The following is a 115,343-nucleotide window of genomic DNA, read 5'->3' as shown; positions in this document are numbered from 1 at the left end:
AATTTCATCCGCTTTTAATACCATTGTATTAAAGCGAGTAGCGATTTCGTTTTGACCTGCTGTTGCTACTTCGTGGTGATGTGCTTCTACTACTTGGCCCATTTCTTCTAGAACTAGACACGTAGCTGAACGCCAATCTTGGAAGTCATCAACTGGAGCAACAGGGAAGTAACCGCCTTTAACACCTGGACGGTGACCAGTGTTGCCATCTGCATATTCTTTATCTGAGTTCCAAGCAGCTTGCTTAGAATCAATTTTGTACATAGAACCAGACATATCTGATTTGTATTTAACATCGTCAAATACGAAAAATTCTGGCTCAGGGCCAAATAAAACAGTGTCTGCAATGCCTGTAGAACGCATGTAATCTTCAGCACGCTTAGCAACAGAACGCGGGTCGCGCTCATAGCCTTGTAGTGTAGAAGGCTCTACTACGTCACAACGTAAAATTAATGTCGCTTCTTCAGTGAAAGGGTCTAGTTTGATTGACTCAGGAACTGGCATTAATACCATGTCTGATTCGTTTATGCCTTTCCAGCCTGCAATTGAAGAACCGTCGAACATTTTACCGTCTTCGAAAAAATCTTCATCAACTTGGTGATGAGGAATCGATACATGTTGCTCTTTACCCTTAGTGTCAGTAAAGCGTAAATCAATGAACTTGACGTCATTTTCTTTAATAAAATCTAAAACCGATTGTGACATGTGTCCTCCAACTATTGGGTTTTGTTATTGCTGCATAATTGCTTTGGTATTTACTAAGCTGATTTTGTGCCATTATTGTAACTGGCTGTTTATAAATTAAAAAAATATCATTGCATCAAAATGGAATATATAAACGCACCATATTGGTGCGTAAATATTCCATTTCGGTGCAAAATTTACAGAGCGTAATTTGTTGTTAATTTAATCAGCTGAAATTAGCATAACCTAAATGTAAAAGAGTAACAAAAAGATCGGAAAAATAGCCAAAAAGACTGTTTTTCAAAAAAATATTGAAATTTAATTCATATAATTGTCATATATAAAACAGATACTTAGTAAAAGTATTGAGAAAGTTTTAAAATATGTATTGGATAAACTTTCATCCATGTCATTAATGAGGGATAATATGCGCCCTTTTAAATCCTATGCTGGGACATCTCGCGAAAGCGTGGATGAGTGCGTAGATCTTGCAGGATCATTGAGAATTTAATTTCTCTGAGTAAATATATGAGCATCGAAAAGTTAAGAAATATAGCGATTATCGCGCACGTTGACCACGGTAAAACAACTCTGGTTGACAAACTACTTGAGCAATCAGGTACATTAGAAACACGCGGCGGTAACGAAGAGCGCGTGATGGACTCAAACGACATTGAGAAAGAACGTGGTATTACCATTTTGGCTAAAAACACAGCCATCTCTTGGAACGACTACCATATCAATATCGTAGATACTCCGGGACACGCCGATTTCGGTGGTGAAGTTGAACGCGTACTTTCGATGGCTGACTCAGTATTATTACTTGTTGATGCTCAAGAAGGTCCAATGCCACAAACGCGTTTCGTTACGCAAAAGGCATTCGCGCAAGGCTTAAAGCCAATCGTAGTTATCAATAAAATTGATAAGCCAGGTTCACGTCCTGATTGGGTTATGGATCAAATCTTTGATTTATTCGACAACCTTGGCGCAACTGACGAACAGTTAGACTTTAAAGTAATCTACGCTTCAGCTATCAACGGCTGGGCAACACTAGATTTAGACGAGCCATCAGACAACATGGAACCTATGTTCAAGATGATCGTTGACGAAGTATCACCACCGGATGCAGATCCTGAAGGTGACTTCCAAATGCAAATTTCTCAACTAGATTACAACTCTTATGTTGGTGTAGTTGGTATTGGTCGTATTAAACGTGGTTCTGTTGCTCCTAACCAACAAGTTACTATTATCAGTGCTGATGGCACTACACGTAATGGTAAAATTGGCGCAGTACAAAGCTACCTAGGTCTTGAACGTATCGAAACTGATAGAGCTTACGCTGGTAACATCGTAACTGTAACAGGTATTGGTGAGCTTAAGATTTCTGATACAGTTTGTTTCCCAGGAAACGTTGAAGCATTACCACCATTAAGTGTTGATGAGCCAACTGTAACAATGACATTCTCTGTAAATAACTCACCTTTCTGTGGTAAAGAAGGTAAGTTTGTAACGTCACGTAATATCCGTGAACGTTTAGACAAAGAATTAGTACACAACGTAGCACTTCGCGTTGAAGATACTGGTAGCCCAGATAGCTTCCGTGTTTCTGGTCGTGGTGAATTACACCTAGGTATCTTAATCGAGAACATGCGTCGTGAAGGTTACGAGCTTTCAGTTTCTCGTCCAGAAGTTATCTTACGTACTGTAGATGGCGTTCTAGAAGAACCGTTTGAAACAGTTACTATTGACTGTCAAGACGAGCATCAGGGTTCTGTTATGGAACAAGTTGGCCTACGTAAAGGTGAACTTACTAACATGACTCCAGATGGCAAAGGCCGTATGCGTTTAGATTTCATGATCCCTAGCCGTGGTTTAATTGGTTTCCAAACTGATTTCATGACGCTTACTTCGGGTTCTGGTCTTATGTACCATACGTTCGATCATTACGGTCCTCACAAAGGTGGCGACATCGGTGTTCGTAAGAACGGCGTAATGATTGCAAACGCAACGGGTAAAGCACTTACTAACGCATTATTCAACTTACAAGAACGCGGCCGTTTATTCATCGGTCACGGTGTTGAAGTATACGAAGGTATGGTTATCGGTATTCATAACCGTGATAACGACCTTACAGTTAACGCCCTTAAAGGCAAGCAGTTAACTAACGTACGTGCATCTGGTACTGATGAAGCGCAAACGCTTTCTCCACACCTTAACTACTCACTTGAGCAAGCGCTTGAGTTCATCGATGATGACGAGCTAGTTGAAGTAACTCCACTAAACATTCGTATTCGTAAGCGTTACCTTACAGAAAACGAACGTAAACGTGCAGGTCGTGGACCAAAAGCATAATCTATTAATTTAGAATTATGATTTTAAAAGCCGCTGTATTGCAAAATACAGCGGCTTTTTTGTGTTTGGAAAGTCAATCCAAATGTCAACGTTAAGAGTTCTACTACTGGGTGATCAATCACTAAGGCTATAGGATTGGTAAATTTATAATATTAAAATTAATTTTTAGATATAGATGATAATATTGCTAGTAAAAGTAGGATACTTCAAAGTTAGAAAATTATATTCAGTTTGCTATGAGAGAGCGCGCGAATGGAAACGATTGAGGAAAAAGTTACTAGATTCAGAACATATAATAGGACTATGATTGCAGCTGCTTTTTCAAAACCAAATCGCCGGCATCAAGGTATTCCAGCTAAGCTATTATTATGCTCAGTCTTTGATTCTCTCTCGATTGCTGCTTTTCCGAATGAAAATAAAGTAGGTCATCGATATCGAAAAACGATATCAGAGCATTCTGGTTGGGAACATAATAATAGAGTTAGCTTATTACAGCTCTGTAGTGTTTTAGAAAGCCACCCTCAATTACCAAGTTCATTCTTGACCCTTAATTCTTGGGCTAAATCAGAGAAAAAGAAACGGTTTTCTAATTCAAATAGCCTGCTATCAATTAACAAAGGGCTAGAGTTAGATCCAACTTTTGAGGAACTTTTAGATAAATGGCCGAAGCAAAAAAATAAGCACCCAGAAACACTCGATAGATTATCTCCAGAGAGGTTCACTCATAAGAATTTGCTCTACATGTATCGGAATAAACTTGCACACGAGTTTAGATTGCTAGGCAATGGTGCTGAATCGCCTTTCAGAGTTGAATTTAAACCTTATTATCAAGAAGTATCAACTGTAACCGATTTGAGCTCTATGGGTGGATTAGTATCCACAAAGACATGGAGACTAGTCTACCCAATTGGCTTTTTTGTGAAAATTGCTAAGAATAGTCTCGAAAGTATATGTATTGAGTACAACTCTAAAGGGACTAGCCCTTTCCTTAATTATAAAGAGAGCGACTTATGGTTAGAGCAATAATAGCTTTACTATGAGAACTTTTTTTCGTTTAAAGTTATCGACTTCTTCAATAGTAATATAGGAATATCTCTAAAAGCGCAGCGCCTCTTTGTGAATAATTTACTTAAAGATTTTTTGCACAAGGAGAAGGGAATGAGAAGTGAAAGAGGGAGAACTGAAACAGCCGATAATGCGAAGTATCAATGTTTGTTGGTGGGATGTTTTTGCGTTGGGTTTCGCTTCGCTCAACCCAACCGACTTCAATTATTTTATTGGTAGTTACTTACTTTTTAGGGAGTAGGGTGATTTTGCCAAATACATCTGCGTCTATAAATCCACGGTTTCTGTCACCATTTACTGGCTGTACTTCGTGTGAACCCATAAAGTGTTCGCGCACTTTGCTGCCGTCGTTATCGCAATACGCTAACATAAAGCCAATGACTTGTTTTTCGCTCAGTGTAATTGGTGTATTTACAGCGCCTTCTTTGTAGTCGTTAGGGTAGAGCTTTATCGCTACTTCCCACGTGATGTTAAAAGGTGCAGCGGTGTTGCGCTTCCAGTTACTGACTAGGTGGTCGGTGTACAAATGGGCTTTTTTATCAGGGCCGTAATCGGCAGCTTGGTTATCAAGGCCAATGTGGTACGCCAAAGCGGTGTGATTAAATTGGTGGTTTCCGCCCGATGCATCGCTGTCTATAAACACTTCTAGCGCATCGTCATCCCAATATTTATAGGTTGGATCGGCGTGTGTATCAATTAAAACGTCATCCACAATATCGGCTTGTAGATATAAATAGTTTTGATCCCACAGTAAACGATAACGCCCTTTAAAGTCGGCATCGCTTGATGGCAGTGTGCCATCCATTAAATAAGGCATATCGTGCCAAGCGGCTTTATCCCATGCGCTTTCTGATACGCCATCGACAGTAATTGGGGTTGATGTATGTTCAACATCAATAGCCATTGCTGGCGTGCTTAATAAAAAGCTTAAGGCGAGTGCTAATTTTTTCATTAATTTCTCAATTTTATTGTGTGCTTGTCTTAATGTAATAACAATCTTAAAACAGCTAAGTAAATAGTTACAGTGAAATACTTTCGCCTTCGTTTAAAATATACAGCGGTGTTTTAGCATCCATTTTTTTAACCATGTGTAATAAACGTAGCAAAGCAGAGTGGCTAGTATGGTCGCCCATTTTCCAGCTAGAGTTACCGTATCCCCAAGGAATCATTACTTTGCAGTTAAGTTCTTGTGCTGCGTTGAGCGCATCCTCTGGTGTGGTGTGAACGTAGCGATAAAATTTACCACTTTCTTTACTGTAGTAAGATGCGATTGGTATTAAGCACACATCTATATCGCCATATTTTTGCTGTATGTCTTTAAAGTGTTTTGAGTAGCCCGTATCGCCTGCAAAAAATAAGGTACTGCCGTTTTGTTCAAGCAGCCAGCCATTCCATAAGTCTTTATTGTTATCTTCGTAAATAAGGGGCACCAATACACGAGCGCTAAAATGATGAGCTGGCACGGCATTAATAACTAAGTCGTCAATGTTGGTTGTTGAGTACCACGGCATTTCGGTAATATTAAAACCGCCGGTAGGGAAGTTGTCGGCCATACCGAGTGGTGTTAAATAGCGAGGTTTACTGCCAATGCTTTGTATGTCGGTCTTATTAAAGTGATCGTAATGAATATGTGAATACATTACCGCATCAATATTTTCCAGTTCTTGCTCACTAGGCCAAGCGCCTGCTTTACGATAAATACCACCGCCGAGTTTAAAGCCAAGTGCGACTGGAGAATCAAACTGATTTTTTACCGGATCAAACAGCACACTTTGCCCATTTGGAGTGTTAATTACAAAACTAGCGTGGCCAAGCCAGCGTACGGTATAACCGGTGCTAAGTTGTGGTTTAGTTTGCTGGCCTTGGTACTGGCAGTTTTCGCTGCCGGTTTTGCATAGTAAGTCTGGGTGGGCTGGGTAGCAGTTTTCAGTGCAGGTAGTGGGATATGTTTTTTCACCTGTGTATAAATTTTTATAACGACCGTTCTTATCATTAATAACAACAACTGAGTCAGAGCTGGTAATACGATTAATATTATTAGGTGCACCGCAGGCAGTTAGTATACATAAGAGCATTGTTGCGGTTAAAAAGCGTTTCATTGTAAATCCCTTTTAGCATGCCTTTAACATAAAAAAGCCTGCAATTAAGCAGGCTTGTTAAAGTAACAAATAATTAGCCAGCGCTATTCATTTGTTCAATAAATTTGTTTGAATCGGCAATCGATTTGTTCATGTCGTTCATCAACAATTGAATATCGCGCTTAAGGTTAGTGAATTCACCTTTAATAGCCGATACCGCTTGTGCATTTAAGTTATGCTTTAGGTATAAAACGTTATCATGAAGCGAGGTTAATACTGGCTCCATTTTACTCTCTGCGCTGCGCATTGAGCGTAATAGCTGATCAAATTGACGCTTAGTCGCGGCTAGCTTTTTGCTGCTTTCACGCTTAAGTGATGCGCTTTTGTATTGCTCTAGCTCATCGCCCCACTCATCAAATAGCGCTTCTGCCACGTCTTCTACTTTATTGATGTTAGTTGACACTTCGTTAGCGGCATTTAAGCTCGACTCGTAATCATCGTTTAGTTGATTGTAAGTGTCTTGTAGTTCGCCACCATTAAAATCGATTAGAGTAGTTAAGCGCTCTAGTGCCGATTTAAATTCTTCTTGTGACTCTTGTTGCGAGTCTTTGGTTTCTTCTACGCGGTCAATTAGAATATCGCGTTTGTGAACACCCACTTTTTCCATCGCAGAATAATAAGCTGATTGGCAGCCAGTTAAAGTAAGTGTTACTACAAGCATTGAAACACTGAGTAATGTTTGTTTTTTCATTTGAATTCCTGTTTACGAGCGTTAGTGCTGTAAATTATGGCGCTGATTGTTATTATAATCAAAACTATATAAGCACAAGTCAATTGTATGAATGATAAGCTCTCACATTACAAACAGCAAGTTAAGTCCTTTATACGCCAGCAACCTGGTTGGTGGATGCAGTATTTTAATCGTTGTATAGACGATCAAATAACGGTTAATGCAGGTTACCTTGCTTACGTGACACTTCTTTCTTTAGTGCCATTAATTGCGGTGGGTGTTGCTATATTTTCAGCCTTTCCGGGCTTTGAATCTACTCGCATGGAAATTGAGAGCTTTTTGTTTACCAACTTTGTCCCTACCTCTACCGATGTTATTAGAGAGCATATTAGCTCCTTTGCGGGCAATGCCAACCAAATGACGGCGGTAGGTATTGGCTTTCTAGCTGCAATAGCCTTGCTGTTAATACGTAATGTAGATGCCACATTGAACCGAATTTGGCGCATAAAGAAAAAGCGCCCAATGATGATCTCATTTGCTGTGTACTGGATGGTTTTGAGCTTAGGGCCTATGTTGCTCGGTGCCAGTATTGGTGTTACCTCTTATATTGTATCTTTGGTGTCGTTTGCTGATCAGGGAATTCCGGGGTTTAGCGGGTTTTTGTTAAAGCTATTGCCGTATGGAATTTCGATGGTGGGCTTTATTATGCTCTACACCTTAGTGCCTAATACACGGGTGTCGTTTAGAGCGGCAATACCTGGCGCTTTTTTTGCGGCACTTTTATTTGAGCTGACCAAAAAAGGGTTTGCACTTTATATTAGTCATTTTCCGTCGTACGAAGTTATTTATGGCGCAGTAGCAACCATTCCTATTTTATTTGTATGGGTGTATTTGTCGTGGGTCGTTGTTTTGCTTGGCGCTGAATTTACTGCGTGCATTAGCCCAAATGATATTCCAGAAACACCAGAGCTTGAACTAGAAGATGATGAACCAGCAGTAAAGGACACAGTTTAAATGCAAGGTTTAATACAACGTGTAAAGCATGCCAAAGTAGAAATTAACAACCAAGTGGTAGGCGAAATTAGCCAAGGTATATTGTTGTTGCTGGGCGTTGAAAAACACGACGACAAACAAACGGCCGATAAGCTTTTACACAAGGTAAGTAATTATCGTATTTTTACTGACGAAAACGACAAAATGAACCTAAGCCTTAAAGATATTAAAGGTGAGTTACTTGTTGTTTCGCAATTTACGCTAGCGGCTGATACTAAAAAGGGTATGCGCCCTAGTTTTTCATCTGCGGCAACGCCAAGCCAAGCTAACGAGCTTTACGAATACTTTGTAGCTCAAGCTAAAGAGTTGGGGCTTACAATAGCCACAGGTGAGTTTGGTGCTGATATGCAAGTAAGCTTGTGTAACGATGGGCCCGTTACGTTTAACTTATCTGTTTAAGTTTTTGGTTACCACGACAATATGATTTACATAGCCCGTAATTTTTTGCGGGCTAACATTACAACCAAATACATCGAGTAATAGCTGCTGAAGTTGCTTTAATTGCGACTCATGCTGCGATAAAAAGTTAATAAATAGCACGCCGTTGTTATTTAAAGCCGAGTAGATTTTTTTATAAAATGCCTCTTCAAATAAAAATCGAGGCGCGTCTATTTGGCTAAATAAATCTAGAATAATCCAATCAATATTTTGCACACTTTCTAAAATCTGTTGCGCATCGGCGCACAGCAGTTGCTCATTCTTATTTGACGAAAAAAACTGGGTATAGCAATCAATAATATCGGCGTTTTTTTCAACCGATGTTATTTGTGCTTTAGGGTATTTGTGTTGTAAATAATTACGAATTGCACCGCCGCCAAGGCCGAGTTCTAACACTTTTTGTGGCGGCTTAAGAGCTTGCCAGTGCTTATCTAGGTACAATAAGTGTGGAAAAAGTAATAAATCCGGGTTATTTAAATCAATAACAGATTGAAGAGTGTCGTTAATAAGTAACCAGCGTAACTGCTCGTGCTCACGTACTTGAATGTGATCGCCACTGCATTTATGCCAATAGATTAACTGACCAATGCTGTGGCTATTTTCAATAAATTGATCGCTCAGCAAACCCGTCAGTGAATTTATATAATTGATTTTTTCAGTCATATTCTCAGCATAAACTAGCAACGTTAAAGCGCAATGGCCTTTGTCATTATTTTTTTACGTTATTTTACAGCCATCACCAAAGTCGTATTTGCAGTTTTTTTAAGATGGAGTATGGTATTTGCCATAATAATGCCAATCAATTTAATTATTTTATTTTTTTAGCTTGGTAGATAACCAATACTATTAGTATAGCGCCGTAGCCTTTTTTTGACTTTTATTTACGGCTTATATAACAACAGGAGTATGTATGTTTCAGGTAAGCACCCCACAAAGTAGCGAAGATTGGCAAGCGTATTACCAATTGCGTTGGCAGGTATTACGCGCGCCTTGGGGCGAGCCTCGTGGCTCTGAACAAGACGATATGGAACAAGACTCTGAGCACCGCTTTATAAAAAATAAAGAAGGCGAAGTACTAGGCGTAGCACGTTTGCACTTTAACAGTCATGAGCAAGCACAAGTGCGTTACATGGCCGTTGCTGAAGGGAATCGTAATCAACATATTGGTAGTCGTTTATTACATGAGCTTGAAAAAATAGCATGGACACAAAATGCTGATGAACTGGTTTTATTTGCTCGCGAACGTGCGCTTGAGTTTTATAAACGCCATGGTTACGAATTAAAAGAAAAAGCGCACTTAGCGTATGGCGATGTACAACACTTTAAAATGGTAAAGCAAAAACCGTGTGAGCCAGGCTGGTTCCGTCATCCAAATTGGACGCAAGTACTACAAAATACGTGGCGTGAGTCTATTCCAATTAGTGACGCGATGGGTATTAAGGTAGAAAGCTATACCGATTGGCAATTTACAACCAGCGCCGACCTAGACGCTAACTTAAACCTACATAACACCATGTTTGCAGGCTCTATTTATAGCTTGGCTACGCTAACAGGTTGGGGCGCTACGTACTTAGCACTTAAAGAAGCTGGGCTTGAAGGTAATATTGTATTAGCCGATGCTAACATTAAGTACTTAAAACCGCTTACTACTGACCCACGTGGCTGTGTTGATATACAAACCTGTAAGGGCAAGTTAAGTGATTTAGAAACCGATGGTAAAGCAAGTTACGTAGTGCCAGTAACTATTTACGATGGTGATAACGTGGTTGCCGAATTTGAAGGACTGTTTGTAGTAAAAAAATAACTGTTTAGCTGTTCAAAACACAAAAAAGCCAAGCGATGCTTGGCTTTTTCGTGCGTAAAACTTAGGGAAGTATCACAGCAGATCGGTTAATAATATACCTACACCAATACGTTCTACATCCGCATTGTAATCAATTAAGCTTTCGCCATAACCGTTAAAGTATTGTGCATAACCACGAACGCGGCCCCATAAAGGAAACGACCAGTCGAGTTGAATTGCACCACGATTATCTGAATTTAAGTTGTTACGTGTCATAAAGCTAAATTCATGGTCATGAAAACGATACGCGCCGCTAAATTCAAAGTAACCCATGTATTTGTATATGTCTGGGTTGTCGTCGCCATTGGCTTCTAAAATATCTTCTTTTTCGTCCTCAGCTATTCGGTACCAAGGTTTAAAGCTAAAAACAAAGCCTCTGTTTTCCCAAATAAAGTCTGCATAAATACGGTTCCACGAACGTGAGTTTGGTTGGCTTCGACCATTTGACTGATGCGAAATACCTAAAGCAATTGCCATTTCGTCGCCCCATAATACGTTTTCTGGGTCGAGGTAATTTATCCAAAATATCTCTGGTTCGTAGTTGGTCTCACGAAATGGAGAAGAAATTTCTGAGTTATAAAGCTGCCAATACGATTGCAGTGTAAAGCCAAAAAATATGGCCTGGTCTTTATCCGAAAAATCATCGTAAAGAGGCACTTTTATCGATAGCTGGTATTTTGCTTCTAAGTTGTCGAGCGGTTCACCGTCGTTGTCGTCGGTTAGTGCATCAAAGCCATCAAATGGGCGATCGTTTGGGTGTGATACGTACGAAAGCGGTAAAATATAGTTACGCTTATGTGGCGTAATTACATTTCTATTTTTTTTACCTACTTCTTCACGAGCTTGGCGTTTATCAAGCGCGGTAAGTTGTTTGTTTTCTTCAAGAGCTGAACACTTTTTACGAAGATCGTCTAATGTTTGTTTACCATCTCCGCCAATTACTTCATTTAAAATACACTGCTTTACAAGTTCGATGTCGTTGTCTTGCTCATTTGTAGCAACTTCTTCTTGTGCGAAGGTAGCTGTACTTATTAAGGCAGAAAGTGTGATCCAGTGGCGCCAGCTCATTGTAATTCCTTGTGGGTTCGGGTTGTGTTGTATGCGTTAATTTAATTATAACGTCTTTTTACATATGTAACGGTGAACTTTTACTGAATTTGTATTTATAACAAGGTCTATACGTATACAAAGTAAATATAGATCAGAAAAAAAGCGGCCTAGGCCGCTTTTTTAATGCACATTAACTATGTGCTCTCACGCAATGAGAAGGGTGAGCTAAAGCTCAAATATGTTAGTAAAAAACTTATAAAGTTCGGTGCCTTGGTTAACACTCGCCGAGGCAAAGTGCAAAATGGCAATTGCATCGCAATCGAGAGTAAGTGTTTGCAGTGGTTGCTCGCTTAAGTAGCGCTCCATGCGTAAAATATTAGCAATAGGCTCACCGGCTTTAATGTGTCCGCCAAGTGGGGCTATGTATTCAACCATGCCGCCAATGGGGGCGTAATAAGTAAAGTAGTCATCTAAATTACATGCATAGCGAGTGATATTAGCTGGCGTATGTGGTGCGTTTTGTAAAACACCTTTGTGATTTAAGTAACTTAAAATGCTGTTAGCATCGTTTAGTGCTTCTTTTAAGTCTATTTTTTCTTGGCTGCCTAGCTCTACAGTAAATGCTTCTACAGGTATTGATAATTCACGACCTTGCTCGCTAAGTGCATCACTTAAATGCCACCATGGGCAAAAGTTAGCTTCATCCATAGCACCGTCAAAATCACTAGGAATAAGCAATACATGCTCAATATTAAAGTAACGTGCGCTGTCGGTTGCATAGGTTGGGCAGTACAAATGCTTGCTTGAAATAGGGCCTGTGTGTAAATCGAGTACTATATCAGCCTGATGAGCGAGCTTTTGTAAGTTAAGCGCAATGCGTTTACCCGTATTAAGTAAATAAGCCGGGCCGTTAAGTTTGCTGTCTACTTCGTCAATAAGCGCCTGTTTGAAGTTACTTTTTAATGTAGCGTCGTCATACTGGGTATGATTTTGTGCAAACTGTGCCACTAAATTTTTATTGTAGTGATACATGCGATTCCAATTAGTGCCCGTAATCGGATCGAACCTGCCAAGGGTAAACTCGCCAGATTTTTGATTACAACCAATCGGATTTGCATAAGGTACAAGGGTAATATCGCCACTAAGGTTAAGATGTTTTAATTGCTCAAGTAGCTGAAAAATAACAGCGTTGCCTTGTACTTCAGCGCCATGCATATTGGCCTGAACATAAACACTAGGCCCTGTGCCATCGCCTTTTAAACGATAAACAGGAATTGTAAGCGGTAAGCCGTTTGCAACTTCCCCTACTACAATGTTCTCTTGGCTGATGTGTGTTGTATTACTCATGCTTATTACCTTAAGTAGTGGCTGGCATTTTCGGCTTGGCGAACACAGGTAAGTTCACCGTTTTGCAATGTGTACTCGCCGGCGAGCTCATGGCATAAAAAATACGGCATACTTTCGGTAAAGCCGTAAGCACCGCATTGGCTAAATACTAGCCAGTCGTGCTCATTTAAATCGCTTGGTAAGTTATGTTCACCCAAGCAATCAAGCGCTGTACAAAGTGGGCCGTATAAAGTGACCGCTTGAGTTTTAGCACTGGATTCACGCAGTAACGCAGCAGGAAAATCTTGGCTGGTAACAGCAGGGCGTAATAAGTGGTTTATACCGCCGCTTAAAATGACTTGCTGTTGATTATAGTTTTGTTTGCGTTCTATTACTGGGTTTGCGTAATGACCACATTCGCCAACGGCATAGCGGCCCAGTTCCATCCATAGCTCTTCTACGCCCGCATCATTTTTAATTTTAGCGAGTGCAGCTATTAAGTCATCCCAATCAAGTGTTGTTTCGCTTTGTGTATAAGGAATACCTAAGCCGCCACCTAAATCGAGAATTTTAAGGCTAATATTTAAATCGCTGGCAAGTTGGCTAAGAGGTGCAATCATTTGTGACCACAAGTCGCTTAGTTTTTGCGTGCTAAGCATGTTGCCCCACTGAAAAATATGTAAGCCGTCAAACTTAAGTGCAGGGTAGTCGGTTACATTGAGTGCTTGCCACTCATCACAACCCAAACCAAACGGCGTAAGGCTGTCGCCGCCCAGTGGATTTTTTTCACCTTCAGGCCAGCGTAATTGCACTCGGAGTAATACTTGTAACTGCGTAGTTTGTAGTTGCGCTTGTTGGTTTAACCAACGTACTTGATTGAGGCTTTCGGCTACGAATATACGTACTCCGCGCTCAATAAAGTGTTTAATTTGTTTAGGGCTTTTTGCAGGCCCTGTGTTGAGCACGCGCTGTGAGCTAATACCTTGTGCTAGCACTTGCTCAAGCTCACCTTTACTTGCTACGTCAAAATTAAAACCAGCGTTGTCTAAGCTTTGAATAATTTTAGACAGTGGATTTGCTTTTACCGCGTACCACAGTTTTACATCGGTTTGCGCAACTAAACGTGCAAGATGCGCGTTTAGTTGATCTAGGTCGTAAACAAAAAAAGGTGTATCAAGTTGTTGTGTAATTGTATTTACAGCGGTTTTGATAGGCGTGCTCAAAAAGCTCATTATCGTAAAACCTCTTCAAGCAATAACGATGCATCGCTTTTCTCGTCGCGGTATTTAACAATTAACGCACACGACATGCTTAGGCCTTGCTCGCGCGCCCATTCGTTTGACGCAGGGCGAGAGCCTGGTATTACAATGGCATATTCAGGAATAGGCTCGCCTTTATCTAGTTGTCGCTCGTTTACGCAGTCATACACCGGAATAGTCGCTGATAAACGCACGCCAGGGGCAAGTACTGCGCCTTTTTTAATGACTACGCCTTCAACAATAATACAGCCAGCGCCAATAAAGGCGTCGTCTTCTACAACTACTGGGCTTGCACCAATTGGCTCAAGTACACCACCAAGCTGCACTGCAGCACTTAAATGTACGTTTTTACCTACTTGTGCACACGAGCCAACTAATGCGTGGCTATCTACCATTGTGCCTTCGTCGATGTATGCACCAATGTTTACATACGCTGGTGGCATAATAATCGTGCCTTTAGCAACATAAGCACCACGGCGAACACTAGAGCCACCCGGCACCATACGTACGCCATCGTCAGTACTAAATTCTTGCGGAGCTAAGTTATGTTTATCAACAAAACCACCTGCAAACTCAGTATTAGTGCCATTTTTGAAGGCATCCAAAATGCCTTGTTTTACTTCTACGTTAGCTTGCCATTGGCCGCTTTCGTTTTGTGATGCTGCGCGTACTGCGCCCGATTCTAAATTATTTAATAGTTCTAACCAGCTCATTATAAAAACCTGTATTTAATGCCAAGATAAAATGGTGTTGTTTGCAGTTGTGATGCAATCGGTTTGAGTTAACTCAAGGTGTGTTAAAGGTGGACGAAGTTGCGGGCTGCTTAAGCGACCTTGCAAATGCATCAATACCTTTACGGGAATAGGGTTTGCAACAGCAAATAGGCTATTAATAGCGCTTGACCACTGGGCAAATAAATTAGGGTGTTGACCACTTAAGCTGCGTTTAACAAACTCGTGAGTTTGTGCGGGCCATGCATTTGCAGCTACCGACACTAAACCTTTTGCACCGGCTTGGGCAAAATATGGCATTAGCGCATCGTCGCCACTAAAAATAGCTAAATTAGGCGCTGCTTGGCGATAAGCTTCAAACTGAGCAATGCTGCCGCTCGCTTCTTTTAGTGCCCATAAATTTTTATTATTTTGTAAGTTTTGAATTGTTGCCGTTGGAATGCTAACAGCACTTCGACCCGGTACGTTATAAAGCATACACGGGTGAACACTTGCATTAAGTAGGCTTTCAAACCAATGAGTTTGACCTATAGCGCCAGGCTTTGCATAAAGCGGTGAGCCAAGTAAAAAGCTATGAATTGGGAGTGTATTACAGTAGTTAACCCACTCAATTTGTTGCTTTAAGTTACTACCGCCCACAGCAACCATGAGTGGTACTGCTGGTTTTAGTTGGCATACGTGTTCAACAATGGCTTGTTGCTCTTTTAGCGTGAGTGCTAAACCTTCGCCCGTACTGCCAAGTAGTAAAATACCGTTATGTGCCGCTTCTTGATCGCTAACCAGTTTAGTTAACGTGTTGTAGTCAACATCGCCGTGTTGATCAAATGGCGTTACGAGCGCGGTCCACAATGAGTAGTCGTTTAAATTGAAGTTGTTGATCATCTCTCACGAACTTATAATTTGTACCAACTTTATTAAAAACGTGATCATTTTAGCGATAACTAATTTAATGCAATTGGTATTATTCGAAGAGTTAAAAAGCTTTATGGAAGGAGCCGCATTAACGTCGTTCGAACTAATAATTCGAAGAGCGAATGGGCTTAAAATAATAGGGCGCACGGCCTTAATATTTAAGACCAGAAGCTCTCCACCAAACTAATAAGCTGCTTTTATAAGCAGCTATTGGTGACAGTCGCTAGGGTTCAACCTAGTCGCCCGAAATAAACACCTCGCAAAAGTGGTTACTTCTCGGCGTTAATTCCCCTCACGTATGCTCACTGGAGTTTGCGCTCCTAACATACGCTACCTGAATAACGCACCTCTTCTAGCCCTTTACACCTGTTTGTAGAGTAAAAACTTACAAACCTGTGCAATTTAAATAGGGTAATTACGGCGATTAAAGCATTTTAGCCGTCTAGGTGTCAAGCGACTAAATGCATATTCATTCATCCATAATGGGAGTGGTTACGTATTGGGTGCTTTTCTCGTACACTAGCAATATAAGTAGTGAGGTATTTAATTAGTATGGAAAAATTTAGCGATATTTATAAGCGAGCGGTAGAGCGAAAAGGCTCCGAAAAAATGCTTAAGTTATTACTTGCAAAACCGCTATCTAAAAAACAACTAAGCACGTTAAGTGACGACGATTGGCTTGAGGAATTTACTCGAAAAGTATTTCAAAGCGGCTTTTATTGGTCAGTCATTAATAATAAGTGGCCAGGCTTTAGAGAGGTTTTTTGGAATTTTAGCGTTGATAAGTTATTAATGATGCCACCTGATATGCTGGAACAAAAAGCAACGGATGAGCGAATCGTTCGTAACTATAAAAAAGTAAAAACAATTACCGAAAATGCTTACATGATCCACGAAATAGCAGGGGAACATGGCAGTTTTAGCCAGTTTGTCGCTAATTGGCCAGCAGACGATATTATTGGTTTATGGGCGTATTTAAAAAAACATGGTTCGCGTTTAGGCGGGAATACAGGACCTTATGCGCTACGAGCACTTGGTAAAGATACTTTTTTACTATCACGCGATGTAGAGAATTACTTACGTGCTCATAAAATTATAGACGGCGGCTTACAAACTAAAAAATCACTGAGTGCTGCCCAAGCTTTTTTTAATGAAATGCAAAAGCAAAGCGGCTTAAGTATGCAAGAGTTAAGTTTAATTGTTGCTTATGGCGTTGGTGACAACCGTGTTGGTATAAGTCAGCAATAATAGGAATTACCATGAAATTAGTGCCAAGATACACAGACATTACGGAAAACTTTGCGATAGAAGATTTCCCTGCAAGCGTTGCCTCTCCTCAGTTATTGCTGTGGAACGAGAGCTTAGCAAAAGAGTTTAATATTAACGTTGCAGCTGATTTGCGTGCTAGCACTTTTAGCGGTAACGAGAAACAGGCGATTCCTGCGGTAGCACTTGGTTACTCTGGGCACCAATTTGGACATTTTTCACCACGTTTAGGCGATGGGCGAGCGCATTTATTGGGCGCTATTAATGATGATAAAAACCAGTTGTGGGATATTCAATTAAAAGGCTCTGGTGCTACTCCTTACTCAAGAGGGGGAGATGGACGTTGTGCTCTTGGTCCTGCTATTCGTGAATACGTAATGAGCGAGGCAATGCATGCACTAGGCATTAAAACCACACGCTGCTTAGCGGTTGTTGGTAGTGGTGAAACGGTTTATCGTAATCCACCACAAGCAGGCGCCATAGTGACTCGTTTAGCAACGAGCCATATTCGTGTTGGCTCGTTTCAATATTTAGCGACGCAAGGCGATGTTGAAGGACTTAAAAATTTAGCCGATTTAGCTATAGAGCGACACTACCCAGAAATAACCGATACAGGATCGCAGCGTTATTTAGCATTTTTAGGCGCTGTGATTAAAAACCAAGTTAAGCTAGTTGTGAGCTGGATGCGTGTTGGCTTTATTCATGGAGTAATGAATACCGATAATACGCTAGTAAGTGGAGAAACCATTGATTACGGCCCCTGCGCCATGATGAATAATTTTGATTTTGACACCGTGTTTAGCTCTATCGATAAACAAGGTCGTTATGCCTTTGGTAATCAACCTAATATAGCTAACTGGAACTGCGCACGCTTAGCTGAGAGCTTAATACCGCTTATTAGTGATGATGACGAGCAAGCTGTTTCGTTAATGACGCCATTTATTAATAGTTTTGCTGAGCAGTTTAATACTGAGTTTACGGCTATGTGGGAGAAAAAACTGGGCTTGAGTGCAAAAAATGCAAGCGGAAGTGAGTTAATTGCAGAGTTATTAACGCTATTAAAAGATAACCAGCTCGACTACACCAATACCTTTGATGCACTTACTGAATCCTTAAAGGGAGAAACAGTAGTACCAGAGTCGCTAATCAAATGGAGAGCTAAGTGGGTAAACTTAACTGACAATAATAGTTATGAAGTAATGAGAGCGGCAAATCCTCGTGTAATTCCTCGTAACCATATGATCGAAAAAATAATTGCAGAGTATAATGCTGCAGGGTCTAGTGAGTTACTAGAGCGCTTTATGAAAATAGTGGGAAATCCGTATTCTGATGATGAAAAGCTATCAGAGTTTCAGGCTGCACCGATAAATGATAATGATTACCAGACTTTTTGTGGTACTTAACTCTTAACTTTAAATATAACCACATGATTAAAAAGAGTCATTTTTTAATCAAACATGCGCATATATCTAGGGGAATGTTAATTCTGGTGGTATTATGCGCCGAATTAAAGCCAAGCAATGTTTCTTTGCATTTACATTTATAAGTGCATTTAATTTAATTGCTCTTACATTCCTTGCTAAGTACTAATTTACAAAAAACTACTATATTTATTTTTCAATAAAGTTTTAATTTCGCCTATAGTAAGTGGATGTGTGTTGTGACTGGGCATAGAAAAAAGTTATAAACTTTATTTTTCGTTAAGTATTGATTAACAAAGGCTCAGTTAGTCTATATAAAACTGATTGAGCTAGTATCGATTAGCTACAATTTAAAATTGTTCAAATGGGAAGAAAACAATGAAATTAAAATCACTTACAATTGCAATCGCGTTGGCTGCAACTAGCGCATCTACATTCGCTGCTGATAAAGAAGAAGGTTTCTACATTGGCGCATTTGGCGACTACTATGACGCATCTTGGAAAAACATGCGTGCTCAAGCTGGTCTTGACGTAAATGAATCAACTGGCTGGGGTGTTGAAGCCGGTTACCGTTTCAGTGATTACTGGAGCGCACGTCTTGAATATGCAGATATGGATTTTAATGCTTTTGATAAAGTTGCTGGCAACCGCAACAGTATTGATGGCGAGCGTTACGGTATTGATGCTCTTTACCATTTAAATGGTGGTCCTTTCTACGGTCTTTTCGGTATTAAAGAAATGGACGTAGTAGATGACAACACATTCTTAAATGCAGGTGTTGGTTACCAACATTTCATTACAGATGGCTTATTTGTAAATGCTGAAACAGCTGTATACCAAGGTCTTGACCGTGGTTACACAGATGTAGGCGCTAAAATTGGTATTAACTACTTATTTGGCCAAAATTCAGCTCCTGTAGAGCCAGTTAAACCAGCTCCAGAGCCTAAGGTAATTGAAGTAGCTGTAGCTCCTACAGATAGCGACAACGACAACATTCCTGATGCAGATGATAAGTGTGCTAACACGCCTATGACTGATGCAGTTGATGGCACTGGTTGTACTTTATATGAAGATAAAGAAGTAACTGTAAGCTTATTAGTGACTTTCCCTAACAATGCTTCAGCAGTATCTACTCAGTACTTAAACGATATTGAAAAAGTATCTGCATTCTTAAAAGAGTACCCAGATACAACAGTACTTTTAGAAGGTCACACTTCTTCTGTAGGTAAAGCAACTTACAACAAATGGTTATCTAAAAAACGTGCTGATGCAGTAGCTAAGCAATTAGTTTCTGATGGCATTGCTAAAGACCGTATTACTACAGTTGGTTTAGGTGAAGAGCGTCTTAAAAATGATGCAAACACTAAAGCTGCAAACGCAGAGAACCGTCGTGTAGAAGCGCATATCAAAACTATCAAAAACGTTAAAGTTTTACGTTAATTAAATAGTTTGTAATAAAAACCCAGCCAAGTGCTGGGTTTTTTTATGCCTGTAATAAATTAATATTGGTTAATGGTAATGATTCTTACTTAACAAGTATTCATGAAAATAGTTTTTACTACAACCACTATTCATAGTATTTATAATCGGTATAATCAGTTGCGTAACTGGATGGATTTTCATCTATCCATAAAAGCTTTATAATTACGCGTTAGAATACTATAAGTATTGGGTAACTTATTTGCGCTTGAAGCGCTACCGGATACTTTCACGTCACCAAGAGGGCAATATTGTGCTACAAGAATATCGTAAACACGTAGAAGAACGTGCCGCGTTAGGTATCGTACCAGCGCCATTAGATGCTCAGCAAACTGCTGATCTTATTGAATTAATCAAAACTCCACCTGCAGGTGAAGAAGAATTCATTTTAGATTTGTTCATTCAGCGTATACCAGCAGGTGTTGATGATGCTGCTTACATTAAAGCGGGCTTCTTAGCAGCTGTAGCTAAAGGTGAAACTAATTCTCCACTTGTTTCTAAAGAAAAAGCGGCAGAATTATTAGGTACAATGTTGGGCGGTTACAATATCGCACCAATGATTGACCTACTTGATGACGAAACACTTGCACCAATCGTAGTTAAAGGCCTTTCAAATACATTACTTATGTTTGATGCGTTCTACGATGTAGAAGAAAAAGCAAAAGCAGGTAATACATTCGCTAAGCAAATTATTGAGTCTTGGGCAAATGCAGAATGGTTTACTAATAAACCAGCTGTTGCTGAAAAGATTTCAGTTACTGTATTTAAAGTAACTGGCGAAACAAATACTGATGACTTGTCTCCTGCACCAGATGCATGGTCTCGTCCAGATATCCCACTTCATGCTTTAGCAATGCTAAAAATTGAACGCGATGGTATTACACCTGATAAAGCGGGCGAAGTAGGTCCAATTACTCAGATTGAAGAATTAAAAACTAAAGGTTTACCACTTGCTTACGTAGGTGATGTTGTTGGTACGGGTTCTTCTCGTAAGTCTGCAACTAACTCTGTACTTTGGTTTATGGGCGATGATATCCCGTTCGTACCAAACAAGCGTGTTGGCGGTGTATGTTTAGGTAATAAAATTGCTCCAATCTTCTTCAACACAATGGAAGATTCAGGCGCATTACCAATCGAATTAAATGTTGATGAACTCAACATGGGCGAGCAAATCGACATTTATCCGTACGAAGGTGTTGTTAAGCAACATGGTACTGATAAAGTGATTTCTACTTTTGAGCTTAAATCTGATGTGATTTTAGATGAAGTTCGTGCTGGTGGTCGTATTCCACTAATTATCGGTCGTGGTTTAACTGATAAAGCGCGTACATCTCTTGGCTTAGGTGCAACTGATACATTTAAAGTACCAACAGCAACAGAAGTTTCTGATAAAGGCTTCACACTAGCGCAAAAAATGGTTGGTAAAGCATGTAACGTTGCAGGTATTCGCCCAGGTCAGTACTGTGAGCCTAAAATGACAACTGTTGGTTCGCAAGATACAACAGGTCCTATGACACGTGATGAACTTAAAGATCTAGCATGTTTAGGTTTCTCTGCAGATTTAACAATGCAGTCATTCTGTCATACATCAGCTTATCCTAAGCCTATCGATGTAAGCACTCACCATACGCTTCCTGATTTCATCATGAACCGTGGCGGTGTTTCACTTCGTCCAGGTGATGGTATTATTCACTCGTGGTTAAACCGTATGTTATTACCAGATACCGTAGGTACTGGTGGTGATTCACATACACGTTTCCCATTAGGTATTTCATTCCCAGCAGGTTCGGGTGCAGTAGCATTCGCAGCAGCAACCGGTGTTATGCCACTTGATATGCCTGAATCTATTTTGGTTCGTTTTAAAGGCGAAATGCAACCAGGTATCACTCTACGTGACCTTGTTCATGCAATCCCTTACTACGGTATCAAACAAGGTTTATTAACAGTTGAGAAAAAAGGTAAAATTAACGAATTCTCTGGTCGCGTACTAGAAATTGAAGGCGTTGAGCACCTAACTGTTGAGCAAGCGTTTGAATTATCAGATGCATCTGCAGAGCGTTCGGCAGCAGGTTGTACTGTTAAGTTATCTAAAGAGTCTATCTCTGAATACCTTGAGTCAAACATTGTTATGCTTAAGTGGATGATTTCTGAAGGTTACGGCGATGTACGTACGATTGAACGTCGTATTACTGCAATGCAAGATTGGTTAGCTAACCCAGAACTAATGGAAGCTGACGCTGATGCAGAGTACAAGCATATCGTTGAAATTGATTTAGCTGAGATTAAAGAACCTGTTCTTTGTGCTCCAAATGACCCAGATGATGCGCGTCTTCTTTCTGATGTTGCTGGCGAGAAAATTGATGAAGTATTCATCGGTTCTTGTATGACTAACATTGGTCACTTCCGTGCTGCTGGTAAGTTGCTTGATGGCTTTAAAGGTCAACTTCCAACTCAACTTTGGGTTGCTCCACCTACTAAGATGGACAAAGACCAACTTACGGAAGAAGGTTACTACGGTATCTTTGGTCGTGTTGGCGCACGTATCGAAACTCCAGGTTGTTCACTGTGTATGGGTAACCAAGCACGTGTTGCAGATAAAGCGACTGTAGTATCTACTTCTACACGTAACTTCCCTAACCGTTTAGGTAATGGCGCTAATGTATTCTTAGCATCATCTGAGCTTGCTGCAGTAGCCGCTATTTTAGGTAGATTACCAACATCTGCTGAGTACCAAGAATATGCAGCGAAGATCAATGCAACGGCGTCAGATACATACCGTTACTTGAACTTCCACCGTATGCCTGCTTACACTAAAAAAGCAGACAACGTGATTATTCAACAAGCTGTATAATTTTTAGAGTTTGTTTAAAAACCCGCTTCGGCGGGTTTTTTATTGGCTAAAATAAATATTAGATAGTTAATGCTCTATTTTATGGTTTATTACATTGAATTCAGCTAATAATTAATTTAAATATAAATAATAAAGCAAAAATTCCTTTCTATATGCATTAAAATCCTCACCAATATTCTCATTATTTTAGGCGAGATTTTATGACAGCATTAAACAACCAGAATTTACTGCAACTACGTTTTGTTAACCAAGCAAATATTGATTTGGTTAAGCCTTCTTTTGATAACCTGCCTGCTAATCCTTATGCAGATGGTGCCTTTCGTAAACGTCGTTACTCAGTAGTTAAAATGCAAAATGGTGAAATAAAGTTACAACAAACCAAAGCATTTGTTCAAGACGATTCAATTAATACTTTTCAGGGTAATGTAGAGCGTACTTACGAAAACCTAGCGCAAAGTTTACTTGAGTCAGAAGGCATGAAAAGCATTGTGAATGAGTTTCGCCAACTTACCGGTATTGATGAAGAACGTGATATTGAAATCCATCAATTCCGTATGCTTGCTATTAACAGTGATACGCCAGCAGCGCCAGAAGGCGTACATCAAGATGGTTTTGATCATGTATGTATATGCGGCGTTTCTCACGAGAACTTAGAAGGCGGCGAGCTACTTGTATACGAAAACAAGCAAGCTGAGCCTTGTTTTAAAATGGAAATAAAAGACGGCATGTTTGCATTAATAAATGACCGTCAAGTGTGGCACAACGCAACACCTATGAACAAAATTGATGCTAGCAAACCAGGTTACCTGGATTGTTTTGTATTAACGTCTTAAGGAATAAGCATGAACATAACGCAATTACGTGAGCAGTTTCCTGCATTAATGCAAAACGTTGATGGTAAATCGCCCGTATTTTTAGACGGACCAGGTGGCTCGCAAGTGCCAACATCGGTGCTTAATGCGATGACAGCTTATTTAGGTCATTATAATTCGAACTTAGGTGGCGCGTTTTTTTCAAGTGATAAAACGGTTGAGTTGATGGCGAATGCGCGTCAAGCCGCCGCTGATTTACTTAATGCATCTAGCTCACAACAAATTGTGTTTGGTCCAAACATGACCAGCCTAACATTTAGCTTTAGCCGTGCAATTTCACGTGACTGGCAGGCTGGCGATGAAATAATTGTAACCAATGCCGATCACTTCTCAAACGTGTCGTCGTGGCAACAAGCAGCTGAAGATAAGGGCGTTAAAGTTAACACTGCACTTATTAACGAAGCTGATTGTAGCTTAGATATGGCGCAATTTGAGAGCTTATTAAACAGCAATACTAAGCTTGTAGCGGTAACTTACGCGTCAAATACCACAGGTTCAATTAACAATATCAAACGTATTGTAGAGCTTGCTCATGCTGTAGGCGCACTTGTTTATGTTGATGCCGTACATTACGCACCGCATGAACTTGTTGACGTGCAAGCGCTTGATTGCGACTTTTTAGCCTGCTCTGCATATAAGTTTTTTGGCCCGCATTTAGGCATGGTTTACGGTAAAAAAGAACATTTAGACGGGTTTACGCCTTATAAAGTAGAACCCGCTAAAGACGTAGCACCAGGTCGTTGGGAAACCGGCACACAAAGCTTTGAAGCTATGGCGGGCTTTATTGCTGCTGTTGATTACATTGCAGCAATTAGCGAACTTGACGATATCCATTCACGCCGCGAAAAGTTAAGCATAGCTTTTGCTAAAACTAAACAACACGAAATGGCGCTTAGTGAGCACTTTTTAACGCGCTTGGTAAACTACCCACGCATTAAGTTGTTTGGTATTGATGACTTTGATCGCTTAAATGAGCGTACACCTACTTTTGCTTTAATTTTTGAAGGGCTTGAGCCACGCGCCGTTTCAGAATTTTTAGGTAAGCAGCATATTTGTGTGTGGGATGGTAATTTTTACGCGCAAGGTTTGTGCAAGCAATTAGATGTGCTTGATAAAGGCGGTGTAGTGCGCATTGGTTGTATGCACTACAACACGATTGAAGAGCTAGATCAGTTGTTTAATTTATTTGATGAACTGCTCGGTTAAATAATACTGATTTTGGTGCGCTAACTCTTTGGCGCACCATATATTTGTTCTGCACGATTAAACAACACCCACGATGTTAAAATATACTTATCGTTTGATACTGGCTTATTACCCCTGTGGGTATGTGTAAAGTAGCCAGGAGCTATTACCATAGTGCCTTTTTTAGGTGCTATTTTACGATTTTGATAGTAAAACTCCGTTTCACCGCCTTCATCAACATCGTTTAAATAAAACATAAATAACAACACGCGATGCAAAGCTTCATTGTGCTGTAGCTGCGGGTAAACTTCACTGTGCCAGTAAGGGTAGCCACCTTTGTTTACTTCATATTTTTGCGCTTGAATATTACCAAGTCTAAAAATTTGCTGAACTAGCAAAGGTAATTGCGGTTTACCCACTTCTTCAAAATTTTCTTGGGTTAAATCGACAACGTCGCCTGTTTTTGGGTGATAGACCTTTAAGCTAAATGCCCCAATCATCATAAAAATATGATCCTCAACATACTTAAAAACATGCTGTGCAGTCGTTTGTTGTATATGTTTTAATTGTTGTGCATATTCGGGGTGATTATTTAAGTGTAGGTCGTGACTGTCTTTTTTCTTTAAGTCGATACCGCCCGATGTTACCCCTTGTTTTACATGCGGGCTTTGCGCAAATATGGTAATAAATTGATCGCAAAATTCATCGCTTAATGCGTTATCAACAACGCGTATAAAGTCCGTCATGGTTTACCTTTATATAATTATTATTGGATTTTTATGTTTATTGAAAAAGTGATGCCGCGCTTTAGCGAAACAGATGCACTCGGACACATTAACAATACCGTACTCCCAGTATGGTTTGAAGTCGCACGTGGACCTATTTTTAAGTTTTTTACGCCAGATTTAAATCCACACGATTGGAAATTGATTATCGCCAAAGTTGAAGTGTCGTTTGTAGGCGAATTATTTTATGGCCATGAGGTAACAGTTAAAACGTCTGTAGAGCATATAGGCACTAGCTCTTTTACGCTGAGACAAGAAGCGTGGCAACACGATAAATGCTGCGCAATAGGTAAGGCCATTATGGTGAGGTACGACTTTATTGCTAAATCAAAGCAAGCACTTAGCATCGACGAAAAAGCAGCGCTTAACGAGCATATATGCCAAAGCAGTTAACCTTACGAGGCTTATATTTTACATAAGCCCATACTGAGCTGGATTATTGTAAATATATGATGGCAGCTGTGATTTTTGTCGAGAAATTTTAACGTATTTAGATTGAGTTACAGGCTTCAGTTATATACTATTTATATTATATATTGTTGCGCCGTTATAACAGGAAATGTTAATTCGGTAATTTGATTGGAGAATACGTGTGACATCTATTGCCAATAACCAACCTTTACAAGTTATTCAGCTCAGTGATGGTCAAAACTTAACAGCTGAAATTTTGCCATTTGGCGCAATCATAAAAAGCATTAAATTTAAAAAACAAGAAATGACGCTTAGCGTCGATGACCCTCAATACTATCTTGAAAACCCATTTTACTTAGGTGCAACAGTAGGTCGATACGCTAATCGCATTGCAGGGGGGCGTTTTAACTTATCTGGTATACTGTATCAATTAGAAGCAAATAATGGCCCTAATAGCCTGCACGGCGGTGTTAAAGGCTTTAATAAAGTACTTTGGCAAGTAACTAAACAAAGTGAAAGTGAAGTGGAGCTTTATTATTGCTCACCCGATGGCGAACAAGGGTTCCCCGGTGAGTTGCAGGTTTGGCAAACGATTAGTGCTAAAAACGGCGAGCTTACTCTGAGCTTTAAAGCGATAACTAACAAAGAAACACTCGTTAATTTTACTAACCATTGTTATTTTAACCTTGATGGCAGCGAATCAATTAATGAACATTGTGTACAAATTAACACTAATCACTATCTTCCTATCGATAAAACCAGTATTCCACTCAATGAAGCCGCATTAGCTACAGGTACCTGCTTTGACTTTACTAAATCAGCTCAAATTGGTGAGGCATTAAGCGCCGCACATTCTCAGCTAGAAGCTGGCAATGGTTTTGATCACTGCTATATTTTTAATGATGACAGCAGTTTAAAAACGATGGCTACGTTAACTTCGCCACACACGAAGGTTAATTTAACACTTAAAAGTACGCAGCCAGGTATGCAGCTTTATACCGCTAACTTTGTAGGCGCGCCATTTAAAGCACGTCAAGCTTTGTGTTTTGAAGCGCAAAATTGGCCTGATGCGCCAAATAGAGAAAATTACCCTAAAGCTAATTTATTACCGGGAGAGGATTACGAACAGGTTATTATTTACTCTTTTTCTGAGTGAATACAGCATTGCAATGTTAATTTAAAGAAAATTAAAAGCAAAAATACAGTGATTAAATGATGCTCATAATTAAGGAAAAGGTTGCACTTTTTATCGGTTTAAAGTATTTATAATATAAATAGTATTTGAAACTATATACACTACCACAACGACACAACGACTACACACAATCAGGAGTTTTTAAAAAATGATAATTAACAATAAGTTATCGTTCAACAAGAAAACCGCGATCAGTATTGCTATTACTGGCATATTGGCAAGCGGAAACGTTGCAGCTCAAGGCGCTGAAGGCAATACGCCTACAGTAGTAAATGAAGATGTTGAAGTTATCGCAGTAACGGGTATCCGCAGCAGTTTACGTTCATCAATGTTAGATAAAAAAGCATCTAATGTTGTTACAGACGGGATTAAAGCAGAAGATCTTGGTAAATTTCCTGATTTAAACGTAGCAGAATCTCTGCAACGTATTACAGGTGTAGCAATTGACCGTAGTGGTGGTGAAGGCCAAGCGGTAACTATTCGTGGCTTTGGTCCACAATTTAATACTGTACTTGTTAATGGTCGTCAAATTGCGACAGACAGTGCAGGTCGTGAATTTAATTTTGATGTATTAGCAGCAGACCAAATCACCGGTGCTGATATTTATAAAAGTAATACAGCAACACTTCAAGAAGGCGGCATTGGTGGTACGGTTAACGTAACTACAGCACGTCCTTTTGACTTTGGTGGTTTACATATTTTAGGTTCAGTTAAAGGTATGTACGAAAGCCTTTCTGAAGAAGTATCTCCATCAACATCATTCTTAATAAGTAATACGTTTAACGATGATAAGTTAGGTGTGCTTTTTGCCATCACTAATCAACAACGTAAACTTCAAAATAACCAAATTTTAACGGCAGGTTGGCGCGGCGGCCAAACAATCTCTAATCCAACAGATGGTGTATTGTTTGAAAATGCCTACATTCCGCGTAACTGGGATCAAGTTGTTGATGAGCAAGACCGTGAACGTACAAACGCAAGTTTAGTATTGCAATACGCACCATCTGACGATGTTACGATTACTGTTGATGGTATGATTTCAAAATTTGAAGTTGATTCAACAGTACGCGATTTAGCCTCTTGGTTTGAACCAGACCGCGTAGGTAGCGCAACGATTGATCCAGAAACAGGCACTCTTTTAACTTTCTCTCAAGACGTTGGTTTGGGTGCGCCAAGTGGCGACCCTGCAAGTGACTTTGTATCACATACACGTAACTCACGTGATGTAACTAATAAAGCATTTGGTATTAACGTTGATTGGCAAGTAAATGATTCATTAAAAGCAAAATTTGATGTATCTCGTTCAACAGCCGAAAACGACCGTGCAGGTACTGACCGCTTTAACGTTGTCGGTATTATTAATAGTTATACTTTTGACGGTACAGGCAGTATTCCTACTGTACAGCATGATGGCTTTGAAAATGGTTCATTGCCAGATCCAAGCCTTGCCCGCCTTCACTATAACGAAGTGGGTCTACAGTTTACTGATGAAGATGAAATTACTGAAGTAAAAGCTGATTTTGAATACGTGCCAGATAAAGGCCCAGTAGATCGCATTAACTTTGGTGCTTATCGTCAAGAGCGTGAAAAATCAAGCTTCCAAGTTTATGGTACCCAATGTCAGTTCTGTGGTTACGGTACTGAAGCACCACTTGATGCAATTGATTTTGAAGCTTACCAAGCAAGCAACTACTTCCCAGGCTTAATCGATACATTCTACACCTACGACGGTGATAAAATGCTTGATTACCTAGCCGATCAAGGTTTCCCAGTAGAGCCAACACTACAAAATAACCGTTACACAATTAACGAAGATATCACTAGCTTATACATGGACTTTACGCTTGGTTTTGACCTAGCTGATATGCCAGTAACTGTTAATTTAGGTGCACGTTACTCAGAAACTGATATTGAAGTAGCGGCAGTACAAAGCTTTATTAGCGATGTAGTGCCAACAACTGATGCAACATTATTTGCTAACGTATTTGGCCCAGCAACGAACATTGAACAGGGCACTAGCTACTCAAACTTACTACCATCTTTGAATGTTAAGTTAGAGCTGCAAGACAATATGATTTTACGTTTTGCAACGTACGACAGTATTACTCGTCCAACGATGTCTCAATTATCTCCTGCTACTACATTTAACGAGCCACGCCGTCAAAACTTAACAGCAAATGGTGGTAACCCTGCACTTAAGCCATTCCAGTCAGAAAACTGGGATATTTCTTACGAGTGGTACTACAACGACGCTAACTTATTTAGCTTTGCAGTATTTAGTAAAGAAGTCGATGACTTTATTGTTACGCTAACAGGTGAAGAAACATTTGAAATGGCTGACCGCTCAGGTCCTGGTTTTGCGTGTACCACTTGTACAGGTCAAGCAGATGATGAGCTTAATGGTAGCTCAGAAATATACACAGTAACTCGCCCTCAAAATGGTGAGTCAGCTAAAGTAACTGGCTACGAAGTAGGTGTGACGCACATATTTGAAAATGGCTTTGGTATTATAGCCAATGCGACTGTCGTAGATAGTGACATTAGCGTAGGTGCAGACACCACACAAACATTTGCACTTGAAGGTTTAGGCGATTCACAAAACTTAATATTATTTTATGAGCAAGATAACTGGCAAGCACGTGTTGCATTTAACAACCGTGAAGGTTTTTTACGCTTAGTTGATAATGGTTTTAACGGTGAACCAGTGAACGTAGAAACTTACGGTCAGTGGGATATTAGTGCAAGCTACGATATTAACGAAAACTTCACTATTTTTGCTGAAGGCATCAACATCACTGAAGAAGAGTTAGTACAAACGGGTCGTTTTGCTAACCAAATCTATTCGGTTGAAGATAATGGCTCACGTTACGCGTTTGGTATTCGCGGATCGTTTTAATTAATGCTTGAGGCGAATTTCTCGCCTCTTGTTTCATTGCAGCACTTTGGTGCTAATACCAATTAGGTTGATTTAGCAGTAATGTATGTTAGTTAACCTAATTGGCTAAAATGAAACTACATTAAATCAAAATGCCCTAACGGGCATTTGTTGTATAAAACGTTATCAAAAATACTCAAAGAGTAGTCCATTATGAATAAAGCAATAAAAACAGTAGCGGTAGTTGGCGGTGGTACAGCAGGATGGCTGAGCGCTGCAATTATAGCTTCGTATCACCAAGGTCAAAATGGTGACGGCTTAAAAGTGATATTGGTTGAATCGTCAGACATTCCAACAATTGGCGTAGGTGAAGGTACCTGGCCCACGATGAAAAACACGCTTCAGCAAATTGGTTTACGTGAAGTTGACGTGTTTAAAGCCTGTAATGCCACTTTTAAACAAGGTGGAAAGTTTGTAAATTGGACTCATGGCAATAATGACTTTTACTACCATCCATTTACTGTACCACTAGGCTACGGCCGTATAGATTTAGCCCCTTATTTAGATAATGTTGAAGACTTTGCACAGCAAACAAATTTTCAACATGATATTTGCGAAGCAAGCTTAGCCCCAAGAGGTATAGCGCAAGGTGAATATCAAGGTAATTGTAATTACGCTTATCACTTAGATGCCGGCGCTTTTGCCGAAATGCTTAAACAGCATTGTAAAAGTAAGCTTGGTGTAGATCATATTATTGGTACTGTTGATCAGGTAAAGCTTGATGACGATGGTGCAATAAATGAGCTTACTCTAAAAGATCAAACCCGCACCATAAATGCCGACTTATACATAGACTGTACTGGCTTTTCATCATTGTTATTAGGCCAAGCGCTTAACGTACCGTTTAAAAAAATGGACCACGTGCTATTTAACGACAGCGCATTGGCTATGCAAGTTCCTTACGATGAAAACGATGAGTCTTTGGCGAGCCACACCATAGCAACAGCGCAAAACGCTGGATGGATTTGGGATATTGGTTTAACGCACCGCCGAGGTGTAGGGCATGTTTATTCAAGCAAATTTTTATCAGACGATGAAGCAGAGCAAAACCTAAGAGACTATTTAGGAGATGCAGCAAACGGTTTAACTGCCCGTAAAATCAACTTTGAATCAGGATACCGTGAGAAGTTTTGGCATAAAAACTGTGTTGCCATTGGTATGTCGGCAGGGTTTGTAGAGCCGCTTGAAGCTACCGCCATTATGCTTGTTGAAATTTCAGCACGCTTTGTTGCTGAACATATGCCAGCAGATACCCAAGTAATGCCTATTGTAGCTAAGCGCTTTAATGAGCAGATGGATTATCGTTGGCAGCGTATTATCGACTTTTTAAAGCTACATTACATGCTAACCAAGCGCCCAGAACCTTACTGGCAAGCACATGTACAGCCTGATACTATTCCAGAAACCCTGCAAGAAGACTTACTTCTTTGGGGAAGCCGTGGCCCGCTTATTCAAGATTTTCATGGCGCATTAGAGTTATTTCCAGCCGCCAGCTATCAGTATGTTTTGTACGGTATGGGCTTTAAGCCTGACTTTACTAAACAAGCGTATTTGTATTCACAAGACGCGCAAGCTAAACAAATAATAGAACGTAACAGCCAGCTTACACAGCAGATGTTGCAAACTTTACCACCGCACCGTGCTTTTATAGAGCAGTGGTTAGCAGCTAACCCAGTTTAAGGATGTGTAACTATGGCTATTAGTGAACTAGTAAACACCAAACACCAAACATTAAAAATTAACCCCAATGCCGCTGTTGAATACGCAAAAACACAGCATTTAGTTAATTTAAGAGCAAATGAAATAGCAAAAGCAGCCTGCGATTTACCTGTTTTTTTAGCACGTAACGCACAAAATGGCAGCTATACTGTATCAGCGTTAACAAGCTTTAGTGCTGGGCAAAGTCTATTGGTAAATAACAACCAATGGCAGGCACTTTACACTCCGGTATGCATGCAAACCCAGCCGCTTTACTTAATGACTCGAGAAGCAAATAGTAGCGATTATTTTATTGCGATTGATGAGCAAAGCTTAGCCGTAAACACCGAGCAGGGTGAGTCACTATTTGATGCTAAAGGTAACCCAAGTTTATTTTTAAGTGCACAGCAAAAGTTGTTAGAAAGCGATTTAAAAAATGATTACCAAACGTATCAATTTACCCAAGAAGTTGCGCGTTTAGGACTCATTAAAAACATAGATATTGTATTGCAGTTTGAACAAGGCGAAACCCAAACCATTCAAGGTTTGAGCACCGTTGATGAAGACAAACTGCAAACATTAGATAGCAATACCATTGCAGAACTACAAAAGCAGGGTTACTTAAGTGTGCTTAACAGCATGCTCATTTCACTGTTTCAGTTAAATGCATTGGTAAAGCTGCACAACCAACGTCCCGAACTTATGCCTTTAAAGCAGATTAAGTTAGAACTAAGTCGAGATGCGCACGCGCTGTAGCGTGCATTTTTTATTACCCAGACATTGCGCATAACGCGCAGGAGACACACACATGTCAGATAACATTTTACAGCTGGTGGTTTTTGTTTTTGTCACCGCTTTAATTGGTGGCCTTACTTATTGGAAATGCCGAGGCCAAAATCGTAATAACGGACAAAGCCAAACCAAAGAGTATTTTTTAGCGGGCGGTGGCCTTACTTGGATGTTTGTTGCAGGTTCAATCACATTAACTAATTTAAGTACTGACCAACTTGTAGGTATGAATGGTAACCAAATGGCTTTGCTTGTTTGGTGGGAGCTTGCCGCTATTATAGGGTTGATTATTTTAGCCAAAGTATTCATCCCTGTTTATTACAAATACAACTGTACAACCACCACAGAGCTTTTAGAAAAGCGCTATAACAACAAGCATATTCGCGCTGTTATTGGTGGGTTGTTCTTTTTAGGTAATGCACTTATTTATATGCCAGCGGTAATCTACTCTGGTGCGCTGTTTATGCAAACCATGTTTAAAGTTGATATTCCGCTTATGTATATTGCCACCGCCTTTGCCATTCTTGGTGCTGTTTATGCCTTCTTTGGTGGTCTGCGTGCAGTTGCAGTATCGGATACTTACAACGGTATACTTGTACTCGGTATGGCTGTTTTAGTGGTATTTTTAGCACTTAACGCAATTGATTATGACTTTACGGGTATTCCAGAAGAACGTTTAACATTAATTGGCGATGCTGATTCACCTATTCCTTGGCCAACACTTTTAACCGGTATGATCTTCATTCAAATGTATTACTGGGGTACTAACCAAACAATTACGCAGCGAGCAATGGCAGCGCCTAATGTTAAAGAAGCGCAAAAAGGTATATTTGCAGCGGCGGGTATTCGCTTTTTAATCGTCCCTGCAATCGTGGTATTACCGGGTATTATTTCGTTTAAGCTTTATGGTGATATTGGCGACGCCGCTTATGGTCGAATTGTGGGTGATGTAATGCCAGCATGGTTAACCGGTGTATTTGCAGCGGCAATGGCTGCAGCAGTACTGTCTACTTACAACAGCTTATTAAACTCAGCAACCGCATTGTATGTATGTGACATTCACGAAGCATATTTTAATAAAGAGCCAAGTGTTGTAAAGCTAAGTGGTTACGTAACATTGCTACTAACAAGCTTAACACTGGTACTTGTACCAATTTATCAGCAAGCAGATAGTATTATTAACTTACTACAGCAATTAAATGGCTTACTAAGTATGCCTATATTCTCTATTTTTGTAGTGGGATTATTGTTTAAAAATGTTGATGCACGTGCGGGTATTGCAGCAGTAATTTTAGGTGTTGTAATGTACGGCATGCTTACATTTGCAAGCTCACCACTACATACTGATATTCATTACATTCACTTAATGCCAATTACACTGATTGTATGTGTGGCTTTTGCATTAATAGTAAATAAAGTGGTGTTTGGTTTGAATGCACAATGGGCAGGTAAAACATCTGAACTTGATGACGCAGGACAAGCACAAGCACAAGTACAAAAATAACGTATAAATAATTTAAGCTGACAAAATCGGTCATGGGACAACTCTGGCCGATTTTTTTATATGTATAAGAAATTAGTAACAGCACTTTAAAGTTAAGGTTGGTTTATAGCTTTTTGCTACAGTGGTACTTCCAGTGAGTTTATCTAACTATTTGCGATGTAAAGACTATCAAAACCCAATTTATATGATATATACTATTATTATTGAATGTCACCGTCTGATAGATTGTGCCTCAAAGAACGAGAGACACATTAATACTTAGTATCACTAAGTTACTTTCGTTATATTTATAACTCACACAATGAACAAGAGGATAGGAAAATCATGGCCGACACTAAATCATTTTATCGATTAGACAGTGTAAACAGCACCGTTATTTTCGACTGCCAGAGCAAAACACCGGCGTTACTGTACTTTGGTAAACGCCTATCTGAGCAAACAACAGAAACAATGCTAACTCAGCTTGCTACCCGCCAAGAAGTAAAATGTGCCGTGGTTGAAGAAGCGCCTATTTCTCTATCTCCGTTATTAGGCGAGGGCTTTACTGGTGCGCCAGGGCTTGAGCTAGTAAATGATTCAATCGCATGGTCAGTAGGGCCACAACTTCAAGAAGTACGTGAGCCTTCAGCTGCAACACTTGAATTTGTAAGTGTAGATAAACTTCGTGGTATTGAAGTAGTGCACAGCATCACGCTTGATAAAAACACTGACGTATTGAGCGCGCATACCGTATTAACTAATTTAGGCGATTCGCCATTAAGTGTTAACTTTTGCGCGGCGCCAACATTCCAGCTGCCAGATAGCGTAAGTAAAATAGTAAGTTTTGAAGGTCGTTGGTCAAACGAATTCCAACGTCAATCAGTTGATTTAGTCTTAGGCAGCTTTGTACGTGAAAACCGTAAAGGTAAAACATCACACGATGTATTTCCTGGTTTATTAGTGCATAACGAAAATGCAGGCGAGCAGCACGGCGAATGTTACGGCTTTCATTTAGGTTGGAGTGGTAATAATAAACTACGCGCAGAGCTTTTAGCTGAAGGTCGTCGTTACGTGCAAATGGGTGAGTTATTATTACCTGGTGAGCTTACGCTTGCTAAAGGTCAAACGTATCAAAGCCCGAGCATTTATGGCTCGTTTTCGAGTGAAGGTTTTAGTGCGCTTTCTCGTAATTTTCATCGTTTTGTTAAAGCTAATTTACTTAGCCAAGCACAGCGTGAAAAAACGCGCCCTGTGCATTACAACACATGGGAAGGCATATACTTCGATCACGACGTAGACACGCTTAAGCAACTAGCCGACAAAGTAGCGCCGTTAGGTATTGAGCGTTTTGTACTTGATGATGGTTGGTTTAAAGGTCGCCGTGGCGACAACGCTGGGCTAGGTGATTGGACAGTAGATTACAAAATCTACCCAGATGGTTTATCGCCAGTAATCGACCATGTAAACAGTTTAGGCATGGAGTTTGGTATTTGGTTTGAACCAGAAATGGTTAACCCAGATAGCGATTTATATCGTGCACATCCTGATTGGGTTTTAGGTTCTGAGAACAACGAACAGTTAAGCTTTAGAAATCAGCTAGTGCTTGATTTAACTCGCACAGAAGTTGTTGAGTACTTATACAAAGCGATTGACGACATTTTAGTTGAATACCCAACTATTAAATACATTAAGTGGGATATGAACCGCGATATTAATCATGCGGGTAATTTTGATGGTAAGCCAGCAGTACACCAGCAAACATTAGCACTTTATCGTCTAATTGACCGTATTAAAGCGGCGCATCCTGGGCTTGAAATAGAAAGCTGTTCGTCAGGTGGTGCACGTGTAGATTACGGCGTACTTGCACACACCGACCGTGTATGGACGTCAGACTCTAACGATGCGCTTGATCGCCTTGAAATACAGCGTGGATGTTCGTTCTTCTTTCCATCGTCGGTTATGGGTGCACATGTAGGCCCGCGTGATTGTCATATTACAGGGCGTAATGTAAGTATTGAAATGCGTGCTGCGGTATCAATGTTTGGCCACATGGGAATCGAAATGGACCCACGTGAGCTGAACGATCATGAATACAATGCCCTTAAAGCGGCAATAGCGCTTCATAAAGAGCATCGTGAGTTTATTCATAGCGCCGATTTGTACCGCCTTGATAGCGACGATTTATCAATTAACTTTGGTTTAATCGACGAGCAAAAATCAAAAGCGTTGTTTGCTTATAACAGCGTACGTGAAACACCGCGTACAGCGCCTAATAAGCTTCGTTTTGTTGGCCTAGATGGCGATGCGCAGTACACACTTAATTTAGTGTGGCCGGTTAAATTTGAAGAGTATCGTCCGTCTTCTATTGCTGCGGTAAATGGTCAAGCATTTACAGGTGAAGCGTTAATGCAGTTTGGCTTACAAATGCCAATTTCATTCCCGCAAACATCACTTATTTTTGAGCTTAACAAAGCTTAAATTTAACTAAGAGCAGTAAAAGGCGCTAATCGCTTTTATACTGCTTAGCTTAGCTTAGCTCAGTTTAGATATCAGTAGTCAGCTCTATATTGTTTAGAGCTGGCTTTTTTATATCCTTAGTAAGCTAATTTAGTAAATTAACTTAGTAAACTCAAAAGTATCGAAAATAGAGTGGTTACGCTTGCGCGTAATTTTGCTTGTTACCCAACCAACGTTGAATTAGTGGGTCAACAACCTCTGGGTGTTGCTTAAGCATTTGCTGTGCAATCGGTCTTACTTGATTAAGTATGTGCTTATCGCGGGTAAGATCTGCAATTTTAAACTCGGCTAACCCTGTTTGTTTTGTACCGAGTACTTCACCAGGGCCACGAATTTCTAAATCGCGCTCTGCTATCACAAAACCATCGTTACTATCGCGTAGTACACCTAATCGCTTTTGAGCAGTATGAGACAGTGGTGCGTGGTATAAAAGCACGCAATGCGATGCAGTAGCGCCACGGCCAACTCGCCCACGTAACTGATGCAGCTGTGCTAAGCCTAAGCGCTCAGGGTTTTCTATAATGATTAAGCTCGCATTAGGGACATCTACACCAACTTCAATAACCGTAGTGGCAACTAAAACATGTATATTGCCTGCTTTAAACTCGCTCATAATGGCTTGTTTTTCAGCTGATTTCATTCGCCCATGTACTAAACCTACGTTTAGCTCTGGTAATGCTTCTTTTAACTGCAGTGCGCTGTCCTCCGCTGCTTGGCATTGCAGTACTTCAGATTCATCAATAAGAGTACACACCCAGTAAACTTGGCGGCCTTGCTCGTTACACGCTAATTTAACGCGGGCAATAATATCGTCTCTGCGAGTATCTGGAAGTGCTACTGTTGTGATGGGCGTACGCCCAGGTGGTAGCTCATCAATGACCGAGGTTTCTAAGTCGGCATAGGCTGTCATCGCGAGCGTACGTGGAATAGGTGTTGCGGTCATAACGAGTTGATGAGGGTAACAATCACCAAATTTACCTTTTTCACGCAGTGATAAACGCTGGTGGACACCAAAGCGATGTTGTTCATCAATAACAATAAGCACTAAGTTATTAAACTTTACTTCATCTTGAAATAAAGCGTGAGTACCTACAATCATTTGCGCCTCACCAGAGGCTATTTTTTCAAGTGTTGCTACGCGCTCTTTACCCTTTGTTTTACCGCCAAGCCAAGCAACTGTTATACCTAGTTGATTAAACCACGTTGTAAAATTAACACCATGTTGCTCTGATAAAATCTCTGTTGGCGCCATTAAAGCTACTTGAAAGCCCTGCGCAATAGCGGTTAGTGCACTCAGTGCTGCTACTAGGGTTTTACCTGAACCTACATCGCCTTGTACTAAACGCATCATGGGATATGCGTGTTGCATATCACCTTTAATTTCAGCAACTACGCGGCTTTGTGCATTTGTGGGTGCAAAAGGAAGTTGTTCTAAAAATTGGCTTTCTAATGTATTTACCGGATTTAATGCTACGGCTTTAACTTGTTGCCCTTGCTCTCGTACTTTTAATAAACTGAGATTTTGAGCAAGTAGCTCCTCAAATACCAGGCGCTGTTGAGCAGGGTGAGTACCTTGCTCTAATGCAGTTACATCAACATCATTTGGTGGGCGGTGCAGTAATAATAAGGCGTCACTTAGCGGCATATTTGATGGCTGCCACTGTGAAGGCAGTAGTTCTTCCACTGAGTATTTATGTAGTAAATCAATAGCCTGTTCGCTTAAAGCTCTAATCGATAGCTGCTTTAAACCTTCGGTTGTTGAATAAACGGGTGTTAATGTGGTCGCTACCGGCTGCTCGTTGGAAGTATCGCTGATGCTGTATTCAGGATGACTCATTTCAAAGCCAACACGGCCACGGCGCACTTCACCAAAACAACGTATTATTTTACCAGCACTAAATGCGTTTTTTTGTGCGGCGGTAAAATTAAAAAATCGTAATGTTAGCCTGCCAGTACCATCATTGATTTGGCAAACAAGCATGCGCCTTTTACCAAACGTAATTTGGCTTGTTTCAATTGTTGCTTCAACACTCACATGGCTATGCAATGCCAGTTCATTAATCGCGTATAAGCGAGTGCGATCTTCATAGCGAAGTGGAAAATGAAAAAGCATATCTTGCACAGTTAAAATACCTAGCTTTAACAAACGCTCAGCCATTTTTGGGCCGACCCCTTTGAGCTCTGTAATTGGGTATTGATTTAAGCTAGGTTTAGACAAAGTGTATCAATCTTATTATTTGTGAGTAGGCTAAGTGTACTTACAGAGCTTTAGTCCATCAAGTATGTTTTAAAGCTTGCCAAAATTGCTCGTCAGCGACTATTTCGCCGTTTTCATCAAGTGCAGGATAAGGTAATTTTTTTTGTTTACATTGCCTTGCGATAATAGGGTGGCAGCCTTCAAAGTAAAGTGGATGTTTAACTTCGGCGCTCAGCATATCTCTATTATATAAACCAGCCAGCTCGCGTTGGCGCTGTGCTTCAAACAATATTAGCGCAGCAGCAACCGAAACATTTAGTGATTGCACCATGCCTTGCATTGGAATAATAATATTTTGATCGGCATATTCTAGGGCTTTTTCTGATATCCCTGTTTTTTCTTGTCCAACAATAATAGCCGTTGGCTTGGTGTAATCTACTTCTCTAAAATCAACGGCATCTTCTGATAGATGAGTCGCTAATATTTGTATTTCTGGATTGCGTTCACGCATTGCAGTAACGGCATCATCAATGTTTCTGTGTAGGTGCGTCTCTAGCCAGTTTTTACTGCCACCTGAGGTATTATTTGTTAGCCATTTTTGCTTTTCAGGCCATACAGCATGTACATGATGGCAACCAACCGCATCAGCACTTCGTACTATTGCAGATAAGTTATGGTGTTTGTGCACGTCTTCTAAACACACTGTTAGGTCTGTTTGACGGCGCGAAAGTACGTCTTCGATTCTTTGATAGCGAGTTTGCTGCATGGTTATCCTCTTTTTTCGGCAATTATACGAGATTTTTGCAGTTAAGGCATTACCGTACGGCTAATTGGATTTTGTAGAGAAATAAGTGTTTCTGTTGATTGTATGGCTTCTATTGCCTGTATTTTATTAATCAGCACATCTTGTAAGTGATCAATGGACTTTGTCATTACCTTTATAAATATACTGTAGTTACCTGTTGTGTAATAAGCCTCTACCACTTCCTCCAATGCTTCTAGCTTTATAAGTGTTTGTGGGTAATCACGTGCGTTATTTAAATTAATACCTATAAAGCAACACACATCGTAGCCTAGCTGTTTAGTATTAATCGTTAATTGGGTGCCTGTAATGATCCCAGCTTGCTTCATTTTTTCAATTCTTACGTGAATTGTCCCAGCGCTTACATTAAATCTTTTTGCTAATTCGGCGTACGCAGTACGGGCATTTGCCATTAACGCATGAAGTATCTGTTTATCGAGATTATCGATTAAATAATTTTCCATTATATATTTGTCATAAAATTATCGAATATATGGTTTTTATACCACTTAATTAATGATTTTTATATATTAAAGCTATTTTTGTTATGGGATATTGAGTTAATCCTTTAAATCGTTACATTAACTTCATTAATGGCGCTAGTTAGAGCGCTTTTTATCAATTAAGCAAGTAACAATAACTGGGAATGAGGCCAATTATTATGAGTTCACACTATGTGCAGCAACAGCAGCAAATAAGTAAAGTTAAGCAATTTTTTTCACAACAACTAGAAACCCAACTTGGGCTGGTTGAGGTTCAAGCCCCAATTTTGGCTAAGGTTGGCGACGGCACGCAAGATAACTTAAGCGGCCATGAAAACGCAGTTGCTGTAAATGTGAAAGCGATTACAGATAGCCGCTACGAAGTGGTGCATTCACTGGCTAAGTGGAAACGTAAAACACTGGCTACTTATGGCTTTGGTGTTGGTGAGGGTATTTACACTCAAATGAAAGCTTTGCGCCCAGACGAAGATTCATTAAGCCCTATTCATTCTGTATATGTTGATCAGTGGGATTGGGAAAAAGTAATTAGCGAAACGACAGAGCGTTCGCTGGCAACACTAAAGCAAACTGTTCAATGTATTTATAAAGGGATAAAAGAGACGGAAGCTTTTGTAAGCGAGTCTTATGGTTTAACGCCATTTTTACCGGACGATATTAAGTTTGTGCACAGTGAGGAGCTACGTAAAATGTATCCTGATTTTAGTGCTAAGCAACGCGAAAAAGCCATTGCACAAGAATATGGTGCTGTATTTTTAATTGGTATTGGTGGCGTGCTTGGAGACGGCAAAATTCATGATGTAAGAGCCCCAGATTACGATGATTGGTCTACGCCAACATGCGATCAATATATGGGTTTAAATGGTGACATTTTAGTATGGAACCCAGTACTTGAAGATGCATTTGAAATATCATCAATGGGTATACGTGTAAGTCCTGAGGTTTTAAAAGCGCAGTTAAGTACAACTGGAGATGAAGACCGCTTAGAGTTTGATTGGCATAAAGCGCTACTACAAAGTAAATTTCCGCAAACGATTGGCGGTGGAATAGGGCAGTCGCGCTTGGCTATGCTATTGCTACAAAAGCAGCATATTGGCCAAGTACAAGTGGGTGTATGGCCAAGTCAAACTTATGATACAGTAAGTGGCTTACTTTAAATTGTAAAAAAGTGAGTTAATTTGAGTGCTCAATAGAGCACTCAATTTTTTAGTGTGTTTTAAACTCTATTTCAATTTTATTATTTAAAAGTTTAACGTTGCACGGAGGGTAATTGCGGATTGTTTTAAGTACTTTATCAAAAATATGAATCTCTACGCCTGAATGCAAAACAGAATTCACCGTTAAATTAGCGTCGCTAAGTAAATCGTGTAAGTCATGATCTAAGTTTGAAAGACGTTTTTCTAATAGTTCTGCTTGCTCACAGTAATGTTTCTGAGTAGCTCCAATTTTAGTAATTAATATTTTCTTCTTTTCGGCATCCTTCACTAAATCAGTTTTTTCTAGCGCTGCTTGCAGCGTATCTAATTGTGCATCTGTTTTAGCTAAGTCTTTAAAGCAATTATCAGTATCCGCTGTTATTTCAGCGCCAGAAGCCGCTAGGTTAATAATCATTTTAGCGCCTGATTCATTCCCTATTTCGCCAGCAATGAGAGTTGTTGCATCAAGTATTTCACCACCAAATATTTTACCCTTAGGTAAGTCGGATTGGCCTACTTGCAGTAAGCGCTTAGCTTTTATTACACAATGGCTTGTTTGGCGATCAATAAAAATATTATTTGCATCGAGGTAACAATACTGTGAGTGAGATACATGAATATCACCTAGCGCAATTAGCTTGCAAGAAAGTGACTTACTATCCATTTTTTGATGGCCAATAATGCCTTGTTTAACCGTGATGTTTCCGCCTGCGGTAAGCTCGCCAGATTCAACCGTGCCAAATATAGTAATATCGCCTTTGGCAGTTACTTTCATCCCTGGGTCTATATTGCGAGTAACAATAACACTGCCTTGAAAATCAATATGGCCGCTTTTTACATTTACATCTGAAATGGTAAAAATATCGTCGACACGCATACCATTATTAATTTCAACCGGAACACCAGCAATAGTAGAGACTAACTCAAGCGGATTCATTTTTGATATTTCAGTGCCTTCGCCTGCCACTAATTGTTTATTTTCTCCGGGTTTTGCGGGCAGTATGTCACCTATTACGGTAAAGCCTTCTTTACCGGGGGTTGCTGGTTGCTGGCGAATAAGCACAGAGCCAGGCTCTACGCTTGCAAGCTTGCCAAAGTCGCGCATGTCCACACTGCCATCTTCTTTGAGCTTGGGCGCTTTTAAACGGTCTTTTAAAGTCTCTACGGTTGTTATTAGTTTAGTGGCTAAACCATCGCTTGGGAGCCTACCTTTAGCTAATATCCCCTTAACGACAGATCCCGCAGAGTGTTCAGATTGTTTTTGTAGCAGCTGTTCTAAAAAAGCTTGTTTATACCCACGTACAATACCTGCTTTAACGAGTTGTTTTTTTGCATCTTCTAAGCTTAATAACTTTCCACCTTGGGCAAGCGTTAGCTCGCCAATGGCCAGCATTTTATCGTCGCTAATTGTTACATTTAAAGTGGCATTGTGTTTTGTTGCTACAACGAGAGTTTGTTGTGTGTTTTCGTTTTTAAAAAAATCATTAATAGCGTCATGATCTATTTTACAGTCGCAAAAAGCTGACTTTTCGAGAGCCTCTAAAATAAATGCAGCGCTGGGAGGAATATGCTCTTTTACATCAAGTAAAACATTTCCATTGTTGGCAAGCTTAAACACGAGTTAATCCTTTTTTACTACTTAAGTTAAGTTTGTTTTTTAAAACACAACTACAGATTGCTAGAAATTTACATTTGAGTCAAGAAGTCAGATAAAACGAAGTGTGGAGCGAAAAATAAAGGCTATAGAGAAGCTCTATAGCCTGTAATACTTAATTGGTAGAAGGTAATTCCATTATTCCGTCTATTTCAACTTGTGCACCTTTTGGTAGTGCACGAACACCTAATGCAGCTCTAGCTGGGTAAGGTTGTTTAAAGTATTGGCTCATCACTTCATTTACTGTGGCGAAGTTAGATAGATCAGTTAGGTAAATATTGATTTTAACTAAATCGTGAATTTTTCCGCCTGCTTCTTCACATACCGCAGCAATATTTTTAAATACTTGATGCGTTTGCTCGCTAAAATCTTCTGAAATCATTTCCATCGTTTCTGGAACTAATGGAATTTGACCAGATAAATAAACAGCGGTACCTACTTTAACTGCTTGGCTATAAGTGCCAATAGCTGCAGGTGCTTTGTCGGTAGAGATAAATGCTTTATTCATGTGTTTCCTATTTTATTTTTTACGATAGACTTTTTGTACATCAGGCATAACGCGAATGCGGCGCATAATGTTAGCAACGTGGATACGGTTTTTAACGGTAACCCCTAAATCTATCACGTATAAATTACTTTCTTTTTCATCGGTGGCAATTTCGACAATATTGGCTTGGGTTGTAGCGACAACATTGGTTAGCTTAGCTAACGCGCCTTGATGGTTAATAATTTCAACTCTCAGAGCTGCAATATATTCTTTTTCTGGGTTATCGTCCCATTTTACAACTAAGTATTTAGAGCGCTCATTTTCCCAACCACGAATATTTTTACATTCTTGGCGGTGAACGGTCAGGCCCTTACCTTGGCTTATATGAGCTGTAATGGCATCGCCTGGTACAGGTCGGCAACACTTAGAGTAATTCACTAACATGCCTTCAGTACCAATAATGGTCGCTTTAGCTTGGCTTGTTATATCAGTTAAATCGTCATTGTCATTTTGCAATAAGCGCTTGGCAATTAACATACTCATTAAGTTACCAGAGCCAATTTCTACAAGTAATTCAAGAAGAGTAGTTAGTTCGTGCTCTTCAAGTACTCTCGCTATATTTTCATCAGCAATGCTATCTAGTTTGTTTTCGCCTAATGCCGAATCAAGTAAACGGCGCCCTAAAAGCATGGCTTCTTCATGATGCTGACTTCTAAGGTAATTACGAACACCCAAGCGTGCTTTACCAGTAACAATAAAGTTTAGCCATGTTGCATTAGGGTGGGCACCTGAGCTTGTTATTATCTCTATGGTTTGCCCTGTATCTAATGGCCGACTTAAAGGATGTGGCTTGCGATTAACGCGAGCGCCTACACAAGTATTGCCTACATCAGTATGAACCGCATACGCAAAATCGACTGCGGTAGCGCCCATTGGTAGCTCAACAATACGACCATCAGGTGTAAATACGTAAATTTCTTCTGGGAATAGCTCAGTTTTTACGTTTTCAATAAATTCAAACGATGAACCCGCACTTTGCTGAAGCTCTAATAAGCTTTGCATCCATTGGCGAGCACGTTGCTGCGAAGTATTACCTGCACCATCACCTGATTTTTTATACATCCAGTGCGCCGCTACACCTTTGTCGGCCATCTGATCCATATCGTGAGTACGAATCTGAATCTCAACAGGTATTCCGTGTGGGCCAACTAATGAAGTATGAAGCGATTGGTAACCATTAGTTTTTGGTACAGCAATATAATCTTTAAAGCGTGTTTCTATAGGCTTATAAAGACTATGAGCCACACCTAATACGCGATAACACGTATCCATAGAATCAACTGCAATTCTAAACGCGTAAATATCCATAACTTCGTTAAATAGCAGTTCTTTATTAAGCATTTTTTTATAAATACTATATAAATGTTTCTCTCGGCCTGACACAGTCGCTTTAATGCCTGACTCTTCAAGACGTGCTTCTATTTCATGTTGGATATTAGTGATAACTTCTTTGCGATTACCACGTGCTTTAGCTACTTCAGATTTAAGTGCGCGATGACGCATAGGATATAAAGCTTGAAAACCTAAGTCTTCAAGCTCATTTTTAATATCGTGAATACCTAAGCGGTTTGCTATTGGCGCGTAAATCTCAAGCGTTTCACGTGCTATTCTGCGGCGCTTATCTGGGCGCAGTGCCCCTAAAGTACGCATATTGTGCGTTCTATCAGCAAGCTTGATTAAAATAACTCGAATATCCTGAGTCATTGCCATAATCATTTTGCGGTAGTTTTCAGCTTGGAATTCTTTTTTATCTTTAAAGCTGAGCTTATCGAGCTTACTTACACCTTCAACGAGTTCTGCCACAGTTTCGCCAAAAATTTCGGCTAAATCTTGTTGGCTAAAATCAGTATCTTCAATTACATCATGCATTAGCGCGGCCATGAGCGTTTCATGGTCAAGATGCATGCCTGCAAGAATTTGGGTTACTTCTACTGGATGAGTTATGTAAGGTTCGCCACTTGAGCGAGTTTGTCCTTCATGGGCCTCTCGGGCTACCACGTAAGATTTTTGAACCAGCTCTACATCAGCAGCGGGCAAGTATTCTGAAATTTTCTTTTTAAGACCTTCAAAAAGATACATTCACACTCCAATGTTCTAGGGCCTGTTGACCTTTCAGGATTAAAATTTGTTCAATCTAGGGGCGATTTAATCGCGGCGCGAGGTTTTTAGCCTAGCGGGCTAAGTAAAAATCGAGCAACAAAGAGTAAATTGCCCCTAGGCAGAACCCTTTGGGCAGCGCATGTTTTGCATTTATGCTGCGTTATCGCCTATTTATGGGAAATAACCACACTACATAGGCTCTGCCTTGCCTAAATACCAAGCATACTGCTGCAAATTTAACCTCGAAAGATAAAAAGGCTCTAGTGAAGCAAATTAGGTAAGCTACGAATATACGATGAAATGAAAGGATTGCCAACGGCTATAGTAGAAATACTGCGCCGTTGGCTAAATCAGACCGGGAGGTCGATTATTGGTTGCCACCAACAATGGCAGCAACAGCAGCTAATTCTGCTGCTTCTTGGTGTTGTTGTTCTTCACGGTCAATTAAGTCCATTGAAGCGCTATCAACTAAACCTAATTCAATTTCACGTAAAGCAACTACCGTTGGCTTATCGTTTTCAGGGTCTACTAGTGGAGTTTTACCACCAACAGCAATTTGGCGGGCACGACGAGCCGCAACTAAAATTAAGTCAAAACGATTACCAACTGCATCTACTGCATCTTCAACTGTTACGCGGGCCATCACAGCACTCCAAAAATAATTTAAAAGCAAAGACGTAGTTTACTCCAAGGAGCCACTTTCGCCAATAGCCAGTGTTCAATTTTTATCAGTTTTACTTGCCTAAGCCTAATTTAAGTAGGCTTAAATTATTTAAGCAGACTATTTAGTAAAACTTGATGACGATCTTCTTGCGCTTTTAGTGTTAAGCGCTGAGCCATTACAATCATTTCTATGTCGGCAAGTGCGTCCTCAAAGTCATCATTAACAATTACAAAGTCGTATTCATTATAATGTGATGTTTCAGATTGTGCTTTTGCCATACGAGAGGCAATAATCTCAGCCGAATCTTGGCCACGGTTATTTAAGCGTTGTTCTAGTTCTTCTTTTGAAGGCGGTAGAATAAAAATAGTTTGTACGCTTGGCATAATTTTGCGCACTTGCTGAGCGCCTTGCCAATCAATATCTAAAAACACATCAATACCCGCATCAAGTTGCGACTCAATAGCCTGCTTTGATGTGCCGTAGTAATTATCGAATACTTGAGCCCATTCAAAAAAGTCATCTTTGGCAATAAGCGCTTTAAATTCGTCTGTAGATACAAAGTGATAATGCACGCCATTTTCTTCACCTGGGCGAGGGGCGCGAGTTGTATGTGATACAGATACTTTCATGTCAGCGTGTTTTTTTAATAACGCATTGATTAAGCTTGATTTACCAGCACCAGAAGGGGCTGACAAAATAAATAAGTTACCGCGAGTTTGTGCCATGCTTTTCTCTACCTAAAAATAAACAGGCTTGGATTACAAGTAAACCAAGCCTTTAATTAACTGCATTGTACTTTAATTAGCTCACCTTGCTCAAGTTAGATGTGCTCAAGTGAGTCATGCTCAAATTGAAGTGGCAGTGTTTTACTAAGTTAGACTTTAAATAAAATTGCAGTTTAAATTCGTCAACAGAACTAGCCGCTAGATATAAGTATTTGATAAGGTGAGGTATCACCTAGTAAAGGAGCCTCTATGCTTAATAAAACCTTATTTACCGCACAACAAGTAAGAGACAATGAAGCTTTAGCGGCTAAAAATAGTCATTGTGATTTATTTACCCTAATGCAGCGTGCAGGCGAGGCTGTATATAAGCAATGGCAGTTATTTGAACAGCATACATTAGTCATTGTTGGCCATGGTAACAACGCTGGAGACGGTTACGTTGTAGCTAGGCTTATTATGCAAGCAGGTAAAGAGGTAACAGTATGCGCAGCTGAGCCTAATAAAGTATTAACCGGTGATGCTGCAAAAGCGCAGCAGCTATGGGTAGAAGCGGGTGGGGTGGTTTCTCATTTTACAAAAGATGCTCTTAATGAGTGCGATATCGTTATTGATGCTCTACTTGGTACTGGCCTTAAAAGCACCGTGCGCGATAACTTTGCGGGCATAATTAAAGCGGTAAATAACAGTGGTAAGCCCGTAATAAGCATTGATATTCCATCAGGCATTGAGGCGAATACAGGGCAACCTTTAGGGTGTGCAGTTCAAGCGACTTCAACCGTTACTTTTGTGGGTATTAAGCAAGGGCTGACAACGACGGCAGGTAAACAATATAGCGGTAAGTTAGTATTTGATGACTTAGCAATTGGCGATGCGTTTATTCGTATCGCTCAATCATCAGGTACTCTGATTAATATCAATAGCTTTAAAGGAATAGCCACGCGGGCAATCAATAGTCACAAAGGAAGCCACGGTAAACTTTTATGTATTGGTGGCAATCAAGGTACTGCAGGTGCAATTAGGTTAAGTAGTGAAGCAGCTCTTAGAACGGGTGCTGGCATGGTAAGAGTGTATACACACGAAAGCTCAATAACGCCTATTAGTATTGGCAGACCAGAACTTATGGTAAGCAGTAATAACTTACATCAAGCGCTAGAGTGGGCAAGCTGCGTTGTTATTGGCCCAGGGCTTGGGCAAGACGAGTGGGCACAACAAACATTCGATGAAGTAATGCAATATTGCCAAAACAATAAAATGCCATTGGTTATAGATGCAGATGCCCTTAATTTACTGGCTAAGAAAGCTTCATCATACACGTTAGAGCAATGCGTACTTACTCCACATCCCGGCGAAGCTTCGCGACTGCTAAGTGTTAGCACCAGCGACATAGAATCAGACCGCTTTAATTATGCCCGCCTTTGCGCTAAACGCTATAACGCGACTTGTGTATTAAAAGGCGCAGGAACATTAATAGATAATGCCCAGCACACGTGGGTATGTGAAGATGGCAACCCGGCATTGGCCGTTGGCGGCAGTGGCGATGTACTTACTGGTATTATTGGTGCCTTACTTGCTCAAGGTTTAACTATTGATGAAGCAGCACTCTATGGTGTAACACTGCATGCTAGAGCCGGTGATATCGCCAGTGAGCGAGACGGGCAAAGGGGAATGCTACCCAGTGATTTATTCGCAATTGTAAGAGAGTTAGTTAATAAAGTGACGTGAGTTTAAGCGTCACTCAACTATCAGTGTTCGGCTTTAAATTGTGGAACGTTATTGCACCCACTAAAAAGCATACACCTACATAAAGCCAAACACTGCTAGCTATAATATTCCACGTATCGGCTCGTATTAATGCAGGGATAATTATTAAGCTTCGTATGATACACAAGGTTGCAATAGCAATTAAAGCGGTTCTAGTAAGTACTATGTTACGCACTAAGCCAATTGCTGATAAGGCAAATGCAGTACAGGCAAACATAAGTCCAGCTATTGCAATACTACCTAAAGGCGCAAGGAATGTACCTTGCTGTGATGATTCTATTATTTGTATTGGAGCGCGAGCAAATATAAACCAACTAGTGCCACCCCATATACAAAGTAAATGCCATACAGCCGCTGCAGATGCAATAACTCCTGCGCTTAATAAAAATTTTGCTTTTATATTTAACAGCATTTTATCTCACTGATTATTAAGCTGTAATAAATCCCATTTTGTACCATATAAGTCTTCAAAAACCACTACGGTGCCATAGGGTTCTACTCGAGGCTTTTCGTTAAATGTAACGCCTTTAGAAAGCATTAAATTATAATCTCGCCAAAAGTCATTGGTATGCAAAAATAAAAACACGCGCCCACCCGTTTGATTACCAATAGCGCTGATCTGTTCGGGTGTTGTGGCTTTAGCAAGCAGTAGATTAGTCCTGCTCGAATTAGTCCCATTTGAACTAGCCCCGTTTGAATTTGGAGGTGAAATTAACACCCAGCGTTTACCCTCTCCTAAATCAGTATCCTCCACTAACTCAAAGTTAAGCTTTTGAGTATAAAACTCAATGGCATCGTCGTAGTCCTTAACAACTAATGCAATGCTGCCGATATGCTGTTGAACGTTAGTCATGTTTAGCTCACTCCGTACTATTAAATAAATGTGCTTTTTATCATATTAGTAAATGATTACGCAGGGTATATGCCCCCAATATGTAACTTAGTTATAGGTATAAATTAAACAGTATCAATCTGCTTTATAATAAAAAGCAAAACCCAGCTGAGGCTGGGTTTACTTTAAATCGATTTTTTAGTACTAAGTGCATAAAGTGTTTATCTGTGTAATTCACCAGCACGTTCTGGTTGATAGGTTACTTCTTTTATTTTTACCTTTATTAAGCCGCCACTCGGTTTAGGCCACTCAATTTCGTCGCCTTGGTTTAGCCCAAGTAATGCGCTACCAACGGGTGATAATATCGATATTTTATCGCCGCTAGAGTCACTGTTCTTTGGGTACACCAAGGTTAACGTAAATTCTTCTTTAGAAGACTCAACAATAAAGTTTACAGTTGAGTTCATCGTTACAACTGACGATGGCATATCTTTAGGTACGACTATTGTTGCTCGTGCCAGTTCAGCTTCCAATTCTTCTTTGTTAGCAAAGCTACCTGCAGGCAATGATTCCATTAAGTCATACAATCTATCTGCATCGAGTGATGAGATGATTAGTTCAGGTTTTTTATTCATCTTAATATCCTTAATAATTTTTAATAAATAAAATTAACTCTGAGTATGGCTTGGCATGCATTTAAGAAGCAAAGGGATACGCGAAGTCATTTTATTAATTAGCCACACCTGTGGCTTTTACTTTCTTTGTGCCCAATAGCTAAAAACCCAGCCGAAGCTGGGTTTTTATTTGAGCTAGGTGTTTAGGGGATGATCACATCATGCCGCCCATACCACCCATTCCGCCCATGCCACCCATATCAGCGCCACCAGCTTCATCTTTTGGGATTTCAGCTACCATTGCTTCAGTAGTGATCATTAGACCCGCAATAGACCCTGCAAACTGTAATGCAGAGCGTGTTACTTTAGTTGGATCTAGGATACCCATTTCAATCATGTCGTTGTATTCACCAGTAGCTGCGTTGTAACCAAAGTTACCGTCGCCGCCTTTAACTGCGTTAATTACTACAGATGCTTCGTCGCCTGCGTTAGTTACGATTTGACGAAGTGGTGCTTCCATCGCACGAAGTGCAACTTTAATACCGTGGTTTTGATCTTCGTTGTCGCCAACTAAATCTACCAGCTTGCTAGCTGCACGTACAAGTGCAACGCCGCCGCCAGGTACTACGCCTTCTTCAACCGCTGCACGAGTTGCATTTAATGCATCTTCAACGCGGTCTTTTTTCTCTTTCATTTCCATTTCAGTAGCAGCACCTACTTTGATTACTGCAACACCGCCAGCTAGTTTAGCCATGCGCTCTTGTAGTTTCTCTTTATCGTAGTCTGATGTTGCTTCTTCGATTTGTGCTTTAATTTGTGAAACACGACCGCTAATACCCGCTTCTTCACCAGCACCATCAATGATAGTTGTATCATCTTTAGTGATAATTACGCGCTTAGCTGTACCTAGGTCTTCAACTGTTGCTTTTTCAAGCTCTAAGCCGATTTCTTCAGAAATTACAGTACCGCCAGTTAATACAGCGATATCTTGTAGCATTGCTTTACGACGGTCGCCAAAACCAGGTGCTTTAACAGCTGATACTTTAACAATACCGCGCATGTTATTAACTACTAATGTAGCTAGAGCTTCGCCTTCAAGGTCTTCTGCGATGATTAGTAGTGGTTTGCTTGCTTTAGCAACCGCTTCTAATGTTGGTAATAATTCACGGATGTTAGATATTTTTTTATCTACAAGTAGAATAAATGGGTTATCTAGTTCAACAGTACCTTTTTCTGGGCTGTTGATAAAGTAAGGAGATAAGTAACCACGGTCAAACTGCATGCCTTCAACAACATCTAGTTCGTTTTCAAGTGATTGACCTTCTTCTACAGTAATAACACCACTGTTACGGCCTACTTTTTCCATTGCTTGTGCAATGATGTCGCCAATCTCTTTATCAGAGTTAGCTGAAATAGTACCAACTTGTGCAATTGCTTTAGTATCAGAACAAGGAACAGATAACGCTTTAAGCTCTGCAACAGCAGCAATAACTGCTTTGTCGATGCCGCGCTTAAGATCCATTGGGTTCATGCCTGCTGCAACAGCTTTAAGGCCTTCATTAACAATAGACTGTGCAAGTACTGTAGCGGTAGTTGTACCATCGCCGGCTGCATCATTTGCTTTAGATGCAACTTCTTTAACCATTTGTGCGCCCATGTTTTCAAACTTGTCTTCAAGTTCGATTTCTTTTGCTACAGATACACCATCTTTAGTGATAACTGGTGAGCCAAATGATTTATCTAGTACAACGTTACGGCCTTTAGGACCTAATGTAACTTTTACTGCGTTTGCCAGGATGTTTACGCCAGTTAGCATTTTAGCGCGTGCGTCACCTGCAAAAAGTACTTCTTTTGCTGCCATGTTTTAAATTCCTCTAAATTCTTAAATGTTTATAAACGAAAAGTAGGTTTAGCCTACAATGCCTAAAATATTATCTTCACGCATGATCAGGTACTCTTGACCTTCGATCTTTTCAACTTTTTCAACATATGAGCCAAATAACACAGTGTCACCGGCTTTAACTTCTAACGCTCTCACGTCACCGTTTTCTAAAACGCGACCATTACCTACGGCTACAACTTCTCCGCGAGTTGATTTTTCAGCTGCAGAGCCAGTTAATACAATACCGCCAGCAGATTTTGTTTCTTCTTCTAGACGTTTAACGATTACGCGATCTTGTAAAGGACGAATGTTCATGTTTTTTAGTTCTCCTAACAGTTTCTGAACAGTACAGAAAAAAGCTTTTCTAATTTGCATTCATTAATGGGGGTGGAGTGTAAAATTCCAAGAGAAAAAACGATAAATTTTTAATCTTTTCGCTCATATTCACCATCAATAGTGGTTGGTCGTTCCATTTGCCCTTGCTCTCGTTCAGCATGTTGCTGCCCAGCAAACGGCGATGGCCCTTGTTGCATGCCTGCGCTCATTCTAACAGTTGCTTGGCTAGCAAGGCCTGCAGCCAATTTGTTACGAATTGCAGGGGTTAATAATAGTAGCCCAAATACATCGGTCATAATGCCAGGAGTAAGGAGTAATACACCTGCAATTACAACGCATATTCCGGTAAATAATTCTTTGGCTGGCATTTGCCCTTGCGCCATTTGCGCTTGTACGTTTTGCAGCGCACCCATACCTTGTGTTTTAACCATTTTGGCACCTAAAATCGCAGTAATAACAACAAGTGCAATTGTTGCAAATCCGCCAATCACGTCGCTTACTTGAATCAGCAAGGCGATTTCGATAATAGGGATGATAATAAACAACACAAATAAAAATCTAAACATAGCGCTCTCTAAATAATGACACTCAAAAGAGTTGATGAAATATAAATGAGGGTGACGAGGTCTCTTTTCAAGGTTAGGGCATAGGTATCGTCATTTTACTGATATTTTAGCGTCTACACATTGTATCGGCTATCAGATACTATGAAGCTAGACACTGTTAAATAAGTATAGGTTCATAATGACTACGCATTTTAAAATGATTTTTACGACCTGCAAAGACGAAGCAGAAGCACGCAGCCTAGCAAGGGCGTTGGTAGAAAAAAAACTAGCTGCTTGTGTAAATATCTTACCTAACATGGGCTCTATTTATATGTGGGAAGGCGAAGTGGCAGAAGCAACTGAAGCCAAACTACTTATAAAAACGAAAGCAGACAAAATGAACGATGTGTTTTTAACAATAAAAGAGCTACATAGCTACGAAGTGCCAGAGATTCAGGTTGTAGAAGTCTCAACAGGTAACTTGGCATATTTTAATTGGATGGACGAGGTACTGAATTAATGCGTTTTCTCTTTTTATTGTTGGTTACATTATTAACTGTACCTGTAAAGGCTGCGACTAATAATGTGCTTGGTGATCTACTTGGGCCTCCTCAACACACTTTTTTACCTGTAGACCAAGCGTTTGTATTTGACTTTGACCAGCAAGGAAAAACCTTGTTTGTGGGCTGGGATATAGCGCCAGATTATTATTTATATAAAAAGAAAATAGAAATCATTGCCAAGGGCGCAAACATCCAAGTAGGTGACTCTGGTAGTGGCGAAATTATTGAAGATGAATTTTTTGGTAAAACAGAAGTCTTTTTTAATACCGCGAGTGTTGTTAGCAAGTTAAGTAATATCACTGAGGGAGCGGTTGTTAAAGTTCGCTATCAGGGCTGTGCAAAAGCGGGGCTTTGTTATCCACCAGAAGTGATTAGCATTCCACTTAGTGTAATTAGTGGCGCACAGATTAAAAATGTAGATCAAAATAGCGCTACAGATGAAGCGGCAACAGCGCAAAGTACATTTGCAGCACTCAACGATCCAACTACTGAACCTACAACAAACTCAGGTGACACCGAAAAAGAACTGACTTTTACTGAGCAATTAGCCAGTCAGAGCTTAATAACTAATTTACTCATATTTTTTGCTGTTGGTGTAGGCCTTGCTTTTACGCCATGCGTATTCCCAATGTTTCCAATTTTGTCGAGCTTAATTGCGGGTCAGCAAAACCTTTCAACTAAAAAAGCGTTTGCGTTGTCGTTTGTATATATACAAGGCATGGCAGTTACCTATGCAGCACTAGGCTTAGTTGTTGCGGCGCTTGGTGGGCAAGTGCAGGGGTATTTACAGCATCCATTTGTGTTAATCAGTTTTAGTTTATTGTTTGTATTATTGGCTATGTCGATGTTTGGTTGGTACGAAATTAAACTGCCAAGCAGTATGATGAGCAAGCTAACCCAAGTAAGTAACAACCAAAAAGGCGGCAACTACGTTGGCGTATTTTTAATGGGTGTACTTTCGGGATTGATTGCATCACCTTGCACTACGGCACCACTGTCGGCGGCGCTGTTATTTGTAGCGCAAAGTGGTGATTACTTAGTAGGTGGTTTAACACTGTACGTGCTCAGTTTAGGTATGGGATTACCATTGTTATTACTCGGTACATCTGGCGGTAAATTGCTTCCTAAAGCGGGTGGTTGGATGGAGCAAGTTAAAACCTTGTTTGGTTTTGTGATGCTCGTTGTGCCGCTTATATTACTTGAGCGACTAGTAAGCGCCGAGATTATATTATTAATGGCAGGTGTGCTTGCATTAGCAACAGCACTGTACTTACATCATTGGCAAAGTAGCCAAACACAAAGTAAGTTAAAAACTGCATTATGGTTTGCTGCAACTCTATTAGTTATTACAGGCTTTACGTTAACTAAAAACTACTTTTGGCCAGTACAAGTACAAACAGTACAGGTAAGCTCACAAAATAATGAGTTTAAACAGGTTGCTGATTTAGCAGAACTAAAAGAAGCAGTTGCACAAGCAAACGACGAAGGTCGAATGGTTATGGTCGATTTATATGCCGACTGGTGTGTGGCGTGTAAAGAGTTTGAACATTACACCTTTCCTGATGCCAAAGTGCAAAGTGAGTTTAGCCACTATCAGCTTATTCAAATTGATTTAACTGAGAGTGATAATAAAACAATTGAGCTAATGGAAGAGTACACGGTGTTTGGTTTACCTAGTATTTTGTTTTTTAATACTCAAGGACAAGAGCTTAGTACGCAGCGCGTAACGGGCTTTTTAAATGCTGAGGACTTTGCTAAACACCTAGCAGTTGTGCGCGTCAGCGCACAATAATAGTGCAATAGTGCCACTTGAATTGACTAAGTGGCACCTTCTTAATTCTTCTTATATTTGTACCCACGACACTGATAAGACCAGTATTTTGCTGCTATTTACGTCGAAATCACTATAATAGTTGGTTAACGTGAGAAATTGTTGCTACATTGCTTTTTCTGCTTACTTAAAAGTGAAAAACTAGTTAGTAACCGCTTAACTCATTACTTATAGGATATATCGCGTATTATGGCTGCAAAATTAAACCTTTTAGTTATAAATGGTCCAAATTTAAACATGCTTGGTAAACGTGAACCGGATAAATACGGTTTTCAGACGCTAAGTGAGATTATGGAGGAGCTAACCAGTGCTGCTAATAGTCTAGATGTTGAGTTAACGCATTTTCAAAGTAATAGTGAGCAAGCACTCATCGAACGAATTCACAATGCTTGGCAAGCGGTTGATTACATAATAATTAACCCTGCTGCATTTACGCATACTAGCGTCGCATTACGTGATGCACTGTTGAGTGTTGATATTCCGTTTTTTGAAGTGCATTTAAGTAATGTGCACGCACGTGAAGCCTTTCGTCATCATTCGTATTTTTCTGATGTGGCACAAGGCGTGATATGTGGATTAGGCGCAATGGGTTATCACGCAGCATTGAATGCCGCTGTGAGCCGGTTGCAAAGCGCAATTTAATTTAAATTAACACACAAACAACTAACAGGCGGGTCGTGTAATGGATATTCGCAAGATAAAGAAGCTTATCGAATTAGTAGAAGAATCAGGTATTGCTGAGCTAGAAATCACTGAAGGTGAAGAATCAGTACGTATTAACCGCAACAACATGAGTGCAGGCCCAGGTTACCCGCAATTTGCTCCACAGCAATATGCACCAGCGCCAGCAGCACCAGTTGCAGCGGCTCCTGTAGCAGTTGAAGCAGCAGCACCAGCAGAACCTACTGGTCATCAAGTTAAATCACCAATGGTTGGTTCTTTTTACTCTGCGGCTTCTCCAGAAGCGCCAGCATATGTAGAAGTTGGTCAGCAAGTTAAAGTTGGCGATACACTTTGTATTATCGAAGCTATGAAAATGATGAACCAAATTGAATCAGATAAAGCCGGTACAGTAAGAGCTATCTTAGCTGAAAATGGCGAGCCAATAGAATTTGATCAACCTCTATTCATCATTGAATAATAGCGTAACCTAAAAGGCCAACTCTAATGTTAGATAAAGTAGTCATTGCAAACCGAGGTGAAATTGCACTTCGTATATTGCGCGCCTGCAAAGAGCTTGGGATCAAAACGGTTGCTGTGCATTCAACGGCAGATCGCGATCTTAAGCATGTATTGCTTGCAGATGAAACCATCTGTATTGGTAGACCATCAGCAACTGAAAGTTATTTAGATATTCCGCGCATTATTGCTGCGGCTGAAATAACTGACGCTGTAGCGATTCATCCTGGTTACGGTTTCCTTGCAGAAAATGCTGATTTTGCCGACCAAGTTGAGCAAAGTGGTTTTGTATTTATCGGTCCTCGTGGCGACACTATTCGTCTTATGGGCGATAAAGTATCTGCTATCGCAGCAATGCGTAAAGCAGGCGTTCCATGTGTACCAGGCTCAGACGGCCCGGTATCAGATGATAAAGAACGCAACATGCAAATCGCTAAGCGTATCGGTTACCCGGTAATCATCAAAGCCGCTGGTGGCGGTGGTGGTCGTGGTATGCGTGTTGTTCGCAGCGAATCTGAACTTATTGATTCAATTGCATTAACACAGCAAGAAGCTAAGCAATTCTTTGGTAATAGCATGGTTTATATGGAAAAATTCCTTGAAAACCCACGCCATATCGAAGTTCAAGTATTAGCAGACGGCCAAGGTAATGCAGTACATTTAGGTGAACGTGATTGTTCTATGCAACGTCGTCACCAAAAAGTAGTTGAAGAAGCGCCAGCACCAGGAATTACTGCTGAAACGCGTAAATTCATTGGCGAGCGCTGTACACGTGCATGTATCGAAATTGGATACCGCGGTGCAGGTACGTTTGAGTTTCTATACGAAAACGGCGAGTTTTACTTCATCGAAATGAATACGCGTATTCAGGTTGAACACCCTGTAACCGAAATGGTTACTGGTATCGATTTAGTAAAAGAGCAATTAAAAATTGCAGCGGGTCAGCCTTTATCATTCACTCAAGACGACGTTGTTATTCGTGGTCATGCTATTGAGTGTCGTATTAATGCTGAAGATCCTGAAACGTTTATCCCGTCACCGGGTAAAATTACACGTTTCCATCCAGCAGGTGGTTTAGGTATTCGTTGGGACAGCCATATTTACGCTGACTACACGGTTCCACCACATTACGATTCAATGATTGGTAAGTTAATTACTTACGGTGAAAACCGTGACGTAGCTATTGCCCGCGCGCGCAATGCACTCAACGAGCTAGTAATTGACGGAATTAAAACTAATACTCCTTTGCATAAAAGAATTCTTGCAGATGAAAACTTCAAAAATGGTGGTACTAACATCCACTATCTTGAGAAGAAATTAGGATTGTAATTCTAGCCTGCAAAAGGCGTTTTATCTCAGTTAATAACCAGAGTTATTGATCTGATTTAAATAATTAAAAATCCGATATCAGGAGACTGATATCGGATTTTTTAATGCCTGAAATACCAATCCGCAATAATACTTAATCATTTTTAGGGGCTAAACGTGTCGCTACCTGCGTTAAAAAATTCTCATTTAGAACAACTGAATAGCGAATTTTTTGCCTAGCTATCAACACGTTTTTTCATCCTCAAAATAGATCACTTAATTAAGCGAATTGGTATAATTTAAGCCTTATAGGTAATAAAAAAGTCCATCGAATGTACTGCAAAGAGTAAACTTGATGGACTTAATATTTATAAAATATGCTTAGCTAAAGTTGCATTAAACTAATTTAGATTCAATTAACTGTAGTGCTTCTTCTAAAATTGTTTCTACTGCTTTTTTTGCGCGTTCAGGGTCGCGTGACTTTATGGTTTCTAAAATATCAGCATGTTTAGCCACGTCTGCGCCCGGTACACCTTTAATGTGGTTTGTGTAGCGAATACTTACTCTAAGCGCAGTACTAATAAACTCAGTTAACTGTACAAAAAAGCGATTATTACTGGCCACTAATATGCTGGTATGAAAAGCAATGTCAGCTTCTAGTGGGTCGTCTAAGCCTTCGTCAGCTTCAGCCATACGAGCTAAGGCGTTATCAATTTCAGCTAGCTGTTCAGCAGTGGCATTTACTGCTGCAAGCGCGGCTGCTTGTGGCTCAAGCGCGACACGTACTTGAGTAAACTCTTTTAATAATGATAAAGATGGCTTACTGCTTAAAATCCAACGCAGTACGTCGGTGTCAAACATATTCCAGCTACTTTCTGGTAGTACGCGAATACCTTGCTTAGGACGAGATGAAATAAGTCCTTTAGCAGAGAGCATTTTTACCGCTTCGCGAGTAGCACTGCGACTCACATCGTACTTTATACATAAATCGGCTTCAGAAGGCAGGCCTTCGCTTACAGGGTAAACACCACGCACAATAGCAAAGCCCAAATCGTGGGTTAATTGTTGTGTTAAATTTTGACGAGGTTGGCTTTTCATTGCGCAGGATTCCGAGTTGATATATTGCTTTATTATATATCATATATCATATTAATGTACTTAAGGATATGATATAAAGTTTTAATTGGCTAATTATTTTAGCACAGCGTTTTGGTTCTTTATAACGTCTATTGGCGTTTTTAATAAGCAAAACACTATTGTAAGTTGTTGTTTGGAGAGTTTAATTTGGACACCCTAGCTCAATATCATAGTATTTCTGGCAAAGTTGTTTTTATTACCGGTGGTGCATCAGGCATTGGCAGAGCAATGGTTAAATCCTTTGTAAACCAAAATGCAAAAGTAGCGTTTATTGATATTGATGATAAGGCTGCACAGTCGCTTATTAGCGAATTACCCGATGCCAAATTATGGTACAGACAAGTGGACGTTACTGACTCGCATGCACTTCAGCAATCACTTGTAGATGCATGCGCCGCTTTTGGTGCAATAAATATATTAATTAATAATGTAGCGAACGACCGCCGGCAAGCAAGCGAAGACGTTACAGTGCAAGACTGGGATCAGTGCTTACAAATAAACTTAAACCCTGCTTTTTTTGCTTCTCAAGTTGCTATGTCTTTTATGAAAGATGATAAGGCGGGCAGTATCATTAACTTTAGCTCTATTAACGCGATTATGGGCCAGCCACAAATGGCCGGTTATGTAACAGCAAAAGCAGGGTTGATTGGTATGACTAAGGCATTGGCTCGCGATTATGGAGAGTTTGGTATTCGCGTTAACGCTATTTTACCAGGGTGGGTTGCCACCGACCGTCAACTAGCAAGTTGGTTTACCGAAGAAGAGCAAGTTAAGTGGATGGAAGCCATGGCGCTTAAAAAATTAGTAACACCTGAAGATGTTGCTAATTTGGCACTCTTTTTAGCCGCCGATGAAAGCAGTATGATTACCGGGCAAAGTATTAAAATTGACGGTGGGAGGCTGTAAAGTTTGGCTACTTCATCTCTTTTTATTGCCGTTGACTGGGGCACAAGTCATTTACGCGCTTATTTGTGCGAAGTGCAAGCAAAGTCAAAACTTACATTATTAGCACAGCGTGATGGCCCGGGTGTGGTTAAGGCGAATCAAAATTTTGAACAAACCTTAATAGACACTGTTGCGGTGTGGAAGCAACAATATGGCAGTTTACCTATATATATTGCAGGGCAAATTACCTCAAGTATTGGCTGGCACAAAACCCCTTATTTAGAATGCCCAATTAATCCCGAAAAACTCCTTAATGCGGCTATTAGCTTTGATTGCGATGGGCATATTATTAAGGCATTCCCAGGTACAAAATGTACGCTGCAAAATGGCTTATTTGATGTAATGCGTGGTGAAGAGCTGCAAATACTCGGCTTTTTAAAACAAAATCCACAGTATCAACAAGGTAAAATATTACTCTGTTTGCCGGGTACACATACCAAATGGGTGCTTATAAACAACGGCGAAATCATCTGCTTTAAAACAGCCATGACCGGTGAGTTGTATGATTTGTTGTGTCATCAAAGTGTTTTAATTGCGAATGACTGCGCAGAAGGTGAGTTTGACTTTAAGGCATTTGAACAAGGTTGTGAGCTTACTTTAGGCAGCGATAGCGGTAACTTAGCACATGGTATTTTTAGCGTGCGTACCCGTCAACTTTCAAAAGAGTTATCGCCAGTACAAGCCAAAGCTTATTTGTCGGGCGTGTTAATTGGCAGCGATGTACGAGCTGCACGACATGCAAGCGAGTGGCAATTATTGAGTGATACACAAGTTGTGGTAATTGGTACAAAGCAGCTAAATAAATGCTTTACTACAGCGCTTAAACAAATTGGTGTGAAGTGTGTTGAGTTTGATATAAAAGCAGCCACACTAAGCGGCTTTAATTATTTATTTAATTTAGAGTCAAAAAAATAAACCCCTCTATAACGGTTAAATTATAAAGGGGTTACGGGAAATCATTATAGCTGCAGTTAAAAGCAGCTATATAATTTAGCTAAGCGCTTTTAGCAGCTTGTTTGTTATCAATGTAGTGATTAAGTGTCGCAACTTGTGCTTCATTAAAGCGAAGTCCTAATTTACTCCGACGCCATAAAATATTGTATGCGTTTTCTGCCCACTCTTCATTTAATAAGTAATCAACTTCTGCTGCAAATAAACCATGACCAAAATCTTGGCCTAAATCACTCAGGCCGGTTGCACTACCTAGTATGTTTTTAGCACGAGTACCGTAAGTACGTACAAAGCGTTTAAGCGTTATTTCAGGTAGCCATTCATATTTTGCTTTTAGCTCTGATTTAAGTGCTTCTACCGAGCTAAAATCGCCACCTGGGAGTGAGCTATGTTTAGTCCACGCTTCGCTCATTTGCGGATAAAATTCTTCAAGCTTATTAACTGCGGCTTCAGCAAGTTTGCGATAAGTTGTAATTTTTCCACCAAATACACTCAGTAGTGGTGTTTGCTTGGCATCACTCGAAAGTTCTAATTTATAATCGCGAGTAACAGCTTGTGCATTAACTGATTCGTCATCAAGTAATGGGCGTACACCTGAGAAGGTATGTACTATGTCTTCGCGTTTAATATGATTTTTAAAGTAGCTGTTAGTAATATCAATTAAGTAATCGATTTCTTCATCACTAATTTTAACGTCTTGCGCTTCGCCTTTGTGTTCTACATCGGTTGTGCCAACAAGCGAAAAGTCATCTTCAAACGGAATAACAAACACAATACGCTGATCTTTATTTTGTAAAATGTAAGCTTGTTTCTCATCGTGAATACGCGGCACTACAATGTGGCTACCTTTTACAAGGCGAATATTTTGTGGTGATTTTTCTGCTAGCGCTTCATCAAATAATTTAGCAACCCAAGGGCCCGCAGCGTTTACAATACCTTTAGCTGAAATGCTGTATTTAGCTTTGCTCTTTTGTTGCTCAAGCGTTACCTGCCACTTACCTTGCTCACGTTTAGCATTTACACACTTAGTTTGCGTGCTAATAACGGCGCCTTTTTGTTGCGCTGCAAGGGCGTTTAAAACCACTAAACGAGAGTCATCAACCCAACCATCTGAGTATTCAAAACCTTTAGTAATTGAAGGCTCTAAAACGCTGTTTTCACCAAATTTAATACCACGAGAACCCGCAAGTGTTTCGCGTTTTGCTAGGTTGTCATACATAAACAAACCAATGCGAATCATCCACGCAGGGCGTAAATGCTTTTGATGCGGCAATCTAAAGGTTAGCGGCCACATAATATGAGGTGCGTTCTTAAGTAGCACTTCTCGCTCTGCTAGGGCTTCTTTTACTAATCTAAATTCGTAATGCTCAAGGTAGCGCAGACCACCGTGGATCAGCTTAGAACTGTTTGAAGATGTTGCACAGGCAAGGTCTGATTGTTCGCACAAGAGTACTTTTAATCCTCTGCCTGCTGCATCAGCTGCTATTCCAGTGCCGTTTACACCGCCACCGATGACTAGTAAGTCATATTCGTTATCTGCTAATTCCACCGAGCTAACCTTTTTATTTGTAATATAAATAAGACATAAACATCATAAAGCTGCTGTTTTCATTTGACAATAGAAAACCTAGTTTTTTATTTTTACGCTGATTCATTTGTAATTTGAGGTAGTAAATCACGCCTTTTAAATCAAGCTATTAGCTAAGTTAAAAAGGCGAAGAGGCTAAAGTGTTGCCTTTAGCCACTTAGTATTTACTACGGACAGTTTTTATTTGTTAAGCATACTTGAGCTACGCAGTGCTGCCATTTTGCATATAGGTCGTTACGTTCGTCGGCGCTCATAGTTGGCTCAAAACGACGGTCGCATGTCCACATTTTAGCTAGCTGCTCAGTAGACTCATACACACCTGTTTGTAAGCCTGCTAAATATGCTACGCCTAAAGAGGTGGTTTCGGTCACTGTTGGGCGTTCAACTGTTGCGCCTAAAATGTTTGATAAAAAGGTCATAACCCAATTATTTTTTACCATGCCGCCATCTACACGAAGCACACTTGGGCGAAGACCATCACGCTCCATCGCTTTTTGTAAATCTTTGGTTTGATAACCCACCGATTGCAAAGCAGCGGCAACAATAGTGCTAATACCAGAGTCGCGTGTTAAGCCTAAAATTGCACCACGTGCATTAGGGTCCCAATAAGGAGCGCCTAAACCCGTAAACGAAGGCACTAAAAATACACCATGGTCTAGCGGTACATCTTTAACCATCGACTCACTTTCGCCAGCATGGCTAAGTAGCTTTAAACCTTCAACAATCCACTGCATAGTTGCGCCTGCCATAAATATGCTGCCTTCAATAGCATAGGTTGGCTTGCCGTTTAATCTATAGGCAACAGTAGTCAGTAAGCGGTTTTCTGAGGTCAGTGCCTTTTCGCCGGTATTGAGCATTAGAAAACAGCCCGTACCGTAAGTGCTTTTTGCCATGCCTTGTTCAAAACATGCGTGGCCAACAAGCGCAGCTTGCTGATCGCCTGCAATGCCACAAACACGAATTGGCGCGCCAAAAATATCAGCACTGGTTGAACCAAACTCATCGGCTGAATCCATAACTTCTGGCAGCATAGATTCTGGAATATCGAATAACTCTAGAAGCTCTTGATCCCACTGCTGAGTATGAATATTAAATAACATAGTGCGTGACGCGTTGGTTGCATCAGTGCGATGTTCTTTACCGTCAGTTAGCTGCCAAAGCAGGTAAGTGTCAACCGTACCAAAAGCCAGTTCGCCAGCCAGTGCTTGCTCGCGTGCGCCTTCAACATTATCTAAAATCCAACGAATTTTAGTCGCCGAAAAATAAGGGTCGAGTAATAAGCCTGTTTTGTCGCTAATCGTTTGGCAAAGCTCATCAGTCGTTAGGCTTTCGCAATAATCACTGGTGCGGCGGTCTTGCCATACAATGGCGTTATAAATTGGTTTACCTGTTTTTTTGTTCCACACTAGGGTGGTTTCGCGTTGGTTGGTGATACCAATGGCAATAATTTCTTCAGGTTTTACATCGTTTTTAGTTAAGACTTCGCGGCTAGTACTAAGCACTGTTTGCCAAATATCGTTAGGATCGTGTTCTACCCAACCATTTTGCGGAAAATGCTGCGAAAATTCTTGTTGTGCTGTACCAAAAACGTCTGCATCTTTTGTAAACAAGATGGCCCGAGAGCTTGTGGTTCCTTGATCAATTGAGAGTATGTATTTGGACATGATATTTATGTTATTTATCTTATCTTATATATGACTAGATTGCCTTTAACCGAAGTCAATGGCAATGGTTTTTTCTTAAAATAGTCGATTAAAAAACAAACGCGCGAATATTTACTGGTAACTCTTTTATATAAAAGGCGTTTTGTTTTGGCATTATTTTAAGGGCGTACGCGGCTATTGATTAAAACAGCCGCTTAAAGCTTATTATTACTTGGTGTGTGGTTTGGCTTGTTGCCAATCCATACCCGTTGAAAAGCGATTATCAAACCCGCGCCACTGTGGCAGCGGCTTACCATCAACAACAGCTTGGTCGCCGTTTTGTGGTAAATCTAAGTATTTACACTCGCTGGCGATACCTTTTACGTGGCAATCCATCATGGCAAGTACAAAGTGTTTGTTGATTTCGTTTAGTGTGCGCATAGACCACGATGGCTCGTAGTAATGCCCTATATCTAATTCACTGCTGCTTTGTGCAATAGCCGGAGCTGGGTGAGGTGCAATATTATGGCGTGCATTTTTGTAAGTAAGCATGTACTTATCTTTGCTGCCTGTTTGGTTATAAAGGCTTTTAATACCTTCATAGCCTGATATGTCATCTAAACTACCGGCTATATAAAGCGACGGTACTTTAATATTTTTCATCGCTTTTGCGTCAAATATATTATGTTGTCCGCCCCATGGTGCAAAGGCCACCATCGCTTTTATACGCGGGTCTACTTTTGGGTTTTGGTATTGCCCACCAGCGCAGCTGTTTAGTAATTGCTGTACTTTTTTAATTTGGGCTGGGTCTTTCATACCCGTAAACATAGCCGTAGTTTGCTCATTAAAAGCGTAACAACCACCAATAGTATTTACCGCGCCATAGCCACCCATTGAGTAACCAATTACGCCAGCGCTTTTGTTATCTACTTGCTTGCTTGCAAAGTTGTTTTGCTCATTAAAGTAATTAATAACAAACTGCTGATCGCGTGAGCGATTTATAAGCGTGCTAAAAAAGCCCGAAAACGGTGCGTTTTTAAAATCAACATCAGCATTGGTTGAGTCGGTATGATCAATCGCTACCACAATGTAACCATGCGACGCTAAATGCTCGCCAAGGTAGTACATAATCGTACGGTAACCGGTATAACCGTGAGAAAGCACAATAACAGGGTAATGCTCTTTATTATTAATGGCTACATCGCGCATAGCATCAGCTTGCAGAGTAAATTCTTTACCTGAGCGAGTTTCATTGGTGTAGCTGGTAAGTGGCGATTTTGCTGTATTTGCAGCCGGATACCATACTTCTACTTTTAAAGGGCGATCTTTTTGACCTTGTGTGGCGGGATCAAATTGCGCGGGGTTAACTAAATCAAGTGTTTGCACACCTACATTGTAATTACCTTTTGCCGCAAGTTCTGGAAGTACTTCGCTAGTGATTGGCGGATATAGCTGCTCTGGTTTATTAGATTCAGCAAAGGCTGCACTGGCAGATAAACTGCACGTAGCAAGTAATATGGCTTTTGAAAGCGCTTTGAGTGTGTGTGTCATTGTGTGTCCTTGTTGTGTATTTTTATTTTTTAATTAGTCAGTTCAGCCGACTCAATAGCATTGCTATATTGCAGCTGCCATTGTGCTCGCAAGGTATCCATTATGTTCATAACCCGTAAGCTAGTACCCAGTGGTAATACGCTGCTTTGGGTTTGTTTTTGTAATATACACTGCGTGACATGTGCAATTTCAAACTTAAAGTTTTCATCGTCACTAAAGTCGTATTCAAAGTGTTGCGGATCTTGGCCATTTATATGCAGTTCTATAGATTGCGCGCCTACAAATTCAGGAATACGCATATAGCCAAGCTCACCATTAATACATGCTTCTGTTAGGCCGTTTTGCTGAAGTGCGCTGGTAAGTGATGCAAATTGCCCGTTACCGTAATCAACTATAGCAGTGCTTCGCTCATCAACACCTGTTCTGCTTTTGTGTACAAAGGATTTGATGTGTTCTGGGGCTTTATTAAATACCACATCGGCAATCGAAATAGGATAAATACCTAAATCGAGCAGGGCGCCACCTGCTGTTGCAGGGTTCATTAAGCGGTGAGTGTCGGCAAAGCTGCCAGGTAAACTAAAGTTGGCATTAACACTGTGCACATTACCAATAACACCTTCACTTAGGAGCTGTTGTAATTTTACTATGGCTGGTAAAAAACGCATCCAAACGCCTTCCATTAAAAAGCAGTTTTGTTGCTTGGCAAGCTCATTGAGGTTTTGCAACTGCTGAGCATTAACGGTAATTGGTTTTTCGCTTAGCACGTGCTTATTGTGTGTTAAGCATTGCGCTATGGCTTTAAAATGTTGCTCGTGGGTATTAGCTATATAAATGGCATCAATATTTGGGCATTGCATAAGAGCTTGATAGCTCTCATAACCTTTAATTGAATAGTGTGTGGCAAACTCTTTTGCACGCTGCTCGCTAGTCGATGCTGCGCCAATAAGTTGAGCATCAGCGCAATGCGCAATACTCTTAGCAAAGGTGTGAGCAATATTGCCACACCCAATAATTCCCCAATTAACCTTTGCCATGCTTATTCCTTAACTTTATTTAAAAAGACGTAATTTGTAACCCTGAACCCGCTGAACATACGTAAATGTCGGCATTTAAGTTAAAACGTTCAAAGTAATGCTGCTCCACCGCTGCTTTAATTAGTGGCACTTCTGCATCACGACATAAACATACAATAGCACCACCAAAGCCGCCACCCGTCATACGAACTGCACCGCGATCGCCCATCGCTTCTTTACAAATTTCTACTAGGCCATCGGTTGCAGGTACGGTTACTTCAAAGTCGTGTTTAAGTGATTGGTGCGATGCAGCCATTAGCGTGCGAAGTGCATCCATATCATTATTTTGTAGTGCAGTAGTTGCTGCAATTACACGGTCGTTTTCGCTAATTACATGGTGTGCACGTTTATATTCGTTTTCGCTTAATGTCGCTTTTACTGCTTGCAGGCCAGTCATGGTTGCTTGGCGAAGTGTTTTTACACCCATTTTTACAGCAGCTTGTTCGCAATCAATACGGCGCTGGTTGTATTCGCTATCTACCAATTTACGTGGGTAATTAGAGTTAACAATAACAATATTTAAATCATCAGGAACTTTAACTGATTTAGTTGCTAGGTTTTCACAGTCGATTAATAGTGCATGCCCATTTTCGCCTTTAGCTGAAATAAGCTGATCCATAATGCCGCATTGGCAATGCATAAAGTCATTTTCGGCTTCTTGGCCAAATAGCGCAATTTGCTCTGGCGGTAAACCAAGCTGTGCAATATGGTTAAACATACCGCCTACAGCAACTTCTAGTGCGGCCGATGACGACAAGCCACTACCTTGCGGTAAGTTGCTGTCAATAAGTAGGTCGGCGCCGCGCAGTGTGTAGCCCGCTCTTTTAAGAACGTAAGTAACAGCACGAATGTAGTTACCCCATTGCGATTGGCCTTCAGTGATTTCTTCATCAACGCTAAAGCTGTCTTTTTCGCCTGGGTAATTTAAAGAATGCACAGTGATAATATTGTCGTCGCGCTCTTTAAACATTACTTGGGTACGAAACTCTAACGAACACGGTAAAACAAAACCGTCGTTGTAGTCGGTAAATTCGCCAATGAGGTTTACACGCCCCGGTGCTGCTGCAATACCTTGAGCAGGCGCGCCATACAGTGACAAAAATTGTTGTTGGAATTCGTTAAGCTTCATCTGTGTGTCCTGCTGTATCTTTATAGTGTGTTGTACTGGCTGCTTTTAAAATAGAAGCAGCGGTTTCTGCGCTTAAATCGCGTTGGCTTTCGCCTAGCATTTCGTAGCCTACCATGTGTTTTTTAACAGTAGCAGAGCGAAGTAGCGGCGGATAAAAGTGTGCATGCAAACGCCAATGTTGCTCATCAGAGCCTCTGTTAGCCGGTGCATTGTGCCATCCCATTGAGTATGGGAAGCTGCAATTAAATACGTTGTCGTACTTAGTGGTTAATACTTTAAGTGCTTGTGCTAAAGAGTCGGTTTGCGCATCGTTTAGCTGGCTAAAGTTTTGAATGTTATCTTTAGTTACTAGCATTGTTTCAAACGGCCACGCTGCCCAAAATGGCACCACAACAAGCCAATGTTCGTTTTCAAATACTACGCGGGTTTTATCTGTTTGCTCTTTTTGCACGTAATCGGCAAGCATTGCGCTGCCATGTTTTTTATAATAGGCGAGCTGCTGCGTATCTTCGGCTTCAATTTCGGTTGATAAGTGCGAGTGAGCCCATACTTGGCCGTGAGGATGAGGTTGCGAACAACCCATGATCTCGCCTTTATTTTCAAAAACTTGTACGCATTCGTACTGCTGTGCAAGCTCTGTGTAATTTTGTTTCCAGGTTTTTACTACTTCATGCAGGGCGTCGTGCTCAAGCTCTGGCAGTGTTTTATTATGCTCTGGCGAGAAACAAATTACACGGCATTCGCCACTGGCTTCGTCGGCAACAAATAAATCGCTGTCTGACTCTAAGCTTTGAGATTGCTCGCTGGCATTAGGCGTAAGTGCACCAAAATCATTTCTAAATACATGTGTGTATTTGTAATCTGGATTGCTATCGCCATTTGCACGGGTGTTACTTGGGCAAAGTGGGCAGCTTTCATCGTGCTTAGGCAGTACGCTTTCGTTTACTGCTTCTGTTGCGCCTAACCATGGGCGGTTATTACGATGTGGTGACACTAATACCCAACGACCCGTTAGTGGGTTTTTACGTCTGTGAGTACTTTCTAATAAAGCCATGTTAACTCTCCAACCCACTAGGGTAATTAGTTTGCCAGCGCCATGTATCGTTGGTCATGTCGCTAAGTGTTAGTTCTGCGTGCCAGTTAAGTGTGTTTTGCGCTTTTGTGGCATCGGCGTAGTTACAGGCAATATCGCCTGCACGGCGCGGTGCACTCTTATACGGAATATTTTTACCAGCTGATGCGCTAAATGCCTTAATCATATCAAGCACTGAATAACCTTGGCCTGTCCCTAGGTTGTAAGCATGAAAGGCGGTATCTGTTTTATGCTGCATAAATGCCGCCACATGGCCTTTAGCTAAATCTAAAACGTGAATATAGTCACGTACGCCCGTACCATCTTCAGTGTCGTAGTCGTCACCAAAAATATTAACCACGTCGCGTTTACCTACCGCCGTTTGAGCAATAAATGGCATTAAGTTATTAGGAATACCATTAGGGCTTTCACCTAATAAACCACTTGGGTGCGCACCTACTGGGTTAAAGTAACGAAGCGCAATACCCATAAATTGACTGTTGGCATTACATACGTCTTGCATGGCTTGTTCAACCATAACTTTAGTCCAACCATAAGGGTTAGTTGCGCGTATAGGATGCTTTTCGTCAATAGGGAGGTAGTCTGGCTCGCCGTACACAGTAGCCGATGAGCTAAATATAATATGGTTAACGCCTTCATCTTGCATGTTTTGTAGCATGCTTAATGTGCCCGACACATTATTTTGATAATAACGCAGCGGTTGCTCGGTAGATTCGCCAACGGCTTTTAAAGCCGCAAAGTGAAAAACAGCTTCGGCTTTAGTATGTTTTAGGGCGAGTTTAAATTGTTGCTCGTCTTGTATGTCGCCCAAAATAAACTCAAACCGAGTACCTGTAATCTTTTCGAGTTGGTCAAGTACCCGCGCACTTGCATTAGACAAGTTATCATAAATAACAGGCGTAATACCTGCTTCATGCAATGCAATACATGTGTGGCTACCTATGTAACCCATGCCGCCAGTAACTAAAACTTTCATGTTATTTCTCGAAAAGTGTATTTATATGATAAATACTACTATTAAGGGGGTTTAAAAACAATAGTTATGATTACTGGGTAATTCAAATAAAAGCATAAAAAACATTCAGCTTAAACACTCACCTGCCTTTTAAAAGAATGCTTTTATATTAACTAACATAGGCTTAGCTTTATCAATTAATTATATAAACTGATTCAACTATTGGCCTAATTATCAGCAGTAAGTCGGGGTGCTAATATAGCGAAAATAAAGTAAGGAGAGATCAACATGAACAAAACAATTTTACTTACCGGTGCTACCGATGGCATTGGGCTAGAAACTGCAAAGATGTTATTAGCACAAGGTCACACCGTATTATTACATGGCCGCAGCCAAGCAAAGCTCAATGCGCTACAAACAGCTTTAACCGAACAATACCCAAATGCGAGTACACACACTTATATTGCTGATTTAAGCGATATGAGCCAAGTTCAAACTTTGGCACAAACTGTATTAACCGACTTGGCCGAAAATAATAACCAGCTCGACGTGCTAATTAATAATGCAGGCGTTTATCAATTAGTTGATGCTACAACAATTGACGGCCTTGATGCTCGCTTTGTTGTAAACACGATTGCGCCATATCTTCTTACAAAACTATTGTTACCTGTTCTTGGTCGTAATTCGCGAGTGGTTAATGTGTCATCAGCTGCGCAATCAAGCGTTAACTTAAATGCACTTATGGGTAACACTGAACTTTCTGATAGTGCGGCTTATGCACAAAGTAAATTGGCTATTACTATGTGGTCGCGTCATTTAGGGCTGGAGCTTAAAGATACTGGGCCATTAGTTGTATCGGTAAACCCTAAATCGTTACTAGGAAGTAAAATGGTAAAAGACGCTTACGGTATAGATGGCGGCGATTTAAAAATTGGCGCAGATATTTTTTGTCGCGCAGCGCTTAGGGATGAATTTAAAGATGCCGCAGGTCTGTATTTTGATAACGATACAGGACGCTTTGCGCTTCCTCATGTTGATGCACTTAATAATGCTAAAAATCAACAACTAGTAGATACGTTAGACAGTATTTTAGCACAACTTAAATTAGGCAAAGCATAATGAAAAATCATGTTACCTGGACAGTACAAGGCCAAATTAAAGAAGGTAAATACGATGAATTTTTATTGATAATGGCGCAATTAGTTGCTTTGGCTAAAAGTGAAGCCGGCACTTTAATGTATGAGTGGACAGTAAGTGAAGACAAGCACAGTGTACATATTTACGAGCGTTACCAAGATGAAGATGCTGCTAAAGTGCACCTTGCTGGTTGGGACAAAAGTGGCCCACTATTTTTAAGCGTAGTTGATATGGATAAAATAACGGTATTTAGTCAACTATCAAAAGAGTTTGCGCAAGCCTTTGCAGGCCTAAGCACTGTATTTATGAAACCAGTAGGTGGTTTTGTAAAGTTTTAGAAAAAATATCCATTGTTGATCTAAAGAGCTCACCTCATCAGTGAGCTCTTTTTTTAGTGGCATTACTGCTCTTGCTGCAAACGCTCGTATAGCCAATCTTTTAATTCTGTACGTTCGTGTTTTAGCTGATGCATTTGCTCATCGCTTATGGGCGCATCTTTGAGCTCTAACACTCTAATTTCTTTATCTAGCTTGTCATACTTATCTGCTTTTTTTGCAAATTCAGTATCGCTTTCATTTAACTCGGCAATGGTCTTTAAGTACTCTGGAAAGTCATTAGTTAATGAGTGGTCTTCGCCTAACATATTCGCTCCTTAATAGGATATAAATGAGCTCACAAGTAAGTGAGTTGTATGAGTGAATTACTGCCTTTCATATAATACACTGGGGCTTATATAGATATAATTCAACCATTGAGCCGCTAATTTGATGCAGCTCAAACAATCTGTTTATTTTGCTCAGTAAGATATTTCACCAAAGTATTTAATAGAGCGATCAATATACGCACGTACTTTAGATGCCAATAACTTATTGCTGGGTATATGCCTAAATAGGTGTATTAACTACTCGTGAAAAGCTTAGGGTTCGATATTACTGCTAAGGTGCAAGGGATCTCTGGCTAGAGAAAATAAATTTAAATATCACCATTATTCAGTGTGTTAAAAAGCATTTCAACCTGAGTTCAAGTTAAGTACACCAATACCCACCAAAGACTTTGAAGTCTTTTTAGCTAATGGAGTTAATTTTTAACGCTTTTTGCTAATTTATGTTGGCTAATTAATAGTGGTAGAATGCAGCGCTTAGCACCACTTGTGTAAAGTAGTGGTCAATAATTTATAAGGTTTGTTGTGTAATGCTGTTAATGATCGATAACTACGATTCGTTTACTTACAACTTAGTGCAATATTTTCAGCGATTAGATCAAGACGTGTTAGTAAAACGTAATGACGAGCTAAGCATTGCACAAATAAAGCAGTTGAACCCGAAACACATCGTGTTATCGCCGGGGCCATGCACGCCTAACGAAGCGGGTATTTCGTTAAATGTTGTTGAGCAACTAAAAGGGCAATATCCTATTTTAGGGATTTGCTTGGGACATCAAACTATCGCGCAAGCTTTAGGTGGAGATGTAATTCGTGCTAAAAAAGTAATGCACGGTAAAACATCACCCATAGTTCATACTAATAAAGGGGTGTTTAAAGGCTTAGCTAACCCGTTAACAGTATGTCGTTATCATTCTTTAGTGGTTAAAGAGCGAACTTTGCCTAAAGAGCTTGAAGTAACCGCATGGACTCAGACTGAGCAAGGCGAGTTTGACGAAATTATGGGGTTACTTCATAAAGAACTAGCAATCGAAGGTGTGCAGTTTCACCCCGAAGCTATTCTAACTGATCAAGGCTTAGAACTGCTTGATAACTTTTTAACTCGCTTCTAATGTTATAATACACAGAGCATTTAATACTTTATTAATGGATGTCATGACTGAACTTGTAGCGCAACAGCGTACTGCCAAAATACTAAGCCAACGGGCTCATGACTTATTGCTTGGGCACAGCTTTGCGCATCAGCAAATTGGTTTCATTCATACATTAGATATAGATTACGGCGAACCCATGAAGCAACGCACTTTGCTTCAGGTTGAAGTGGCCGCACAGAATAAACGCCAGCAAAGCAGTACTGCACATCATAAGTACCGCGCTCAAGCGAGTGAGCAACTGCACAAAACTATTGAAACAGCTATATATAAGCAGCTTGAAGATATAGATGGTGTAATCCACAGCACTATAGGTATTGAAGATGGCATTGCCAATATACTCGACATATTAGCTGTAAAGTCAGCGTCGGTAGGACGTTTAGAGCCACTGGTTAATGATATAAGCTGGTTGGGTAGAGAATTAGTAACGCTCGTTAATTTACCTTACTATCGTAATCAGCGTAGTAAAAATACGTCTGTAAAAGTAGATAAACCATCGCTTGCCCTTCGTTATATTGGCCTTGATAACTTACAGCTTGTTATTCCTACATTTGCTGCCCGTCATTGGATGCCACATAGCACCGAACCATTTTCATTATTAAAACGCCGGCTACGCGACAGCGCGATGGCAAACGCGATTGCTGCGCAAAAAATTGCACAAATTAATAATGTGAATGACGTACATGCATTTACCCTTGGTATGCTTTTAGATGTAGGGCGAATTGCATTAGTGCGCTTGTACTTAAAAACGTTTGAGAAAGTATGGCAACGCAAAGTGCAGTTAGCCCGAAATGAAAACCAAAAAGATTTACACACCGCATTATTAGAGCTACAGCCCGACCCGCTATTTTTAACCACTCTACTTAGCAATAAGTCGATAGAAGTAAGTGCCAAAGTGATAGATAAAATGGCGTTTAAATATTTACCATTTAAAGGTGTGATGCAGCAGTTAGTGAATGGAGTAGATAAAGGCGATACATTACTACCATTAACAGAAGTAATGTTAAAAGCACGTTGCTACTCTCAATATCTTAACTTGAAGGAGCATCAGCTAATTGAACCTGATGAAACTCTAAGCTGGTTTTCGTACTTTAAGTTCACTAAAACGGAACTTAAAACCCTCCAATCGAGTAATTTTACCAATTTAGCTATTCAAATTGACTAAAAATCTGAATTTTTTGTTAAATTTTTTGCGACTAACCATTCATTCTCACTCTATTGTTATATTGCATATTTGCCGATTAAAGCATGCGCGCCTTGGTGCTCATGCGGTTAGTTGTTTAAAAATAAGCATAAATAGCTATGCAAATAGTTATTCACTATCTATGAAATAATATCTTTAGCCCTTTATTTTAAAGGGATACATGAAAGTTTTTAACGAGACAGATATAAGTAATTCTGAAATAATGTGCGTCTGAAAATTGAACCACAAAGCAATTTTGCGCAATTATCAGGTTACTGATCTTGCCTATAAAGTTGGTTACAAATATTAACCAAACACCTATTTTGATGTTTTGTGTTGCTCACAATTAAGAGGAAATAAAATGACAGTCAATCGCGAATTATTTGATCACGTAATGGTTCCTAACTACGCACCTTCAAGCGTAATTCCTGTTCGAGGCGAAGGTTCTCGCGTCTGGGATCAACAAGGTCGAGAGTTTATCGACTTTGCTGGTGGTATTGCAGTTAACTGTCTTGGCCATTGCCACCCTGCATTAGTAGGCGCATTAAAAGAGCAAGGCGAAAAAATCTGGCATCTATCAAATGTAATGACCAATGAGCCGGCACTTCGCCTAGCTAAAAAAATGGTTGATGCTACATTTGCTGAAAAAGTTTACTTTGCCAACTCAGGCGCAGAAGCAAACGAAGCAGCGCTTAAATTAGCGCGTCGTTTTGCACTTGATAAGTTTGGCGCAGAAAAATCACAAATCATCGCGTTCAACAAAGGTTTCCACGGTCGTACATTCTTTACAGTAACTGTTGGTGGCCAAGCTGCATATTCAGATGGTTTTGGTCCTAAGCCTGGCGACATTGTACATTGTGATTACAACGACCTAGCTGCTTTTGAAGCGCTTATCAGCGACAAAACATGTGCCGTAATGATGGAACCTCTTCAAGGTGAAGGCGGTATTGTTTCACCAACTGACGAGTTTGCTCAAGGCGTTCGCGATTTATGTACTAAACATAACGCACTGCTTATTTTTGATGAAGTTCAAACAGGTGTTGGCCGTACTGGCTATTTATACGCATACCAAGGCTTAAACATAGTACCTGATATTTTAACTTCAGCTAAAGCACTTGGCGGCGGTTTCCCTATTGGCGCTATGATCACAACAACTGAAATTGCACAGCATCTTAAAGTAGGTACACATGGTTCTACTTATGGCGGCAACCCGCTTGCGTGTGCTGTTGCAGAAGCTGCATTTGATACAGTAAATACCCCAGAAGTACTTGCTGGCGTAAAAGCTAAAGCAGCATTATTTAATGAACTACTTACTGCGGTTAACGACAAATACAACGTATTTAGCGAAATCCGTGGCCAAGGTTTATTAATTGGCGCGGTAGTGAACGAGCAATATAAAGGTCGTGCAAAAGAGTTTTTAGTGGCAGGGACTGAGCAAGGCCTTATGTCATTAGTTGCGGGTGCAGACGTAATACGTTTCACTCCATCTTTAGTAATTCCTGAAGCGGACATTCGCGAAGGTATGGCACGCTTTGAAAAAGCAGTAGCAAGCGTAGTAAACGCATAAGCGACTTAAGCCAACCAATTAAGGGCAAGCACTGCTTGCCCTGCAATTCCTATTTACCGTTATTTATAAGGGAGCAAGCGGACTCATGATGATCCTTCGCCCAATCCAGCAAAATGATTATTCAGCATTACTGAAAATTGCCCACGAATCAGGGCATGGTTTTACGTCTTTGCCATTAAACGAAGAACTATTGCAAAAAAAGATCGACCATTCAGTAAGCTCTTTTGCTAAACAAACGTCACAACCTGGTGACGAAGGCTACCTGTTTGTTCTTGAAGATAGCGAAACCGGTGACGTTGTAGGAACATCTGCAATTGAAGCTGCGGTAGGGCTTGATGATGCATTTTATCATTATCACTTAAGTAAAGTGATTCACTCTTCGCGCACATTAGACGTATACAAAGCGGTTGATATTCTAACGCTATGTAACGACTACACAGGTGCTACAGAGCTTTGCACATTGTTTTTAAAAGATGGTTATCGTAAAAATTGTAACGGTAAGCTACTTTCAAAAGCGCGCTTTATGTTTATAAAACAGCATCAAGAGCGTTTTGCGCAAACAGTAATCGCAGAAATGCGCGGTGTGTCTGACGAAAACGGCAGCAGCCCTTTTTGGCAGTGGCTTGAAGAGCACTTTTTCTCAATGGATTTTCCAACAGCCGATTACCTAACAGGTATTGGCCAAAAGGTTTTCATTGCTGAATTAATGCCTAAATACCCAATTTACGTAAACTTGCTAAGTAAAGATGCGCAAGCCGTAATAGGTAAAGTACACGACAACACTCGCCCAGCAATCGAGTTATTAAAAAGCGAAGGCTTTACGTTTAATGGCTACGTAGACATTTTTGACGGCGGCCCAACGGTTGAAGCAAAAGTAGATAACATTGCGACTATTCGTAATGCACGTAACTTTAACGTTGAAATTGGCGAAATGACTGGCGACACTATGGTGTTACTAGCTAACGAAAAGCTTAATGACTTTAGAGCAACCGTTGCACCAATGACATTTGACGAGCGCGCAAAAAGCCTTATTTTATCGCAAGAAATAGCAGATGCACTGCATTTGCAAACTGGCGATATTGTTAGTGCAACCACGATTTAATTTAGGAGAAAGTATATGACTCATCCTGCACAATTTATAAATGGTCAATGGTCACAAGGCCAAGGCACAGAATTTAATTCAGTAAACCCTGCAAATAACGACGTTATTTGGCAGGCCTCATCGGCAACTGCGGCGCAAGTAGACACCGCAGTAAATGCAGCGCGCGAAGCGTTTTATGCATGGGCTGATAAAAGTTTTACTGAGCGCTTGGAAATAATTAAAGCATTTGCAGCGCAATTAAAAGAAAACAGCGAAGAGCTCGCTATTACTATTGCACAAGAAACAGGTAAGCCACTGTGGGAAACTCGCACAGAAGCGGGTGCTATGGTTGGTAAAATTGCCATTTCTGAAAAAGCATTTTTAGAGCGCACTGGCGACGTAGAAAACGCAATGCCACTTGGCCGTGCGATGATTCGTCATAAGCCACATGGTGTTGTAGCCGTATTTGGTCCGTATAACTTTCCGGGTCACTTACCTAATGGCCACATTGTGCCAGCGCTTTTAGCAGGTAACACAGTGGTATTTAAACCGTCTGAGCTTACTCCTAAAGTGGCAGAGCTTACGCTTAAACTGTGGGAAAAAGCAGGTTTACCAGCAGGTGTTATTAACCTAGTTCAAGGTGAAGTAGAAACGGGTAAAGCCCTTGCTGCTCACAAAGGTATTGATGGCTTGTTCTTCACGGGGTCTTCTCGTACTGGTCATATTTTACATGAACAGTTTGCGGGTCAACCTGGCAAAATTTTAGCGCTAGAAATGGGTGGTAATAACCCACTTATTATTACTGACGTTGAAGACACTAAAGCGGTTGTTCACGATATTATTCAATCTGCGTTTATCTCAAGTGGTCAGCGTTGTACGTGTGCACGTAAACTATTTTTACCAACAGGTAGCAAAGGCGATGTGATACTGGAGCGTTTAATCACAGCAACTAAAGCGATTAAAGTAGGTAACTACGACGATGCAGATCAGCCATTTATGGGCTCTATGATCTCATCAGCTGCAGCAGCGGGCATGGTTAAAGCGCAAAACGAGCTTGTTGAGCTTGGCGGTCAAGTATTAGTAGAGCTTGATCACACAGCCAATACCGGCTTTGTAACACCAGGTATTATTGAGTGTACAAATATTAATGACTTCCCAGACGAAGAGCATTTTGGACCACTTTTAAAAGTATTCCGCTTTGATGACTTTGATCAAGCCATTGATAAAGCAAACGATACAACCTTTGGTTTATCGGCTGGTTTATTAAGTGATAGTGCAGCAGATTACGACCACTTTTTACGTCGTATTCGTGCCGGTATTGTTAACTGGAACCGCCCAATTACTGGCGCATCAAGCGCAGCACCATTTGGTGGTATTGGCGCATCGGGCAATCACAGAGCAAGCGCATATTACGCAGCCGACTACTGTGCATACCCTGTAGCTTCAGTAGAGCTTGAAAAAGTAGCGATGCCAGCAACATTAAGCCCAGGCTTAAAAATAGATTAAGCAGTACTTAATCACTAAAAAAGCAGCTTCGGCTGCTTTTTTTGTATTGCTATCGTGCAAAGCTAGTAATCAGCAGCGCTTTCTGCTTAAATCAAAATAATTAATTATACAAAGGTGGTACAAAAATGGTTTTAGATAGGCAAGGGTACGATGATTTGATCATGTATCTAACTCAAAATTTAGCATTGTTTGAGAAGCCAGGCGAAATAAAACCAGGTGCCCCAACAGTAATGGAATTAATCGAAGACGTTATTGCACAAAATGTGATGCTTATTTGCGAGCAGCACACAAACCTCAACACAGAGCAGCGTAGCCAAATTGTACGTGAAGTTGATGGCATAGTTTACGATTTAGAAGAAGTCCTCAGCAGCATCACCTCACAGCCTGTCACGGTTGAACAGCATGCCTTTATAGATGAATTTGCAGGTTTAGTAAAAAACCTCTTTGATAGCGCTTTAACACAACAATCTTAGCCATTTTATAGCCCTGCGTTGCATTTTCATTTGCAACTACGGCTAACTTGCTTACAATCAAGAAAATATTTTTTTGAGATATAACAATGCAAGCAAATGTAAAATGGGTTGAAGGCGATACGTTTATTGGTCGTTCTAATTCTAACCACAATGTTGTGTTTGATGGCGGCAGCGATAGTGCAGCACCAAGCCCAATGGAAATGGTTTTAATGTCAGTTGGCTGTTGTTCATCAGTTGATGTGGTTAGTATTTTAAAAAAAGCCAAACAAGATTTTTCAGATGTACAAGTACAACTAAGTGCAGAGCGCGCCGAAACAGCCCCACGTGTGTTTACCAAAATCAACTTACACTTTGTTGTTAAAGGCAATAATGTGTCTGAAAAGCACCTTGCACGCGCGGTTTCACTCTCTGCTGAAAAGTATTGTTCAGTTGCATTAATGCTTGATAAAACAGTAGAAATTACGCATAGCCACGAAGTTGTGCAAGATCAAGCAAAATAACGCTTTTTCCACGAGGGAAATTCGTATAAAATCCGCGAACTTTTCATTCTGCAGGTGCAGAACCCACTAATTTATAGGTTGGTTTATTATGAACAAACCCTTCGATAAACTTAAACTTCATGGCTTTAACAATTTAACCAAAAGTTTAAGCTTTAGTATTTATGATATTTGTTACGCAAAGACCGAGCAACAACGTAAAGAATATATTGAATATATCGATGAGCAGTACAGTGCAGATAGACTAACCGACATTTTAGGTGAAGTTGTTGATATTATTGGTGCTAACATTTTAAATGTAGCGCGCCAAGACTATGAACCGCAAGGCGCAAGTGTAACTATTTTGGTTTCAGAAGAACCAGTAGAAGAGCAGCAAAATTACGATGCTGACGAAGCACCAGGCCCATTACCTGATTCAGTTGTTGCGCACCTAGATAAAAGCCACATTTGTGTACACACATACCCAGAAGCTCACCCTGATGATGGTATTTGTACATTCCGTGCTGATATTGAAGTGTCTACTTGTGGCATTATTTCGCCACTTAAAGCGTTAAACTTCTTAATTCATAGCCTTGAATCAGACGTAGTAACAATTGACTACCGCGTTCGTGGTTTTACCCGCGACATAAACGGTGTTAAGCACTACATTGATCATGCTATTAGCTCGATTCAAAACTTCATGACAGAAGATACAAAAGAAGCGTACCAAATGATGGACGTGAATGTGTATCAAGAAAACCTGTTCCATACCAAAATGATGTTAAAAGAAACCGATCTAAACACGTATTTGTTCGGCCTTTCTACGGCAGATTTATCAGAGGGCGAAGAAGACGAAATTCGCTCAAAGCTGACCCGTGAAATGCAAGAAATATTCTATGGCCGTAACCTGCCAGATACAGAATAATAGCAACGAATTAAATTAAAAATGGCGCTCAGTGAGCGCCATTTTTTTATACTTTATTTTACAAGCAATAGCTGTGTTTGTCGGCCATTTAAATACCAGACACCGCTTTTATCAAAAATAGCATCTTCCTCTAGCATTATTCTTATTTCTTTATTCCACTGTTTTATAAACACAGCATTGTTAAGCTCAATTGAGTAAGCCGTATTTAAATGTAGCGGATAGTCACCATCTCCCGGTACACCTTGCTGAGAATCCCACATACCTAATGTAGTGCCAGCAGCGTGGCCATGATAGCCAAGAGGATGAGTATAAATAGTGGGTTTTAATCCCTGATCAATAGCGGCTTTTCGTGCTGCAGCTAAAACCTCATTACCGGTTTTACCTACCGCAAATTGATTGGTAAATATGTCTTGTAGTTTATTACCGCTTTTTAGTGCTTCAACTAAGTAACTAGGCGCACTTATTTCGTTTTCTTTGAGCACATACGCATGCTGCTGCGTGTCGGTATTTAAGCGTAAATAAGTAATCCCAAAATCTACATGAAGCAAGTCACCGGCTTGTATAACGTTATCATCGTAGCCATTGGTAAAGCTTTCTTCATGATCGAACGACTTCGCATCGGCGCGCTGAATAGCAATACTCGGGTGAAACCATGTTTGTAGTTTGAGCTCTTTTACGCGCTCTCTAAACCACCATACCAAGTCATCGTTAGTTGTTTCACCAACCGTAATTGTTTTACCCGAAAACCCCTCTGCAATAATATGATGGGCAATAGCGACAATATGTTTATACATTTTAACTTCTTCAGGAATGCGTTGCTCTAACCACGCAACAGCAAGCGGCTCTGCAGAAATTATTTTATTGTGATAAGTGGCGGGCAAGTTAGCCATTAAGGTTTTGTAATCGCCTAGCACAAGGCCATCGGCATGTGCCCAGTCGGTAGAAGTATTAAGCGCAATGTTGCGAGGTTTGTATTGCTCAATAAGTGTATTGAGTGCTTCCCACTGGCTTGGTTGTGTTTGTTTATCCCACCCTTTTTTAAATACGTTACCTATTTTATAAGGCGCAATAGCGTAAGCATCAACACCACCTTGTTTATTAAGTGCAAATAGCAAAATAGTAGTGCGTCTGGCTGAAAGCCATGTTGCAGGCAGCATTGTTTTTAATATTGGATCTTCGTTATATTCACGACTTATAAGTAGCCACATATCAGTGCTGTGCTGCTTCATTAATGAGGGCATTAAGGTATTAACTCTAAGCTCAGTTATTTTATCTATAAACGTAGCGCGCTCTTTCATCGATAAAATAGCGGGAGCGTCATCAGCTTTAACAAAGAGGCTTAAAACAAGCGTAGTTAGCAAGCTTACGTAAAGTAGGAGTTGTTTAGTAAAGTGCATAATTGTTTTATTTTTAGGCTAGTTAATTTATAACATGCCTGAAGAGCGACTATAAAAAAACAATTTGAGATAAACAGCACACAAAAAAGCCCAGCTAAAAAGTAGCCGGGCTTTTGTATAAACAGTTTTATTACTTAAGCATACTGTATAAAAGTGCAAATACAGCAAGTGAGCCAACCGCTAATATAAATAGCGTGCTAAAGCGATTTCGGTATTTATTAAGTGCAGGTACTTTATAAACTGCAATCATTGGCATAATGAATAAAATCATCGCAATGATAGGGCCCGATAACTGATCCATCATGTCTAAAATACTTGGATTTTTAACAGCACAAAACCAAATAGCTAAAAACATGATTAACACACCAATTTTATCGGTAACGCCAGCGCTTAAGCCTGTTTGTTTAGTTACTAATCCTGTAAAGCTTTCGCGTGCACCTAAAAAGTGACCCAAAAACGACGATGTAATAGCAATAAAAGCAACAAGTGGCCCAAGGGTGGCAATAAATGAGTTGTCAGTAATATTAGCAAGGTAGGATAAAACCGACACGTTAGCTGCTTTAGCTGCCGCCATTTGCTCGCCTGTAAGCGACAGCACGCAAGAGAACACAAATAACAGTACAAAGGTAATAAGTAGCAAGCTAGTACGCTTTAAAATCGCCTCAGACTTACGTGTAGCTTGTTCGCCATAATGGCCACGTTGCACGTTTACAAAGCTAGAAATAGCCGCTGCGTGGCTAAACGAAAACACAATAATTGGAATCGACAACCACAGCGTTTTACCAAAGCTACCCATTTCAGGCACCGTCATATCTGGCATCTGCCAGCTAGGGATTAAATAAAGTGATAAAAACAACAATATGCCCACAAGCGGATACACTAAAATAGCAAAGGCACGTAGCATCAAGCGCTCGCCGCCCATCATTAAGCTAATCATACCTGCAACTAATACACCTGAAAGTAGCACGCGAGAAGGCGACTCCATCCCCATTTGATTAACCATAAAACTATCAACAGTATTGGTTAAGCCCACACCGTAAATAAGCAAAATTGGGAATATAGATAAAAAGTACAACAAGGAAATTAATCGACCCGCAGTCACACCAAAGTGCTCTTCAACTACATCGGTAAAATCGGCATCTTTATTTTTTGATGAAAGTACAAAGCGCGCTAATCCACGGTGCGCAAAAAAGGTCATTGGGAACGCTAAACACGCCATAATAATTAACGGCCAAAAACCGCCAATACCAATGTTAATAGGTAAAAATAAAATACCCGCACCAACGGCGGTACCAAATAAACTTAATGTCCACTGCGTATCGTGCAGGTTCCATTTAGTTTTTGTATTTGAATTTGTGTGTGTGTTTGGTGATGCATTTGAAAGCGTTGCATCTTGAGATGTTGTCATGTGTGTGTGCTCATCCATTATTTAAATAATAACTGCGCCGAAGGGTATAGTTTTTAGAGACATTTTTCATGTTTTGAAGAGATTTTTAGACTAATTAATTAGACTCAATTGGAGGGTAAGTGTCATGAATACGAAACAGCGGTGTAAAAGTGAGCAAAAGCCTTAAATGGCAAGCCACATTATAGAGTTACTGTACGGGTAGGTTGGTTAGTTGGAGCGAAACCTAACACGCTATAGTGTCACGCGAGCAGCAAAGCCGAGATAGGCGGTTTTCATAACGTAAAAATAGGGACTGGTCATTTTTATTGGTTTTCATTTAAAAATCAAAGTCTGCTCTCAAAAGCTGTTAAGTAGAAGCCATTGATCGGAACTACATAAGAGATTTTTATTAAACTCCGTTATACTTCCTGCAATTGAATATGCCAAACGAAGTAAATAGGCCACTAACTGCAATGAGCAAAGACATTCTCTTCCATACTACTTTTGCGCACGAAACCAGTAAAACATGGGTTGTATTTGTCCATGGAGCAGGTGGTAGTTCGGCAATTTGGTTTCGTCAGCTTAAAGCCTATAAAAAAGAATATAATGTATTGCTGCTAGATCTTCGTGGTCACGGTAAATCGAATAACTTAGTACAAAACTTTGTTGATAATAATTATTCATTTAATAATGTCTCTAAAGACATTATCGATGTGTTAGATCATAACAATATCACCAGCGCACACTTTGTTGGCATTTCATTGGGCACAATTATTATTCGAAATATTGCTGAAATTGCGCCGCAATATGTTTCTAGCATGGTGCTAGGTGGAGCGGTTACTCGTTTTAATACGCGCAGTAATACATTGGTTTATTTAGGTAATACTTTTAAACACTTCCTTCCTTATATGTGGCTGTATCGCTTATTTGCTTTTATTATGATGCCTAAAAAGCGCCATAAAGAATCTCGACTTTTGTTTGTTCGTGAAGCAAAACGCTTGTGCCAAAAAGAGTTTATAAAATGGTTTAAATTAGCCATGGACGTAAATCCTTTAATGCAGTACTTCAAAGAAAAAGACATTGATATTCCCATTCTGTACATTATGGGCAAAGAAGATCATATGTTCCTTGGCCCTGTTAAAGAAATGGTTAAGCGTCATAAAAACAGCGTACTGCAAACTATTCACCATTGCGGCCATGTCTGTAATGTGGAACGCCCCGACTTATTCAATCAGCACTCACTTGCTTTTATCGCCCAGCAAAATCGTTAAGGGTTGTCGCTTTTAAAAATCGTTCAATTAATGGCAAGTCCTAAAAACTTATAATAGCCATCATTAGTTAATTGGATCAGGTTATTTTTGTCTTTTTCCCTAAACTAAAAACATAGCCTTACTGTAGGTCACACCCTTTTACACATAGTAAAATACCTCACTTAAATATAATTTTATAATTGGCAATCACTTACACAGTTTGCTACTAATAGATGTTCACAAAATAAGGATACGCTCAAGTTAACTATAAGAGTGTAATTTGAGCAAGTTACTAGAGTGCAGGGAAGTTTGTGAGAATATTTTTAGTTTTAATATCATTACTACTTAATGGGTGTTCTCCAATTTGGGAGGAGTAACCTTATGAAGTGTATTACATTAGCGGCACTAAAAAGTTAGGTTACAGCCTTGGTCAGGGCGCATATATTGGGCGACTCGATGAACCAATAAATATTAAATCTAACGAAAAATATATTTCGGCTTATGCTTGTCCGCATAAAATTTGTGCTTTTTACTATATTGATAAAACCAAAGATAACAAGTTTGCTGAACACAATGAGTTTGTTTATGGGCCATACACAAAAGCTCAATTTGCAGCGATAGCCAAAGAGTTAGGGTTACCGACTATAAATTCCAACGCTAACAACGCAATTTAATAAAGGTTAAAAACTTTACTTAGATTTTCACGGGGTGCAACACTTCCAAATTTAGTAATTAAAACGCCCTCTAGGGTTTATAAATACAGAACTTAAAGAAAAAGTAGTACAGGAAAGTGGGGATGAATAAGATAAAAGTGATTGTTATATTATTCGGCATAATATGGTTTGTGTTAGGGGCTGCTTTTTTTATAGGTTTTGAGTCATTAAAAAAGCTGTTGTTCTGCATGTTTGTATTTTCTTTCTGTTATAGATATATCTATGCATTTATTTTAAAAAGGAGTCTTTATGCACCATATACCGGTGAGGAAATTCCTCCTACTGAAGATAATTTATTAAAGCGGCTTTTTATGCTGATTATAGCTATCGGTGCGTGTAGCTATTTTACTTTCTTTATTTCTTAAAAAAATATATTTACTCATAGCCTTTATGTTTGGGAGATCAATATATGGCACTTTTATCGATTTCAGTAGGCGTTGCGTTTTTTGCAGTTGCTATTATTTGGTTTGGGTTTAGCGCTATATTCGGCCAAATGGAAAATTCAGATTTTGCATATAGCTTTATACTGGGTATGTTCCCTGCGTTTATTGGCTTGGTTTTAATAGTACCTAGTACGCTTTACCGAACTGTTTTTGTATTTGCCCAAAAGCCTGAGCAAACCCTAAAAGAAAAGGTTATTTTATCGCTTGGTTTGTTTATAACTTTGCTGTGCTTTAGTACGCTTATTAGGTTAATTTATACATAATAAATAACTCAAGCATATCTACGGTATTTGCCTTTATGCTAACTGAGCAACTTTAATAGTTAAAGCTATCACTTGCCTTTCTGGCAACTGATAGCTAACCACTTAAAACTGCGCTTACTCTTCTATCGCACTCACCACAAAATAAGGGTTTAAGTATTCATCTTTGGTGTTATAAATAAGCGCTCTGCCATCAAGTTGGGTCACTTTAGCACCGGCTATTTCGGCGATTGCATGGCCTGCTCCGGTATCCCATTCGCAGGTTGGACCTAAGCGCGGGTAAATATCGGCGCTGCCCTCAGCGACTAAACACAGCTTAAGTGAGCTACCTTTAGACACCATTTCAACCTCGTCAAAGCGTTTTACAAACTCGGCTAAATCGGGTGATGGGTGCGAGCGGCTGCCTACAACTCGAATTAACCCTTTGTTAGGTTTAGTCGTTACTTTAAGCTCAATTCGCTCATCGCCTTTATCTTTAAATGCGCCAATGGCCTCTGCGGCAAGGTACGATACGCCAAGGGCAGGTGCATCTACTACGGCTAAAATAGGAGTGCCGTTTTTAATTAGGGCGATGTTTACGGTAAATTCACCGTTCTTTTTAATAAATTCTTTAGTACCGTCGATTGGGTCAACTAACCAGTAGCTTTTCCACGTTTGGCGTACATCCCAGCTTATGTCGGCGTTTTCTTCACTGAGTATTGGAATGTCGGGTGTGAGCTGTTGAAGCCCTGCCACAATCAGTTTATGAGCTGCTAAATCGGCGTCGGTTACGGGGCTTTCATCGGCTTTGTACTCAACGTTAAAGTCCTTTTCGTAAATTCCCATTATCGCTTGGCCTGCTTTGCGGGCAAGGATGAGGGTTTCTTCTAGCAGTTCGGTTTGATTCATGGGGTTAACCTATATTATGTGCTTTTGTTTTAGATACGTTATCAGTTGTGTAACCGATTGGTCTAGGGTGTTTTTACTTGTATCTAAAATTATTTCTGGATTGTTTGGCACTTCGTAGCTTGAATCGATACCAGTGAAGTGTTTTATCTCCCCTGCGCGGGCTTTTTTGTATAAGCCTTTTGGATCGCGGCTTTCGCATACATCCAGTGGGGTATCGATAAAGATTTCGATAAATTCGCCTTCGTCTACTAGGCTGCGCACCATGTCGCGTTCTGCTCTAAAAGGCGATATAAACGCAGTAAGTACTAACAAGCCAGCGTCGGTCATTAGCTTTGCGGTTTCGCCTACGCGGCGTATGTTTTCAATGCGGTCTTCGTCGCTAAAGCCTAGGTCTTTACATAAACCGTGGCGTACGTTGTCGCCATCGAGCAGGTAAGTGTGCGTACCTTGCTGATTAAGCGCCGCTTCTAGTGCGTTTGCTACGGTGCTTTTGCCAGAGCCTGAAAAGCCAGTAAACCATAAAATAGCGGGCTTATGTTTTTTTTGCTCACTACGCTGTGCTTTTGTAGTTGCGTAGTTATGCCAAACTATATTTTCATCCATAGTGAATGTCTCTTATGCTGTAAGCGCCAGTATTAAAATGGAAATACCAGCGGGATCAAGGTTAATACCGTGATTGAATAAATAATAGAAAGGGGTAAGCCCATCACTATGTAATCTTTTAAGCGATAGTTACCTGCGCTATAAACCATTAGATTAGTTTGATACCCAAATGGCGATATAAAGCTGGCTGATGCGCCAAAGGCAACCGCCATAATAAACGGTAGCGGGTCTACATTAAAACCAACCGCGAGCGAGTAAGCAACAGGGAACGACAAGGCAGCTGCTGCGTTATTAGTAATAAGCTCGGTAAATAATACGGTCATTAAAAATATCGCAATAAATGCGCCGTACGGGCCAAAATCCCCAAGTACCATAAACATGGCGTCGGATATTTGCCCGGCAAGTCCGGTGCCTATCATTAACTTGGCAAGGCCAATGGCACTACCTACGACCACGAGTAACTCGATAGGAAAACGGCGTTTTACTTCGTTAAGTTTTATGGTGCCACTGAGCATTAGGCCAATTAGTAATACTAATAAGCCTTTAACCAGCGGCACTATGCCAACAATGCTTAAACCCAGTACTGCGGCAAAGCTTAGTAGCACAATGTTTGATTGCTTAGGTGCAAGGTGGGTTTGCAAGTCAAACCCTGAAATATACACAAATTCGCGCTTTAAATTAGGCAAGGTGTAAAAGTTTTTACCTGGTGCGAGTATTAGTGAGTCGCCAGCTTGTAATTGCACTTGCCCAAGTCCGCCTTGTAAGCGATCGTGCCCACGGCGAATGGCAATAACGGCTGCATGAAATTGTTCTCTAAAGCGGGCTTCTTTTACAGTTTTGCCAATAAATTTTGAAGACTGACTTACAACCACTTCTACTAAGTGTTCTATGTCTTTTTGATGATTTTCGTGTACTACTTTTAAGCCATCGAAACGAGTAAGTAATGGTACCGATTTTATGTCACCTACAAAAAGCAGCACGTCATCTTTTTGAATAATTTGCTGCGGGGTAACTGCGCAAATGCGGCTGCCATCGCGAATAATTTCAGCAAGGAATAAGTCTTTTAAATCACGCAGGCCGTTTTCTTCAACGGTTTGGCCTATTAATTTTGAATTTGCTTGTACTTTACCTTCTAGGTAAAAAGGCACGACTTCTTGGTCGGTTTTACCGTTGTCGGGTAAGTATTTAAGCATTACTAAAATGGTAATTAGGCCTACGCTTAACGCGCCTAAACCCACTAAGGTAAAATCAAAAAAGCCCAACGGTTCCATGCCCGCATCAACCGCAAAACCATTGACGATTAAGTTGGTTGATGTACCAATAAGCGTAATTGTGCCGCCCAAAATAGCAGTATACGACAGCGGTAATAATAGCTTTGAAGGGGAGTGATTTGGGTTGTCTTTTATCGCGGTAATAAGCGATGCAACAACGGCGGTATTGTTAGTAAACGACGATAAAAAGGCGGTTGATAACCCCAACTTTGTAACCGATTTTACTAAACTACCTTTAGATAGCGATTGCGCTAACTTTTGAATTAGGGTGGTTTTTTCTATTGCGGTCGACACTAACACCAATAGCACTAAGGTGACAAGCGACGGGTTAGCATAATTAACTAACATGCTTTCAAGATCGATTAGCCCTGCTAAGTAGCTGGTGCCAATTGCGCTTACAAATAACCATGCTGGATTAATACGGGTGCCAAAAAGGCACCCGACTAAGGTAAGCATAATGCCTGTTAAAACGAGCTGTTCTACCATGCTTTTAAATTCCTAACAGGCTAAAGTTAACTTATAACTTAGAAATATCAAGCGCTTGCCAATGCGGAAAGTGCTTGCGTACTAAGGTGTTAAATTCAACTTCAAATTCGCTAAAGTTACTTTGCTGTGCTTGGTTTTGCAGTACTTGTTCAATCATGCCCGCAGCAACCGTTAAGTTTGATAACCGATCGATTAGGATAAACGAACCTGTTTCGTGATTGCTGTGATACTCGTCTGCCAAAATAGTTTCGGTTAGTTCAAGCGTTACAATCGCAATTTCGTTTAACTGCAGTGAGTCGCTAGTGCCGTGTTCAAGCGTGTTTACATCAATCGTGTAATCAATTTTTGTAACAATAGCTGAGGTATTTTTGCTGCCTAGTTTTAGGTTATAACTTTTACCTAATACTAATGGCGACTCATGCATCCACACAATTTTAGCTTGTAGCTGGTTAGTAACCACAGCTGTTGAATTTGCAGGGACTATTACGTCACCTCGGCTAATATCAATTTCGTTATTTAGGGTAACGGTAATTGCTTGGCCTGCTTCAGCACTATCTAAATTGCCATCAAAGGTAACAATTTCTTTAATGCTTGATGTTTTACCCGACGGTAATACTTTTATTGCATCGCCTACGTGTATCTTGCCTGATGTAAGTGTGCCCTGAAAACCACGGAAGTTTAAGTTAGGACGCACTACGTATTGCACGGGTAGGCGCGCTTCAAAGCCTGTATCTGTTTCGGCTGCTGGCGAATCTTCTAGTAATTCAAGTAGCGGCTTGTCGGTGTAATACGGTGTATGTGCAGAGCGCGTTACTACGTTGTCGCCTTTAAGCGCCGACATAGGTACAAACTTAATGTTTGATACGTTAAGTTGCTCAGCAAATTTAAGGTAATCGGCCTTAATTTTTTCATACACGGTTTCGTCAAAATCAACGATATCCATCTTATTAACGGCAACAACAAACTGCTTAATGCCAAGCGAGTCACAAATAAAGCTGTGGCGCTTAGTTTGTACTTGCACGCCGTAACGCGCATCAACCAAAATAATGGCTACATCACTTGTTGATGCACCCGTTACCATGTTGCGCGTGTATTGCTCGTGCCCTGGTGTGTCGGCAATAATAAATTTACGCTTAGCCGTTGAAAAATAACGGTACGCTACGTCAATGGTAATACCTTGCTCGCGCTCAGCTTGTAGGCCATCAACTAATAATGCAAGGTCAAGATCTTCTCCTGCATTACCTACTTTTTCGTTATCTTTATGAAGTGCAGCTAGCTGATCTTCATAAATTTGGTGGCTGTCGTGCAGTAGGCGGCCAATCAATGTTGATTTACCGTCATCTACGCTGCCACACGTAAGCATACGCAATAAGCTTTTGTCTTGTTGGCGTGCTAGGTAGGCGTCTATGCCTATTTCTTTTACTTCGTTGTATGTATCGTTATTTTGGCTAGACATTAAAAATACCCCTCACGTTTTTTCTTCTCCATTGAGCCGGCTGAATCATGGTCAATAACGCGACCTTCACGTTCAGATGACGTAGACAGCAGCATTTCTTCAATAATTTCAGTTAGGTTACTTGCTGTTGATTCAACTGCACCGGTAAGTGGGTAACAGCCTAATGTACGAAAACGTACCGACTTCATTTGCGGTACTTCACCTTCGTTAAGTGGCATACGCTCATCGTCAACCATAATTAGGGTGCCGTCACGGTCAACAACAGGGCGCTCTTTTGCTAAGTAAAGCGGAACCATATCGATGTTTTCTTGGTAAATGTATTGCCAAATATCCAGCTCAGTCCAGTTAGACAGCGGGAAAACACGAATGCTTTCGCCCGGATTAACTTGGCTGTTATAAGTGTTCCAAAGCTCAGGACGCTGGTTTTTAGGATCCCAACGGTGGTGTTTATCGCGGAACGAGTAAACACGCTCTTTTGCGCGTGACTTTTCTTCGTCGCGGCGTGCGCCACCAAATGCTGCATCAAAACCATATTTGTTAAGTGCTTGCTTTAAGCCTTGGGTTTTCATTATGTCGGTATGTTTACCCGAGCCATGCGTAAACGGGCCTACACCCATTTCAATGCCTTCTGGATTTTTGTGTACCAGTAGGTCAAAACCGTATTCTTTAGCTATACGGTCGCGAAACTCAATCATTTCACGAAACTTCCAATTGGTGTCTACGTGTAATAACGGAAACGGAATTTTTGCAGGGTAAAATGCTTTGCGTGCTAAGTGCAAAAGTACCGACGAATCTTTACCAATAGAGTAAAGCATTACTGGGTTCTCAAACTCAGCGGCGACTTCGCGCATGATTTTGATACTTTCAGCTTCAAGTTGCTGAAGGTGAGTTAAAGCCATTGTTAGTCGTCCTACTAAAATGATTAAAAGTTACAAATTTAAAATTCGGTTATGTATTTGATACATCTGTTAGCGGCTGTGCAAAGCTGCTTGTTTGTTCGTTTTTCCCAAACCACGCTAGTTGCGAGTGCAGGGCGGCTACTTCACCAATAATAAGTAGCGCAGGCGATATAATGCTGTTGCGCTGGATTAAGTCGGCAAGTTCGCCTAGTTGGCCTGTTACTACACGCTGATTTTTGCGTGTACCGTTTTCGATAATAGCGACAGGGGTGTTGGCTTTACGGCCATGTTTTAAAAGCTCGCTTTGTATGTGCGGCGATTTAATTACGCCCATGTAAATAGCAAGCGTTTGATTTGGTTTAGCCAGCGATTGCCAATCAAGTTCTTGACCGTCTTTTTTACAGTGGCCAGTTACAAATTGAATGGCTTGTGCATGGTCACGATGTGTAAGCGGAATACCCGCATACGCACTACAACCTGCAGCGGCGGTAATACCCGGTACAATTTGATAATTTACGTTGTTAGCAGCCAGTACTTGTACTTCTTCGCCACCACGACCATAAATAAATGGGTCGCCACCTTTAATTCGGCATACTTTTTTGCCTTGTTTAGCAAGGTCGACCAGCATTTGGTTGGTGTCGTCTTGAACAACACTATGATCGCCTAAACGTTTGCCTACACAAATAAGGTCAGCATCGCGGCGTACTAGTTCCATAATTTCGTCAGACACTAAAAAGTCATAAACGACTACATCGGCTTGTTGCATAAGTTGCAGTGCTTTAAGTGTTAAAAGCTCAGGATCGCCTGGGCCTGCACCTACTACATACACTTCGCCTTCGGGCTCAGCTTTAGCATCTAGCATTTGCTCTAGTTGCTGCTCAGCACCTTGGGTATCGCCCGTTTGTACTTTACTCACGACAGATGAGTCGAACACGCCCTCCCAAAATTGGCGGCGGTCAGAAAAATGTTTAAAGCGTTTTTTTACTTTGTCTCTAAAGCCACCTACAAGCGTTGCAAGTGGGCCTATGTGATGCGGAATAAGGGTTTCGAGCTTTTCGCGTAAGCGCCGTGCAAGCACTGGCGCTGTACCAGCGCTTGATATAGCAATCGTGATTGGGTCGCGATCAACAATAGATGGAAATATAAACGTACATTTAGGTTGGTCATCAACTACGTTTACAAACACATTACGAGCATTGGCAAGTTCAAATACGTTGTTGTTTACTTCATCGCGGTCGGTTGCTGCAATAACAAGCATTTTGCCATCGAGATGCGACTCATCAAAATAAGCATCAATAAGCGTTACTTCATTATTATGTGCATGCTCTTTGAGTTCGTCGCAAAACCAAGGTGCTACCAAAGTTACACTGGCACGCGCTTTTAAAAACGCGCGACATTTGCGTAATGCGACCTCTCCACCGCCAACAACCAATACTGGTTTGTTGTCGAGTTTGGTAAAGATAGGTAAATACTGCACGGTAATAAGACCCCTAAACAAATTCAAATATAAGAAAACGCTTTATTCTGATAAGCAGAATATAGCGGCTATCAATAAGTAAAAAATAATTAAAACCAAGTTGATATAACCAAAAGTTATAATAGGTGGGCTTTTTAGGCCTAAGAGTTAGTTAACAAGGGATTGCGCCGAGTTACAAGTAAAATAAACAGCTTATAGTGTTTGGTTATGAGCTATAGCGAGTTTGGTTTAATTTGTTAATATGGAGGCATATCAAATTTTGTACTTATACCAATTGCATTAAATTAGTGATCTATAATAGCGACGAGAAAATAGCTCAATAACAAGGCTAAAATTATGATACATAGTTGTTCTATATAAATAATTTTTAACGTAGTTAGTGAGTTATTTAATACGCTAAAATGATTATGTTTTTAATAAAATTGGTATTACATAAGCAACGGAGCTCTAATGACACAACACCAAAAAGATGCCGCATTAGCAGTCGCACTGATGGATTTAACAAGCTTAAACACCAGCGATACAACCAAAAACATTCAAGCGCTTGTTGATAGTATAAACCCGAGGCTGGGCACACCTGCTGCAGTATGTGTTTATAGCGACTTTGTTGATGATGCAAAAATAGCACTCGCAGCACGTGAGCTTAACTACGTAAAAGTTGCAACGGTCACTAATTTTCCAACAGGTGATGCGCCACTGAGTGATGTAATTAACGAAACACTTATTGCAATAGAGCGCGGCGCTGACGAAATTGATTTGGTTATTCCTTACAAAAAACTCATAGCGGGCGATGTTCAAACAGTACTTAGCTATGTAAGCGAAAGTAAAAAAGCATGTGGGTCGCGCGCCCAACTAAAAGTAATAATAGAAAGCGGTGAGCTTAAAACTGAAGCACTTATAACGCAGGCTACTCAATTGGCTATTGAAGGTGGTGCCGATTTTGTAAAAACCAGTACGGGTAAAGTGGCCATTAATGCAACCCTTGAATCAACAAAAATTATGCTAACAGCCATTAAAAACTCGGATAAACGTGTGGGCTTTAAAGCTGCCGGTGGTGTTAAAACTGTTGCCGATGCCAGTGATTATTTAACGCTTACGCGCGCAATAATGGGTGATGATTATTTGCAAGCAAATACATTTAGATTTGGTGCTTCAAGCTTACTGAATGATGTTTACAAGGTGTTGAATGAAACGCAGCAGTGATGAGGAAAAACGTCAGTTAGAGCATGATGCTGCTAAATTGTTTTTACGTTGCTATGAGCAGCAGTTGGGTGTTCATATGCGCAACATTTGGCATAATGAGCCTAATAAACCTGACGTTAGTTGTTATCAAGAGAGTGAACAGCTTGATATAGAAATTGCTCATTTATATGCCAGCGAAACAGAAGCGATGGCTGTTTTAGGACGATCGTTGTCAATGCAAATGCAACGAGATTTGGCAGATATGGCACAAAAGCCAAGTGAACACAGATTGCGGGCTGCATTAGAGCGGTTGCTGAAACAAAAAGCGAAAAAACGTTATTATTCAGAGCGTACTTGGCTTGTTATTCGTAACGCCAGTACTATTTGGCACAAAGCTGACTTTGAAGCTGTGATCAATGACCTTAACTTTCCAAGAACCTATCAATTTGAGCAAATTTGGTTAGTGTGTGATTTTTATCGTGGTGAGTTATTACGTATAGATTGAAAAACGGCTCTAAGTAACAGCCGTTTTTCATTTTAAACTTAAAGATAATATTTATTAATTAAACTTAAACATGTTGCTTATACTTTCGAGGCTTGATTTGTTCGTTTTAGCAATACAACCACTATCATCAAGTGATTTTTTAGTTGTTTCATCAGCTAAACCCGTTACCTTTAGTTTTTTGTCTTGCTGGTACTCACGAAGTGCGATAACTGTTTTACGATCGTACTCAACATCCTGTGTTTCGAATTCTTCGTAATCAGGCTGGTTTCTTAGGTAACCCAAACATACCAAGCTTAGGCGCGACATTGCTAAATCCATCTTTTCATAATGTGGCATTCTATGAGTGGGTACATCGACTGTTACAGCGCTCTTGCTGGCTGTTTTTGCTTGTACAGCTGCCGGTGGCGGCGCAGTGTAACCCGATGCTAAAGTGTTATTACTGTTATAGCGATAGTAAGTATCTGGAATTTTAGTTTCTAAAAACTCAACCGCTTTAATAATAACTTCACGAAGGGCTTTTTCTTTAGGGGTATCAGACCATCCACTAATATTACCGCCAACAAGTGCGCCACCAAAGTTGGTTGCGGCTCCAGTAAAGTCAAAATCTTTACTGCCACCTTCAACACTTGTTGCAGCTAAAATGCGTGATGTGCGTGTATCTATTAGACGAAGATCAATCGCCATATGCGAGCCTGAGAAACCAGCAGATACAGAGCTAAATACATCACCCATAAAGCCGCCACTGCCAACACTTGCACCAGAGCTATCGTCATCAAATTCAGTTACCGCTGCAATAACGACTATTTCAGCGCCTTCAATCTCACCATAAGCGGCACCCGATGATGCACTAACGCGACCTGAGGCTGCTAGGTCTTGTTCTGATAAAACAGCATCAAGCGCTTGGCGCTCTAAAACAATAAAGCGATTTGTTGATACAAGTGCCGTAGTTAATTGATCAGCCATACCGTCGCCTATTTCTTTACGCCACCATTTTGAGTTGTTTGATTTGTCGGTAAAGCGTGCAACAGCAATACGAGCTTTAGGCCCATTGTATTGTTCTTGGGCGACAGTGTTTATGTCTGGTGAATTTTGACCTGACGTAACATTTGTGGAGGTGCTTTGACAAGCGCTAAGAGTGGCAGTTAATAGTGCCGTTAATAATAGTTTTTGTGGTGCTTTTAACATATGACTGTCCTTAATTAATATGCTCAAGGGAAATGCAGTGCATTTCCTTTAATATTTAAATTCATGTTAATTTAGTTAAATCAGTAGGTTAATAATAGTACTGGTGCGAAATGTTTAGTCACACAGGCGAAATTTATCAGGATTGTTCGCGAAACTGTTTTGGGGACATATTATATTTTGCTTTAAAGCACCGGGCAAAGTAGCTTTGTGAATTAAAGCCAACTTGCTGTGCTACTAGACCAATTGCAAGCTCACTATTTTTTAAAAGCACTTGTGCAAATTCTAAACGAATATTTCGAATGTAATCGCTTGGTGTTAGGTTGTACAAGGCTTTCATTTTTAATTGTAAAGCGCGAGGGCTAAGGTAGAGCGCTGCTGCAAATTCTTCTACGCTAAATGCTTCGTCTTGGTAATGCTCTTTTACTGTCGTTTTTACACGCTCGGTAAATACATAATCTTTACTTTGCGCCATTTGTGGGTCGAGCTGGGTTGTTTGTGATAAAGCAGGTAGTTGTTGTTTTAAATGTTGATTAAGTACTTCTCTAATCGTTAATAACCCTTGAACGCGGCTGAGTAACAGCTGCGGCTCAAAAGGTTTACTCAAATAGTCATCAGCAAGTAAGTCTAGGCCCTTTAATTTACTATGCGTATCTGCCTTTGCTGAAAGTAATAACACCGGAATATGGCTAATAGCCGTGTCGCTGCGCAGTGCTTTAATAAACTGATAGCCATCCATAACAGGCATCATTACATCACTTATTACCAAGTCAGGCATTTCGTTTTTACATAAAGCTAAACCTAGCTCTCCGTTAGCTGCACTTATACACGTGAAGCTACTAATAAATAGTGACGTTATTAAATCACGCATTTCATCGTTGTCTTCAATAATAAGAATCTTATTACTTTTTACTGCACATAAATTATTGTTTTTAGACACAGCAAGAGCAGTGAGGTTAGAGGTTTCGTCTGTTTGAGTTGTTGGGAGTGAAACAGTAAAACAACTTCCTTTGTTTAATTCACTTTTAAGTTCAATAGTTCCTCCATATTGCTCAACTAGCTGCTTCACCAGCGCTAAGCCAATACCGCTACCACTTTGATTACTCGTATCTATGCGTGTAAATCGTTGAAAAACGGTCTCAAGGTGCTCTTTATCTATACCAACACCAGTATCTGAGACTGTGATGATTAATGTTTGTTTTTGAGTTAATAGCTGAAGTAATACTTTGCCAGTGTTTGGAGTGTATTTTTGTGCGTTACTCAATAAGTTACTGATAATAGAAATTGTATGATTTAGCTCTAATTTAATGGGAATAGTTTTTTGTGTTAAATCTTCAAACTTGAACGTAATATTTTTTTGTTTAAATAAAGGGGTGAAATCTTCAATTAATTGTTCAACTACCGGCTTTATAGCATAGGGTGTGACGTGTTTCACTGCTGTGCTTGGGCGCTGGCTGAGCTGTAAAAGTTGGTTTATTTGATCCAATAGCTTATAGCTATTACGTTGAATCATCGCTAGTTTTTGTTGGGTGTCTGAATCCTTATGGCTTTTTTGTAAACTCTCAAGTGGCGCTAATATTAAGCTCAATGGTGTTTTAAGTTCATGGCTAACATTATCTAATAGTTGGGTTTTTAAGTTGCTAAGTTCTTTCTCTTTTAAGTTTGCTTGCTCTGCAACGTTAGCTCTATACCTTGCTGTTATAATTAACCACATTATAAATAATACGATAATGATGTAAGTTACATAGGCAACATTGTTCTTCCACCAAGGTGGAGTAACTTTAAGCGCAACCATTGTTTTATCATCACTCCATTGACCGTATTGATCTTTAACTTTTACAATAAAGTGATAGCTTCCAGCGGGAAGTTGAGAATAACTAACTTGCCTCTGGTTTTTGTTTGCGTATAAAAACTGCTTATCTAACCCAGCTAACTTGTAAGCATATTGGTATTGAGAAGGGGGCTCTGCACTGTTTAAAGCAGAAAATTTAAAGCCGATAACACCATCTTCTTCTTTAAAAAAGAGTCTGTCTGTATAGCTTATAAGCTTAGCCGTTTGGGTCTTGTTTTTTATATATTGCTGTGTCCCGACTGACTGGTTAAAAATAAGTAAGTCTGTAATAACGGGTTCTGGGGGTTGAGTTGCTAGAGTCAGCTTTAACGGATCAAATTGATTAAAACCGTTAATACCACCAAAAAATAGCTCGCCGTCATCGGCTTGAAAAGCGGCACCTAAAATAAAAGAATGATGCTGTATACCGTTTGCGGGTAAAAAATGCTGCATTTGTTGGGTTTGAGGAGCGTAACGGGTTAGGCCTTGGTTGCTGCTTAGCCACAAGTAACCGCTGCTATCTTGTTTAATTGCAAAAATATTATCGTTAAGTAAGCCATCAAACTCTGTAATGTTTATTACTTTGTTTGTTTGGATATTTAACTTATTGAGCCCGCCAAAAGTACCTACCCATAAAGTGTTTTTATCTTGTAAATGCAAGGATGTAACCATGTCATGCGTTAAACTATTAGGCTTTTTAAGATCGCTTTGGTAATGGGTGAATGTTTCATCATGTAAAGAAAGTTTATTTAACCCTGCGCGGGTTCCTGCCCATATAGCGTTGTTGTCGCTGTCATAAGTAATACTAAAAACAGTATTATTTGAGATACTATTTTTATCTGCGGTGTATTTAAAATTTGTAACCTGTAAAGTATCGGGATTAAATCGCGTTAAGCCTTCGTTACTGCCCAGCCATAAATTACCACTTAGATCACCTTCGATTGCATAAATACGGTTACTACTGAGTTGATGGCTTTGCACAGTAAAAGCCGAAAAGTTATCATTAATTGGGTTGTAAAGCAGTAAACCACCTCCGTATGTGCCTATCCATACGCGTTTATTGGCATCTTCATAAAGACTAAATATATTGTTATTAGTTAAGCCTATATCTTGATTTTTATCTGTTTCATAGCGTTTAAATCCTGTGTCAGTTTGTTTGTTAAGTCCGTCGCGCGTACCCACCCAAAGTAAGTTGTTACTGTCTTTGAGTATTGCTCTTACAAAGTCATTCGAGATAGAAGCTGGGTTATTGCTTTGATGTTTTTGATGACCAAACTGAGCCTGCCTTTTATCATAGCGATGTAATCCATAGCCGTCTGTACCAATCCAAATAATGCCTTGAGGGTCTTGGTAAAGTGATAATAGGTGATCGTTAGCTAAGCCATGTTTTAAATCTGGAGAGTGAGTAAGTTGACGAAACTCGCTACTTAGTAAATTATCTGTAGCTTGGTAATAAAGACCATGACCATAAGTGCTTACCCATAATTTTTTTTCATCATCAAAAAGTATATCTGTGACCCAAACATTTTTGAGTTGCTCAAAGTTATAAAATGCGAGTGTGTTTGAGTCAAAAACACTTAGACCAGTCTTACCTCCTATAATAAATTTGCCGTTTGTTACTTTTTTTAATTGCCAGAGCTGTTCAGGGCTATTAGATATATGTTCGAACCGATGTGTTTGTGTATCGAACTTAATCAGCCCGATACTACTTGCTAACCAAAGGTTTTTTTGATCATCAAAAAGCACATCCTTAAAAACAACATTTAAGTGATTCGTGCCCTGATAAGAAAATAATTCGGTAGTACCTGTGTATGTATCTAAACGAGTAAGTTGCCCTTTATCGTGACCAATCCAAATGATTTGTGGCGAATTAGAAGAAATTGATGAAATACGTTCATTTGTAATAGGAGGAGCTGAGTACTGGTTAAAAACACTAAAACTTCCTGTTTCAGTATTTAATAAGTTAAGTCCATTACTTGTTGTCGCAAACCAAATGTGGCCGTTTCCTAAATTCAGGCAGTCCGTAATCCAATTTCCCGAAATACTAGGTTGTGAAGGATTGAATTTATAGTGCTTAAATTCATACCCATCAAATCGGTTTAAGCCACCTTGGGTAGCAAACCAATGAAACCCTTTTTCATCAGTGGTACTGCAGGTAATTGAATTTTGTGATAAACCTTGTTCATTTGTATATGTATCTAAGTACAATGGCAGGGCATAAGAACTAATATGAAATAATAATAAAAAGCTAATAATTTTATATCTTATGATTGTTTTTATTGCTTTCACAGACTTCCCATCTAATTGTGAGTCCCTATAATTTGGACAATCATAAACTGCTTTTTAATCAATGTTAAGATTGATTTTTTAATGCAATGCCGAGATTTTCCAATGTGGGTATCTTTTAGGCTTGTGTTAATGGACTGCGTAAGTATAATAGGCATCCACTTTGCAGGGGCGTAGTTCCAATTGGTAGAACAGCGGTCTCCAAAACCGATGGTTGGGAGTTCGAATCTCTCCGCCCCTGCCAGTTTTACTTGTGGTTTGAGTAGTCTGAGATTAAAAACCGGTTTAAATTAAGTCTGTTTTTAAGTTTAGATTTTAATGGATTAACCTTACCGTAGTGTAGGGTTGTTGTGTCTGTAGTTAAGGTAATAATATTATGAGCACGAATGTAGAAACACCATCAAGTGCGATGGAGTCAGTAAAGTGGTTAGTAGCAATCGCGCTACTTGCAGGCGCAGTTGTTGGTAATCACATGTATGCAGATCAATCTGTACTACTACGTGCTATCGGCGTTGTTGTTGCAATAGCGGCCGGATTAGCAATTGCCTCGCAAACATTTAAGGGACGTAACTTTCTTGCTTTCGCTAAAGAAGCTCGAATTGAAGTACGCAAAGTTATTTGGCCAACGCGCCAAGAAACTACCCACACGACATTAATTGTAATGGTTGCAACAGTGATTATGGCACTTATCCTTTGGGGATTAGATGGCATTTTATTCCGCGCTGTAGGCTTTTTAACTGGATTGGAGATCTGATCCCATGTCGGATGAGAACGAGAACAAAGAAATTAAGTTACGTTGGTATGTAGTACAAGCCTTTTCTGGTTACGAAAAGCGTGTAGCTCAAACGTTAACTGAACACATTAAAATCGAAGGTCTTGAATCGAGCTTTGGTGAGATACTAGTACCAACTGAAGAAGTTGTTGAGATGCGCGCTGGCCAAAAGCGTAAATCTGAGCGTAAATTCTTTCCAGGTTATGTATTAGTACAAATGGATATGAATGACGCAAGCTGGCACTTAGTGAACAGCACTGAACGTGTAATGGGCTTTATTGGTGGAACGTCTGATCGTCCTGCTCCAATAACTCCTAAAGAAGCAGAACGCATTCTTAATCGCCTTCAAGAAAATGCTGAAGCACCTAAACCTGCTACATTATTTGAACCAGGTGAAGTTGTTCGCGTTACAGACGGACCATTTGCAGATTTCAGTGGTGTAGTTGAAGAAGTTGACTACGAAAAGAGCCGCGTAAAAGTATCTGTACTTATTTTTGGTCGTTCTACGCCAGTTGAGCTTGAATTCGGTCAAGTTGAGCAAGATAAGTAATTGATTAAAAAAGCTTCGCTAATTTTTATTTAAATTTTGGCATGAAGCTTGAAAAAGGCCGCTGATTAACTTATAATCAGCGGCCTTTTTGTATTAAGGTAAAAATTTATTTTTACTGTGCAAAAAGTACGAAACCAATTTTTAAACTGGGAAGCCGTTAGAGTACGCGTCCTCGCGCGCACAAGGCTGAGACCCACCAAATGAGGTATTTATAATGGCTAAAAAAGTTGAAGCTCTAATCAAGCTACAAGTTGCCGCTGGTATGGCTAATCCTAGTCCTCCAGTAGGTCCTGCACTAGGTCAACACGGTGTAAACATCATGGAATTCTGTAAAGCGTTTAACGCACGTACAGAGTCTATCGAAAAAGGCGCTCCAGTTCCTGTAGTGATCTCTGTTTACGGTGACCGTTCATTTACGTTCGACATGAAAACGCCACCTGCTGCTTACTTACTTAAGAAAGCTGCTGGTATCAAGTCAGGCTCAGGCCGTCCTAACACTGATAAAGTAGGCACAGTAACTCGTGCTCAACTTGAAGAAATTGTTGAGACAAAACGAACTGACCTTACAGCTGCCGATATGGACGCAGCGGTTCGCACTATCGCAGGTTCTGCGCGTGCGATGGGCTTGAACGTAGAGGACTAAGAAATGGCTAAATTAACTAAACGTATGCGTACTATCCGCGAAAAAGTGGAAGTAACAAAAGATTACGAAATCAATGAAGCAGTTGCTCTTTTAAAAGAGTTAGCGACAGCTAAATTCGTAGAAAGTGTTGACGTTGCCGTTAACCTTGGTATCGATGCTCGTAAATCTGATCAAAACGTTCGTGGTGCTACTGTACTACCTAACGGTACTGGTCGTGACGTTCGTGTTGCTGTATTCACACAAGGCGCTAATGCAGAAGCTGCAAAAGAAGCCGGTGCTGAATTAGTAGGCATGGAAGATCTTGCTGAACTAGTTAAAAAAGGCGAGATGAACTTTGACGTTGTTGTTGCATCACCAGACGCTATGCGTGTTGTTGGTCAACTAGGTCAAATCTTAGGCCCACGTGGTCTAATGCCAAACCCTAAAACTGGTACTGTAACGCCTAACGTTGCAGAAGCAGTTAAAAATGCTAAAGCAGGTCAAGTACGTTACCGTAATGACAAAAATGGCATCATCCATACTACTATTGGTAAGGTTGATTTCACTGCAGAGCAATTACAACAAAACCTTGAGTCTCTAATTGTTGCGCTTAAGAAGGCTAAACCTTCTCAAGCTAAAGGTATTTACTTGAAGAAAGTAACTATCTCTACAACAATGGGCGCAGGTGTTTCTGTTGACCAAGGCACTTTAAGCACAACTGTAGCTTAATTAGTGTTTACATGGCGTGAAATTTGTACTATAATTTCGCGCCATTTTGTTGATTAATTTATTAATTAGCAAAGTAAAGAATTCGGGTTGAAGTCCATAATTTCGTTAAGCCTTCGGGGTTAACGATAAATTGGGCTTCCGTCCAAGACCGTAGGTGGCTTCGGCCTTAATATTCACCTACGTAGACGGTGTAGACCCCAGATAGATTTTTCCTAATCCTTCTGGCTCTCGCCGTAAAAAGCATCTCTACCTTGTTTGGTAGGGAAGAGTAGAACAGGGGAATCCGATAATCGGTATCCCCATTAAACCAGGAGTAACACCCATGGCTTTAAATCTTCAAGGCAAAAAAGCAATAGTTGCTGAAGTCAACGAAGCAGCCAATGGTGCTCTATCTGCAGTTGTTGCAGATTCTCGTGGTGTAACAGTTGGCGCAATCACTGCCCTTCGTAAAGAAGCTCGTGCAAATGGTGTTTGGATGAAAGTTGTCCGTAACACTTTAGCAAAACGTGCTCTTGAAGGAACAGATTTTGAGTGTCTTTCTGATTCATTTGTTGGTCCAAGCTTAATCGCTTTCTCATCAGAGCACCCAGGTGCTGCTGCGCGTATCTTTTCAGATTTCGCGAAAAAGAATGAGAAATTCGAGCTTAAAACGGCCGCTTTTGAAGGAAATGTTGTTGATGCAGCAATGCTTGCTACATTACCTACATACGATGAAGCTGTTGCACGCTTAATGAGTGCTATGAAAGAAGCGTCTGCTGGCAAATTGTGTAAAACAATTGAAGCAGTACGTGTACAGAAAGAAGAGCAAGCTGCTTAATTTTAAGCTGTTTAATCACTTTCGGTGTAAAATTTATTTGGACGTAATGTCCGTTAATTATTAGGAAATTTGTAATGTCTGTATCTAAAGACCAAATCCTTGACGCAATTGCTGAAATGTCAGTAATGGACGTTGTTGCTCTTATCGAAGCAATGGAAGAAAAATTCGGCGTAACTGCTGCAGCTGCAATGGTAGCTGGTCCAGCTGCTGAAGCTGCTGAAGAGAAAACAGAATTTGACGTAATCCTTACTGGCGCTGGCGCTAACAAGGTTTCTGCAATCAAAGCTGTTCGTAGCGCAACTGGCCTTGGCCTTAAAGAAGCGAAAGCTCTTGTTGAAGCTGCTCCTACACCTGTTAAAGAAGGTGTATCTAAAGAAGAAGCTGAAGCACTTGCAAAAGATCTTACTGAAGCTGGTGCTGAAGTTGAGGTTAAGTAATTTAGCTTTTGCTAAGTTCGCTGCCTGAGAAATCAGGCAAGGGCTGGTGATTATTTAATCACCGGCCTTTTTGCGCTATAGAGTGATGCACTCTTTTAGTTCAAATAAAATCTGATTTTTTCTTTACTTTCAACGCTTTATAGTTTGCTAGTGTTAAAGTGGGATCTAATTAGAACAACAGTTAAATGTTGTAAAATCTTGGCATAGCTGCCAGTTAAGTCTGTTCTTACAAGAACAGGTCGGGTCAAAGATCAGCAAGCTGAGGAACCCCATGGCTTACTCTTATTCTGAAAAGAAACGTATCCGTAAGGATTTTGGTAAACGTCCACAAGTTTTGGATATACCTTTTTTACTGTCTACACAGTTAGAATCGTTTAAAAAATTCTTAGTGCCGGACGCTGATGGCGATCATGGTTTGGAAGCTGCCTTCCGTTCTGTGTTCCCTATTAAAAGCTACTCGGGAAATTCTGAGCTTCAATACGTAAGTTACCGTATTGGTGAGCCAGTTTTCGATGTAAAAGAATGTCAAATTCGCGGTGTGACTTATTCTGCTCCACTTCGCGTGAAACTGCGTCTTGTTGTTATGGACAAAGAAGCACCAGGCACAGTTAAAGACATTAAAGAGCAAGAAGTTTACATGGGCGAAATTCCGCTCATGACAGATACCGGTACTTTTGTAATCAATGGTACAGAGCGTGTTATCGTTTCTCAGCTACACCGTAGCCCTGGTGTATTCTTTGATAACGACCGCGGTAAAACCCATTCATCGGGTAAAGTATTATATAACGCACGCGTTATACCTTACCGTGGTTCATGGTTAGACTTCGAATTTGATGCAAAAGATAACTTATATGTACGTATTGACCGCCGTCGTAAATTACCGGCGTCTATCATCCTACGTGCACTAGATTATTCTAGCGAACAAATCCTAGATATGTTCTTCGATAACACTACGTTTGAAGTAACGAACGGTAAAGTTCTTATGGAACTTGTACCTTCGCGTTTACGTGGTGAAACTGCCGCTTTTGATATCAAGAGCGAAGACGGTGAAGTATTTGTTGAAAGCGGTCGTCGTGTTACGGCTCGCCACATCAAGAGCATCGAGAAGAAAGGCATTAAGCAATTAGAAGTACCACATGAGTACATCATTGGCCGTATTGTAGCTAAAAACTATGTTGATGAGTCAACTGGTGAAGTTATTGCAAATGCAAATGACGAGCTAACTCTAGAGCTAATGGCTGAATTGGTTAAAGCCGGTTACACTAAAATTGATACGTTATATATCAATGAAGTGGACAGCGGTGCTTACATGTCAAATACTTTGAACATTGACTCTGCAAGCAGCCGTTTAGAAGCACTAGTAGAAATTTACCGCATGATGCGCCCAGGCGAGCCACCGACGAAAGACGCGGCTGAAGCCTTATTCCAGAACTTGTTCTTCTCTGAAGAACGTTATGACTTATCTACTGTAGGTCGTATGAAGTTCAATAGCCGTGTTGGTTACGATACAGACACAGGCCCTGGTACATTAAGCAAAGAAGACATCGTGTCTGTTATGAAAGTATTAATTGCTATTCGTAACGGTCAAGGCGATGTTGATGATATCGATCACTTAGGCAACCGTCGTATACGTAGTGTTGGCGAAATGGCTGAGAACCAATTCCGTGTTGGTCTAGTACGTGTTGAACGTGCTGTACGTGAGCGTTTAAGCTTAGGTGACCTTGACGCGATAATGCCACAAGATCTTATTAACGCTAAGCCTATTTCGGCAGCGGTTAAAGAGTTCTTCGGCTCGTCTCAGTTATCACAGTTTATGGACCAAAATAACCCACTATCAGAAGTTACGCATAAACGTCGTATCTCTGCATTAGGTCCGGGCGGTCTAACTCGTGAACGTGCAGGCTTTGAAGTACGTGACGTTCACGTAACTCACTATGGTCGCGTATGTCCAATCGAGACTCCTGAGGGTCCAAACATCGGTCTAATTAACTCATTGTCTACGTACGCACGTACAAATGACTACGGTTTCTTAGAAACACCTTACCGCAAAGTGGTAGACGGTGTTGTAACTGATGAAGTTGATTATTTATCAGCCATTGAAGAAGGTCAGTTTGTTATCGCACAGGCGAATTCAAACTTAACTGAAACCAATGAGTTTGTTGATGAACTTATCCCATGTCGTCACAAAGGTGAATCTACCTTTATGGGTCGCATGGACCAGCAGTATATGGATGTATCACCACAACAGGTGATCTCTGTAGCGGCAGCACTTATCCCGTTCCTAGAACACGATGATGCTAACCGTGCATTGATGGGTTCAAACATGCAACGTCAAGCAGTACCAACATTGAAAGCGGATAAGCCGTTAGTAGGTACTGGTATTGAGTTAACACTAGCGAAAGACTCTGGTGTAACTATCGTTGCTAAACGTGGTGGTGAAGTAATGTATGCTGACGCAAGTCGCATCGTTGTAAATGTACATGAAGAAGAACGCATCCCTGGTGAAGCGGGCATCGACATCTACAACTTAACCAAATACACACGTTCAAACCAAAATACATGTATTAACCAAAAACCAACTTGTATGGTTGGCGAACCGGTTACTCGTGGTGACGTGTTAGCAGATGGTCCTTCGACTGACTTAGGTGATTTAGCCCTTGGTCAAAACCTTCGCGTGGCATTCATGCCATGGAACGGTTATAACTTCGAAGATTCAATCTTGTTATCTGAGCGCGTAGTTGAAGAAGATCGTCTAACGACTATCCATATTCAAGAGCTACAGTGTGTTGCCCGTGATACTAAATTAGGTCCAGAAGAGATCACAGCAGATATCCCGAACGTGGGTGAATCTGCACTAGGCAAGCTTGATGAATCAGGCGTTGTATATATTGGTGCTGAAGTTAAAGGCGGCGATATCCTAGTAGGTAAAGTGACTCCTAAAGGCGAAACACAGCTTACACCTGAAGAGAAGCTACTGCGTGCTATCTTCGGCGAAAAAGCGTCTGACGTTAAAGACAGCTCTTTACGTGTACCAAATTCTGTAACTGGTACTGTAATTGACGTGCAAGTTTTCACCCGTGATGGTGTTGAAAAAGATAAACGCGCGTTAGAAGTTGAAGACATGCAGCTTCGCGAAGCGAAGAAAGACTTCAACGAAGAGTTCCGTATTTTAGAAGCAGGCGTTTTAGACCGTGCACGTAAGCTACTTATAGCTGCTGGTTTTGATGAAGATAAACTTGCATCTCTAAATGCTGAAAAAGTACTTACGCAAAGTCTTGCTGAAGAAGACAAGCAAGCTGAGCTTGAGCAACTAGCTGCACAATACGATGAGCTTAAAGCTGAATACGATAAGAAGTTTGAAAACAAACGTCGTAAAATTACCCAAGGTGATGACTTAGCACCAGGCGTACTTAAGATTGTTAAAGTATACCTAGCTGTTAAACGTCGTATCCAACCGGGTGATAAAATGGCGGGTCGTCATGGTAACAAAGGTGTTATCTCGACTATCGTACCAGTAGAAGATATGCCTTACGATGACAAAGGTCGTACGGTAGATATCGTATTGAATCCACTAGGTGTACCATCACGTATGAACATCGGTCAGATCCTTGAAACACATATGGGTCTTGCTGCACGTGGTATCGGTGAACGTATTGAAGAGATGATGAAAGAACAACGTGAGCTTCATGAGCTACGTGACTTCATCAAGCAAGCATACGAAATTGGCGAATCTCGCCAAGTTGTAGATATTGCTAGCTTCACTGATGACGAAATTCGTCGTCTAGCTGAAAACTTAAAAGGTGGTTTACCAATAGCTACTCCTGCATTTGATGGCGCGAAAGAAAGCGAAATCAAAGACATGCTTGAGCTTGCGGGCTATCCTCGTAGTGGTCAGGTTACACTTTATGATGGCCGTACTGGCGATCAGTTTGAACGTCAAGTAACTGTTGGTTACATGTACATGCTTAAATTGAATCACTTAGTTGATGATAAAATGCATGCACGTTCTACTGGTTCTTACAGCCTTGTTACTCAGCAGCCGCTGGGTGGTAAAGCCCAGTTCGGTGGCCAGCGTTTTGGTGAGATGGAAGTATGGGCACTTGAAGCTTACGGTGCTGCTTACACTCTACAAGAAATGTTAACAGTGAAATCGGATGACGTGAACGGTCGTACTAAGATGTATAAAAACATCGTTGATGGTAACCATAAAATGGAACCAGGTATGCCAGAATCGTTCAACGTATTGTTGAAAGAAATCCGCTCACTGGGTATCAACATCGAGTTGGAAGAAAATTAAGCCAATTAGATGCTGCAGTTAACGCTGCAGCATCTGTTACGGCTGAATAGAATGTAGGGACGAAATTATCCGTCCTCAAGATTAACTCCGACAGGAGAGCTAAGGTGAAAGACTTACTTAAGTTTCTGAAGCAACAAAATAAGACCGAAGAATTCGATGCAATTCGCATTGGTCTTGCTTCACCAGACATGGTTCGTTCATGGTCATTCGGTGAAGTAAAGAAACCTGAGACTATTAACTACCGTACTTTCAAGCCTGAGCGCGATGGCTTATTCTGTGCCCGTATTTTCGGCCCAGTGAAAGATTATGAGTGTTTATGTGGTAAATATAAACGCCTTAAACACCGTGGTGTGATCTGTGAAAAGTGTGGCGTTGAAGTAACACTCACTAAAGTGCGACGCGATCGTATGGGTCATATCGACCTTGCGAGCCCAGTTGCACATATATGGTTTTTAAAATCATTACCGTCACGTATTGGCTTAATGCTAGATATGACGCTTCGTGATATTGAACGTGTTCTTTACTTCGAATCATTCGTAGTAACTGAGCCTGGTATGACAACGCTTGAGCGTGGTCAGCTATTAGGTGAAGAAGAATACTTAGATTCACTAGAAGAGCATGGTGATGAATTTGAAGCTAAGATGGGTGCTGAAGCAGTTTTAGACTTGCTTCGTGAACTTGATCTTGCTCAATTAATTGCTGAGATGCGTGAAGAGTTACCAACAATTAACTCTGAAACTAAGCGTAAAAAAATCACTAAACGTCTTAAGTTAATGGAATCGTTCCACCAATCAGGTAATAACCCTGAGTGGATGATCATGACAGTACTTCCAGTATTGCCACCTGATCTACGCCCATTAGTACCATTAGACGGTGGTCGTTTTGCGACATCTGATCTAAATGACCTTTACCGTCGTGTTATTAACCGTAATAACCGTCTTAAACGTCTACTAGATTTAGCAGCACCAGACATTATTGTACGCAACGAAAAACGTATGTTACAAGAAGCGGTAGATGCGCTACTTGATAACGGTCGTCGTGGTCGTGCAATTACAGGTTCTAACAAACGTCCTCTTAAATCTCTTGCTGATATGATCAAGGGTAAGCAAGGTCGTTTCCGTCAGAATCTACTTGGTAAGCGTGTAGATTATTCAGGCCGTTCTGTAATCACAGTTGGTCCTACACTTAAGCTTCACCAATGTGGTCTTCCTAAGAAGATGGCACTAGAGCTATTCAAACCATTCATCTATGGCAAACTAGAACGTCGCGGCATGGCTACGACAATCAAAGCTGCTAAGAAGATGGTTGAACGTGAAGTTCCGGAAGTATGGGATGTACTTGACGAAGTAATTCGTGAACATCCAGTATTACTTAACCGTGCACCAACACTTCACCGTTTGGGTATCCAAGCGTTTGAGCCTGTGCTTATCGAAGGTAAAGCAATTCATTTGCATCCATTAGTATGTGCGGCGTACAACGCCGATTTCGATGGTGACCAAATGGCGGTACACGTACCGTTAACAATCGAAGCGCAGCTTGAAGCTCGTGCATTGATGATGTCAACAAACAACATTCTATCTCCTGCGAATGGTGAGCCAATCATCGTTCCTTCACAGGATGTTGTATTGGGTCTTTATTACATGACTCGTGACCGCATTAACGCTAAAGGCGAAGGCGCGATATTTAAAGATCCAAAAGAAGCAGAAAAAGCATACCGCAGTGGCAATGCAGACCTTCACGCAATCGTGAAAGTACGTATTAGTCAATCAGTTAAAAACGAAGACGGCGTAGTAGAAGACACTATCACTGTTATCGATACAACTGTTGGTCGTGCAATTCTGTCTCTAATTTTACCTAAAGGCATGCCGTTTGCGTCAATCAACCAGCCGCTAGGTAAAAAGCAGATTTCTGGCTTATTGAATGAGTGTTACCGTCGTTTAGGTCTTAAAGATACAGTTATCTTTGCTGACCAAGTTATGTACACCGGTTTCCATTATGCAATGAAGTCAGGTGTTTCTATCGGTATTGATGACTTAGTTATCCCACCGGTTAAAGCACAGATAATTGAATCAGCTGAAGCTGAAGTTACTGAAATCAACCAACAATTCCAATCAGGTCTTGTAACGGCTGGTGAAAAGTACAACAAAGTTATCGATATCTGGTCACGTGTAAACGAAAACTTATCACGTGAGATGATGTCTAACTTGTCGAAAGACACAGTTATCAATGCACAAGGTGAAGAAGTAGAGCAACCGTCATTTAACTCAGTGTTTATGATGGCCGACTCAGGTGCTCGTGGTAGTGCTGCACAGATTCGTCAGTTGGCGGGTATGCGTGGTCTAATGGCACGTCCAGATGGTTCAATCATCGAGACGCCAATCACAGCTAACTTCCGTGAAGGTCTAAACGTACTTCAGTACTTCATCTCAACGCATGGTGCGCGTAAAGGTCTTGCCGATACAGCACTTAAAACAGCAAACTCGGGTTACCTAACGCGTCGTCTAGTAGACGTTGCACAAGATTTGGTAATCAATGAAGATGACTGTGGTACAGAAGATGGCTTAACAATGAAACCGCTTATTGAAGGTGGTGATGTTGTAGAACCACTTCGTGAACGTGTTCTAGGTCGTGTTGTTGCTGAAGATATTGTAATTCCAGGTACTAATACAGTACTTGTTGAACGTAATATCATGCTAGACGAAAAACTGTGTGACCTTTTAGAAGAGCACTCAGTAGATGAAGTTCGTGTACGTTCTGTTATCACGTGTGATAATGACTTTGGTGTTTGTGCTAACTGTTACGGTCGTGACCTAGCACGTGGTCATATCATCAACGCTGGTGAATCAGTGGGTGTTATCGCGGCACAGTCAATCGGTGAGCCAGGTACACAGTTAACAATGCGTACCTTCCACATCGGTGGTGCGGCATCTAGAGCATCTGCAGAAAATAATGTACAAGTTAAAACTAACGGTACATTAAAACTTCATAACTCTAAGTACGTACTTAACACAGACGGTAAGATTGTTATTACTTCTCGTTCTACGGAAATTACTATCATTGATAGTCATGGTCGTGAGAAAGAGCGCTATAAAGTACCTTACGGTGCGGTATTAACAGTGCAAGACAATACGGAAGTTCAAGGTAACGACATCGTTGCTACTTGGGACCCGCATAGTCACCCAATCGTTCTTGAGCATAAGTCAAAAGTATCGTTCAGCGATATCGATGATTCAAATACTGAAGCACAGACTGATGAACTAACTGGTTTAACCCGTGTAGTTGTAAAAGATCTTGCTAAAGTAAATACGAAAGAACCAAAGCTTATCATCGAAAGTGAAGAGCGCGGTCTGCAAGAAACACGTCTTCCTTCATTCACGACGATTGAAGTTATTGACGGCGTTACAGCAAACCCAGGTGACGTGTTAGCACGTATTCCGCAAGAAGGTTCGAAAACTCGTGATATCACGGGTGGTCTACCACGCGTAGCCGACTTATTTGAAGCTCGTAAGCCAAAAGAACCAGCTATATTAGCTGAGATCACAGGTACTATTAGCTTCGGTAAAGAGACTAAAGGTAAGAAGCGTTTAGTTATTACTCCAGCTGAAGGTGATCATTACGAAGAAATGATTCCTAAGTGGCGTCAACTTAACGTGTTTGAAGGTGAGCAAGTGTCTAAAGGTGAAGTTATCGCCGATGGTCCTGAATCACCGCATGACATCTTACGCCTACGTGGTGTGACTCATGTTGCTAACTACATCGTTAACGAAGTGCAAGAGGTTTACCGTTTGCAAGGCGTTAAGATCAATGACAAGCACATTGAAACAATTATCCGTCAGATGATTCGTAAATGTACCATCATACACAGCGGTGATACTGACTTCTTAGCCGGTGAACAAATCGAAGTGGCGCGCGTTAATATCGCAAACCGTGACCTTGAAAAACAAGGTAAGATACCAGCTAAGTATGAAATCCAGTTAATGGGTATCACAAAAGCATCACTAGCAACAGAATCTTTCATCTCTGCAGCGTCTTTCCAAGAGACAACACGTGTTCTTACAGATGCGGCAGTGAATGGTAAGAGCGATGAGCTTCGCGGTCTTAAAGAAAACGTAATTGTGGGTCGTTTGATCCCAGCCGGTACCGGTTTTGCGTATCATCAAGAACGTATGGCTCGCCGTAAACAAAGCAAAGTAGTAGTAGAAGAGCAAACAGTAAGTGCAGAAGAGGCAACTCAAGCACTTACAGACGCTCTAAATGCTGATTTGTCTGGAAATCAATAAACTGTTCTTAATCAATAGATTAAGTGATCGTGAGGCAGTTATATGCTGTCTTACGGTTAGTTTAGGTTGACAGGTTAAACTTTGCTCATTAAAATTCCGCCACCCATTTACTTGTGTGCTCAATGCAGGCTCGTAAATAAAGGGCGGATTTTTTATTTTTTTCAGTAGTAATTTTAATTTCAGGAGCTATTTAAATGGCAACTATTAACCAGCTAGTGCGTAAGCCACGCCGTAGCAAGGTTACGAAAAGTAACTCAGCTGCACTAAAAGCGTGTCCGCAAAAGCGCGGTGTATGTACTCGCGTATATACAACTACACCTAAGAAACCTAACTCGGCGTTACGTAAAGTAGCACGTGTACGTTTAACTAACGGTTTCGAAGTAACTTCATACATTGGCGGTGAAGGTCATAACCTTCAAGAGCATAGTGTAATCCTAATCCGTGGTGGTCGTGTTAAAGATTTACCAGGTGTGCGTTTTCACACTGTTCGTGGTGCACTTGACTGTGCAGGCGTTAGCGATCGTCGTCAAGCTCGTTCTAAATACGGTACAAAACGCCCTAAAGGCTAATTGTATTCCGTTAGTAAGGCCAAGCACTAAATATATATAATTATTGTTTTGGGTGATTGACTCGAAAGAGCAAACCTGAATAAACCGGAGATACAAAATGCCTAGAAGACGCGTAATCGGTCAACGTAAAATTCTTCCAGATCCTAAGTTCGGATCGGAACTTCTTGCTAAATTCGTTAACATCGTAATGTTAGACGGCAAGAAATCTACTGCTGAAAAAATTGTTTATGGTGCGCTAGACGTGGCTGCTGAGAAATCAGGCAAGTCGCACCTAGAAATCTTTGAAACTGCACTTGATAACATCCGCCCACAGGTAGAAGTTAAATCTCGCCGTGTTGGTGGTTCAACTTATCAAGTACCAGTTGAAGTACGTCCAGTTCGTCGTAACGCATTAGGTATGCGTTGGTTAGTAGACGCTGCACGTAAGCGTGGCGAAAAATCTATGGGCTTACGTTTAGCTCAAGAAATCGTTGACGCTGCTGACAACAAAGGCACTGCGGTTAAGAAACGTGAAGACGTTCACCGTATGGCTGAAGCGAATAAAGCATTCGCTCATTACCGTTGGTAATCTGTCTTTAACCTTTAAGAGGATCATATGGCACGTACAACTCCACTTGAGCGCTATCGTAATATAGGTATTGTTGCTCACGTAGATGCAGGCAAAACCACCACAACAGAACGTGTTCTGTTCTACACAGGTCTTTCTCATAAGATCGGTGAAGTACATGATGGCGCTGCAACTATGGATTGGATGGAGCAGGAACAAGAGCGTGGTATCACAATCACTTCTGCTGCAACAACGTGTTTTTGGAAAGGGATGGACGCTCAATTTGACGCCCATCGTATCAATATTATTGATACTCCAGGACACGTAGATTTCACTATCGAAGTAGAGCGTTCTTTACGTGTACTCGATGGTGCGGTAGTTGTTCTTTGTGCTTCATCTGGTGTACAGCCGCAAACTGAGACAGTTTGGCGTCAAGCGAACAAATACGAAGTTCCGAGAATGATCTTCGTAAATAAAATGGATCGCACGGGCGCTGACTTCTTAGCAGTGGTTAGCCAGGTGAAATCTCGTCTTGGAGCAACGCCTGTTCCAATTCAGTTGCCTGTAGGCGCTGAGGACGACTTTAAAGGTGTTATTGACCTCATAAAAATGAAAATGATTAACTGGAACGAAGCGGACCAGGGTATGACTTTTTCATATGAGGCAATACCGGCAGAACTTCTGGAATTAGCTGAAGAATGGCGCTCTCATTTAGTTGAAAGCGCTGCTGAAGCAACAGAAGAACTAATGGATAAATACTTAGAAGGTGAAGAGTTAAGTGAAGCAGAAATTAAAAATGCTTTACGCCAACGAACATTAGCTAATGAGATTGTTCCAGTTACTTGTGGTAGCGCATTTAAAAACAAAGGCGTTCAAGCTGTGCTTGATGGCGTTGTTGAGTATATGCCGTCGCCAGAGCAAGTGAAACAAATCCAAGGTATCTTAGAAAATGGTACTGAGGAAGAACGTCCTGCTAATGATAAAGCGCCGTTTGCTGCACTCGCATTTAAGATTGCTACAGACCCGTTCGTTGGGACCTTGACCTTTTTCCGTGTTTACTCTGGTACTGTTAAACAGGGTGACACGGTATATAATCCAGTAAAAAGTAAGCGTGAGCGACTTGGCCGTATCGTACAGATGCATTCAAACTCTCGTGAAGAGATCAAAGAAGTTTTCGCAGGCGACATCGCGGCAGCTATTGGTCTTAAAGACGTAACAACAGGTGAAACACTGTGTGATCCGAATTCTATTATTACGCTTGAGCGTATGGAATTCCCTGAACCAGTAATCTCTATTGCGGTTGAGCCTCGCACTATAGCTGACCAAGATAAGATGGGTATCGCGCTAGGTAAACTAGCTGCTGAAGACCCTTCTTTTCGCGTACAAACTGACGAAGAATCAGGCCAGGTTATAATCTCTGGCATGGGTGAGCTTCACCTAGATATCATCGTCGACCGTATGAAACGTGAATTCAGTGTTGAATGTAACGTTGGTAAGCCGCAGGTCTCATACCGAGAAGCTATTCGTTCAACTGTTAAGGTTGAAGGGAAGTTTATACGTCAGTCAGGTGGTCGTGGTCAATATGGTCACGTTTGGCTTAAACTTGAACCGATGGACATTACGGATGATGAGTCACCAATTTACGAGTTCGTTAACGAAACCGTAGGTGGGTCTGTTCCTAAAGAGTTCGTTCCTGCGGTAGACAAAGGTATCCAAGAGCAAATGTCTCAAGGTGTACTGGCAGGCTACCCATTACTTGGCGTTAAAGCGACTTTATATGATGGTTCATTCCATGATGTAGATTCGAATGAAATGGCATTTAAAATAGCAGGTTCACTGGCAATGAGAGATGGGGCGCGTAAAGCTGACCCTGTACTTTTAGAGCCAGTAATGAAGGTTGAAGTACTCACTCCTGATTCAAATATGGGTGATGTAGTTGGCGACTTAAATCGTCGCCGCGGCATAATCGAAGGCATGGAAGATGCATTAGGTGGACTTAAGCAAATTAATGCGCAAGTTCCTCTTTCTGAAATGTTTGGTTATGCGACTGCTTTACGATCTGCAACACAAGGCCGTGCCTCATACTCTATGGAGTTTGTGAAGTACGCTGAAGCCTCGAAAAACGTTGCAGATACAATAATTTCAGCTCGCGCTGTTATATAATTTTAGCTTGTCTGGCTCAATAGTGAGTCAGGCTTTAATTTCTTTATTAGGAATTTTTTAAGATGGCAAAAGAAAAGTTTGAACGCGTAAAACCGCATGTAAACGTTGGTACAATCGGCCACGTTGACCACGGTAAAACTACACTAACTGCAGCAATCACTAACGTACTTGCAAA

General features: G+C 40.6%; 99 protein-coding genes, 1 tRNA gene and 1 riboswitch (1 of these 101 running past the window's edge). Of the genes, 56 read left to right on the top strand and 44 right to left on the bottom strand.

Annotated features, from left to right (window positions below):
* Positions 1-705, bottom strand: partial view of a glutamate--ammonia ligase gene (glnA, locus tag I6F54_RS10620; RefSeq protein WP_024594310.1) — the 5' portion only. The gene continues 702 nt to the left of window position 1, outside the view; only the first 705 of its 1,407 coding nucleotides appear in the window; it begins with the start codon at positions 703-705; its stop codon lies off the left edge, out of view.
* Positions 706-1,212: 507 nt separating this feature from the next.
* Between glnA and typA the strand changes: the two genes are divergently transcribed.
* Both typA and I6F54_RS10610 read left to right on the top strand, forming a co-directional pair.
* Positions 1,213-3,036, top strand: coding sequence for a translational GTPase TypA (gene typA / locus I6F54_RS10615; protein WP_024589533.1), 1,824 nt, complete (start codon positions 1,213-1,215; stop codon positions 3,034-3,036).
* Between the two features lie 252 nt (positions 3,037-3,288).
* Positions 3,289-4,062 (top strand): hypothetical protein, encoded by a 774-nt coding sequence (locus I6F54_RS10610; RefSeq protein ID WP_165728330.1) that lies wholly within the window; start codon positions 3,289-3,291, stop codon positions 4,060-4,062.
* A 262-nt stretch (positions 4,063-4,324) separates the two neighbouring features.
* On the opposite strand, the gene I6F54_RS10605 is transcribed toward I6F54_RS10610, so the two are convergent.
* The 3 genes from I6F54_RS10605 to I6F54_RS10595 all read right to left on the bottom strand — a co-directional run bounded on the left by I6F54_RS10605 (position 4,325) and on the right by I6F54_RS10595 (position 6,930).
* Entirely contained in the window at positions 4,325-5,053 is a 729-nt protein-coding gene (locus I6F54_RS10605; RefSeq protein ID WP_165728329.1) for a CBM9 family sugar-binding protein, read from the bottom strand.
* A gap of 67 nt (positions 5,054-5,120) precedes the next feature.
* Complete coding sequence (locus I6F54_RS10600; RefSeq protein ID WP_165728328.1) at positions 5,121-6,200, bottom strand: MBL fold metallo-hydrolase; 1,080 nt, start codon at positions 6,198-6,200, stop codon at positions 5,121-5,123.
* 73 nt (positions 6,201-6,273) lie between these two features.
* Positions 6,274-6,930: a DUF2959 domain-containing protein gene (locus I6F54_RS10595; RefSeq protein ID WP_010554796.1), complete on the bottom strand. Its 657-nt coding sequence runs from the start codon at positions 6,928-6,930 to the stop codon at positions 6,274-6,276.
* 87 nt (positions 6,931-7,017) lie between these two features.
* Here I6F54_RS10595 and I6F54_RS10590 point away from each other — a divergent pair, with 87 nt between their 5' ends.
* Positions 7,018-7,923: a virulence factor BrkB family protein gene (locus I6F54_RS10590; protein WP_007582159.1), complete on the top strand. Its 906-nt coding sequence runs from the start codon at positions 7,018-7,020 to the stop codon at positions 7,921-7,923.
* A complete protein-coding gene (dtd, locus tag I6F54_RS10585; protein ID WP_024589537.1) occupies positions 7,924-8,361 on the top strand; it encodes a D-aminoacyl-tRNA deacylase in 438 nt (145 codons plus the stop codon). It begins immediately after the preceding gene.
* On the opposite strand, the gene I6F54_RS10580 is transcribed toward dtd, so the two are convergent.
* The gene (locus I6F54_RS10580; protein WP_007582154.1) at positions 8,350-9,063 is read right to left on the bottom strand and encodes a spermidine synthase; all 714 of its coding nucleotides are present in this window, start codon (positions 9,061-9,063) and stop codon (positions 8,350-8,352) included. The genes dtd and I6F54_RS10580 overlap by 12 nt on opposite strands.
* Before the next feature lie 247 nt (positions 9,064-9,310).
* Here I6F54_RS10580 and I6F54_RS10575 point away from each other — a divergent pair, with 247 nt between their 5' ends.
* Positions 9,311-10,204, top strand: coding sequence for a bifunctional GNAT family N-acetyltransferase/hotdog fold thioesterase (locus tag I6F54_RS10575; RefSeq protein ID WP_197141290.1), 894 nt, complete (start codon positions 9,311-9,313; stop codon positions 10,202-10,204).
* 72 nt (positions 10,205-10,276) lie between these two features.
* Here the strand turns inward: I6F54_RS10575 and I6F54_RS10570 are convergent, their stop codons facing one another.
* The 5 genes from I6F54_RS10570 to dapA form a co-directional block, all read right to left on the bottom strand.
* Positions 10,277-11,311 (bottom strand): phospholipase A, encoded by a 1,035-nt coding sequence (locus tag I6F54_RS10570; protein ID WP_165728327.1) that lies wholly within the window; start codon positions 11,309-11,311, stop codon positions 10,277-10,279.
* A 207-nt stretch (positions 11,312-11,518) separates the two neighbouring features.
* Positions 11,519-12,640, bottom strand: a complete 1,122-nt coding sequence (locus I6F54_RS10565) for a succinylglutamate desuccinylase/aspartoacylase family protein (RefSeq protein ID WP_197119400.1) — start codon at positions 12,638-12,640, stop codon at positions 11,519-11,521.
* Between the two features lie 5 nt (positions 12,641-12,645).
* The gene (locus I6F54_RS10560) at positions 12,646-13,851 is read right to left on the bottom strand and encodes a PLP-dependent decarboxylase (RefSeq protein WP_197141288.1); all 1,206 of its coding nucleotides are present in this window, start codon (positions 13,849-13,851) and stop codon (positions 12,646-12,648) included.
* Complete coding sequence (locus I6F54_RS10555; protein WP_007376223.1) at positions 13,851-14,591, bottom strand: 2,3,4,5-tetrahydropyridine-2,6-dicarboxylate N-succinyltransferase; 741 nt, start codon at positions 14,589-14,591, stop codon at positions 13,851-13,853. The genes I6F54_RS10560 and I6F54_RS10555 overlap by 1 nt, the downstream gene beginning before the upstream one ends.
* A gap of 15 nt (positions 14,592-14,606) precedes the next feature.
* The gene (gene dapA, locus I6F54_RS10550; protein ID WP_007579977.1) at positions 14,607-15,491 is read right to left on the bottom strand and encodes a 4-hydroxy-tetrahydrodipicolinate synthase; all 885 of its coding nucleotides are present in this window, start codon (positions 15,489-15,491) and stop codon (positions 14,607-14,609) included.
* 190 nt (positions 15,492-15,681) lie between these two features.
* A riboswitch (Lysine riboswitch) is annotated at positions 15,682-15,881 on the bottom strand.
* A gap of 192 nt (positions 15,882-16,073) precedes the next feature.
* On the opposite strand from dapA, the gene I6F54_RS10545 reads away from it, so the two are divergent.
* The 6 genes from I6F54_RS10545 to I6F54_RS10520 all read left to right on the top strand — a co-directional run bounded on the left by I6F54_RS10545 (position 16,074) and on the right by I6F54_RS10520 (position 24,616).
* On the top strand, positions 16,074-16,769 hold the full coding sequence (locus tag I6F54_RS10545) for a DNA-3-methyladenine glycosylase I (RefSeq protein WP_165728322.1): 696 nt from the start codon (positions 16,074-16,076) through the stop codon (positions 16,767-16,769).
* A gap of 11 nt (positions 16,770-16,780) precedes the next feature.
* A complete protein-coding gene (locus I6F54_RS10540; protein ID WP_197141286.1) occupies positions 16,781-18,190 on the top strand; it encodes a protein adenylyltransferase SelO in 1,410 nt (469 codons plus the stop codon).
* Between the two features lie 396 nt (positions 18,191-18,586).
* Positions 18,587-19,648 (top strand): OmpA family protein, encoded by a 1,062-nt coding sequence (locus tag I6F54_RS10535; RefSeq protein ID WP_007579984.1) that lies wholly within the window; start codon positions 18,587-18,589, stop codon positions 19,646-19,648.
* 292 nt (positions 19,649-19,940) lie between these two features.
* The gene (gene acnB, locus I6F54_RS10530) at positions 19,941-22,538 is read left to right on the top strand and encodes a bifunctional aconitate hydratase 2/2-methylisocitrate dehydratase (RefSeq protein ID WP_197141284.1); all 2,598 of its coding nucleotides are present in this window, start codon (positions 19,941-19,943) and stop codon (positions 22,536-22,538) included.
* Positions 22,539-22,738: 200 nt separating this feature from the next.
* On the top strand, positions 22,739-23,371 hold the full coding sequence (locus I6F54_RS10525; protein WP_197141282.1) for a 2OG-Fe dioxygenase family protein: 633 nt from the start codon (positions 22,739-22,741) through the stop codon (positions 23,369-23,371).
* A gap of 9 nt (positions 23,372-23,380) precedes the next feature.
* Entirely contained in the window at positions 23,381-24,616 is a 1,236-nt protein-coding gene (locus I6F54_RS10520; protein WP_197141280.1) for a cysteine desulfurase-like protein, read from the top strand.
* A 20-nt stretch (positions 24,617-24,636) separates the two neighbouring features.
* Here I6F54_RS10520 and I6F54_RS10515 read toward each other — a convergent pair whose 3' ends face one another.
* Positions 24,637-25,341: a 2OG-Fe(II) oxygenase gene (locus I6F54_RS10515; protein WP_197141279.1), complete on the bottom strand. Its 705-nt coding sequence runs from the start codon at positions 25,339-25,341 to the stop codon at positions 24,637-24,639.
* A gap of 33 nt (positions 25,342-25,374) precedes the next feature.
* Between I6F54_RS10515 and I6F54_RS10510 the strand changes: the two genes are divergently transcribed.
* The 7 genes from I6F54_RS10510 to I6F54_RS10480 all read left to right on the top strand — a co-directional run bounded on the left by I6F54_RS10510 (position 25,375) and on the right by I6F54_RS10480 (position 36,369).
* Positions 25,375-25,773 carry an acyl-CoA thioesterase gene (locus tag I6F54_RS10510; protein ID WP_197119394.1) on the top strand — a complete coding sequence of 133 codons (399 nt, stop codon included), beginning with the start codon at positions 25,375-25,377 and terminating at the stop codon, positions 25,771-25,773.
* A 199-nt stretch (positions 25,774-25,972) separates the two neighbouring features.
* Entirely contained in the window at positions 25,973-26,947 is a 975-nt protein-coding gene (locus I6F54_RS10505) for an aldose epimerase family protein (RefSeq protein WP_165739437.1), read from the top strand.
* Between the two features lie 187 nt (positions 26,948-27,134).
* Positions 27,135-29,882 (top strand): TonB-dependent receptor, encoded by a 2,748-nt coding sequence (locus I6F54_RS10500; protein ID WP_165728314.1) that lies wholly within the window; start codon positions 27,135-27,137, stop codon positions 29,880-29,882.
* A 192-nt stretch (positions 29,883-30,074) separates the two neighbouring features.
* On the top strand, positions 30,075-31,601 hold the full coding sequence (locus I6F54_RS10495) for a tryptophan halogenase family protein (RefSeq protein WP_165739435.1): 1,527 nt from the start codon (positions 30,075-30,077) through the stop codon (positions 31,599-31,601).
* 12 nt (positions 31,602-31,613) lie between these two features.
* Positions 31,614-32,375, top strand: a complete 762-nt coding sequence (locus tag I6F54_RS10490; RefSeq protein ID WP_165728312.1) for a SapC family protein — start codon at positions 31,614-31,616, stop codon at positions 32,373-32,375.
* Positions 32,376-32,427: 52 nt separating this feature from the next.
* Positions 32,428-33,912, top strand: coding sequence for an SLC5 family protein (locus tag I6F54_RS10485; RefSeq protein WP_165728311.1), 1,485 nt, complete (start codon positions 32,428-32,430; stop codon positions 33,910-33,912).
* Between the two features lie 324 nt (positions 33,913-34,236).
* A complete protein-coding gene (locus tag I6F54_RS10480) occupies positions 34,237-36,369 on the top strand; it encodes an alpha-galactosidase (RefSeq protein WP_165728310.1) in 2,133 nt (710 codons plus the stop codon).
* Between the two features lie 175 nt (positions 36,370-36,544).
* Here I6F54_RS10480 and recG read toward each other — a convergent pair whose 3' ends face one another.
* From recG to asnC, 3 genes are read right to left on the bottom strand one after another with little or no spacing between them, the layout of a single operon-like run.
* A complete protein-coding gene (gene recG, locus I6F54_RS10475) occupies positions 36,545-38,626 on the bottom strand; it encodes an ATP-dependent DNA helicase RecG (protein WP_197141277.1) in 2,082 nt (693 codons plus the stop codon).
* Positions 38,627-38,684: 58 nt separating this feature from the next.
* Positions 38,685-39,371, bottom strand: a complete 687-nt coding sequence (gene trmH, locus I6F54_RS10470; RefSeq protein ID WP_007580009.1) for a tRNA (guanosine(18)-2'-O)-methyltransferase TrmH — start codon at positions 39,369-39,371, stop codon at positions 38,685-38,687.
* 41 nt (positions 39,372-39,412) lie between these two features.
* The gene (gene asnC, locus I6F54_RS10465; RefSeq protein WP_002958822.1) at positions 39,413-39,871 is read right to left on the bottom strand and encodes a transcriptional regulator AsnC; all 459 of its coding nucleotides are present in this window, start codon (positions 39,869-39,871) and stop codon (positions 39,413-39,415) included.
* Positions 39,872-40,068: 197 nt separating this feature from the next.
* Between asnC and asnA the strand changes: the two genes are divergently transcribed.
* Complete coding sequence (gene asnA / locus I6F54_RS10460; RefSeq protein WP_024593433.1) at positions 40,069-41,064, top strand: aspartate--ammonia ligase; 996 nt, start codon at positions 40,069-40,071, stop codon at positions 41,062-41,064.
* 49 nt (positions 41,065-41,113) lie between these two features.
* Here the strand turns inward: asnA and I6F54_RS10455 are convergent, their stop codons facing one another.
* The 5 genes from I6F54_RS10455 to gmk all read right to left on the bottom strand — a co-directional run bounded on the left by I6F54_RS10455 (position 41,114) and on the right by gmk (position 46,793).
* Positions 41,114-42,721, bottom strand: coding sequence for a DUF342 domain-containing protein (locus I6F54_RS10455; RefSeq protein WP_007580013.1), 1,608 nt, complete (start codon positions 42,719-42,721; stop codon positions 41,114-41,116).
* A 151-nt stretch (positions 42,722-42,872) separates the two neighbouring features.
* On the bottom strand, positions 42,873-43,265 hold the full coding sequence (locus I6F54_RS10450; RefSeq protein WP_007580015.1) for a RidA family protein: 393 nt from the start codon (positions 43,263-43,265) through the stop codon (positions 42,873-42,875).
* 12 nt (positions 43,266-43,277) lie between these two features.
* The gene (gene spoT, locus I6F54_RS10445) at positions 43,278-45,383 is read right to left on the bottom strand and encodes a bifunctional GTP diphosphokinase/guanosine-3',5'-bis pyrophosphate 3'-pyrophosphohydrolase (protein ID WP_007580016.1); all 2,106 of its coding nucleotides are present in this window, start codon (positions 45,381-45,383) and stop codon (positions 43,278-43,280) included.
* Between the two features lie 388 nt (positions 45,384-45,771).
* A complete protein-coding gene (gene rpoZ / locus I6F54_RS10440) occupies positions 45,772-46,047 on the bottom strand; it encodes a DNA-directed RNA polymerase subunit omega (RefSeq protein ID WP_007378835.1) in 276 nt (91 codons plus the stop codon).
* A gap of 125 nt (positions 46,048-46,172) precedes the next feature.
* On the bottom strand, positions 46,173-46,793 hold the full coding sequence (gmk, locus tag I6F54_RS10435; RefSeq protein WP_165728309.1) for a guanylate kinase: 621 nt from the start codon (positions 46,791-46,793) through the stop codon (positions 46,173-46,175).
* A gap of 249 nt (positions 46,794-47,042) precedes the next feature.
* Here gmk and I6F54_RS10430 point away from each other — a divergent pair, with 249 nt between their 5' ends.
* Positions 47,043-48,515, top strand: a complete 1,473-nt coding sequence (locus I6F54_RS10430) for an NAD(P)H-hydrate dehydratase (protein WP_197141275.1) — start codon at positions 47,043-47,045, stop codon at positions 48,513-48,515.
* A 13-nt stretch (positions 48,516-48,528) separates the two neighbouring features.
* Here the strand turns inward: I6F54_RS10430 and I6F54_RS10425 are convergent, their stop codons facing one another.
* From I6F54_RS10425 to I6F54_RS10400, 6 genes are all read right to left on the bottom strand, one after another.
* Positions 48,529-48,966, bottom strand: a complete 438-nt coding sequence (locus tag I6F54_RS10425) for a hypothetical protein (protein WP_007580023.1) — start codon at positions 48,964-48,966, stop codon at positions 48,529-48,531.
* A gap of 6 nt (positions 48,967-48,972) precedes the next feature.
* Positions 48,973-49,407 (bottom strand): VOC family protein, encoded by a 435-nt coding sequence (locus I6F54_RS10420; RefSeq protein WP_165739425.1) that lies wholly within the window; start codon positions 49,405-49,407, stop codon positions 48,973-48,975.
* Positions 49,408-49,607: 200 nt separating this feature from the next.
* A complete protein-coding gene (rnk, locus tag I6F54_RS10415) occupies positions 49,608-50,021 on the bottom strand; it encodes a nucleoside diphosphate kinase regulator (protein ID WP_197141273.1) in 414 nt (137 codons plus the stop codon).
* Positions 50,022-50,214: 193 nt separating this feature from the next.
* Positions 50,215-51,861 (bottom strand): chaperonin GroEL, encoded by a 1,647-nt coding sequence (groL, locus tag I6F54_RS10410; RefSeq protein WP_166420103.1) that lies wholly within the window; start codon positions 51,859-51,861, stop codon positions 50,215-50,217.
* Positions 51,862-51,909: 48 nt separating this feature from the next.
* Positions 51,910-52,197 carry a co-chaperone GroES gene (locus I6F54_RS10405; protein ID WP_007580032.1) on the bottom strand — a complete coding sequence of 96 codons (288 nt, stop codon included), beginning with the start codon at positions 52,195-52,197 and terminating at the stop codon, positions 51,910-51,912.
* A gap of 110 nt (positions 52,198-52,307) precedes the next feature.
* Entirely contained in the window at positions 52,308-52,784 is a 477-nt protein-coding gene (locus I6F54_RS10400) for an FxsA family protein (RefSeq protein WP_007580034.1), read from the bottom strand.
* A gap of 178 nt (positions 52,785-52,962) precedes the next feature.
* Between I6F54_RS10400 and cutA the strand changes: the two genes are divergently transcribed.
* From cutA to accC, 5 genes are all read left to right on the top strand, one after another.
* Positions 52,963-53,283 carry a divalent-cation tolerance protein CutA gene (cutA, locus tag I6F54_RS10395; protein ID WP_002958839.1) on the top strand — a complete coding sequence of 107 codons (321 nt, stop codon included), beginning with the start codon at positions 52,963-52,965 and terminating at the stop codon, positions 53,281-53,283.
* Positions 53,283-55,118 (top strand): protein-disulfide reductase DsbD, encoded by a 1,836-nt coding sequence (locus I6F54_RS10390; RefSeq protein ID WP_197141271.1) that lies wholly within the window; start codon positions 53,283-53,285, stop codon positions 55,116-55,118. The genes cutA and I6F54_RS10390 overlap by 1 nt, the downstream gene beginning before the upstream one ends.
* Positions 55,119-55,346: 228 nt before the next feature.
* Entirely contained in the window at positions 55,347-55,799 is a 453-nt protein-coding gene (gene aroQ, locus I6F54_RS10385) for a type II 3-dehydroquinate dehydratase (RefSeq protein ID WP_197141253.1), read from the top strand.
* Positions 55,800-55,839: 40 nt separating this feature from the next.
* On the top strand, positions 55,840-56,298 hold the full coding sequence (gene accB / locus I6F54_RS10380; protein ID WP_007580042.1) for an acetyl-CoA carboxylase biotin carboxyl carrier protein: 459 nt from the start codon (positions 55,840-55,842) through the stop codon (positions 56,296-56,298).
* Positions 56,299-56,324: 26 nt separating this feature from the next.
* Complete coding sequence (accC, locus tag I6F54_RS10375; protein ID WP_165728302.1) at positions 56,325-57,665, top strand: acetyl-CoA carboxylase biotin carboxylase subunit; 1,341 nt, start codon at positions 56,325-56,327, stop codon at positions 57,663-57,665.
* A 375-nt stretch (positions 57,666-58,040) separates the two neighbouring features.
* Here accC and I6F54_RS10370 read toward each other — a convergent pair whose 3' ends face one another.
* Positions 58,041-58,742: a FadR/GntR family transcriptional regulator gene (locus I6F54_RS10370; protein ID WP_165728301.1), complete on the bottom strand. Its 702-nt coding sequence runs from the start codon at positions 58,740-58,742 to the stop codon at positions 58,041-58,043.
* Positions 58,743-58,928: 186 nt separating this feature from the next.
* Here I6F54_RS10370 and I6F54_RS10365 point away from each other — a divergent pair, with 186 nt between their 5' ends.
* Together I6F54_RS10365 and I6F54_RS10360 are read left to right on the top strand one after the other, a co-directional pair.
* Positions 58,929-59,687 carry an SDR family NAD(P)-dependent oxidoreductase gene (locus I6F54_RS10365; protein WP_165728300.1) on the top strand — a complete coding sequence of 253 codons (759 nt, stop codon included), beginning with the start codon at positions 58,929-58,931 and terminating at the stop codon, positions 59,685-59,687.
* A 3-nt stretch (positions 59,688-59,690) separates the two neighbouring features.
* Entirely contained in the window at positions 59,691-60,641 is a 951-nt protein-coding gene (locus I6F54_RS10360) for a 2-dehydro-3-deoxygalactonokinase (RefSeq protein WP_197141251.1), read from the top strand.
* Positions 60,642-60,720: 79 nt separating this feature from the next.
* Here I6F54_RS10360 and glpD read toward each other — a convergent pair whose 3' ends face one another.
* The 7 genes from glpD to galE form a co-directional block, all read right to left on the bottom strand.
* Positions 60,721-62,226 (bottom strand): glycerol-3-phosphate dehydrogenase, encoded by a 1,506-nt coding sequence (glpD, locus tag I6F54_RS10355; RefSeq protein WP_166378333.1) that lies wholly within the window; start codon positions 62,224-62,226, stop codon positions 60,721-60,723.
* Positions 62,227-62,432: 206 nt separating this feature from the next.
* Entirely contained in the window at positions 62,433-63,929 is a 1,497-nt protein-coding gene (glpK, locus tag I6F54_RS10350; RefSeq protein ID WP_197141249.1) for a glycerol kinase GlpK, read from the bottom strand.
* A gap of 207 nt (positions 63,930-64,136) precedes the next feature.
* Positions 64,137-65,459 carry an alpha/beta hydrolase family protein gene (locus tag I6F54_RS10345; protein ID WP_197141247.1) on the bottom strand — a complete coding sequence of 441 codons (1,323 nt, stop codon included), beginning with the start codon at positions 65,457-65,459 and terminating at the stop codon, positions 64,137-64,139.
* Positions 65,460-65,488: 29 nt separating this feature from the next.
* Positions 65,489-66,493, bottom strand: coding sequence for a Gfo/Idh/MocA family protein (locus I6F54_RS10340; RefSeq protein WP_197141245.1), 1,005 nt, complete (start codon positions 66,491-66,493; stop codon positions 65,489-65,491).
* A gap of 19 nt (positions 66,494-66,512) precedes the next feature.
* Positions 66,513-67,661, bottom strand: a complete 1,149-nt coding sequence (gene galK, locus I6F54_RS10335; protein ID WP_197141243.1) for a galactokinase — start codon at positions 67,659-67,661, stop codon at positions 66,513-66,515.
* A complete protein-coding gene (locus tag I6F54_RS10330) occupies positions 67,651-68,715 on the bottom strand; it encodes a UDP-glucose--hexose-1-phosphate uridylyltransferase (protein WP_197141240.1) in 1,065 nt (354 codons plus the stop codon). The genes galK and I6F54_RS10330 overlap by 11 nt, the downstream gene beginning before the upstream one ends.
* 1 nt (position 68,716) lies before the next feature.
* Positions 68,717-69,730 carry a UDP-glucose 4-epimerase GalE gene (galE, locus tag I6F54_RS10325; protein WP_197141238.1) on the bottom strand — a complete coding sequence of 338 codons (1,014 nt, stop codon included), beginning with the start codon at positions 69,728-69,730 and terminating at the stop codon, positions 68,717-68,719.
* Between the two features lie 267 nt (positions 69,731-69,997).
* Between galE and I6F54_RS10320 the strand changes: the two genes are divergently transcribed.
* Both I6F54_RS10320 and I6F54_RS10315 read left to right on the top strand, forming a co-directional pair.
* Positions 69,998-70,828 carry an SDR family NAD(P)-dependent oxidoreductase gene (locus I6F54_RS10320; RefSeq protein ID WP_197141236.1) on the top strand — a complete coding sequence of 277 codons (831 nt, stop codon included), beginning with the start codon at positions 69,998-70,000 and terminating at the stop codon, positions 70,826-70,828.
* On the top strand, positions 70,828-71,184 hold the full coding sequence (locus I6F54_RS10315) for a putative quinol monooxygenase (RefSeq protein WP_197141234.1): 357 nt from the start codon (positions 70,828-70,830) through the stop codon (positions 71,182-71,184). Before I6F54_RS10320 ends, I6F54_RS10315 begins: the two co-directional genes overlap by 1 nt.
* A 62-nt stretch (positions 71,185-71,246) precedes the next feature.
* On the opposite strand, the gene I6F54_RS10310 is transcribed toward I6F54_RS10315, so the two are convergent.
* Positions 71,247-71,489 (bottom strand): YdcH family protein, encoded by a 243-nt coding sequence (locus I6F54_RS10310; RefSeq protein WP_007580070.1) that lies wholly within the window; start codon positions 71,487-71,489, stop codon positions 71,247-71,249.
* A gap of 548 nt (positions 71,490-72,037) precedes the next feature.
* Between I6F54_RS10310 and I6F54_RS10305 the strand changes: the two genes are divergently transcribed.
* From I6F54_RS10305 to speD, 8 genes are all read left to right on the top strand, one after another.
* A complete protein-coding gene (locus I6F54_RS10305; RefSeq protein WP_197141232.1) occupies positions 72,038-72,619 on the top strand; it encodes an anthranilate synthase component II in 582 nt (193 codons plus the stop codon).
* Between the two features lie 43 nt (positions 72,620-72,662).
* Positions 72,663-73,823 (top strand): HDOD domain-containing protein, encoded by a 1,161-nt coding sequence (locus I6F54_RS10300; RefSeq protein WP_024593401.1) that lies wholly within the window; start codon positions 72,663-72,665, stop codon positions 73,821-73,823.
* A 379-nt stretch (positions 73,824-74,202) separates the two neighbouring features.
* Positions 74,203-75,408 (top strand): aspartate aminotransferase family protein, encoded by a 1,206-nt coding sequence (locus I6F54_RS10295; RefSeq protein ID WP_197141230.1) that lies wholly within the window; start codon positions 74,203-74,205, stop codon positions 75,406-75,408.
* An 85-nt stretch (positions 75,409-75,493) separates the two neighbouring features.
* Positions 75,494-76,510, top strand: a complete 1,017-nt coding sequence (gene astA / locus I6F54_RS10290) for an arginine N-succinyltransferase (protein ID WP_010555013.1) — start codon at positions 75,494-75,496, stop codon at positions 76,508-76,510.
* Positions 76,511-76,525: 15 nt separating this feature from the next.
* Positions 76,526-77,995, top strand: a complete 1,470-nt coding sequence (astD, locus tag I6F54_RS10285) for a succinylglutamate-semialdehyde dehydrogenase (RefSeq protein WP_197141228.1) — start codon at positions 76,526-76,528, stop codon at positions 77,993-77,995.
* A 125-nt stretch (positions 77,996-78,120) separates the two neighbouring features.
* On the top strand, positions 78,121-78,468 hold the full coding sequence (locus I6F54_RS10280; protein ID WP_007580087.1) for a DUF3802 family protein: 348 nt from the start codon (positions 78,121-78,123) through the stop codon (positions 78,466-78,468).
* An 86-nt stretch (positions 78,469-78,554) separates the two neighbouring features.
* Positions 78,555-78,968 (top strand): OsmC family protein, encoded by a 414-nt coding sequence (locus I6F54_RS10275; RefSeq protein WP_002958863.1) that lies wholly within the window; start codon positions 78,555-78,557, stop codon positions 78,966-78,968.
* 88 nt (positions 78,969-79,056) lie between these two features.
* Positions 79,057-79,869, top strand: coding sequence for an adenosylmethionine decarboxylase (gene speD, locus I6F54_RS10270; RefSeq protein WP_007376266.1), 813 nt, complete (start codon positions 79,057-79,059; stop codon positions 79,867-79,869).
* Positions 79,870-79,922: 53 nt separating this feature from the next.
* On the opposite strand, the gene I6F54_RS10265 is transcribed toward speD, so the two are convergent.
* Entirely contained in the window at positions 79,923-81,266 is a 1,344-nt protein-coding gene (locus I6F54_RS10265; protein WP_197141226.1) for a M24 family metallopeptidase, read from the bottom strand.
* Positions 81,267-81,396: 130 nt separating this feature from the next.
* Entirely contained in the window at positions 81,397-82,674 is a 1,278-nt protein-coding gene (locus I6F54_RS10260) for an aromatic amino acid transport family protein (RefSeq protein WP_197141224.1), read from the bottom strand.
* A gap of 452 nt (positions 82,675-83,126) precedes the next feature.
* On the opposite strand from I6F54_RS10260, the gene I6F54_RS10255 reads away from it, so the two are divergent.
* The 4 genes from I6F54_RS10255 (at position 83,127) to I6F54_RS10240 (ending at position 85,322) form a co-directional block, all read left to right on the top strand.
* Positions 83,127-83,924 carry an alpha/beta fold hydrolase gene (locus I6F54_RS10255; protein WP_024589582.1) on the top strand — a complete coding sequence of 266 codons (798 nt, stop codon included), beginning with the start codon at positions 83,127-83,129 and terminating at the stop codon, positions 83,922-83,924.
* A gap of 365 nt (positions 83,925-84,289) precedes the next feature.
* The gene (locus I6F54_RS10250) at positions 84,290-84,577 is read left to right on the top strand and encodes a hypothetical protein (protein ID WP_197141222.1); all 288 of its coding nucleotides are present in this window, start codon (positions 84,290-84,292) and stop codon (positions 84,575-84,577) included.
* A 122-nt stretch (positions 84,578-84,699) separates the two neighbouring features.
* Positions 84,700-84,981, top strand: coding sequence for a hypothetical protein (locus I6F54_RS10245; protein WP_197141220.1), 282 nt, complete (start codon positions 84,700-84,702; stop codon positions 84,979-84,981).
* A gap of 44 nt (positions 84,982-85,025) precedes the next feature.
* Complete coding sequence (locus tag I6F54_RS10240) at positions 85,026-85,322, top strand: hypothetical protein (RefSeq protein ID WP_197141216.1); 297 nt, start codon at positions 85,026-85,028, stop codon at positions 85,320-85,322.
* A gap of 114 nt (positions 85,323-85,436) precedes the next feature.
* Here I6F54_RS10240 and cysQ read toward each other — a convergent pair whose 3' ends face one another.
* The 6 genes from cysQ to cysG are packed head-to-tail and all read right to left on the bottom strand — an operon-like array spanning position 85,437 to position 92,399.
* Positions 85,437-86,207, bottom strand: a complete 771-nt coding sequence (gene cysQ, locus I6F54_RS10235; protein WP_197141214.1) for a 3'(2'),5'-bisphosphate nucleotidase CysQ — start codon at positions 86,205-86,207, stop codon at positions 85,437-85,439.
* Between the two features lie 9 nt (positions 86,208-86,216).
* Entirely contained in the window at positions 86,217-86,810 is a 594-nt protein-coding gene (cysC, locus tag I6F54_RS10230) for an adenylyl-sulfate kinase (protein WP_197141212.1), read from the bottom strand.
* Positions 86,811-86,842: 32 nt separating this feature from the next.
* Positions 86,843-88,567, bottom strand: coding sequence for an SLC13 family permease (locus I6F54_RS10225; RefSeq protein ID WP_197141211.1), 1,725 nt, complete (start codon positions 88,565-88,567; stop codon positions 86,843-86,845).
* A 31-nt stretch (positions 88,568-88,598) separates the two neighbouring features.
* On the bottom strand, positions 88,599-90,023 hold the full coding sequence (cysN, locus tag I6F54_RS10220) for a sulfate adenylyltransferase subunit CysN (RefSeq protein ID WP_197141210.1): 1,425 nt from the start codon (positions 90,021-90,023) through the stop codon (positions 88,599-88,601).
* The gene (gene cysD / locus I6F54_RS10215) at positions 90,023-90,922 is read right to left on the bottom strand and encodes a sulfate adenylyltransferase subunit CysD (RefSeq protein ID WP_138586364.1); all 900 of its coding nucleotides are present in this window, start codon (positions 90,920-90,922) and stop codon (positions 90,023-90,025) included. The genes cysN and cysD overlap by 1 nt, the downstream gene beginning before the upstream one ends.
* A gap of 49 nt (positions 90,923-90,971) precedes the next feature.
* A complete protein-coding gene (gene cysG, locus I6F54_RS10210) occupies positions 90,972-92,399 on the bottom strand; it encodes a siroheme synthase CysG (protein WP_197141209.1) in 1,428 nt (475 codons plus the stop codon).
* Positions 92,400-92,849: 450 nt separating this feature from the next.
* Between cysG and deoC the strand changes: the two genes are divergently transcribed.
* Complete coding sequence (gene deoC / locus I6F54_RS10205) at positions 92,850-93,602, top strand: deoxyribose-phosphate aldolase (protein WP_197119360.1); 753 nt, start codon at positions 92,850-92,852, stop codon at positions 93,600-93,602.
* On the top strand, positions 93,586-94,086 hold the full coding sequence (locus I6F54_RS10200) for a hypothetical protein (protein WP_101216814.1): 501 nt from the start codon (positions 93,586-93,588) through the stop codon (positions 94,084-94,086). Before deoC ends, I6F54_RS10200 begins: the two co-directional genes overlap by 17 nt.
* Positions 94,087-94,140: 54 nt before the next feature.
* Here the strand turns inward: I6F54_RS10200 and I6F54_RS10195 are convergent, their stop codons facing one another.
* Both I6F54_RS10195 and I6F54_RS10190 read right to left on the bottom strand, forming a co-directional pair.
* Positions 94,141-95,271 (bottom strand): CsgG/HfaB family protein, encoded by a 1,131-nt coding sequence (locus I6F54_RS10195; RefSeq protein ID WP_165740251.1) that lies wholly within the window; start codon positions 95,269-95,271, stop codon positions 94,141-94,143.
* Positions 95,272-95,407: 136 nt separating this feature from the next.
* Positions 95,408-99,388, bottom strand: a complete 3,981-nt coding sequence (locus tag I6F54_RS10190) for a hybrid sensor histidine kinase/response regulator transcription factor (protein ID WP_197141208.1) — start codon at positions 99,386-99,388, stop codon at positions 95,408-95,410.
* 164 nt (positions 99,389-99,552) lie between these two features.
* Between I6F54_RS10190 and I6F54_RS10185 the strand changes: the two genes are divergently transcribed.
* The 13 genes from I6F54_RS10185 to I6F54_RS10125 all read left to right on the top strand — a co-directional run.
* Positions 99,553-99,629: transfer RNA gene (locus tag I6F54_RS10185), tRNA-Trp, on the top strand.
* A 132-nt stretch (positions 99,630-99,761) separates the two neighbouring features.
* Positions 99,762-100,139, top strand: a complete 378-nt coding sequence (gene secE, locus I6F54_RS10180) for a preprotein translocase subunit SecE (RefSeq protein WP_002958877.1) — start codon at positions 99,762-99,764, stop codon at positions 100,137-100,139.
* A gap of 4 nt (positions 100,140-100,143) precedes the next feature.
* The gene (gene nusG, locus I6F54_RS10175) at positions 100,144-100,707 is read left to right on the top strand and encodes a transcription termination/antitermination protein NusG (protein ID WP_007580122.1); all 564 of its coding nucleotides are present in this window, start codon (positions 100,144-100,146) and stop codon (positions 100,705-100,707) included.
* Positions 100,708-100,921: 214 nt separating this feature from the next.
* Complete coding sequence (gene rplK / locus I6F54_RS10170) at positions 100,922-101,350, top strand: 50S ribosomal protein L11 (protein ID WP_002958879.1); 429 nt, start codon at positions 100,922-100,924, stop codon at positions 101,348-101,350.
* Between the two features lie 3 nt (positions 101,351-101,353).
* The gene (gene rplA / locus I6F54_RS10165) at positions 101,354-102,058 is read left to right on the top strand and encodes a 50S ribosomal protein L1 (protein WP_165740516.1); all 705 of its coding nucleotides are present in this window, start codon (positions 101,354-101,356) and stop codon (positions 102,056-102,058) included.
* Positions 102,059-102,380: 322 nt separating this feature from the next.
* Positions 102,381-102,875: a 50S ribosomal protein L10 gene (rplJ, locus tag I6F54_RS10160; protein WP_002958881.1), complete on the top strand. Its 495-nt coding sequence runs from the start codon at positions 102,381-102,383 to the stop codon at positions 102,873-102,875.
* 74 nt (positions 102,876-102,949) lie between these two features.
* On the top strand, positions 102,950-103,312 hold the full coding sequence (rplL, locus tag I6F54_RS10155) for a 50S ribosomal protein L7/L12 (protein WP_002958882.1): 363 nt from the start codon (positions 102,950-102,952) through the stop codon (positions 103,310-103,312).
* A gap of 271 nt (positions 103,313-103,583) precedes the next feature.
* Positions 103,584-107,609 (top strand): DNA-directed RNA polymerase subunit beta, encoded by a 4,026-nt coding sequence (gene rpoB / locus I6F54_RS10150; RefSeq protein ID WP_165740515.1) that lies wholly within the window; start codon positions 103,584-103,586, stop codon positions 107,607-107,609.
* Between the two features lie 104 nt (positions 107,610-107,713).
* On the top strand, positions 107,714-111,889 hold the full coding sequence (gene rpoC, locus I6F54_RS10145; RefSeq protein WP_165740514.1) for a DNA-directed RNA polymerase subunit beta': 4,176 nt from the start codon (positions 107,714-107,716) through the stop codon (positions 111,887-111,889).
* A gap of 194 nt (positions 111,890-112,083) precedes the next feature.
* A complete protein-coding gene (gene rpsL, locus I6F54_RS10140; RefSeq protein WP_008165517.1) occupies positions 112,084-112,458 on the top strand; it encodes a 30S ribosomal protein S12 in 375 nt (124 codons plus the stop codon).
* 97 nt (positions 112,459-112,555) lie between these two features.
* Positions 112,556-113,026 (top strand): 30S ribosomal protein S7, encoded by a 471-nt coding sequence (gene rpsG, locus I6F54_RS10135; protein ID WP_010392135.1) that lies wholly within the window; start codon positions 112,556-112,558, stop codon positions 113,024-113,026.
* 27 nt (positions 113,027-113,053) lie between these two features.
* Positions 113,054-115,168 carry an elongation factor G gene (gene fusA / locus I6F54_RS10130; RefSeq protein ID WP_165728275.1) on the top strand — a complete coding sequence of 705 codons (2,115 nt, stop codon included), beginning with the start codon at positions 113,054-113,056 and terminating at the stop codon, positions 115,166-115,168.
* 62 nt (positions 115,169-115,230) lie between these two features.
* A partial coding sequence (locus I6F54_RS10125; RefSeq protein ID WP_138558991.1) for a GTP-binding protein occupies positions 115,231-115,343 on the top strand: 113 nt, incomplete at its 3' end.

Origin of the sequence: Pseudoalteromonas sp. SWXJZ10B, assembly GCF_015864475.1 — a bacterium.
GTDB classification, from domain to species: domain Bacteria; phylum Pseudomonadota; class Gammaproteobacteria; order Enterobacterales; family Alteromonadaceae; genus Pseudoalteromonas; species Pseudoalteromonas arctica.
The sequence above is the reverse complement of the archived record's forward strand: the minus strand, read 5'-3'. Positions and strand labels throughout refer to the sequence as shown.

Bases quoted from the DNA above. Each gene is read 5' to 3' on its own strand.
- typA (WP_024589533.1), top strand. From the start codon at position 1,213: ATGAGCATCGAAAAGTTAAGAAATATAGCGATTATCGCGCACGTTGAC.
- I6F54_RS10610 (WP_165728330.1), top strand. From the start codon at position 3,289: ATGGAAACGATTGAGGAAAAAGTTACTAGATTCAGAACATATAATAGG.
- I6F54_RS10605 (WP_165728329.1), bottom strand. From the start codon at position 5,053: ATGAAAAAATTAGCACTCGCCTTAAGCTTTTTATTAAGCACGCCAGCA.
- I6F54_RS10600 (WP_165728328.1), bottom strand. From the start codon at position 6,200: ATGAAACGCTTTTTAACCGCAACAATGCTCTTATGTATACTAACTGCC.
- I6F54_RS10595 (WP_010554796.1), bottom strand. From the start codon at position 6,930: ATGAAAAAACAAACATTACTCAGTGTTTCAATGCTTGTAGTAACACTT.
- I6F54_RS10590 (WP_007582159.1), top strand. From the start codon at position 7,018: ATGAATGATAAGCTCTCACATTACAAACAGCAAGTTAAGTCCTTTATA.
- dtd (WP_024589537.1), top strand. From the start codon at position 7,924: ATGCAAGGTTTAATACAACGTGTAAAGCATGCCAAAGTAGAAATTAAC.
- I6F54_RS10580 (WP_007582154.1), bottom strand. From the start codon at position 9,063: ATGACTGAAAAAATCAATTATATAAATTCACTGACGGGTTTGCTGAGC.
- I6F54_RS10575 (WP_197141290.1), top strand. From the start codon at position 9,311: ATGTTTCAGGTAAGCACCCCACAAAGTAGCGAAGATTGGCAAGCGTAT.
- I6F54_RS10570 (WP_165728327.1), bottom strand. From the start codon at position 11,311: ATGAGCTGGCGCCACTGGATCACACTTTCTGCCTTAATAAGTACAGCT.
- I6F54_RS10565 (WP_197119400.1), bottom strand. From the start codon at position 12,640: ATGAGTAATACAACACACATCAGCCAAGAGAACATTGTAGTAGGGGAA.
- I6F54_RS10560 (WP_197141288.1), bottom strand. From the start codon at position 13,851: ATGAGCTTTTTGAGCACGCCTATCAAAACCGCTGTAAATACAATTACA.
- I6F54_RS10555 (WP_007376223.1), bottom strand. From the start codon at position 14,591: ATGAGCTGGTTAGAACTATTAAATAATTTAGAATCGGGCGCAGTACGC.
- dapA (WP_007579977.1), bottom strand. From the start codon at position 15,491: ATGATCAACAACTTCAATTTAAACGACTACTCATTGTGGACCGCGCTC.
- I6F54_RS10545 (WP_165728322.1), top strand. From the start codon at position 16,074: ATGGAAAAATTTAGCGATATTTATAAGCGAGCGGTAGAGCGAAAAGGC.
- I6F54_RS10540 (WP_197141286.1), top strand. From the start codon at position 16,781: ATGAAATTAGTGCCAAGATACACAGACATTACGGAAAACTTTGCGATA.
- I6F54_RS10535 (WP_007579984.1), top strand. From the start codon at position 18,587: ATGAAATTAAAATCACTTACAATTGCAATCGCGTTGGCTGCAACTAGC.
- I6F54_RS10525 (WP_197141282.1), top strand. From the start codon at position 22,739: ATGACAGCATTAAACAACCAGAATTTACTGCAACTACGTTTTGTTAAC.
- I6F54_RS10520 (WP_197141280.1), top strand. From the start codon at position 23,381: ATGAACATAACGCAATTACGTGAGCAGTTTCCTGCATTAATGCAAAAC.
- I6F54_RS10515 (WP_197141279.1), bottom strand. From the start codon at position 25,341: ATGACGGACTTTATACGCGTTGTTGATAACGCATTAAGCGATGAATTT.
- I6F54_RS10510 (WP_197119394.1), top strand. From the start codon at position 25,375: ATGTTTATTGAAAAAGTGATGCCGCGCTTTAGCGAAACAGATGCACTC.
- I6F54_RS10500 (WP_165728314.1), top strand. From the start codon at position 27,135: ATGATAATTAACAATAAGTTATCGTTCAACAAGAAAACCGCGATCAGT.
- I6F54_RS10495 (WP_165739435.1), top strand. From the start codon at position 30,075: ATGAATAAAGCAATAAAAACAGTAGCGGTAGTTGGCGGTGGTACAGCA.
- I6F54_RS10490 (WP_165728312.1), top strand. From the start codon at position 31,614: ATGGCTATTAGTGAACTAGTAAACACCAAACACCAAACATTAAAAATT.
- I6F54_RS10485 (WP_165728311.1), top strand. From the start codon at position 32,428: ATGTCAGATAACATTTTACAGCTGGTGGTTTTTGTTTTTGTCACCGCT.
- I6F54_RS10480 (WP_165728310.1), top strand. From the start codon at position 34,237: ATGGCCGACACTAAATCATTTTATCGATTAGACAGTGTAAACAGCACC.
- trmH (WP_007580009.1), bottom strand. From the start codon at position 39,371: ATGCAGCAAACTCGCTATCAAAGAATCGAAGACGTACTTTCGCGCCGT.
- asnC (WP_002958822.1), bottom strand. From the start codon at position 39,871: ATGGAAAATTATTTAATCGATAATCTCGATAAACAGATACTTCATGCG.
- asnA (WP_024593433.1), top strand. From the start codon at position 40,069: ATGAGTTCACACTATGTGCAGCAACAGCAGCAAATAAGTAAAGTTAAG.
- I6F54_RS10450 (WP_007580015.1), bottom strand. From the start codon at position 43,265: ATGAATAAAGCATTTATCTCTACCGACAAAGCACCTGCAGCTATTGGC.
- spoT (WP_007580016.1), bottom strand. From the start codon at position 45,383: ATGTATCTTTTTGAAGGTCTTAAAAAGAAAATTTCAGAATACTTGCCC.
- rpoZ (WP_007378835.1), bottom strand. From the start codon at position 46,047: ATGGCCCGCGTAACAGTTGAAGATGCAGTAGATGCAGTTGGTAATCGT.
- gmk (WP_165728309.1), bottom strand. From the start codon at position 46,793: ATGGCACAAACTCGCGGTAACTTATTTATTTTGTCAGCCCCTTCTGGT.
- I6F54_RS10430 (WP_197141275.1), top strand. From the start codon at position 47,043: ATGCTTAATAAAACCTTATTTACCGCACAACAAGTAAGAGACAATGAA.
- I6F54_RS10425 (WP_007580023.1), bottom strand. From the start codon at position 48,966: ATGCTGTTAAATATAAAAGCAAAATTTTTATTAAGCGCAGGAGTTATT.
- I6F54_RS10420 (WP_165739425.1), bottom strand. From the start codon at position 49,407: ATGACTAACGTTCAACAGCATATCGGCAGCATTGCATTAGTTGTTAAG.
- rnk (WP_197141273.1), bottom strand. From the start codon at position 50,021: ATGAATAAAAAACCTGAACTAATCATCTCATCACTCGATGCAGATAGA.
- groL (WP_166420103.1), bottom strand. From the start codon at position 51,861: ATGGCAGCAAAAGAAGTACTTTTTGCAGGTGACGCACGCGCTAAAATG.
- I6F54_RS10405 (WP_007580032.1), bottom strand. From the start codon at position 52,197: ATGAACATTCGTCCTTTACAAGATCGCGTAATCGTTAAACGTCTAGAA.
- I6F54_RS10400 (WP_007580034.1), bottom strand. From the start codon at position 52,784: ATGTTTAGATTTTTATTTGTGTTGTTTATTATCATCCCTATTATCGAA.
- cutA (WP_002958839.1), top strand. From the start codon at position 52,963: ATGACTACGCATTTTAAAATGATTTTTACGACCTGCAAAGACGAAGCA.
- I6F54_RS10390 (WP_197141271.1), top strand. From the start codon at position 53,283: ATGCGTTTTCTCTTTTTATTGTTGGTTACATTATTAACTGTACCTGTA.
- aroQ (WP_197141253.1), top strand. From the start codon at position 55,347: ATGGCTGCAAAATTAAACCTTTTAGTTATAAATGGTCCAAATTTAAAC.
- accB (WP_007580042.1), top strand. From the start codon at position 55,840: ATGGATATTCGCAAGATAAAGAAGCTTATCGAATTAGTAGAAGAATCA.
- accC (WP_165728302.1), top strand. From the start codon at position 56,325: ATGTTAGATAAAGTAGTCATTGCAAACCGAGGTGAAATTGCACTTCGT.
- I6F54_RS10370 (WP_165728301.1), bottom strand. From the start codon at position 58,742: ATGAAAAGCCAACCTCGTCAAAATTTAACACAACAATTAACCCACGAT.
- glpK (WP_197141249.1), bottom strand. From the start codon at position 63,929: ATGTCCAAATACATACTCTCAATTGATCAAGGAACCACAAGCTCTCGG.
- I6F54_RS10345 (WP_197141247.1), bottom strand. From the start codon at position 65,459: ATGACACACACACTCAAAGCGCTTTCAAAAGCCATATTACTTGCTACG.
- I6F54_RS10340 (WP_197141245.1), bottom strand. From the start codon at position 66,493: ATGGCAAAGGTTAATTGGGGAATTATTGGGTGTGGCAATATTGCTCAC.
- galK (WP_197141243.1), bottom strand. From the start codon at position 67,661: ATGAAGCTTAACGAATTCCAACAACAATTTTTGTCACTGTATGGCGCG.
- I6F54_RS10330 (WP_197141240.1), bottom strand. From the start codon at position 68,715: ATGGCTTTATTAGAAAGTACTCACAGACGTAAAAACCCACTAACGGGT.
- galE (WP_197141238.1), bottom strand. From the start codon at position 69,730: ATGAAAGTTTTAGTTACTGGCGGCATGGGTTACATAGGTAGCCACACA.
- I6F54_RS10320 (WP_197141236.1), top strand. From the start codon at position 69,998: ATGAACAAAACAATTTTACTTACCGGTGCTACCGATGGCATTGGGCTA.
- I6F54_RS10315 (WP_197141234.1), top strand. From the start codon at position 70,828: ATGAAAAATCATGTTACCTGGACAGTACAAGGCCAAATTAAAGAAGGT.
- I6F54_RS10310 (WP_007580070.1), bottom strand. From the start codon at position 71,489: ATGTTAGGCGAAGACCACTCATTAACTAATGACTTTCCAGAGTACTTA.
- I6F54_RS10305 (WP_197141232.1), top strand. From the start codon at position 72,038: ATGCTGTTAATGATCGATAACTACGATTCGTTTACTTACAACTTAGTG.
- I6F54_RS10300 (WP_024593401.1), top strand. From the start codon at position 72,663: ATGACTGAACTTGTAGCGCAACAGCGTACTGCCAAAATACTAAGCCAA.
- I6F54_RS10295 (WP_197141230.1), top strand. From the start codon at position 74,203: ATGACAGTCAATCGCGAATTATTTGATCACGTAATGGTTCCTAACTAC.
- astA (WP_010555013.1), top strand. From the start codon at position 75,494: ATGATGATCCTTCGCCCAATCCAGCAAAATGATTATTCAGCATTACTG.
- astD (WP_197141228.1), top strand. From the start codon at position 76,526: ATGACTCATCCTGCACAATTTATAAATGGTCAATGGTCACAAGGCCAA.
- I6F54_RS10280 (WP_007580087.1), top strand. From the start codon at position 78,121: ATGGTTTTAGATAGGCAAGGGTACGATGATTTGATCATGTATCTAACT.
- I6F54_RS10275 (WP_002958863.1), top strand. From the start codon at position 78,555: ATGCAAGCAAATGTAAAATGGGTTGAAGGCGATACGTTTATTGGTCGT.
- speD (WP_007376266.1), top strand. From the start codon at position 79,057: ATGAACAAACCCTTCGATAAACTTAAACTTCATGGCTTTAACAATTTA.
- I6F54_RS10265 (WP_197141226.1), bottom strand. From the start codon at position 81,266: ATGCACTTTACTAAACAACTCCTACTTTACGTAAGCTTGCTAACTACG.
- I6F54_RS10260 (WP_197141224.1), bottom strand. From the start codon at position 82,674: ATGACAACATCTCAAGATGCAACGCTTTCAAATGCATCACCAAACACA.
- I6F54_RS10255 (WP_024589582.1), top strand. From the start codon at position 83,127: ATGAGCAAAGACATTCTCTTCCATACTACTTTTGCGCACGAAACCAGT.
- I6F54_RS10245 (WP_197141220.1), top strand. From the start codon at position 84,700: ATGAATAAGATAAAAGTGATTGTTATATTATTCGGCATAATATGGTTT.
- I6F54_RS10240 (WP_197141216.1), top strand. From the start codon at position 85,026: ATGGCACTTTTATCGATTTCAGTAGGCGTTGCGTTTTTTGCAGTTGCT.
- cysQ (WP_197141214.1), bottom strand. From the start codon at position 86,207: ATGAATCAAACCGAACTGCTAGAAGAAACCCTCATCCTTGCCCGCAAA.
- cysC (WP_197141212.1), bottom strand. From the start codon at position 86,810: ATGGATGAAAATATAGTTTGGCATAACTACGCAACTACAAAAGCACAG.
- I6F54_RS10225 (WP_197141211.1), bottom strand. From the start codon at position 88,567: ATGGTAGAACAGCTCGTTTTAACAGGCATTATGCTTACCTTAGTCGGG.
- cysN (WP_197141210.1), bottom strand. From the start codon at position 90,023: ATGTCTAGCCAAAATAACGATACATACAACGAAGTAAAAGAAATAGGC.
- cysD (WP_138586364.1), bottom strand. From the start codon at position 90,922: ATGGCTTTAACTCACCTTCAGCAACTTGAAGCTGAAAGTATCAAAATC.
- deoC (WP_197119360.1), top strand. From the start codon at position 92,850: ATGACACAACACCAAAAAGATGCCGCATTAGCAGTCGCACTGATGGAT.
- I6F54_RS10200 (WP_101216814.1), top strand. From the start codon at position 93,586: ATGAAACGCAGCAGTGATGAGGAAAAACGTCAGTTAGAGCATGATGCT.
- I6F54_RS10195 (WP_165740251.1), bottom strand. From the start codon at position 95,271: ATGTTAAAAGCACCACAAAAACTATTATTAACGGCACTATTAACTGCC.
- secE (WP_002958877.1), top strand. From the start codon at position 99,762: ATGAGCACGAATGTAGAAACACCATCAAGTGCGATGGAGTCAGTAAAG.
- nusG (WP_007580122.1), top strand. From the start codon at position 100,144: ATGTCGGATGAGAACGAGAACAAAGAAATTAAGTTACGTTGGTATGTA.
- rplK (WP_002958879.1), top strand. From the start codon at position 100,922: ATGGCTAAAAAAGTTGAAGCTCTAATCAAGCTACAAGTTGCCGCTGGT.
- rplA (WP_165740516.1), top strand. From the start codon at position 101,354: ATGGCTAAATTAACTAAACGTATGCGTACTATCCGCGAAAAAGTGGAA.
- rplJ (WP_002958881.1), top strand. From the start codon at position 102,381: ATGGCTTTAAATCTTCAAGGCAAAAAAGCAATAGTTGCTGAAGTCAAC.
- rplL (WP_002958882.1), top strand. From the start codon at position 102,950: ATGTCTGTATCTAAAGACCAAATCCTTGACGCAATTGCTGAAATGTCA.
- rpoB (WP_165740515.1), top strand. From the start codon at position 103,584: ATGGCTTACTCTTATTCTGAAAAGAAACGTATCCGTAAGGATTTTGGT.
- rpsL (WP_008165517.1), top strand. From the start codon at position 112,084: ATGGCAACTATTAACCAGCTAGTGCGTAAGCCACGCCGTAGCAAGGTT.
- rpsG (WP_010392135.1), top strand. From the start codon at position 112,556: ATGCCTAGAAGACGCGTAATCGGTCAACGTAAAATTCTTCCAGATCCT.
- fusA (WP_165728275.1), top strand. From the start codon at position 113,054: ATGGCACGTACAACTCCACTTGAGCGCTATCGTAATATAGGTATTGTT.